The following is a 113,266-nucleotide window of genomic DNA, read 5'->3' on the forward strand; positions in this document are numbered from 1 at the left end:
AGGCGGTCTATGCCTCGGCCACGCCTTCGGTGAATACGGTGGATTTTTATATGGCTCACGGCTTTGAAATCGCGCCAGAGCCAGATCCGCGTTTATTTGAGCTGGACCCGGAAGATATTCACCTGTTGTGCTTCGTGGTTTAAGAAATTGCTCAGTTGTACGCCACTTAGCTGACTGGTGAGTCTACCGCTGGTGAGCTCACCTGAAAATACCGATGGCAGCATCTGCTTGTCATCAAACAAGGGCCTTGTCACACCACTCAGCTGCAACAAGGCCCCGTCTTCAAATTCAGCTCTTCAGCTTAGAACTCCATCGTTGCTGACAACATGAAAGTCCGTGGTGCGCCCACACCCAGGCTGGTGAAGTGCGGCTTGGCCCAGTAAGCCTTGTTCGCTACGTTATTCACCGTCGCCCGCAAGGTCAGCGGACGGCCGGAGATCTTGGTGCGATAGCGTGCGCCCAGATCAAACACGGTATGGCCGGGGATGGACAGGGAGTTGTCCGCGCTCAGGTATTGCTTGGATGAGGTGGTGGCGTTGGCCATCACGGTCAGACCTTGCAAGTTGGGTACATCCCATTCCACGCCCAGCTTGGCTTGCCACTTGGGCAGGCCCGTGGCCTGGCGGCCCTCCTCAGCCGGGTTGGCGGCTTTGGTGATTTCCGGATCGGAGTAAGCCACGCCACCCATCAGGCGCACACCTTCCATGGGGGAGCCGAAAAAGCCCCATTCAATGCCCCGGTTGCGTTGCTCGCCACCAAAGGAGAACACGTTGGTAAATGGGTCGGTATAGCTGCTGGGGCGCTTGATTTCGTACAGGGCCAGGGTATGGGCAAAGTCACCCAGATCCAGCTTCAGGCCCACTTCCTTCTGCTTGGTTTTGAAGGGGGCAAAAACCTGACCTGCATTGGCGGCGGTGTTGGGAGCAATCGCGCCTTGGGACAAGCCTTCGATGTAGTTGGCGTAGACCGAGACTTGATCAGTGGCTTTCACCAGGAAAGCGACGGCGGGAGTGGTTGCGCTTTCCTTGTAGCGCTCGCCTGTACGCTGGCCGGTGGTGCCATTAAAGCTCTCGTTGATCACTTGCTGACGGCGTGCGCCCAGTGTCACTTGTACGCGGTCCTCGGCAAAGGACAGGGTGTCAGCAAAACCGATGCTCTTCAAGCGAGTCTTAGTGGTGCTGATCAGCGGGATATTGTTCGGCAAGGAAGGCTCTGGACCCCAGACGGGATCGTAGATATTGGTTTCCCATGCGGTGGGCAGAAGGTTGCGGAAGCCGCTCAGGTCGTAGTCTTCGTTGTACTGCGTGGCGTTGATCGCGAATTGATGGCTGACCGGGCCGGTTTGCAGCTTACCCATCAGACCCACTTCAGCGGTTTTGCGCCGCATCTCGTCGGCCACGCCGCTGAAGTTGATCCTGAAGTCGCCTGCGTTATTGATCACCTGACCAGCGCCCATATTGGATCTGAATTTGGTACGGCTGATACCGGCGGCGGCGTAAGCGGTGAATTGATCGTTCAGATCGAACTCGCCACGGATCATGGCGCCTTTATCGGTGGTGTCGTAAAAAGCCCAAGGCGGGTTCCACGACACATCGGGTTTGGGTGGTTTGGGCAGTTCTACGCCGGGATTCAAGGTCAGGCCGCGCGTCAGGCCGTAGGCGCGGTCTTTGCTGTGAAACAGGTCGGCAGACAAGCGGACACGCTCACCGCGCCAGTCCAGGCCCAAAGAGGTCTGGGTAATTTTCTTGTCCTGGTCTTTGACGGCAATTTCACCATCGCGGTAGGCTGTGTTCAGGCGTACACCAAACTGCTTGTCCTCGCCAAATCGACGGCCCAGATCCACGTGGCCACCAAAGTGCGAGTCGGACATATAGCTGCCTGTTACGCGAAACAGGGGATCGTCGCCGGCGCGTTTGGTGACCAGGTTGACGGCGCCGCCTGCCGAGCCTTTGGGCGGCATACCGTTAAGCAGGGCCGAGGGGCCTTTCAGGACCTCGACGCGCTCGTAGGCTTCGGGCGAGTTGCGGTAGTAGCCGCCCATCCCGGCCAGACCGTTGACGGTGACATCACCCACATCGGAGCGGAAGCCGCGGATGGAATAGCTTTCGTTGCTCTCGCCTGCGATGCCGCTCATGAACACGCTGGGGTCGGTTTTGGCGATCACTTCGCTGATGTCACGCGCCTGTTGATCGGCTATGTATTGCTCGGTGTAGCTGATGGTGTTGAAGGGCGTTTCCATGAAGTCTTTGGTGCCCAGCAAACCGACACGTCCGCCGGTGGCGACTTGTCCGCCTGCATAGCTTTCTACAGTCTTGTCACGCTGACCTTTGACGGTAACGGACGGCAGGGTGACGACTTCATCGGCCTGGGCAGCCGTACTGTTTTGTGCCTGCGCAGGTGAGGCCATCAAAGCCAGGGCGCTGGCTCCCAAACCCAGTATTAATGCCATTTGCACGGCGCTGAAAGTGCAGTCCAGGGCAAAGCCGGAGCGGCTGGAACTGCCGATTTTACGTATCGAGGGCGCAAACGTCCCATTGTGGCGTGGTGTGTACATGCCAGTTTCCTTTATGTAGCGGGGTGTGTTTCTTTGCTTTTATTAAGGCAAATAGAAATTGGATTGAGTCGCGTTACTGTCTATTTGCCCGTGTAAAAACCGTTAGATCATGGTTGTTGGTAGGCTTTGATCACGTCATCAATAATCAATTTCAGCGAGGTGACACTGGCGGCAGTTACGTACCAAGCTTCGGCATTGGCAAATACCACACGGCCGTTTTGCCAGGCTTTGGTTTCACGCAGCAGCGGGTTGCTCAGGCTGTCGGCGTTCAGGGCAGGGCGACGTTCCATTACGGCGGTACGGTCGATGATGTAAATGATGTCCGGATTGGCTTGCTGGATGAACTCGCTGGAAACAGGCTGTCCGTGCAGGCCGGTTTCTACTGTCGGGCTGGCAGGCTGTACGCCCAGCGCATTGAATACAAAACCGTAGCGGGACTGCACCCCGAAGGAGCTGAACGAGCCGTTGTTATGCAGAACAATCAGGGCTTTTTCAGGACGATCCTGGGTGATTTGTTTGGCCTGGGCGACTTTGGCATCCAGTTCGGCCACTTTTTGTTGGGCCAGCTCTTCTTTCTTGAAAATCGAGCCCAGAGTCAGCAGGTGATTCTTGATGACTTCAATGTGGTTGACCTGGCTATCGCGGTAATCCACGTCAAAGTGAATGGTGGGGGCGATCTGGCTCAGTTCCTTGTAGTGATTGGCTTGCAAGGAGGTGATCAGAATCAGGTCCGGTTTGGCGGCGTACACCTGTTCCACATTCGGTTGCACAATTGCGCCGGTGTCCTGGATTTCAGGGGCATTTTTATACTTGTCCAGGAATGCCGGGATGAAGTCTTTGGGCATGCCCACCACCGGGACACCCAAGGCATCCAGAAAATCCACTTCGTTCATGTCCAGCGCCACGACGCGTTGTGGCAGTTTTTCGATGCGTGTCGAGCCCAGCTTGTGTTCGACCACAATCGGTTCATAGCGGGCACTGGCCTGCGGGCTGACGGCGGCTTGCGGTGCCGGGGTTTCCGCCGCTGCCTGGGTCTTTTTCTCGCAGCCTTGCAAGGCAAAGCTGGCGGCCACAAACAGGGCTATCAGCCCGTATCTGTGTTTGGCGATCATGCTAGTTCTCCTGATGGGGTGAAGTAATTGCACAGGCGGCCACGCTCGCTGTGCGTAATCTCGAAATCCAGACCATAAAGTTCGGTCAGCCGTGCTTGCGTGATGACCTCTGACACCGGTCCTGCGCAGTACAACGCACCGTTTTTCATGGCCACAATATGATCGGAATAGTTGGCGGCAAAGTTGATGTCATGTACCACCAGAATCACGGTACGGCCGTACTCGTCACAGAGCCGACGCAAGGCGCGCATGATCTGAACGGCGTGCTTGATGTCCAGATTGTTCAGCGGCTCATCCAGCAGCAAATAATCGGTTTGCTGGGCAATGGTCATGGCCAGAAAAGCCATCTGTCGCTGACCGCCGCTCAACTCGTCCAGATAGGACTGGCGCAAGGGTTCCAGCGACAGAAACTGAATAGCGTCGGAGATGGCTTGTTGATCTTCATCCGTCAGCACGCCCCGGCTATAGGGGAAGCGGCCAAAGGCGACCAGTTCTTCCACGGTCAGGCGCAAATTGAAATCAGGAGATTGGCGCAAGGTGGCTACCCGGCGCGCATAGTCGGCAATACGTATATCCGCAATGTTGCGGCCGTCCAGCTGGATCCGGCCTTCGTCGGTCTCCAGCAAGCGGGCGATACTCATCAGCAAGGTGGTTTTGCCGGCACCATTGGGGCCGATCAGGGAGCTGAGCTGTCCGGCGGGGAACTGTGTGCTGACCTTGGAAAGCACGGTCTTCTTCTTGTAGTGTTTGGAGAGCTGATTGATCGTAATCATGCAGTGCCTCGGGTACGAACCATCAGTCCCAGAAAGTACGCGCCACACACCAGGTTGACGAGTATCCCGACGGTCGTGCGGTAATTGAAAATGTGTTCCACCGCTATCTGTGCCAGCAAAAACATGACGATGGCGATGGCGCAGCCTAGCGGCAGCGTGATTCGGTGTCGGAAGCTGCGGGCCAACGTATAGCTGGTGTTAGCCACGAAAATCCCCATGAAGGCAGTGGGCCCGAGCAGGCTGGTGGAAATGGCGACCAGGGCAGCAATCAGGGCCAGCTGGATGCGCACGGTACGGCGATAGTCGACACCCAAAGAAATGGCTTGTTCGCGGCCTAAAGACAGTACGTCCAGCGTGGGCAAGCTGCGCAGGCTGCCCAGGCAAATGCCACCCACCAGAAGGGCGGAAATCAGCAGTTGTAGGGGCTCGGCTCGGTTAAAGGACGCCTGGCTAAAACCCAGCAAAATGGAGAACTCGCCGGGGCTGATCTTTAGCTGCACAAACTGGGTGAAGGTGCTGATGATCATGGTCAGTACCAGCCCCATCAGCAGTAGGAAATACACATTGTTCTTGCCCTGGCGAAACAGCCAGTGATGGATTGCCAGCGAGTAGGCCAGCATCAGCACAATGGACAGCACCACATTGCCATTGGCGCCCAGCATCACCAGGCTTTGTGTGCCCAGCAGCAAAATCAGCAGGGACTGGAATAGCAGGTAAACCGCTTCGTATCCCATGATGGCGGGCGTCAGAATCCGGTTGCCGGTCATGGTCTGGAAAATAATCGAGGACCAGGCAATGCAGATGCCGCCAATGACCATGGCTGCCAAACGGTTCAGGCGTTTGGGGATGATGTAGTCGAAGTCCAGGCCGGAGCGATAGAACACAAAGCTCAGTGCCAGCACCAGCAATAGTATCCAGACCAGATGTTGCCGTTTCATCGGTTCCTCCAGAAGATCACGAACAGAAACAGCACGCCACCCACGCCACCGGCGGTCAGGCCGATGGGGACTTCAAACGGGTAGATAATGAGGCGGCCCAGAATGTCGCAAGCCAGCAGCAGGCAGGCACCGCCCAGCGCCACAATGGGCAAGGTACGGCCCAGGTTGTCGCCATAGCGCAGCGCCACCAGATTGGGGATGACCAGGCCGATAAAGGGAATGGCCCCTACGGTAATAACAGTGGCCGAGACGGTAACCGCAACCAGTATCAAACCCAGGGCCACGGTGGCGGAATAGTTCAGGCCCAGGCTGGTGGCCATGCCTTCGCCCATGCCCAGCACTGTGAAGCGATGCGCATACAGATAGGTGAGCAACACAATGGGCAGGATCAGATAAATGATTTCGTAGTTGCCCTGCACGATCTTGGAAAAGTCGCCCAGCATCCAGCCCTGCATGCTTTGCAAAATCTGATGGTGGTAGGCATAGAACTCGGCAATGGCGCTAAGCACACCCCCATACATCAAGCCAATCACCGGTACCAGCACGGTGTTCTTGAAGCGGATGCGGCGTACCACAGCGATGAAGATCAGGCTGGAGGCAAAGCAGAACAAGAGGGCAAACAGCAGCTTGCCCAATGTGCCGCTGGTGGGGGCCAGAGTCAGGGCGATCAGAATGCCCAGCTTGGCGGCATCCAGCCCGCCCGAGGTGGCCGGTTCCACAAATTTATTGCGCACAATGTGCTGCAAGATCACCCCGCAGACAGACAGGCCTATGCCACTCAGGACCAGCGCCGCCAGACGGGGCAGGCGGCTGGCGCTCAGTGTCAGCCAGGCATCGCCTGAAAAACTCCATAATTGTGCCCAGCTGATTTGCCGTGCGCCTATCAACAAGGACAGGCTGCACAGCATCAGAAACACCAGCACAAAAGATCTAGCTCGCATCACACACCGTTATTCTGGGCTGTGGTGGCAATACGCCATCCTTTGGCGGCATGACGCTGGTTCAGAAAGTGGGCGTAACGGCCTTGGGTTTCGCGCAGTTGGGCTGGTGGGCCTTGCTCGATAATCTGGCCGTTTTCCAGCACCACGATCTGATCGGCCATAGCGACGGTAGAGAGCTGATGAGCAATCACGATCAGGGTACGCTTGCCACGCAGACGGGCCAAAGCCTGGGCAATGGCTGCCTGGTTTTCGGCATCCAGTGCGGCGGTGGCTTCGTCCACCAGCAAAATGGGGGCGTTCTTGATCAGAGCGCGCGCAATGGCGATGCGTTGACGCTCGCCCCCGGACAGGCGGGCCCCGCCTTCGCCCACCGTTGTGTTCAGACCTTCTGGCAAGCGCGCGATGATTTCGCTGACACCGGCTTGTTCTACCGCTTCCATCAACTCGGCCTGGCTGGCATCCGGTTTGCCCAGGCGTATGTTCTCGGCAATGCTGCCTGCAAACAGATAGTCGTCCTGGAAAATCTGGCTGATTTGTGTGGCCAGTACAGGGCTGCCGATCTGGCGTACATCCACGCCTCCAATGGAGACACTGCCCTGGCTGACATCAAAGAAGCGGGCAATCAGACGAGCCAGTGTGGTTTTGCCTGAGCCGGATTCCCCGATCAAGGCCACCATGCTGCCAGGTGCAATGTTCAGGCTGACGCCATTCAGTACATCGGGCTTGTCGGCGGCATAGCGGAAATGCACATTGTTCAGCACAATCGAGCCGTCGCTTGGAGTTTGGGGCGAAGCGGGTTCGGGCAGGGGCTGAACGGCAAACAGTTCTTGAATCGCATCAAGTTGGCCGCGTGCACCGCGCAGCACTTCACCGTAGCTGGCCACTTCCAGCAAGGAGTCGATATAGCGTGCGCTCAGCAGCAAGGACACGATGACGGCGATGACTTCTGCACTGCTCAGGCCCAGACCCGTATGGCTGTTTAGCCAAAGCGTGGCGGCAATCAGCAAGGCCGCAAAGGCTGCTTGTACGGCCCAGGCATTGAGTACCGCCGAGGCCGTGGATTGCCAGATCAGTTTCTTGCCCGCCTGGTGCTGGCGCTCAATCGCTTCTTCCAGCAGACGGGTGCCACCGCCTTCGCCATTGAAGGCACGCAGCACGGATTGGGCTTGGGCAAACTCCACCACGCGCTGGCTGGCATGGGCGAAGTGGGCCTGGAAGGCATCATCAGCCTTGCGTCCCAAATGGGCGGTCAGTGCCAGAACACCCGCCAGCAAAGGCAACGCGATCAGGGCAATCAAACCCAGCGGCCAATGCAGAATGAACAGCGCCACGACCAGCACAAGCGGCGTCACAACTCCGGCGATCAGCGGGGTGAAGACGTGTGCAGGCAATTGGGCCACCGACATCATGCCCTGGGTGACGATGTGCCCCAGCCGCGCGGTGTTTTGAGCGGAGAACCAGCCTACGGGCAGTTGGGCGATATGTTCGCCCAGACGATGCCGGCCACCTTGCAGGATGGCGGCCCCAACATTTACACCCGCTTGCTCCACATGGCGGCGCCAAGCCCAGCAGACAGCCACGCCTAGCAGCAGGACCAGCAACCAGCCGCCTGCTTGTTTGGGTTCGCCATTGAGCAGATGAGTGAAAACGGGGACCAAGGTAGTCATGGTCAGGCCGCACAGCAGGCCGTATAAAACAGCCATCCAGCCATAGCGGCGGAAAATGGGGGCATCCGTACCCAGCAACTGAATCAGGGTCTTTAGCATGATGTGTCCTTGGAACGGTTGTCGTAGCCACCCAGGGTCCAGAGCCGTGCGTAACGGCCTTGTTCAGCCAGCAGGCTGGTGTGACTGCCTTGCTCCACAATCGCGCCGTCTTCCAGCACCAGAATGCGATCCGCGTGCATGATGGTGTCCAGGCGGTGAGCCATGACCAGCAAGGTGCGACCTTGGGCAAAGCGTGACAGAGCATCTTGAATAGCCACTTCATTGCTGGCATCGGCAGCGGCGGTGGCTTCGTCCAGCACCAGAATGGGTGGGTCCAGCAGGACAGCGCGCGCAATGCTGACGCGCTGACGCTCGCCGCCCGAGAGTTGGGCGTCTTCACCCACGACAGAGTCGTAGCCACGAGGCAGGGTCAAGATACGGTCGTGAATATTGGCGGCGCGAGCGGCATCTTCAATCTCTTGCTGACTGGCCGAGGGGCGGCCCAGCGCAATGTTCTCGCGCACGCTGGCATTGATCAGGCGCACCTCTTGCAGCACAAAGCCAATGCGGCGGTAAAGTTCGGTGGATTCAATCAGGCGTAGATCGGCTCCGCCCAGGGTAATGCGGCCCTCGCTGGGGTCAAAAAAGCGTAGCAGCAGGCGGGCGATGGTGGATTTTCCAGAACCGGAAGAGCCCACAATCGCGGTGACTGTGCCCGGTTCCAGGGTGAAGCTGATATTGCTGAGTGCCTGATGGCCTTCGCCGTAGGCATAGCTGACGTTTTCGACTCGCACTTCCTGACTTGCCGGGACTTGTTGCTGATCAGTGCTCAGCGGTTCCAGTACGGGGGTTTGCATCAAAGCTTGTACGCGCTGTGCCGCACCCGTTGCGCCACCCAGATCGTGCAGCAGGGTATGCAGCAAGAGCAGGGGGGCGCAAATGCCGGGAGCCACCAGGGCGAAGGGCAGAATGTCTACCGGGGCAATCCAGTTCAAATAGCTGAAGAGGGCACCGAAGATCAGCACGACACCTAGAACCGTGACCGGAGCGATCATGGCATGGGCGTGAGCCATGCGGGCCACCAAAGGGCGGGCAAAGTTCAGAAAGGCGTCGGCAAAGCCATCCACGGCCTTGCTATAGCCGCCATGTGCCTGCCCATTGGAACCAAAGGCCTTGACCACGGGAATGCCGCTGACAAATTCCACGGTGGCACTATTCAAGCGGCCCAGCTTTTCGACAAAGCCCTGCATGTTCGCGCTGCTGGCCTTCATGGCGTGGCGCAAGAACAGGAAGAAACCGGGGAAGGGCAGTAGAGCCACGATGGCCATACGCCAGTCCATGACGAACAGGTACAGCACCGAGATCGCAATAGCACCGACGGCGCGGCCGACCGAGGTGTAAAAGTGTGCGGTCAGGCTGTGCAGGGTGGCGATGTCATCCTGCATGGCTTGTTTCACTTCGCCTGAAGCCTGGCCGGTAAACCAGCCCAGTGGCACTTTGGCCAGTCGTTGGGCAGCGCTCAGACGCAGACCGCGTGTCAGCTGATTGTCGGCCAGGTGGGCCAGCAGCTCGCCTGCCGAGATCAGGGCCAGGCCTGCAAACATGCTGATGATGCTCAATAGCACCGTCCAGCCTATATCGCCTTGCAGCTCGCCAGACAGGGTATTGCCCAAAGTCAGCTTGGCGATGTGGGCGATTCCGGCCAAAGGCACCAGGGTCAGCATTGAACCCAAGGCCGCCAGAACGGCGGCGACAATCAGACGTGAGCGTATAGAGCTGAGGATCTGGCTGATGGGGCCAGGCTCTCTACGCACGTCCGTAGCAGTTTCACGAGTGGTCATGAGCGGTGGTAAGTATCTAAAAAGCCGGAGAATTCGGCTCTTCAATATAAGGTATTGAGAATCATTATCGATAATGTAATCTAAATTTTGAATTAGTGGAACCTATTAAACTAAATAGGAAAGGCGGCAGAATATTTTTGTGTTCTGTTTGTCACAATGCACAAAAAAACAGGCCCACCAAGTCGAGCTTGGGGGCCTGCTGGTTTGCATGACGGACGGTTTATTGAAGGGGCGGACCGCGCTGCAAGCAAGGGAATGGCTTGCAGCCCGTGAGTGCCTTCAAGAAAAAGGGGGCTAGTCGTGTTTGCCGCCGCAGCACACACTCCACCATTTGCGGCGCGAGGTGTGGCCGATGCCAGGGTTGAAGGTGTTGGTCGGGTCCAGTTCGCGGTAGAAGCCGGCCAGGGCAGGTTTGGCGATGTAGAGGTGGCCGACATTGTGCTCGGCCGGGTATTCGGCACGGCGTTCATCCAGCAACTTCCACATGCGGTGTTCCATATCCAGAGGAACCACGCCTTTTTTTACGATGTAGTCCTGGTGGAATACGTGGCACAGGAAGTGGCCGTAATAGAGCTTGTGGACGATGTCTTTTTCCATATCGTCCGGCAGTTGCTCCACCCATTCCTTGTCATTACGGCGCAAGGCAATGTCCAGCGCCACAATATCTTCCACGCTGTCGGGGTGCGCCTCGCGGTAGCGGATGGCGGCACCGGCAATGGCAAAGCGGTGCAGAAAGGCTTTGCGACCTTCTTCGGCATCGCACTCGAAATAGGCACCTTGCTGGCTGCCTTCAAATTGCTGGCTCAGAAAATCGCGCGTGGCCTGCGCGGTGTCGTTGGAGACGCGCAGCAACAGGTGATGCTCGAAGCGGTCGCGCCATTCACGCATGCGCGGCGGCAGGTGGCTGGGCAGGCGGTTCATGATGGCCTGGATCACGCGATCAGTGACGCCGCGCCAGCCAAAGCGCTCAAAAAAGCCATCCACACGGCTTTTCATGGCAAAGGCGGATGGCACTTTGGCGGTACCAAAACGGTCGATCAGCAAGAAGGTGTCTTTGCCGTATTGCTCGCCAATATCGTAGGCGGTGCGATGGATGTACTCGCCCGCAATGGGCAGGCGGGGCAGTTCCGTCAGCAGATGGCGGCGCACAGCCGTGAGCTCGTCCGGGTCATTGGTGCCAATGTAGAAAACAGTACTGGCTTCTTTGGGAAAGGTATCCAGACGCACGGCAAAAATGCACAGCTTGCCGGCCGAGCCGGAGGCTTCGTACAGGCGTGAAGGGTCGGCATTGAAACGGGCCGGGGTCTGGGCATCCACATCGCGCACATCGTCGGCGTAGCGTGGGTCGCTGGCCTTGCGTTCCGGATCGTTGATGATATCCGCAACACTGTATTTGCCTTGCTCCAGGCGGCCCAGAATTTCTTCCGGGGTATCTCCCAGATTGATGCCCAGGTGATTGACCAGTTGCAGGGTGCCATCGTCCAGCACTTGCGCGTACAGCGTCAATTCCGTGTAGGCCGGGCCGCGTCGTACCAGCGCACCGCCTGAGTTATTGCAAACACCGCCCAGCACAGAGGCGCCGATACATGAGGAGCCAATCACCGAGTGGGGCTCACGCTCCAGCGGGGCCAGGGTCTGTTCCAGACGGTCCAGCGTGGCACCGGGCAGGCAGACAACTTGCTGGCCATCGTTGATGACTTGTATGCCTTGCAGACGCATGGTGTTCATCAGCACGATGTCGCGGTCGTAGTCGTCCCCGTCGGGGGTGGAGCCGCCCGTCAGGCCGGTGTTGGCCGCCTGCATGATCACGATGCAATCGGCAGCGACAGCGGCTTGCAGGCTGCGCCATTGTTCCAGCAGCGTTCCGGGCCGCACAACGGCCAATACCTTGCCTTCACCCGTGCGATGGCCCTTGCGGTAACGACGCGTACTGCGGTCGTCCGTCAGGACGTGAGGGTTGCCGACAATAGAGCGCAGTTGCTGCAACAAATCCGCAGCGCTGGTGGAAACTGACATGGTCAAGACTCCTGTACAAGCAGGTCAGAGGTGATCTGGGAAATGCTGCTGACACTGGTCAGTGTCATGGCGACCCGAATTTCTTTTTCAATCAGGCCCAGCAGGTGGTCCACGCCGGATTGCCCGGCGGCGGCCAAGGCATAGATGTAGGCGCGGCCCAGCATGGCAGCGTCGGCACCCAGCGCAATCATGCGCACCACGTCCAGGCCACTGCGGATACCCGAATCTGCCAGAATCTTGATCTGGCCTTTGACGGCATCGGCAATGGCAGGCAGCGCGCGTGCCGAGGACAAGACGCCGTCAAGCTGACGGCCGCCGTGATTCGAGACGATGATGCCATCGGCACCAAAGCGCACGGCATCGCGGGCGTCATCGGGGTCCAGAATGCCTTTGATCAGCATGGGGCCTTTCCAGAATTCGCGTATCCACTCCAGATCCTTCCAGGAAATCGAGGGGTCAAAGTTCGCGCCCAGATAACCCATATAGTCTTCCAGACCCGTAGGCTTGCCCAGGTAGCGCGAGATATTGCCCAGATCGTGCGGGCGACCCAGCAGACCAACATCCCAGGCCCAGCGCGGGTGCATGACAGCCTGTGCATAGCGACGCAGGGCGGCGTTCGGGCCGCTCATGCCCGAATGCGCATCGCGGTAACGAGCGCCGGGTACGGGCATGTCCACGGTAAAGACCAGGGTGCTGCAGCCAGCAGCTTGCGCGCGTTCCAGTGCATTGCGCATGAAGCCACGGTCCTTCAACACATACAGCTGAAACCACATGGGCCGCTTCAGGCGCGGGGCAACTTCCTCGATCGGGCAGACTGACACGCTCGACATGGTGAAGGGAATGCCATGTGCATCGGCTGCCTGGGCAGCCTGGACTTCCCCTCGACGCGCGTACATGCCTGTCAGACCTACCGGGGACAGGGCCACCGGAATGGACAGTTTTTCACCAAACAGCTCAATGCTGGTATCGAGCTGGCTCATGTCCTTCAGGACACGCTGGCGCAGGGCGACATTGGCCAGATCGTCCACATTGCGGCGCAGCGTGTGCTCGGCGTAGGCACCGCCGTCAATGTAGTGGAACAGGAAAGGAGGCAGTCGTTTTTGGGCGGCACGCCGGTAGTCGGTCGAGGAGGAAATAATCATGGCAGAGTCGGGTCGGATAAGACGGAAGGAGGGGTTTGCAGGCGCGCGGCACGTTCGCGGCGTGCAAGGTCTTCGTCAGCCTGAAGAAGGGTGTTGCGTACGTAGCCCAGGTGTTCGTTCACAACGTGGCGTGCTTGAGCGGGATCGCCATCGACAATGGCTTTGACCAGGGCTTCGTGTTGCGCCGTCAGATTGACAATGGTCTCGGGGGAGTCATGCACGAACATGATGATGTCCCGGTTTTGCGTCACGCTGCTGAGCACCAGATCAAACAGGCCCCGCATGACCTGAACCAGCACCAGATTGTGCGAGGCTTCGGCCACGGCCAGGTGAAACTGGGCATCGGCGCGGGCGGACTGCACGGTATCGCCGCTTTGCTGGTAGCGAATCATTTGCTCGAAGCATTGCAGGATCTTGTCCTTGTCTTCGGGCGAGGCACGCAGGGCGGCGTGCCAGGTGGTACTGCTCTCCAGAGCAATGCGCGCTTCCAGCACGTCGTAACGGTACTGGGGATCAGACAGCATCAGGGCGGCCAGCGGGTCTACCGAGCGCTGGGTCCATTGGGGCGTTTGGGAGGCCAGGTAAGTGCCTGAACCTACCTGACTGCGCAAAATGCCCTGGCTGTTCAGTTGCTGAATAGCCTCGCGCAGCGATGCACGCGACACATTCAATTGGGCTGCCAACGTACGCTCGGCAGGCAGTCTTTGCCCGGCCTTGAAATCGCTGGATTGAATCAGCGCCAGCAATTGTTGGGCAACGTGATCAGAGAGGCGCATAGTTCTTGAGATACCGGAAAAATAAATCTGCAAGGCACGCGTATACGCGCCTTGCAGATGAAGGATGAGGGCGGGCCCTTAGGGAATCATCCAAGGTAACACATAGGCTTGCAGGGTAGTCAGCAGGCCAATCAGAACCGCAAAGATCAAGCTGTGTTTCACGGTAAAGCGGAACAGATCGGATTCTTTGCCGGCCAGACCCACTGCCGCGCAGGCAATGGCGATCGACTGGGGCGAGATCATCTTGCCGGTCACACCACCTGTGGTGTTGGCGGCCACCATCAGCACTTCAGGCAGACCCAGCTGCTGTGCCGTGGTTGCCTGCAAGGCACCAAACAAGGCGTTGGCAGAGGTGTCGGAACCAGTCAGGAACACACCGATCCAGCCCAGGAAGGGCGAGAAGAAGGTGAAGGCTTTGCCGGTGTGAGCCAGGGCCAGCGCCAAAGTTGCGGACAGGCCGGAGTAGTTGGCGATAAAGGCAAAGGCCAGCACCATGCCAATCGAGTAGATCGGTACAGCCAGTTCCTTGAAGGTTTCGCCCAAGGTTTCCACCGCTTTTGCGGGTTTCATGCGCAAAAAGAGGATAGTCAGCAAGGCGGCAATCAGAATGGCGGTGCCGGTGGCAGAGAGCCAGTTAAAGGAGTAGACCGCGCCATACGGAGTGGCCGAGGCCACGACGGGTGGAGCCTTGTCGACCAGATTGTGCAGGAAGGGCACAGGAATATTCACGATGGTCGACGCCAGCGGGCCATTGGCAGCAAACAAGGCTTTGAAAGGCTGCACACTCCAGATCGTGACCATGGCGGTCAGGATGATGAAGGGCGACCATGCTTTGATGATGCGGCCAGTGCTCAGCACGGTAGGGGCTTGATTGGCCAGATTGTCCTGGGCAGGCGAGCCTTCTTGTGTTTCAAAACGGAAGATACGTTTGGGTTGCCACACTTTCAGGAACAGGGTCAGCACAACCAGGGAAACCAGAGCCGAGGTAATGTCCGGCAGCTCGGGGCCAATGTAGTTGGCGGTCAGGAACTGCACCAGCGCGAAGGAGCCGCCACCGACCAGCACGGCAGGCCAGGTTTCCTTGATACCGCGCCAGCCGTCCATGATGGCCATCAGCCAGAACAGCACGAGCACCGTCATGAAAGGCAGTTGGCGACCAGCCATCTGGCCGATTTCAAAGGGATCAATACCCGATACCTGACCGGCCACGATGATAGGAATACCCATGGCACCGAACGCCACCGGGGCGGTATTGGCAATCAGACACAGACCGGCCGCGTACAAGGGGCGGAAACCCAGGCCAGCCAGCAAGGCGGCAGTAATGGCAACGGGCGCACCAAAACCGGCTGCCCCTTCCAGGAAGGCGCCAAAGCAAAAGCCCACCAGGATCAGTTGCAGGCGCTGGTCAGGCGTGACGGACAGGATGGAGGCGCGAATGATGTCGAACTGACCGGTCTTGACCGAAATCTTGTACAGAAAAACGGCGGCCACAATGATCCAGGCGATCGGCCACAGCCCATAGAAAAAGCCATACACCACCGAGGCCAGCGCAGTGGAAACCGGCATGCGATAGAAAAACAGGGCAACGCCCAGGGCCAGCAAGACGGTAATCGTCCCTGCCATATACCCCTTCATGCGCAACTTGGTCAGGGCCAGGAAAAAAAAGATGATCGGAATAAGGGCGATCAGTGCCGACAGCCAGATATTGCCGGTGGGATCGTATTGCTGCAGCCACGCTTGTTGCATGTTGTTCTATCTCCGCAGGAGCAAATGGGAGGCGCTTGTATCGCAAGCGAGCCTGAAGGTCGTTAAATTGGTCTGACCATTTCTTGAGATCGTCAAGAACAGAGCGCATTGTATAGAAAGGATTATTTTATTGAATCTAAGTGTTTACCCTAACGATTCAAGAATAAACAATTTTTTATCCAATTAATTGGTCATACCAATTTTGGTCAAAAACCAGAAATAAGAGGTGGAACGGGCAGGGGCTGTCACACGGTTTTCAGGCGTGAAAGTCTCTGTTCCTGACTATTTTTGCCAAGATGGGGCGGGAGGAATCGGGTTACGCTGTTGCTCGTTCAGGTCGATGTCTTGCGACTTCATCAGCGGGAACACTCGCTCTGCAAAAAATGATATTGAGAATCATTATCGTGGATGTAAACTAGGCTTCTAATTAGTAGAGTTTCATAAATTAAATAAGAGGCAGTGGCAGGTACTAGCACGCTGCTGCCATCAAAAGGGTCAACATAGATATGCCAACCCCTCAGGCGCCCGCGCCACGCGGACGTCCTCCCACCATCACCCGAGCACGGATTGCCGACGCTGGCATTCAGATTGGCCTGCCCAACATCACCTTTGTGGGGGTAGCGGCCGCTTTGGGTGTCAGCCAGATGGCGCTGTACAAGCATGTGGGCAATCTGGAAGGGCTTAAACAACTGGTGGCCGAAGAAATTTTCAGCCGCTGGCAAGTGCCTCGGGCCACGATTCCGGTTCAAGACAGCCTGGAGGACTATCTGCAGCTGTTCAGTGCGGCGACACAGGCTTTTGTGAAAGCCAATCCTGGTATCACGCCCTATGTGATACGCAGGCTGGTGGCGACTCCTTCCATGCTGGACAAGATCCGGGAGCATCAAGAGCACATTGCCCAGGCTTATGGCGTGTCCTTCGAGCGCTCGCGTTACTTGATGGGAACGGTGGCCTTTCATTGCCTGGCGGTTGCCGATACGGTCTATGCCGTGGCTGGCCGGGAGCCACGTGCAGCCGTGGAACGGGTCGTGGAGGAGGTCGAGATGGAGGGCATATTGCAATTGGGTATGACAGCCCTGATTCAAGGAGCTTTAGCAATGAGTGAGCAAGACATTTCTCCTGACTTTTCCACCCAATTTCTGGATACATCCGCTTTGCCGATAGCAAGGGTGCGCGATTTCCCCTTGACCCTGGAGCTGGCCACGCAATGGCTGGACGATATGGAAACTTTGATCAAGGCCGAAAAAGAGTTCGTTCTGGTCTACGAAAGCCTGCCCGATCCTTCCACTCCCGGCGACCCGGAAGGGCGCAAGAAAGCGGTGTTGTGGTTAAAGGCACATCGTGAAGGCTTCGGTCGTTATTGCCGCGGGATTGTGATGATGTGCGATGACCCTGCCAATCTGCCTGCCCTGCAGGAGATGGTGGGGCCTTTGGAAAAGGTTTATCGGGTACCTGGGGGTGTGGCCTCCAGCCCCGACGAGCTGCGCGCTTTCATCCAGCAGTGGGTGACGGCAAGTTAGGACATAACTGACAGTAGTCCATCGCCTGATAGCGCTTTGCTTCAGGTTTCAAAGCCGCTGCGTCTCCGGGTTGAGAGGCAGCGGCTTTGTTATGGACAATCTTTTGCTGAACTGTACGTGTTTTCCCGTCTAGTATCGGTTTTCCTTTGGCATGACAATAAAAACATTGTCATAACAATAAGCAGTGGTCACAGGAGCAAGTACGTGAAAGATCCACATTGTCATTCCAGTAGCATCCTGGTGGAGCGCCCGGCTAAGGTCGCTTTTGAAATCATGTCCGATGGCATCTTGCAAGGTCAGTGGGCCTGGGGCAGTGCGAATCGCAGCGAAGTGGAACCGGGCCTGTTCAGGGGGACCTCGGTCTTTAGCGGCCAGGAAACCTATGTGCGCCTGAATGTGGACGCAGACCGCTTTCAGGTGGATTACGAGGTGGGCGCCAGCAAGGAGGCGATGCAGTTTCGTAATATGTCGCGCGTTATTCCAGGCGAGGTGCTCAAGCTGGGCGCAGACAAATGTGTAGTGAGCTTGCTGACCTGGCGTTTGGCTACACAAAGCGATGCGGTATGGGAGCAGATTTCCTGTGTCCATGAGGCCGAGATGTTTCTGATCAAGGGCCTGCTGGAACGCGAATAAGAAGACGGCTTACTGGCAGGGGAACCAACGATTTTCTGTTGATACCGCAGGTGGAACACAACACGTAGGGAGAGCCAGCAGCAGAGCGTCATCAACAGGGATGAGATAAAAAAGTGAGTACAAAACCACTGTATGAGCAGCTTGCTGACAAGCTGACCCGCTATATCCAGGACGGTCGCTTGAAGCCCGGCGACCGCTTGCCTACAGAGGCCGAGCTAGGGGGGATGTTCGGCGTCAGCCGCATCACCGTGCGTCAGGGCCTGGCGATCTTGACGCGCAATGGCTTGATCGAGCGTTTTCCCAGCCGAGGCTCCTTTGTGCTGGAACGCAAGAACACAGGCTCCTGGGAGCTGAGTTCCATCAATGACCTGGTGCAGTTGGGCAAAGACACCACCACTCAGATTGCCAGTTGGGGGCTGGTCACCCCTCCGGCAGATATTGCTGAGTTTTTCGCTTCCGATGAGCCGGTTTATAAGCTGCAAGCGGTGCGCTACAAATCAACGGTGCCTCTTTATTTTGCGGAGAACTACTTGCTACGCTCGATAGGAGAACGTATCGAGCAACAGGCTCTGGAAACACACACCATGGTAGAGATGCTGACTGGCGTGCTGAACGTGCCCATCAAGCATGCGCAAGAAGAGATCAGCATGGCCAATGCGTCGGCAGACATGGCCAAGCAGCTCTGGATCAAGGAGAACCAGGCCGTGATTGTGCAGCGTATTGATCTGTTCAATACCGATAACAAACCGGTGCAAAGCGGCAAGGGCTGGTGGCGCAGCGAGCATTTCAAGCGACGCTTCAAACTGAACTACGACTAAGTCCGGGGTCTGGCACCTGGCCAGACCTTGCCGGTAGCCGGTTTACACAGGCAAGCGTTGCCCCTTGGCCTTGATGCAAGACAGCACGATCTGCGAATGGATCTTGGTGACGCCGCGCAGTGTGTTGAGCTTGTGAATGACAAAATTGGAAAAAGTCTCGAAGTTGCGCGTGCGTATGTGCAGCATGTAGTTTGCCTGCCCGGTCACGATGTAGGCATGGAGCACTTCATCCATGGTAGCCAGTGCTTTGCTCAGGTACTGATGCTCGCTCTCGTTGAGCTGACCGATATTCACTTCCACAAAGGCTTCAATGGCAAAGCCCAGTTTGCCTGCGCTCAAGTTGGCGCTGTAGTTTTCGATGAAGCCTTCCTGCTCCAGAATCTTTACGCGCCGGTGGCAGGAGGAGGGCGAAAGGGCTACCAGGTCAGCTAGTTCCTGGTTGCTGAGCCTGCCGTTGTCCTGTAAAAGACGCAGGATTTTCAGGTCTGTCTCATCTAGTCTCATATTTTAGAATTTTCTATGAAAAAGGTTTTTAAAAACCGAATTTTCTTCCAGTATTAATCATAATCTTCATCGCTTTGGAATAATTTACCAGAGGCTCGGTGCTAGACTAAATAGCTTAAAAAGCAGAATCGAGGAGCATGAATATGATTACCTTGCAGCAATGCGAGCAGTGGGATCAGGCCGATGAACTGGCTGCCTTCAAAGCCAAGTTCGACCTGCCACCCAACACGATTTATCTGGACGGGAATTCGCTGGGCGCCATGCCCCGACACGCCATGGAGCGCGCCCAGGAAGTTATTGCTCAGGAATGGCGTACCGACCTGATCAATAGCTGGAACAAGGCAGGCTGGTGGACCTTGCCCGTGCGTCTGGGCGACCAGATGTCGCCCCTGATCGGTGCCGGTCAAGGTGAAACCATCGTCAGCGACAGCACCTCGGTCAATCTGTTCAAGGTGCTGGCTGCCGCCGTCAATTTGCAAAAAGAGCGCCATCCGGAAAAGAAAGTGATCCTGGCCGAGCGTGATTCCTTCCCTACGGATCTTTACATCATTGAAGGGTTTAACGCCTTCTTTGGCAAAGACTATAGGCTTGAATTGATTGATGACCCGGCAGACCTGCAAACAGCCGTCAATGATGAAACCGCTGTGGTGGTGCTGTCCCATGTGAATTACCGCACGGGTTACTTGCACGATATGCAGGCAACCAACCGCCTGGTGCATGAACACAATGGCCTGTTGATCTGGGATTTGTGCCACTCCGTGGGTGCCTTGCCTATCGAGCTGAAAGACAGCGAGTCCGACTTTGCCATTGGCTGCACCTACAAGTACCTGAACGCCGGTCCGGGTGCCCCGGCCCTGCTGTGGGTGAACCCCAAGCTGATGGGCCAGATCAGCCAGCCCTTGTCCGGCTGGTGGGGCCACAAGCACCCTTTTGCCATGAGCCCGTCATATGAAGCCGCCAACGGTATCGAGCGTTTCTTGTGCGGTACTCAGCCCATTGTTTCCTTGAGCCTGGTGGCTTGCGGTGTGGACGTGTTCCTGCAAACCGACCTGCAGGCAGTGCGCCGTAAGTCCCTGGCGCTGACGGACTTGTTCATCGCGTTGGTGGAACAGGAATGTGCGGAATTTGGCCTGCGTCTGGTGACTCCACGCGATCATCACTACCGTGGCAGCCATGTCAGTTTTGCCCATGAGCAAGGCTATGCCGTGGTGCAGGCCCTGATCGCCCGTGGTGTGATTGGGGACTACCGCGAGCCTGAAGTGATGCGCTTTGGTGTTACGCCCTTGTATCTGTCTTTTGTGGATATTTGGCAGGCTGTGCAGCATATCAAGGCGGTACTGACCGATAAGGAATGGGACAAGCCCGCCTATAAAACACGCTCCAAGGTGACCTGATCAGGCTGATATAAAAAATAAGCATAAAGGAGGAGACATGAGCCGATTTGAGCAAATTCAATCGCGCGAAGCCGGGCTGCATAAAAAACTGAGTGCCCGCCAAATGAGCATGATTGCGATCGGGGGCGCCATCGGTACCGGCTTGTTCCTGGGCAGCAAATTTGCCATTGGCTTTGCTGGTCCCGGCGTTGTACTGAGTTATGTGATTGGCGGCTTCATTGCTCTGGTCCTGATGGGCTGCCTGGCCGAGATGACGGTGGAACACCCCACATCGGGCTCTTTTGGAGCCTATGCGGAGTTCTATATTCATCCGCTGGCCGGGTTCCTGGTGCGCTACAGCTATTGGGCCTGCATTGTTCTGGCCGTGGGCACCGAGGTGACGGCGGTGGCGGACTATATGAAGTTCTGGTTCCCGGACGTCTCACCCTGGATCTGGATCGCCTTTTTCTCGGCCGTGCTGATTGCCGTCAATGCCTACAGCGTCAAGGCTTTTGGCTCGGTGGAGTATTGGTTTGCCCTGATCAAGGTGTTTGCCATTATTGCGTTCATCGTGCTGGCCATTGGCATGTTGACGGGCTATTACAAGCCCGCACAGGTACAGGAAAACCTGTTTGGCCAGGGTGGCTTCATGCCCAATGGCTGGTATGGGGTGTGGGTAGGGGTGATCATTTCCATCTTCAGCTATCTGAGTATCGAGATGATTGCCGTGGCGGCGGGCGAGGCAGAAAACCCCGAGCAAGCCGTGCGCCAGGCCTTCAAGGCCACCATCTGGCGCTTGATCATTTTCTACCTGCTGTCCTTGTCGCTTATCGTGATGCTGGTGCCTTGGCAGGTGCTGGTAGCGGAAGGCACAACCAGTCCTTTCATTACGGTGATGCAGTCCGTCGGCATTCCCTATGCAGACAGTATCCTGAACTTCATTGTGATTATTGCGGCCTTGTCGGCCATGAACAGCATGCTCTATATCTCGACCCGCATGATGTTCAGCCTGTCGCGTGCCGGTGATGCGCCCGCTGCGCTGGGCAAGGTGGCGCGCAATGGTGTGCCCTTGAATGCCCTGGCTTTATCGGCCAGCGGTGTGGCCGTGGCCGCAGTGGTGTATGCCAACAATCCGGAAACCGCCTTTCCGGTGATGATCGCCCTGTCCATGTTTGGCGCCTTGTTCACATGGGGCATGATCTTCCTGACTCATTTGTTCTTCCGCCGCCGCGTGGCCCGGGACGGTGTGCAGCTACGTTTCCGTATGCCGGCCTATCCCATCGGCACCTTGCTGGGCTTGATTGGCATTGTCGCGATTTTGGTGACCACCTGGTTCATCAATATCTTTCACTACACCTTGCTGTTTGGTGTGCCGTTCCTGCTCGCCTTGGTTGTTATTTACTTTGTACGAGGCGCTCGTAAGGCTGCCTGAGTGATCTGACTTTCTGGCCCTGTTTGAACAAGCCCCTGCCTTGGCAGGGGCTTTTTTTTGCAGCGTGCGTTTCAAGAAGCTCGTCCCGTCGGATAACAGCGGGAGCGTAGTGATGTTGAGGCGTGTGTGTCTGAACAGGTAAGGATGTGGTGTGGGGCCGGTTTGATCCTTGTCAGCCTTGCGGTTTGTGGAGAATCGGCTCAATAAAAATATGTATTATTTGAGACTATTATGTATCATTTGGTATTGTGATTGCTCAATAAGGCCACTGTCAGTCGTTCTGGGTCGCTGTGCTTTGTTGGGGGCGGCCAGGGCTGCGAGTGCTTGGGAGGAAAACTGTGAACCGTCATGGAAAGCGCATGACTCATCCGCGTGAGTTGCGTCAATCGAATCGCGAAGCCTTGCTGGGCCCCGGCGCGGATGCCGCTTTTAGCAGCTTGGCGGCGCCCGAGATTCGGCAGCGCGTGCTGCTGGCCCATTGGGTGGCCCATAGCCGGGACAAGACCCAGCAGTACTTGGGTTTCCCCTTGGGCCGCATCATGCTGCAGCGCTGGATGCACAGCAAAGCTGGCAGCCGTCGGATCGAGGCGTTTGGCCTGCCGCGTCACATCGTCCATGAAACCTTGGGGGAGCAGGCCTTAACCCTGCATGTGAACCCGCGCGAGCTGATCCGCATGGCCATTCAGGCGCCTCGCAAAGAGGAAAAACGGCCGTCCTCCCTGGCCTTTATCTGGGAGGGAAGCTGGGACCAGCGACGTGAAGATTTGCGCGTCGGAACGCGTTACTCCCTGATCAGCGATCTGGATGAAAACCGGCATCAGCTGGAACAAACGGCGCGTTTCAAAAAGCTGATGAAGCGTATTGAACAGGGCAATCCTTGGGAGTCGTATCAGCAAGGTGTATTTCTGGATACGCCGGAGAAGATTATTGAGTACCTGCGTATTTACCTGGGTTTTCTGGATGAGATGGCTCGTGATGGCTTTGATCCCAGGCGCGGCAAAGATGCCTTGGGAGTGGTGATCTCCCGTGATGGCCGTATTCTGAAAATTAATCGTGGTCTGCACCGATTGGCCATGGCCCAGAGGCTGGGCCTGCCTAGCGTACCCGTGCAGGTACGCCATGTGCATCGCTTCTGGTGGGATCGGGTCACTGCCGGGGCCACGGGCGAACTGGCCTTGCACCGGATGCAGCAAGCCTTGCGCCGCTGCGTGCCGGAGACCCGGCCCGGCCCTTTGGATCTGGATCCGGATACCTTGCTGACAGATGCTTTCTGGCCGGCTCCGCGTGCCGGTCTGAGCGTTTAAAAAATCACCCGCATAGTCATTATTCCATGGGTGAAATACGGTTTCTCAATGAATGACGTTACACTAGCGCACGCTCCACCCAGGTAGCGTGCCTGTTCGTTTTCCTGCTCTCCAGTGGTGCCAAACAAGAAGACCGATTCGCAGCGATCTGGCAATAGCCCGTGCCCGATCCAGTCCTGTATTACCTAGGGGAAGAATTATGACTGCAGCAAAGCCTCGGCCTCGCGAGGAATTGCTATTGCGCCTTGTAAGCGCTTTGGCCGACCAGCCGCGGGCGTCCATGGGGCAATTGGCCGGTCTGGTGGGCTTGAGTCGCGCAACCCTGTGCCGCTACTTCCCGTCTCGTGAAGCCATGATGATGGAGATCTTCCAGGAAGGGGTAAATAGTGCGGAGCAGGCTATTGAGCGCGCCCGCTTGTGCGAGGGAAGTCCACAAGAAGTCATTCAACGACTAATCCAGGAACTGCTGCCTATTGTGGATCTGTACATGTACGTTGAGCGCCAGTTGCAGGTAGAGGAGTATTCCACGGCTCGCACTGAAGCGGTACGACAGGCGTTGATTGAGCAGTTCCAACAGTGGCAGGAAAGCGGGGACTTGCGGCGCGATCTGGCGGCCAGTTGGTTATGCGAGTCCTTGTTTGCCTTGCTGGGCAAGGCCGCCAGGCTGATTCGAGCTGGCCGTCTGGCCCGCCATGACGCACCCCACAATGTGTTTGTCCTGCTGTGGAGCGGCATCGTTCATCCCTGATCGGGCCGGAAAACCAGGCCTTGTGCTTTCGTGCCTGTGCGGATTACGCTGCTTGCTGGTGCAGCGCACACATACGGAGGTAATGGCATGAAGCAGGCAATAGCAGCTTTCTCTTTGGGTTTGTCCCTGCTGGCGGGGGCAGGTGGCGCACAGGCCGCTTTGGACGTGGGCACACCCGCGCCGGACTTTACCGTGCAGGCCGCTCTGGCCGGTAAAACCTTTGAATTCAATTTGGATGAGGCCTTAAAGAAGGGGCCGGTCGTCCTGTATTTTTACCCGGCAGCGTTTACTCAGGGTTGTACTGTCGAAGCGCATACTTTTGCGCAAGCCATTGACGAATACAGCCACTTTGGCGCCACTGTAATTGGTTTGTCTTCAGACAATATCGATACCCTGAAGGATTTTTCCACCGGACCTTGCGGCAGCAAGTTCGCGGTGGGGGCCGACACCACAGGCCAGGTCATCAAGGCTTATGACGCAGGACTGGGAACGCATACCGAACGGGCTGCCCGCATGTCTTATGTGATCTCGCCCGAAGGCAAGATTGTGTACGAATACACGGCTATGGATCCCGATGAGCATGTTAGCAAAACCTTGCAGGCCGTGCGCGATCTGGCGGCGCAGCAAGGGACAAAATAAACGCTTGGCTTGAGGCTTGGTCGGGGGAAAGCAAGCCGCGCAGGATACGGGGCTTGCTTTTTTTTGGCTTATTTTTGCAGGCGCTTGAGCATGTATGGCACGCTCAAAAACAGAATGGCAGCAATATAAAAACCCACTGCAACTGGACTTTCCAGCAGTACCAGAAAATTTCCCTGTCCGGCCGCCAGGGCCGTTCGCAACTGATTTTCTGCCAAGGGCACCAGAATCAGACCGATCAGCAAAGGGGCAATGGGAAAGCCGTAGACTCGCATGATGTAGCTGACCACGCCCAGGCCGGCCATCATGGCCAGTTCAAAGGTGGAGCCGGACACGCCCCAGATGCCGATCATGGCAAAGACCAGAATTCCGGCGTAAAGCTGCGGTTTGGGAATATAAAGCAGACGCACCCACAGGCCGACTAGCGGCAGGTTCAGCACTAGCAGCATGGCATTGCCGACATACAGCGAGGCAATCAGGCCCCAGACCAGTTCGGGGTTGCTGGAAAACAGAAAAGGGCCGGGCTGCAGACCGTAGTTTTGAAAGGCAACCAGCAAAATGGCGGCGGTGGCGGATGTGGGCAAGCCCAGCGTTAGCAAGGGCACCAGAATTCCGGCTGCGGCGGCATTATTGGCCGCTTCGGGACCGGCAACGCCTTCGATTGCACCGTGTCCAAACTCGTCCTTGTTTTTGGACAGGTTTTTTTCCAGGGAATAGGACAGCATGGTGGGCAGCTCAGAGCCTCCGCCAGGAATCGCTCCCATCGGGAAACCAATGACCGTGCCACGCAACCAGGGCTTCCATGAGCGTGCCCATTCATTGCGTGTCATGAAAGCTTTGCCACTGATGGGGATGATCTGCTCGTCGTTGTGACGAAAGCGGCTGGCCACGTACAGAATTTCTCCCACCGCAAAGACCGAGACCAGCACCACCGTCAGCTCAACACCATCGAGCAGGTCGGGCAGCCCGAAAGTCATGCGAGCCTGCCCGGTCATGGCATCGATGCCGATCACGCCCAAAGCCAGGCCCAGAAACAAGGAAATAAAACCACGGACGCGGGAAGCTCCCATCACCACAGCGACCGAGGTAAATGCCATGATGGTCAGGGCAAAGTAGTCCGCCGGTGTGAAAATAAAGGCCAGTTCGGCCACGGCCGGGGCGGCGAAGGTCAACGCCAGCGTGGCGATGGTGCCAGCAATAAAAGAGCCAATGGCGGCCGTGGCCAAGGCGGCCGCGCCTCGCCCACGGCGTGCCATCTTGTTGCCTTCCAGCGCGGTCATCATGGAGCCCGCTTCACCGGGGGTATTGATCAAAATGGCGGTGGTCGAACCTCCGTACATGGCGCCGTACAGCACACCGGCGAACATGATGAAGGCTGAGACCGGCCCCACGGAAACCGTGACTGGCAGCAGCAGGGCAATGGTCAGTGCCGGGCCAATGCCGGGCAGAATGCCGATGGCCGTACCCAGCACCGAACCGATCAAGGCCCACATCAGGTTCATGGGCTGCAGAGCCACCTCAAAGCCGTGCAAGAGCAAAGAAAGCGTATTCATTACAGCCCCGCCACAGGAAGAAAGCCGCCCAGTTGCAAACCCAGGCGGCCAAACAGAAACCAGCAGGCGCTGCCCAGTACCAAGCCGGAGAGCAGATCCAGCAGCACGCGACGTGAACCTAGGGCACGTGCCACCAGCATGAAACACACTGAGGCCGTGAGTGGCAGGCCCAACGGCTCCATCATCAGGCTGGGCAGCACGGCAGCCAGCAGGACGGTCAGGAAGGGCCCCTTGTCCATGCCTGGATCCTGGGCCAGCTCTTCCTTGTCGAAGGCGGTGCCACGATGCATTTGCAGCAGGAACAAAATGCCCAGAACAACCAGTCCCACGCCGACCAGCGCAACGAACAGGCCTGGGCCGATCGCGGCATATTGTGCGCTGAGAGTCAGGGACATGGAGGCGTAGAGACAGACGGCACCCGCCAGGATGACCGCCAGCCCCAGCCACCAGGGCTGACGCGAAGTTACACTCATGTGTGTTCCCCGACTTGCTTTACTGGATCAAGCCTGCGTCTTGCAGGATGGTCGTGGTGCGCTCGGTTTCTGCCTTGATGAAGTCACCGAATTTGTCGCCGGCCAGAAAGTACGGTTCCCAGCCCAAGCGTTCCTGCGTTGCTTTCCATTGTGGTGCTTCGCTGAGTTTGGTGAAGTGGTCAATCCACAGCTGATAGTTTTCTTCAGGCATGTCCACCGAGCCCAGAATGCCCCGCCAGTTGGCAATCTCCACCTTGTAGCCAGCTTCTGTGAAGGTAGGCACTTGCTCCAGGCCTTTCATCCGTTTGTCCGAGGAGATGGCCAGAATACGGATGCGGCCGCTGTCGGCAAATTGCTGAAACTCGGACGCCCCCGAGATTCCGGCCTTCAGGGTCCCGTTGACGATCCCTGTCACTGTATCGGCCCCGCCGGCTTGCGGGATGTAGTTCAGGGCTTTGACGGGCACCTGGCCTTGCTGTGCCAGCAAGGCCAGAGCAATGTGATCCGTTCCACCGGCAGAGCCACCGCCCACGGGCATGGCCCCAGGGTTGGCTTTCATCGCTTGTACAAAATCGTCCAGGTTTTTGTAGGGGGAGTCGGCTTTGACCGCCAGCACAACGTATTCCGCTGTCAAACGCGCAACAGGTCGAAACTTGCTTAAATCGATGGGGGATTTGTTCATGGCAATCGAGCCGACTGTGATCGCACCGAATACAGCCAGTGCATCGGGTTTGCCCTTTTGCGAGCGCTGGAAGTCGGCCAGACCGATGGTGCCGCCGGCACCGCCTTTATTGCTAAAGCTGACCGTGCCGGTGTAGATGCCCGCCTCATTCATGGCCTGCATGGATTGGCGGCCTGTGGAGTCCCAGCCTCCGCCTGGGTTGGCAGGCAGCATCATGCTGAGCTGGGCTTGCGCAGTGACTGTAGCCCCCAGCAAGGTAGCGGCCAGCAAGGGACGCAGAAAGCGATGAAGTTTCATGTCATGTCTCCTGAATAAGTGCGCCTGTAGACGCCTGATTTTTTTTAGTTGTTCGGCGTTGATATTACCCTATGCGTAATGCAGAGCTACCTTATGTGCAGGATGGACGATGGAGTCGGCCTGCTCGAGTGGCGCATGCGTTTGATGGCTGATGGTAGGCAGAGTATGTTCATATGAACATTTGGGCGTCATAAAACTTTCATCTGAGCGTCACCGACACGTAACTTCGCGTTCCTACACTGCCGGGTATTCAAACGAAACCCATACGCCGTGTTATGAACCTATCTGTCAGGCAAAGCATTATTGTGGATCTGCTGGCCGCCCAAGGGGCGGTGTCAGTGGATGGCTTGGCCGCGCATTTCGGGGTGACGCCGCAGACTATCCGGCGCGACCTGAACCACTTGTATGAAGCCGATCTGGTGCGCCGCCGCCATGGTGGTGCCGAGCTGAATGTGGTCGAGCGTAATGTGCCTTTCCAAACGCGCCGCATTACCCATTTGCAAGCCAAGGCCCGTATCGGGCGAGCCGTTGCCACTTTGATTCCCCCCGGTGCCAGCCTGCTGCTGGGTTTTGGCACCACCCCCGAGCAAGTGGCCCTGGCGCTGGCCGACCATCGCGATCTGACCGTGGTCACCAACAACATCAGTGCCGCTCTGGCCCTGTCCCACAATATGAGCCACCGCGTGGTACTGACGGGTGGTGAACTGCGTCAGCCCAACCCCGAAATTCTGGGCCCCGGCGCCGAACGCCTGTTCAACAGCTTCAAGGCGGACTTTGGCGTGTCCGGGGTAGGGGGCTTTGACTCGGACGGTGCTTTGCTGGACTTTGATATGGCCGAGTCCGATTGCCACAAAGCCCTGCGCGGCAATTGCCGTGTGCGGATTCTGGTGCTGGATCACACCAAATTTGGCCGTCGTGCCCCTGTGCGCAGTGGCTCTTTGGATGATGTGGATATTCTGGTCAGCGACCAGCCTATTCCCGAGCCTTACCGCGAGCAAATTCCTGCGCGTGTTCAGATCGTGATTGCTGACGAGGTGCAGGCATGAATCGCGCCGCTATCGAGTTGCAAGGCATAGGCAAAGCCTGGGGCGAACAGGCCGTGCTCAAGCAAATGGACCTGTCCATTCAGGAAGGTAAATTTACCGCCTTGCTGGGGCCTTCGGGCTGCGGTAAGTCCACCTTGCTGCGCATTATTGCCGGGCTGGAAACCCCCGATCAGGGTCGTCTTTTTATTAATGGGCAGGATGCCACCTATCTGGAGCCCGCCAAGCGTGGCTTGAGCATGGTGTTCCAGTCCTACGCCCTGTTCCCGCATCTGAATGTGGCCGACAACATCTTGTTCGGCCTGCAAGTACGCCGTGCCGATCGTCAGCAGCAAAAAGAGCGTTTGCGTGAAGCCTTGGCGCTGACCAATCTGGAAGGTCTGGAAGAGCGCAAGCCCGGCCAGTTGTCGGGCGGGCAGCGGCAGCGTGTAGCCCTGGCGCGCAGCATTGTGTCGGGCCATCGTATCTGCCTGATGGACGAGCCGCTGTCGAACCTGGATGCCAAGCTGCGTCACACCGTGCGCCATGAAATCCGTGCTCTACAGCAACGCTTGGGTTTGACCGTGGTGTACGTCACCCACGATCAGACCGAAGCCATGGGCATGGCCGATCACGTGGTGCTGCTTAACGCTGGACACATCGAGCAGCAGGGCAGTGCCCAGGACCTGTACGGGCAGCCCAATAGCGTCTTTACCGCCGGCTTTATCGGCAGCCCACCCATGATGATGATTCACAGTGACCAAGTGCCCTTGGAGTTGTGGCCCTCGCGCCGTCAGTACGACCAGCCGCATCGTGTGCTGGTGGGCGTGCGCCCGGAGAACCTGAACTTGCACGAAGCGGGCGAGCAGTATGTGGCTGCCACCGTGGTGCACCAGGAGTTTCAGGGGGCCGATGCCTATGTGTATGTGCAGCTTGACGATGGCCACACCCTGATCGTGCGCGCGCCGCACAGCCGCAGCGTCGAGGCGGGTGCTCGCTGTGGCTTGAGCTGGGACCCTGTTCACGCTTTTTACTTTAACCAGGACAGCGGGGCTCGCCTGCCGTCTGCGGATGCTCTGACTGCTGCTCCTTTCGCTGTTCCTCCTGCTGTTCTTCCCTAAACGTACTGCGAGTCTACCCATGTTGAAGAATTGTCTGCTTGCCACCTCCAGCGCCCTGTTGATGGGCCTGGGCGCCAATGCCCATAGCGCGGTCGAATTGACCATGTATTACCCCATTGCCGTAGGGGGGCCGCTGACCGATGTGGTCGATGGAATGATCAAGGACTATCAGGCCCAAAACCCGGAAGTCACCGTTAAAGCTGTCTACTCCGGTAACTACGATGAAACCCGTGTACGTGCCTTGTCGGCCCTGCGTGCGGGCGAGCCGGTGCAGCTTTCTGTGCTGGGCGCACTGGATACGCATGATCTGGTGGAACAAGGCCTGGTTGAAGCCTTTAGCGATGTGGCTCAGGACGCCACCAGCCAGGATTGGCTGAAAAGCTTTTATCCCGCCTTGATGGCTAACGGCACCTTGGAAGGCAAGGTCTGGGGCATTCCGTTCCAGCGCTCCACCATCGTCATGTTCTACAACAAGGACATGTTTCGCGCTGCAGGCCTGAATCCGGATCAAGCTCCCAAGACCTGGGACGAGTTGGTGCAAACCGCCCAGAAACTGACTAATGACCAGCATCACGGCTTGATGATTCCGTCGACGGGCTACCCCTACTGGATGTTCCAGGCCATGGCCTTGCAAAATGGCCGTCAGCTGATGAATGAAGAAGGCACGCAGGTTTACTTCAATGACCCCAAGTCGGTGGAGGCGCTGCAGTTCTTCCACGACCTGGCCTACAAGCACAAAGTCAGCCCCACTGGCACCATTGAATGGGGCACGCTGCGCCAGGCTTTTGTCCAAGGCAAGACCGCCATGATGTGGCACACCACGGGCAACCTGACTGCGGTGAAGAATGAAGCCAAGTTCGACTTTGGTGTTGCCATGCTGCCCGCCAAGGAAAAAGCGGCTTCGCCTACCGGCGGTGGCAACTTCTACCTGTTCAAGGGCGCGAACGAGGAACAGAAGAAAGCGGCTCTGGATTTTGTGCGCTGGATGACGGCCCCTGAGCGTGCCGCCAAGTGGTCCATGGCTACGGGCTATGTCGGTGTCAGCCCTGCCGCCTACGAAACGCCTGCTCTGGTCGAGTACGCCAAAACGTTCCCGCAGGCTGTGGTTGCCCGCGATCAGTTGGCCGTAGCTTCGCCCGAGTTTGCCACTTACGAGACAGCACGTGTACGTGAACTGTTGTCCAACGCTGTGCAAGCCGTGCTGACTAATGCCAAGACGCCCAAGGCCGCTCTGGACGAAGCCCAGGCTGCCGCAGACCGTCTGCTGCGTCCTTTCAACTAAGCAGGTGCAGGAATGGCTGAACCATTGCGTGTGCTGCGTAAAGAGTGGGTATTTGCTTACCTCTTGTTGACGCCGCTGTTTGTGCTGCTAAGCGTGTTTGCCTTTATCCCGGCGCTGCACACGTTCTGGTCCAGCTTGTTGAGTAAAGGCACGGCGCGTCGTCCGGCCCAGTTTGTGGGCATGGACAACTACGATGCCATGCTGGCTGACCCGACGTTCTGGCTGGTTCTGAAGAACAATCTTTGGTATGCCGCCATTGTGATTCCGGTGTCCATGGCCCTGGCTTTGTTGATGGCCTTGTGGGCCAACCGGGCCATGAGCATGCGGGCCTGGGTGCGTTGTGCCTACTTCACGCCCACCATGCTGCCCATGATTGCCGCCGCCAATCTATGGCTGTTTTTCTACACACCGGATCTGGGTTTACTGGATCAGATTGCCAAGCTGTTTGGCGCCGGGGCCACCAACTGGCTGGGCCAGCCGCAAACCGCCCTGGGCGCGGTCATGGTGGTGACGATCTGGAAAGAGGCCGGTTTTTTCATGATCTTTTATCTGGCTGCTTTGCAAACCATCCCGCCCGAGCTGCGCGATGCCGCTCGTCTGGAAGGCGCGACCCGTTGGCAGTATGGCCGCCGTGTGCTTTTACCCTTGCTGGCACCCACGACCCTGTTCATTTTGATCAACGCGCTGATCAACTCGGTCAAGCTGGTTGATCACCTGTTTATCTTGACCAAGGGCGGCCCCAATAATGCCTCCAAGCTGATGCTGTACTGGATCTGGGAAACCGCTTTTGCCTATATGGATACGCCTAGTGCCGCCGTGCTGACGGTTGTGCTCCTGTTGGGGCTGGGTGCTGTCGCCATCTTTCAATTTCGCTACGCTGAACGACGCGTGCACTACCAGTGATGAACATGGACACTGTTTTGACTGCTCCGGGCCGCAGCTTGCGTTTGCCATCCCTGGATACGGTGGGGGCACATGCGCTGGCCCTGCTGTGGATTGCCCCTTTGCTATACGCCTGCTGGGCTGCATTTCGCGACCCGTCCGCCGCCTTGAGTTTTGACTGGAGCGCAGGCTGGACCTTTAGTAATTTTGCAGCCGCCTGGGACCGTGCGCCCTGGTTGCGCTACATCTTCAACACCACCGTGCTGGTGCTGACCATTCTGCTCGGACAGTTTGTGCTGTGCACCCTGGCCGCTTATGCCTTTGCCCGCTTTCGTTTCTTTGGCAGCCAGTTTCTGTTCATGCTGCTGCTTTTGCAGTTGTTCATCCTGCCCGAAGTGCTGATTGTGGAGAACTACCGCATGGTGGCCTTGCTGGGCTGGACGGACACGGTCTGGGGCATGGGTGTGCCCTATATGGCCAGTGCCTTTGGCGTGTTCTTGTTGCGCCAGGCTTTCAAGCAAGTGCCGCGTGAACTGGAGGATGCGGCGCGACTGGAAGGATGCAGCCGCCTGGGTGTGCTCTGGCGAGTGTACGTGCCGTTGGTCAAGCCTGTGTACCTGGCTTATGCCCTGGTGTCGGTGTCTACGCACTGGAACAATTTTCTATGGCCCTTGGTGATCAGCAGCTCTGACCATACCCGTCCTTTGACCGTAGGTTTATCCCTGTTTGGCGCACCGGAAAGCGGGGTCAGTATCTCCCTGATCAGTGCCGCCACATTAATGACTATCTTGCCGCTTTTGTTGGGCTTTTTGCTGTTTCAAAAGCAGTTCATGCAGGCCTTTTTACGCGCCGGCATTCGTTAAGGAATTCTGATGAAGATCATCCAGTTTTCGGACCTGCACATTACCCCGCCCGATGGCCTGTTGTTTGGCTCGGACCCTCTGGATCGTTTGCGTAGCTGTGTACAGCACGTCAATCGTCATCATGCCGATGCAGACTTGTGCGTGTTGACGGGCGACCTGACCCACGCCGGTCATCCACGCGCATACGAGCGGCTGTGTGAAGGCTTGCAGGATTTGATTCCGCCTGTACGTTTGATGATGGGCAACCACGACAGCCGCAGCGCTTTTCACAGTGTATTTCCGCAGGCCACGACCGATTTACCCGGCTTTGTACAGCATGCCGAGACCTTGGGCGATTGGCGCCTGATCTACCTGGATACCTTGGAGGACGGCTATACCAACGGCTTTTTGTGTACGCGGCGTCTGCAATGGTTGCAGCAGGAGCTGGCCGCGCATAGCGGGCCGGTAATGCTGTTTTCGCACCATCCTTTACCTGCCTTGCAGTATCCGTCCATGGATTGGCTGCGTATGAGTAATGCGTCGGATTTATTGCCTTTGCTCAAGGCTCATCCCGCGCCCGTGCATTTGTTCTCCGGTCACGTGCATCGCTGCGCCAGCGGTGTGTGGAACGGCCTGCATTTTGTGACGGTCAATGGCACCAACCATCAGCACGAACTGGATCTGGAGCGCGAGGGGGCCGCAACATCGACTTTCGAGCCTGCCAGTTACGCGCTTATCTTGCCCAACGCAGATGGTTTGACGGTGCATTTTCAGCCCTTTGGCTACGAGGAATTGCGCTTTCCGTATACGGGGGATTTGAGTGCCCTGAAGTGCGTGTAAGCCTTCAGGGTTCAGCAACGCTGGCACAAGGCTGAAGTGATCAGCAAACCCGCAGTGGCCCCCGAGGCCTGGATTATTTTCCAGGTTACGGGGGCTGTTTGCCTGGTAGCCGCTTTCACGTGATTAGAAGGAATAACGCAGGTTCAGCATGGCATTACGCGGCGCACCGTAATAGCCGGTGTAGAAGGTCTGATCCAGCGCACTCAGGTACTCGCGGTTGAATAGATTGTTGACGTTCAAGGTGGCCGTCAATTGCTTGCTGAAGTCGTAGCGGCCCATCAGGTTGACGACGGCGTAGCTGCTTTGTTCTCCGGTGACAGTCTTGCCCAAATCCCACGGTGTGGCGGTGAAATGGATCTGGCTTTGCCAGTTCACACCACCCCCAATCGTCAGGCGATTCCAGCTTCCAGGCAGGCGGTACGTGGTCCACAGCTTGGCCATATGGCGTGGCACCAGGGTTTTGATGCGCTCGCCCTGGGCGTCTTTGGTCTGGCTGTAGGTGTAGCTAAAGGCCATGTTCCAGCCATCGAGCAGCTCGCCCGTCACTTCCATATCCAGTCCCTGGGTCTTGGCGCCTTTGACCGCCGTGTAGGCCGCTTCGCGCTCGGTACCCGGCACGATAAAGCCACTGTCGGCCACGGCCAGATTGTCCTGGCGGATTTCGTACAGCGCAATGCTGCTGTTCACGCGGCCGTCCAGCATTTCGCTTTTCAGGCCGATTTCGTAGTTATCGCCTTTGCGCGGGTCCAGAAAGTTGCCGCTACGGTCGCGATAGCTTTGTGGCTTGAAGATGCTGGTGTAGCTGGCGTAGATCGAATGCTCTTCATTCAGGTCGTACACAATGCCGGCATATGGGGTGAAGACATTGTCTTCGTGCATGGTTTTCAGGCTGTTAAAGCGCTGCATACCAGGGTCAGGATAGCTTTGGGAAAGACTGTAGCGGTAGTTGCTAAGGCGACCACCCAAAATGACAGCCAGCTTGTCGCTGGGTTTCAGGCGTAGCGCCGAATACCCACCGTACTGTTTGACGGTCAGATCATAGTCAAACAGCTTTTCTCCAGTCGTATTGGGTAGGGCCGGGTTGTTGTTCCAGTTGTGGAGATTGATGGAGGTGCCTTCGATATCGTCGTCCATGGTGTCATGGCGATTCTTGTAGCGCGACGAATTAAAGCCGACGATCAGTTCGTGGTCCTGTCCAAATAGTTGAAAAGGGCCTTTTGCGTGAATATCAAAACTGGTTTGATACTGTGTGGCATCGGAAACACCTCCGTAAAGCTGCACGCCGTCGCCCGTTTCACGGTTGGGATAGCCCCAGGAAGCATCCGCGCTTTTCCCGCTTCGACGGGCCTTCAGGTAATTCAGGGACATGGCCAGTGACCAGTCTGCCCCCAGTTGCTGGTCCAGTTTCACAAAGGTGTTGTGAGACTCCAGTGTATTGGTGTTCCAACGAGCCCCTGCATTGGTGGAAATATCAAAATCGGTCTGTTCGCCGGTGTCGTAGAACAAAGGAAAGCCGGAGCCAGAGGAGCCGCGCGGATCATTTTTTTGATAATCCATCCCCAAGGTGACAAGCGTGGTGTCCGTAATGTCGGCCTCAAGTATGCCGTAGACCACATCTTTTTTAGTTGTGAAGTAGTCCATATAGCTGTTGCCTTCCTGATGGGCTCCAACCAGACGGCCGCGCAGGCTGCCGTTCTCGTTAATCGGGCCACCAAGGTCTACTTGAGCGCGCATCTGATCCCATGACCCGTAGCTCACTTCGGCATGGCCCTGAAAATCGGCTGTCGGACGTTTACGGACCATATTGACGACGCCAGATGGGTCGCCTGCGCCGGTCAATAGACCAGAGGCACCACGCAGCACTTCCACCCGGTCATAAATCGCCATATCTGCCAGCCCCTGAGGAATGTTCTGGCTGACGATATCGGACAGCGTGGACAGGCTGTCCAGCTGATAGTTGTCGATAGCATAGCCACGCGAGTAGATGGTGTAGCGGTCGCTGCCTATGTGCTGGATGGAAATACCGGGCGCTTGTTGCAGCACGCTGCCGATATTGTCCAGCGACTGGTCTTCAATGCGCTGGCGCGTCATGACGCTGACGGTTTGCGGCGTTTCACGCAGCGTCATGTTCAGCCTGGTGGCCGTGGTAGTAGCGCCATGGCTGGCATAGGTCTGGCTGCCTTCCGTCACGGGCAGGCGACGGCCCACGACGCGCACCGGGTCCAGCATGGTGGCGTCCGTATTGGGGCGCGACAGGGTGATCGTGTTGTTCTCGCGCCGGTATTCCAGGCCAGAGCCTTGCAGCAGGCTGCGCAGCGCGTCTTCCGGGCGCATGCGGCCCTGAATCGGTGTCGTGCTCAGACCTTGCACTAGCGAGGGAGAGAAAAACACCTGCAGCTGGGTCTGTTCGGCCAGTTTCAGCAGCGCTTCGGACAAGGGCTGGGCCGGAATGTGAATAGGGACAGGATTGTCTTGGGCCAGGGCAGGGGTGCTGGCACTGGCCAGCATCAAAGCGAGCAGGACGGGGCGCAGGCGGGGTAGGAAAGCGGTTCGGTTCACGGTGCAGATTCAGGGTAGGGGCGAGCAGGGCGACGCCCGGATTCAGAGATGTTCGTCAAACGCGATGTTGAGGAACGCTGAATCTAAATACGAGTCAGTCTTACTAAACCCCTCAGCCTGAATCGATTTATTTGAAACTAATTGTAATTACGAGACGCTGCTCAGCAGGACACTGCCATCGTCTTGTGTCTTGGCCTGCAGTGGCAGGATCTGTTGCAGGGCTTGAAGCACCGCACTTTGTTCATCCAGCAGGAAGGACGCGGTGACACGCTGCTGGCCGATTCTGCCGTCAGCAATGCGGATGGGATGCTCGCGATAGCGGTTGATTTCAGCAACGACTTCGAACAAGGACAGGTCCCGCACAATCAGGCGTCCTTGCCGCCAGGCGGTGGCAGCGGCCACATCGACCTCGGGTTGAATACTGAGCCCATCCTGAACGGAAACGGTGGCGCCAGAGCCAGCGGCCAGATACCGGGTCTGGCGGTTCCACCAGCGGCCGCTGGACACTTCCACACTACCGCTTTCGACCAGCACTTTGACTTGCTCGGCATCGCGGCGAACCGTAAAGCTGGTGCCGGTAACGCGTACCACCGTATTGCCTGCTTTGACGATGAAAGGGCGCTGCGGGCTGGATGCTATCGCGCACATCACTTCGCCCTGAATCAGGTCCAGATGACGGCTGTCTTCATAAAATCGCAGCTCGGCTTGGGTGGCGGTATTCAGCTCCAGGCTGGAGCCGTCCGGCAGAGGAACCCAGCGGCGCTCGCCCACACGTGTTTGCAGGCTAGCGGCGTACACAGCCTGGGGGCCGAGTAGTAGGCCTGCCAAACCGGCAGAGCCCGCGACAGCGACCAGGGCGCCGGTATTACGGATCAGTTTGCGGCGGCGCAGATCGGGCCGCTGGGGCACTTTGCCGCCATACAGCAGCTTGACCAAATCCTTGTCCAGCGTGCTGGCCAGGGAGCTTAACTGCTCCACCGCCATAAATTCGCGCTCGTTTTCCGGGTCAGCCTGCAACCACTCCTCCAGCGCTTGCTCGTCAGCCGGGCTGAAGCGGCCCGAATGCAGGCGGGCCGACCATTGGGCGGCGGCCTCGGCAGGGGAGGTGGCATCACTGGGGTAGAAAGGGGATTCAGAACTCATCGCGCAGGCGCTCGCGGATAAACTGGCTGGCCAGCGCAATATAACGCTCCACGCTGGCAATGGACAGTTTCAGATGACGGGCAATTTCAGGCTGGGTCCAGCCTTCGATGCGATTCAAGACAAAAGCCCTTCGGTGATTCAAAGGCAAGGCTTCCAGGGCCGCAACCAGGGCGTGGCGCACTTGCTCCGCACTGGCGTGGGCATCGGCACCGTCGGTGATAGGGTGAGCGTCTTCATGCAGCTCGTCCCAGGCCAGGTGCTGGAAGCGGCTGTTGCGACGCCACAGATCAATGGCCCGATGGCGCGCGGACTTGTACAGAAAGTTGCGGGCATGGGCCGCTGTCAGTGTTTTCTGATCTTTTCGAAGCAGGGCCTCTACCGCATCATGGGCGACGTCTTCCGCGTCCGCGGCACCGCCAAAGCGGCGCAGGCAGGACTGCATGAACTCGCCATAATAGGCCAGCCAGCTTTTGCGGGAGAGGTCCGAATTGGACATGGGGGCAGGGAGCTTGAATGACAAAAAGCAAATTATTGCAAATAGTTCTCATTAACTCAATGGCGCTTTATTCAGGTCCTATCGGGGCGTGAGGCCAGCTTGCAACGTCGATCCGGAACTTGCACCGAAAAATCGTCATGTCCGGCGAAAAGCTTTGTTGTTTCATACAAGATCGTTATACTTGCGAACTATCAGGGGGAGTAGCTTACTTTCCGGCGCATCGTCATCACGGCAATCTGTGTTTTTTGCACACGTTCCCGGTGCCCGGGCAACCTTAGGGTTGCAAGCAAGACCTTGCCATTAAAGGGCAAGGTGTATCCTCTAAAAACGATATGGCCTGTGCCCTTAATGGATCAGGCCATTTTTGTTTTGTACACGAGTCGTCATTTTCTCGTTGTACAGTCATGCAAGATGGTCGTCAGCTTTTAATCAAACAATATGAAAAGGCGGTCTTACACATGATGGAGTTTTTGCAAACAATGAGTTGGGCGGCAGTATTTCAGATCATCCTGATCGATATATTGCTGGGGGGCGATAACGCCGTGGTTATCGCTTTGGCTTGCCGTAACTTGCCTGCCAAACAACGTGTCAAAGGTATTTTGTGGGGTACGGCCGGTGCCATTGGCCTGCGCGTCGTCCTGATTGCCTTTGCCCTGACCTTGCTGGCCGTGCCTTACCTGAAAGTGGTCGGTGCCTTGTTGCTGGTCTGGATTGGTGTGAAACTGCTGATCCCTGAAGATGAAGGCCACGGTAATGTGGAAGGCAGTGCCACCCTGTGGAAAGCTGTTAAAACCATCATCATTGCCGACTTTGTGATGAGCTTGGACAACGTGATCGCCATTGCCGGTGCGGCGCAAACCGCCGATCCGGATCATCAGATCGGTCTGGTTGTCTTTGGTCTGGTCGTAAGTGTGCCTATCATTATCTGGGGCAGCACCCTGGTTCTGAAGCTGATCGATCGCTTCCCTATCGTGGTGACCTTAGGCGCCGCGCTGCTGGGCTGGATTGCCGGTGGCATGATCGTGACCGACGTGAAGTTCATCGAGTTCTTTGGTGAAGCCTCCACCAGCACCAAGCTGATTGCTGAAGTGGTGGGTGCCTTGCTGATCGTTGCCCTGGGTCATGGCATTGCCGCGGCCAAGCGCAAGAAAGCTGCCCAGGCCTGAAATTGAAACAGCAGGTGTAGAACCGGTGCCGGGGGCTTCGCTTCCGGCATGGTTCTGGGTTAAGCTCAAACGATTTTCTAAAAAAAGGAGTACACCATGGCACAAGCCTCCGCACGCCACATTCTGGTCAGCACCGAAGAGAAAGCGAACGAACTGAAAGCCGCTATCGAAGGTGGTTCTGACTTTGCTCAGGTGGCCAAGGAAAATTCCAGCTGCCCATCGGCCCGCATGGGCGGTGAGCTGGGAACATTTGGCCGTGGCCAAATGGTGCCCGAGTTCGATCAGGTTGTGTTCAGCGCCCCCGTTGGCGTTGTGCAAGGCCCCGTCAAGACTCAGTTCGGCTACCACCTGGTAGAAGTGACTGCACGTCAGGACTGATACGATCAGGCCAATAAAAAACCCGCTACGGCGGGTTTTTTTGCGCATGCTGATCTGGTGACTGGTGACTGGTGACTGGTGACTGGTGACTGGTGGTTAGGTGTAGGGCCGGGCGGTGGCTGCTTACAGAAACTAAAGCTTTGATTATCAGGGCTTATACATAAAAAGCCTGGACATTTTCCTGCAAGCTGCGCAGTATGCCAGCCATACCGGCTAACGGCCTTGTCGCCGTATTGTTCGCTTACCGTGAGCGAACCAGCCCATTCTTATAAAGAAATCCGATGAAACGCACCGATATGGAAAAACTCAGCGCCGTCAAACTGCTGAGCAATGTAAAAAAAGCGGGTACGCCACAACGCTTTGCAGGTGACTCCGCCGTGGCCGATCGGCGCGAACAACGTCGTCTGGATCAGGCTGCTGGCCTGGTGTCCTTCCCCGTCAAGCTGACCCAGCCAGTTATTGATGCCGTGCGCGCTCGTGCTACCGAGCAAGGCGTCTCGACCAATGAGGTCATTGATCGGCTGCTGGCTCAAACTCTGGGCCTGTAACCCATGCAGATTTGGGTCGATGCGGACGCTTGTCCCGTAGTCATCAAAGAGATTCTGTACCGCGCCGGGCAGCGCTGGAGTCGCCATGTGATCCTGGTGGCGAATCAGATGCTGCGCACCCCGCCATCGCCCTGGTTGAGGGCGGTGCAGGTGGCACGGGGCTTTGACGTGGCGGATGACTACATCGTCCAGCACGCCAGCGTGGGAGATCTGGTGATTACCGCCGATATCCCTCTGGCTGCCCAGGTGCTGGAGCGTAAAGCGCTGGTCCTGACACCCAGGGGCGAACGCCTGGACGCCAACAGCATAGGCGAGCGCCTGGCCATGCGCGACATGATGGAAGAGCTGCGTAGCACTGGCGTGGATATCGGAGGCCCGGCCCCCTTTAGCCAGGCCGACCGGCGTGAGTTTGCCAACGCATTGGACCGCCTGATGATGAGCCTGCAAACGGCTGCGAGATCGTAAACAGACTTGCCATCCCCCCGGCCCTTGTGTGAGTCTGTCGCTGGATTGAAATTTTTAGAGTGAAGTACGTAATGACAGACTCAAAACGCCCCTTGATGAATTTGACTGGCCTGAACGAGGCCGTCGCCCAGTTCGCCCGCGAGCGTGAGTGGGACCAGTTCCATAGCCCCAAAAATCTGGCCATGGCCCTGACCAACGAAGTGGGCGAGCTGATCGAAATCTTCCAATGGCTGACAGAAGACCAGTCCCGCGAAGCAGGCAAAGACCCGAAAACTGCTGAAGCCGTGCGCGATGAACTGGCTGACGTGCAAATCTACCTGAGCCGTCTGGCCTTCGTTCTGGGTGTGGATATGAATGAGGCTGTTACCAACAAGCTGGTAAAAAACGCCCGGAAATACCCCGCTGACAAAGTGCGGGGGACGAACAAGAAATATACGGAGTTGTAAAAGGGGCTAGGGATTACAGCTCCCCCAGCATTTCCTCTATAAACCGTTCCATCCGCGCGTGTCGCTCACGCGCGATTGCTTGCCCCCGTTCAGTCTGAAAACCCTCGGCCAATTTGAATAATTTGGCCGGGAAGTGATCCAGCGCGTAGCGCTTGTCATCCAGAGGACGAGTCTCTGCTTTTGGGTCTTCCGGCTCATACAAGCTGGAGCCCATTCGCCCCGCTGTATAGAAGCAGCGAGCTATCCCTAAAGCGCCAATGGCATCCAGCCGGTCTGCATCCTGCAAGATGCGGGCCTCCAGACTGACGGGCGGGATGTTTGCTGAAAAGCTGTGGCTTTGAATTGCTTGGCCCACGGCTTCACAGTCCTGCTCTGACCATCCCAGCCTGGTCAGAATGTGTCGTGCCTGCTCCGCCGACAGGGTGGAAGCACGAGAGCGCAATGGCGAATTCTTCTCTACCGCCACGCAGTCGTGCAGCACCGTTGCTGCCAGCAAAATCCGCAGATCCCCACCTTCTTTTTCCTGAATCGCACAGACGTTCTTCCAGACGCGCTGCAAGTGCGATTGGTCGTGGGAGCCGTCGTTGTGACTGGTGCTGCTATGGGGCAGGAGTTGGGCGGCAAGCTTTTCAAAGGGGTGGAACAGGCTGGACATGGCTATGGTTTGCTGTAGATGGTGCCACAGCATAACGCGAAGCAGCAGGGGCAGGACAGGCTCAAGAAAAAGGGCTGCCAGTGGCAGCCCTGAAGGTGAGTTGCAGTTTTTAGAGTTAGAAGTTGCTCAGCCCCAGATCACTGACCGAGTCGGCCCAATAGTTCAGCTGCTGATCCACATAGACCGTGAATTCGGCCGGGCTATTGGTGACCAGGGTCGCGCCGTTCCCTTCCCAGATTTCCTTGATCTTGTCGGTATTCAAGGCACTGTGAATGCTGTCTGCCACGCTTTGCACGGTGGCATCCGGTACATCGCCTTGCATGAAAATCCCGTACCAGGTCTGGGCACTGATCTCATCCATGCCCAGTTCTTTCAGCGTGGGAACATCCGGCAAGGCAGGAGCGCGTTCCGGGCTGGATACGGCCAGGGCGCGCAGGCGACCATTGCGTATCTGCGCCACGGCCGACGGCATGGTCTCGAACATGAAGTCCACTTGATCGCCACTGATCAGCGCCATGACAGCCGGGCCGCTGCCTTTGTAGTGCACGGCGGTCATGGTGGTGCCGGATTTCTTTTCCAGCTTGCCGGCCATCAGATGCAGCATGGTGGCTACGCCACTGGTGCCATAGTTCACGCCAGCCCCTTGCTTGGCGGCGGCCAGCAGGTCGTCCACGCTGTGATAGGGCGAATTGGCGTTCACCACCAGCACATTGGGCATGGCGGCAATCAGGGTGACGGCTTTCAGGTCCTTGCGTGTGTCGTAGGGGAAGTTCTTCAACACGGCAGGCGCAATCATGTGATGCACGGCACCAAACAAGAGCTGATTGTCGGCGGGGCTGGAGTTGGCCACCATGCTGGCACCCAGCACGCCGCCTACACCTCCTTTATTTTCTACAACAACGGTTTGACCAATTTCAGCGCCCAGCGCCTCGGCCAGGGGACGGGCCAGGGTATCGCCCGACCCTCCTGCGGCAGAGGGGACGATCAGCCGCACCGGGCGCTCGGCCCAGGCGGGGGGAGCTGCCCAGCTTTGGGGCGCGACAGCAAAGATAAAACTGAGGGCAAGTACAACACGGGACCAGGGTTTCATGTTTTTTTACCTCCTCGGTAGTCGTCGGTTTCAGCCTTTGCCGGAGCCCAGGCTGCCGGGGTTGCTGCGCAGCTTGTCGATTTGATCCTGTCGTGGTGTCAGCCCCAGGCCGGGGGCCTCGGGCATGCGCAGCCAGCCTTGTTCGGGCTGAGGCAGGCCGGTGTAGATTTCGGCCATCATGGCGCTGGCCGCCAGATGCCATTCCACATCGCCGCCATTGAGCAATCCGCAGTGCAGGTGACCGTTGTGGGAGGGGAACGCCCCGCCATTGGCGACGGACGCGTTAAAGCTTTCCGCCAGAGCGAAGATCTTGCGGGACTGGGTGAAACCTCCAGAAATCAGCACGTTGGGCTGCAGAATGTCGACAGCCTGCTGCATCAACAGATCCCGAAAGCGGTAGGACTGGCCTTCGTTTTGACCAGCGGCAATGGTGATCCCAGTGCTTTGACGCAATTCGCGCAAGCGGCCCGTGTCGTTCTGGGTGATGGGTTCTTCAAAAAAGCCGACGTCCAGATCGCGGGCATGGCGGGCGATGGCTTTGGCGTGTACATAGTCCAGGCTGCAATTGCCGTCGATGTACAGCGGAATGTCGGCGGGGATGGCCTCTCGTACCAGGCTCATGCGGCGCATGTCCTGGCGGATCAGGTCGGCCAGGGGACGGGGTTCGTCGCGACGTTGCAAGCCATGATGGCCTACCACCATCTTCAAGCCCTTGAAGCCTTGATCCACGCAGTCGCGCGCAACTTTAACCAACTCTTCTTCGCCCAGGAAAGCAAAGCCGAAGGTCGCGTAGGCAGGGACTTTTTCACGAGCGCCCCCCAGCAGTTTCCATACGGGCAGACCCAGGGCTTTACCCTTGATGTCCCACAAGGCAATGTCCAACGCAGAGATAGCGTGCATGGCATAGCCCGTCTGGCCACGAGGGCACACGTTCCAGTACATGCGATCCCACAGGCGCTCGGTGTTCAAGGGGTCTTGCCCGATCAGGTCGCTGGCCAGAATATCGTTGATGGTGCTGGCAACAGGGTGCTCTTCGGTAATGGCGCTAAGTCCATAGCCGGTGATGCCTTCATCGGTCTCGATTTCCACATGGCAGATGGCCAGGTTGGTGGGTTTTTGGATGCCCGCGCTATCGAACTGAAAAGGCACGTTCAAGGGAATCGCGCGTACTGCCGTGATTTTCATTTTCCTGTCTCCTTGCATTTTTTTGAATGCGTTTGCATGTAATTGTTTTAGGTTTATAGCGTTTTGTTGCAAGCGCGATCAATGGTGTAAACCCTTGATTTTATTGATATATAAAAGTGCAATCTGATATATCAAAAAGGGTTTGCAGCGTTGTTTTTAAGGTTTTTAGTTGAAGGTTTTCTGCATCGGCAGATGCTTTAGCGGACGGGAGTGCAGACGTTTTGTGGGGTGCTCAAAAGCAGTGCAGGGGCTTGCAGCATAAGCAGGTAGACCGGCGGGGAAGAGGCAAGCAGGAGCGGGTTGTTAGTCCCTGTGCAGATCGCCGTGAAACGCTGGCGATAGACTCATCGAAAGAACGAATCATAAAAAAAAAGCCCTGCCAGGCAGGGCAGCTTGGCAGGGCTTTTTCTATACCGCGAAGTACGAGCAGGGAGCGGTCTATTTCCCCCGCAGCAACTGCATCTGACGACGATCTTTCTTGGTCGGACGTCCAGCATCAAAGTCCAGTGCAGGTTCAGGTGCCAGACGGCGTTGTTCGGCGGCTTGCGCGCGTCGTGTGCTGCTTTCTTCCGTCTCTTGATACAGCTGGCGAGCAAGCGGCGCGGGGCCACGTACACCGCTTAAGGCGGTGACGTGAACCTCCATGGCAGGAGTCTCCTTGCGCAAGGTAATCACATCACCGATTGAGACTTCGCGGGCAGGCTTGGTGCTTTGCTGATTCAGCAAAACCCGCCCTTTGGTGATCTCCTCGGAAGCCAGGCTGCGTGTCTTGTAAAAGCGCGCTGCCCAGAGCCATTTATCCAGTCGTAATTTGTCCATGCGCTATTGTAAATCCAGTCTGCAAAAGCTGGGCTTAATGCAGTTCCACCGCAGCGGCAGGAGCAGCCTGTACACGAGGCAAACGCAGACGCAGCAGCAGAACCAGACTGAAGACGGCCAGCAATCCGGCCCAGAACATGACGCGGTGAAAGCCGTCTGCCCAGGCGTGCTGGATGGCTTGCATCCAGAACAAGGAATCTGCTGAGGCAGGCAGAGTCACCTGACCGGAGATGATAATTTGTTGTGCCTGTTCCAGCATGGGATTGACCGGATCAAGACGACTGGCCAAGGAGCTGACGGCACCTTGGCTCATCAAGGAAGCCAGCAGGGCAACGCCCAAGGTCATTCCGGTTTGGCGGATGGCATTGGTGGTGGCTGATGCCATGCCGGAACGCTCACGCGGCACCAGATTCATGACCAAGGTACTGCACGCCGGTACCGACAAGCCCATGCCAATGCCCAGTACGGCCAATGCGAAACCGGCCATCCAGTAGGAAGCTCCAGGTTGCAGCACCATCATCAACCAGGAACCGGTAGCCATCAGGCCAAAGCCCGTAGTCAGGATCAACTTCAATCCAAAGCGCTGGCTCAAGGCTCCAAAACGGGAGGCCAGCACGGCCATGCCAATGAACTGGGGAGCCAGCCCCCAGCCGGTTTGGGTGGCACTCCAGCCCAGGGCGTTCTGGAAGAACAGGGACAGGAAAAACACATTGCTATAGGCGGCAAAGCCCAGCACAAAGGAGGCGATATTGGCGGTGCTGAAGCGGTAGTCCCGAAACAGGCTTAAAGGCAGCAAAGGGCGGGCGACGCGGGTTTGGGCATAGATAAATGCCACGAAGGTGAACGCTGCCACGACCAGAGAGCGAATCGTCTCGGTGGCGTGCCAGCCTTGCTCACCCGCGCAGATCAGGCCATAGGTCAGGGAGCCAAGCCAGATAACGCTAAGCAACTGGCCGACAGGGTCGAAAGCTGCGTGTTCGGGATTGGCCGACTCCTGAATACCCCACATGCCCAAGCCCAGGGTCAGCAGGCCCAGTGGCAGATTCAGGCTGAAGATCGAAGGCCAGTCGGCTACATCGACCAGCACACCGCCCAGAATCGGGCCCAGTACCAAAGCCAGGGCGCTGAAGGAAGACCAGCCGCCAATGACACGGGCACGCTGGGCCGGGTCTGGAAAGGCGTGGGTCAGGATCGACAGGGCTCCAGGAATAAGTAAAGCCCCGGCCATGCCTTGCACGACACGACCCCAGAGCAGGGCGCTTAGTGAACCGGCCAAGGCGCACATCATGGAGCCGACGGTGAAGGCCAGCACGCCCAGCAACCAGCTCTTCTTGCGTCCGTAGCGATCCCCCAGTAGCCCGGCAGACAACATGAAGGCGGATAGGCACAGCGCATAGGAATCCACGATCCACTGCAGTCCGGCCATATCGGTTTGCAAGGCTTGTTGCATGCGTGGCAAGGCAAGATTCACGATGCTGATGTCCAGGGTGACCATGAAAGTCCCCAGGTAAATGGCGATGGTTAGAGCAAGTCGGCGAGTCATGATATTTGATAAATGAGAATTATTATCGACTACTATAAATTATTGACTGACTGTCAGTCAATGAAAAATAAACAGGCTGGCTAAAATAGCGCCGTGACACCCGACGAGGCACTTTGTCGGGGTTTTTCTGATACTTTGACATTCATGACCGCTGCCAAAACACCTCGTACCCAACCCTCTGAAGTTCGTCGCCGAGACTTATTGGAGGCGGCTGCCACTTTGTTTCTGCAACAAGGGTTTGAAGCCACGCCGGTGGATGAAATTGTGTCGCGGGCGGGCATGTCCAAGGGCTTGTTCTATCACTACTTCAGCTCCAAGCAGGAGATTCTGGCTGCCCTGCGCGAGCAGTTCATCCAGCAGTTTCATGATCGTGTGCAGGGGGCGCTGGAGCAGGCGCCAGCAGAGGATTGGGTGCAGCGTCTGGCCTGTTGGATTCGAGCTTCGGTACAGGCGTACAGAGACACCCTGGAGATGCATGATCTGGTGTTTTCAGACCATATGCGCAGCAATTACCAGGGCGAACGCAATACGGTAACCGAGCCCTTGCACCGGATCCTGAGCGAAGGGCAGAAAGCGGGTGCCTGGTCTGTGGCCGACGTGGATTTGACCGCCTGGGTGATCTACCAGGGCATGCACGGCGCGGTCGACAATATGGGGTTGGAAACTGCAGAGCAGTGGGCCGTCATGGAGAACAATCTGGTGACTCTTTTTGTGTCTATGCTCGGGGCGACGCCGCCTCACCAAAATATGTAGGCTGTTCCAGTCGCACTGGATTGCTGCACTCAGCATACGCAGAACTGGCCTTGTTCTGATTTCTAAACAAGGCCAGTTGCTGGATGAGCAAAGGCTTAGCGGAACTGGAAGTGTTCCTTGTGCAAGGTCCAGGATTTTGCAGGCAGTGTTTGCTTGAGCTCACGTCGCAACTGTCGGCCCATTGCAGCCGGTCCACAGAACCAGATATGCAAAGGCTTGTCGGCCTGGTAATGCTGCAGCACCTCTTTGGGCGTCCAGCGACGGCCATCGGCATAAATTTCCAGGTTCACGTCCGGGTGCTCTTTGGCAGCCTTGCTCAAGGCCTGAGCCAATGGGTCAGTGCTGTGCTGACAGGCATATTGCAGATAGGCGTAGGGAGCGTGACCGTCCTGATGTTCCTGGCTTAACCAGGATAGAAATGGCGTGGCCCCGACACCCGCACCCACCCAGATATAAATGCCCTTGTCATCGCGGTCCGGCTGAGTGAAGCGTCCATAAGGGCCGTCCAGCTCAATGTTCTGGCCCACATGCAAACGCTCGGGCAGGCTGCGGGTCCAGTCGCCCAGCTGCTTGATATGAAAGCGCACAATTTGGTTGTCCTGATCCGCATCGGACAAGGTAAAGGGGTGGGACTCGGATTCACCCTTCAAACGCAAAAAGGCAAACTGCCCAGCCTGGTGACCTGGCCAGGATTGGTCCATGCGGCATTGCACCTCCAGCACATCACCTTGTGACGTACAGGAGATCACGGTGCCCGTGTGTGGGTAGGCCGAACTCAAGTTGCGTAGCAACTGGATGCCAGCTGCTGCTGTCCCGATCATCATGGTGATGGCCAGTGCCCAGCCGCCTATACCGCTCCAGTAAGCAGGGGGCGTCAGTACCACGCCATGAAAGATCAGGATCAAATAGGCCACTGGCATCAGGCGATGCAGGCTGTACCACTTTTTATAGGAAATCGTGCGGTGCGCCAGGGTGATGATCAGCATCAGAATCAGCGCGTAAAACGTCCATTCACCCAGTGATTTTGCATAGGGCTTGAACAGGCTGACCCATTCAGGAACCGGGGTTTTGGCCAGACGGCCGCCCGTGCCGATCGCTGCCGAGATCAGACCTTTGGATTCCTTGCTGAGCCAATGGGCCAGACTGAGCAAAATGGCGATGATACCCAGCCATTTATGCAGCCTGTAGGCTTTGTCCATGCCGCCTAACCAGGGTTCCAGACGGCGGGGACGCAGGGCCAGAATCATGATGGCCGTCATGGTGCCCAGTGCCAGAATCCCGGTTAACAGCATGCCTTCTTGTCGGACCACCCACAGCATATCGCCCGGTGGCGAGGGGGCCAGCCACAGGGCTTCAACAGCCCAGATCAGAAAGAAAGTGGAGAGCAGCAGTAAGAGAGGGCGACGCATGGTCTTTTCCGGATTGTTTGAAAGAGCCGGGTGCTGCGTAGTCGCGATGTGATGAACGTACCGACGCAGCGCACCGGGAACACCTTATTGATGTTAGTACGCTGCCAGGCCGTTTGCAGAGCCAATATTCAAGAGAGTTTTGAGAAAACTCAAGGCACTCCTAAATATTTGTTATTTAAAGCATTTGTTAATGATTCTGGTTGCTGTTTACTCTATTTCAGCTGGTTGCAGAGTAGTTCTTTTGATTGCTTTTCAAACCCGTCAAGCCGGGCAGACAAGCGATGCCAGATCCAGCAAAGCCGCGTCCTGGTGAGGCTGTCCGATCAGTTGCAAACCCAAGGGCAGTGGGCTGTTTTGACCGGGCGCGGGCAGGCTCAAGGTAGGCCAGCCCAACAAGGACCAAGGACGATTCAGTATCGAAGAGCCCGTGCTATCCAGTCCATAGGGAGCCGGGCCGGGAGCCGCTGGAGTCAGCAATGCGTCGAAATGGCCATAACGCTCCTGCCATTCTGTTTGCAATTGGCGACGGCGCGCCTGCCAGGCGTGGTAATCCGCTGCAGGCAATTCCAGGCCTTGTTTGATGGCTTGCACGGTAATGGGGCGCAAGGCATCCGGGCTGGCTTGCCAGACGGGCAGCAGGCTGCGGGCCATTTCATAAGCCATGATCTGGCCTTGCAGGATCAGCAGCTCTTTCAGTTGTGGGTCCGCAGGCAGACGCTCCAGGTGGGCGCCTTGTTGCTCCAGATGCTCACAGCCTTGTTCCAACGCGGCCAGTGCTGCGGGTGTGATCGGGCCCAGATCTTTGCCATCCAGCACGCCAATGCTCGGCGCTGTGGGGACTCGACTATCAGGCAAGCCTTGCAGGACAGTGGCCACGCGGCGCAGCACGGACAAGTCCCGGCTGAAGTAGCCGATTGTGTCCAGGCTGTCGCACAACAGGAAAAGACCGCTGCGATGCACCGCGCCAAAGCTGGGTTTGAAACCCAGAATGCCGGTAAACGCAGCGGGGCGCATCATGGAGCCTCCCGTTTGGGTGCCCAATGCAAAATCAACCATGCCAGCTGCTACGGCCGCTGCCGAACCACTGGAAGAACCGCCGGGCGTGTGCTCCAGGTTCAGTGGATTACGGGTGGGGCCGGGGGCTGCGTAGGCAAATTCGGCGGTGACGGTTTTGCCCAGGGCAATGGCACCAGCCTGACGCAGCAGGGCGACACAGGCGGCGTCCCGCTCGGCCGGTAGCGCATTGGGGAAATGCGCGCCGTAGCACGTGGGCATGCCTTGAACATCCAGCACATCTTTCACACCAAAGCTCAAGCCCGCCAAGGGGCCAGTGGGATTGGTGCTGATACAGGTGGCGGGATCAGCCAGCCAGGACCAGGCCTGGATAGCCTGGTCCTGCGTAGCGAGAGGGGAAGGGTTTGCAGTCATAAGCGAGAACTGGAACTACTGAATCGAGATGTTCTGTGCCTTGATCAGCGCGGTCCAGCGTTTGGTTTCTTCTTTCACAAAAGCGGTAAATTCTTCAGGTGTGCCACCTACAACTTCCGCGCCTTGGGATTCCACAATCTGACGGTAGTCGGGGTCTTTCAGGGCGTCGTTGACAGCCTTGTTCAGTTTTTCCAGTACATCAGCAGGCAAGCCGGCGGGGGCAATCACGCCAAACCAGTTCGAGGCCACCAGATCCACGCCTTGTTCTTTGAAGGTGGGGGTGTCAGGCATGGCTTTCAGACGCTCTTCCGAGGTCACACCCAGTACGCGCAGGCGTGGGTTGTCGATTTGCATGTGGGGCAGGAACAGGCTGGCCAATTCCAGATAGAAGGAGATATTGCCGGCCAGCAGGTCGTTCGATGCAGGAGCGCCACCACGGTAAGGCACGTGTACGGCGTCAAAGCCGGAGGTGGCCTTGAACTGTTCCGTCAGCAAGTGCGAGGCACCGCCAGCGCCAGTCGAGGCGTAGTCGAGTTTTTCGGGGTTCTTCTTGCCGTCGGCGACCAGATCAGCCAGAGACTGGTAGGGCGAGTTGCTGTTTACACCCAGTGCCATGGCACCGCGTTCGATCAGGGCGATGGGCTGCAAATCCTGTTCAGGATCAAAAGGCAGGTTACTGCCGTACAGCGCCTTGTTCACTGACATGGGGCCAAAGTTGCCCAGGCCGATGGTGTAGCCGTTGGGCTTGGCGCGCGCAATCATGCTGGTGCCGATATTGCCGCTGGCACCGGGCTTGTTTTCCACCACGATTGTCACGCCCAGGCTGTCGCTCATTTTTTGAGCCAGCATGCGCGAGCGGGTATCCGAGCTGCCACCTGCAGCGTAGGGCACCACAAACGTAATGGGCTGCGAAGGGTAAGCCGCGTCGGCCATGGCCGAACCGGAACCCAACAAAGTCAGTGTGAGCAGGCCACTCAGTAAAGGGGCGCGATGCTTGAATACCGTCATGTCTATCTCCTGCGTTGGGCCAATATTCGCAGTGACGTGCAGTATGGCCCTGTTTTTGATAAGTGTCAGGACGGATGGTAGTAAGAGCTGATTATGTTGTCTAATATTAAAAATAATCGTTATTGATCTGTTTTTTAACCTAATTGGCGGGCATATGCTGGACTCCAAATTAAGCGAGATGTTCTTGGTGGTGGCTGAAGAGCTGCATTTTGGTCGAGCCGCCCAGCGTTTGTTCATGACCCAGCCGCCCTTGAGTCAGGCCATACGCAGGCTGGAAGAGCAGGTAGGGGCGACCTTGTTTATCCGCACCACACGCACGGTGCAATTGACGGCGGCGGGAGCGGAGTTGCAGCGCCGCCTGCGCTTGATCGGCAACGAACTGGAGCAGACCTTGCAAGCGGTACAGCAAGTGCACAGAGGCGAGACTGGCATGTTGCGCATAGCCCTGACCCCCAGCAGCGCCTATGCGGGGGTATCCAAGCATTTGTATCGCTTTCGACAGGACTTCCCGCAGGTGGATATTCAGATCTACGAGATGAACTCCAGCGATATGCCTGCGGCTCTTTATGAGCGCCGGGTGGATGTGGCCTTGATTCGGCCTTCCTTTGCCGTGCCCGATTTGAACCCGCAGCTGGTGGAGGCCGAACCCATGATGTTTGTCGTCAGGCGGGATGATCCACGTGCTCAGGAGCATAGTCAGGGGCTGACCTTGCACCAGGCTTTCTCTTACGAAATGGTGGCGTATTCGCGGCAGCAGTCGCGTTACTTTCATCTCTTGCAGCAGCGCATGTTGCAGCGCTCAGGCTGCCTGCCGCGCTTTGCACAGGAAAGCATGGTGCCCACGGTGCTGGTCATGGTTGAAGCGGGCATTGCTCCAGCTATTGTTCCCGCTTCCCTGGCGCGCTTGCGCACCGATACCTTGGAGTATCTGCCCTTGCTGGATGCAAACGATATTGCGGCCGAGCTGATGAGTGCTTATGTCTCGGACAATACCAACCCGGCCTTGGTGAATTTTCTGGCGGTGCTGGATCAGAATCGCTCAAGTTGATTGTCGGGCAGCCAACCATTCCCGCATGGATTGACCCGTGCGCTGCCGAAACAGGCGGGACAGGGCAGAGGGGTTGGCGTAGCCCAGATCCAGAGCAATACGTTTGGCAGATTGGCCTTGTGCCAGCCGCTGGCAGGCCAGCGACAGGCGCCATTGGGCCAGATAGTCTGCCGGTGTGTCGCCCACCCAGTGCTTGAATTGCACGGCAAAGGCGCTGCGCGACATCTTGGCTTCCTGTGCCAGTGTTTGCACGGTCCAGTCCCGACCGGGATCGGCCTGAATAGCCAGCAGTGCGCGCGCGATGGGTGGGTGTGACAAACCTCGGAACAGGCCTACGGGAATCTCGCAACGATCAGGATGGTCAAACAGCCAGCGTAGTAATTGCAGCAACACGATCTCGAACAGACGGTCTGCCAGCAGGCGATGGCCGCAGCGCACGGACTCCGTTTCTGCAAAGAGCAGGCCCAGTGCCTGTTCAAGGCCGGCCGCTTCTTCCAGCGGCACAATAATCAGATCGGGCAGGGAGCGGGCCAAGGGATGATGCTCACCCCCATCAAAATCCAGGGTGGCACAGGTGAAATCCGAGCCTTCATTGGGCAGATCGTAAAAAGCGTGCTCCAGCGGACGGGGGTAGAACAGCAGGCTGGGGCGGTCAATGGTCAGGACTTCCGGCACGGGATCGCGCGGATCGTGGCGCACGCTTAACTGGCCACGCCGCAGAATGTGCAAGAAGGCCCGTCCGGGTTGGGCCGCAAAGCGGGTGACGCCACACAAAGAGCCGTTGTAGAACAAATGAGCCCGAACACGGAATTGTTCCAGCAAAAGGGAGAGGCGATCCAGGTTCATGAAAACATCCTTGTCTGGATGAAAAGGTAAGTTGTCGGGACTAATCTTATCCAATGATCTTGATCTTGGCGAGACACTATCCCTGCAAGCTTTTTCCGGCCACCCCGGCCCACTTCACCAGGAGATCATCATGTCGCGTCTTACATTGCCTGACCTTGCCCAAGCTCCCGCCGCCAGCCAGCCTGCTTTGCAGGAAATTCAAAAAGCCTTTGGTGGCAGCGTGCCTGCCATGTTCCGTATGGTGTCCAATTCGCCCGCCGCCTTGCGCAGCATGTGGGGCTCTTTCGGTGCCTTTGCCGGTGGCAAGCTGGGTGCGAAACTGGGCGAGCAATTGGCGGTTGCCATTGCCGACCGTAATCGTTGCGAATACTGCCTGGCTGCCCACAACGTGCTGGGTGCCAATGCTGGCCTAAGCCCGGAGACACTGGCTCAGGCCCAGCGTGGTCAGTCGGATGACCCGCGTACCGCCGCCGCTTTGACATTTGTGCTCAAGCTGGTGGATCAGCGTGGGCAAGTTTCGGCTGCCGATGTGCAAGCCGTGCGCGATGCCGGTTTTTCCGAAGGTGAGGTGGTGGAACTGGTCGGTGTGACTGCCTTGAACCTGTTCACCAACTACATCAACAATGCGCTGGAGGTTCCGGTGGATTTCAAGGCCGTTGAGCTGACTGCCTAAGCATCGATATGGAAGCCCGCTTGCTGATATGCATGCGGGTTTTCTTGCGTCTGTTGTCTGTGTCTTATTTGGCTGACAAGGGACCGGAATTGATAGCTGTCAGCGGCTGGTTCACATCAAAAAAGCGCGCATCAATGCCGGTGATGCCAAAGCTGTTGAGCCGCTTGCTGTGCATGTCCAGATAAGCCTGCGCGCTGGCTTGATCGGTGAATAGATACACGCCACCTGCTTTGGACTGTTCTTTATTCTCGGTCCAGATTTTCCAGATCAAGCCAGGTTCCAGGCAGATGGATTGCGCCAGTTCTTGCATGGCTTCGCTCATCTCTGAACCCCAAGGGCCGGGGTAAGGAAAATCAACATACAGCAGGGTGCTCATGATCGGCTCCATATCAAAATACGTGTCGAACATCATACCTTGATGTTTGAATTGTCCAGTACTGTCTCTTATTTGTCATGGGACGTTGAAAGGCCCGTGATTGGCTGGCCTCCCCCTTGAAGGGGGCGTATAGTTTTTCTTTTGCTATTTGCTGGTGGAAGCCCTCATGTCCTGGACCGCTTTGTTGTTGGTGGTGTGTGCTGCGTTCATTCATGCGGGTTGGAACTTGCTCTCTAAACGGGCGGCGATGGCAGGGGCGCATTTTGTATTCGCCTATTCCTTTTTTGCCATTCTGTTTTATTTCCCCATCACGCTGTGGGTGGTCTTTACGCAAGGCAATATGCCCTGGACCAGCGAGACCATTACCTGTTTGGTGCTTAGTGCCTTGCTGCACATGTGCTATAGCCTGAGTTTGCAAAAAGGCTATCAGGTTGCAGACCTGTCCGTGGTGTATCCCATTGCCCGTGGTACGGGCCCCATGCTCTCTTCCATTGGTGCTTTTATCCTGTTGGGCGAACCTGTGCGTCCTTTGGGAGTGCTCGGCATCTTGCTGGTTGTGATGGGGATTTTGCTGATCGCCACGCAAGGTCGACTGCGCCGTTTTTTCAGCCCTGCAGCGCTGACGGGTGTGCGTTGGGGCATGCAGACCGGGATTCTGATTGCGGCCTATACCGTGGTCGATGCCTATGGCGTCAAGGTGCTGCTGATCTCGCCATTCCTGCTGGACTGGTTCAGCAATGTGTTGCGCCTGGGGATGCTGGCCCCTTTTATCGCCAAGCGGGGCCGGGCAGGCTTCGTCAAGTTCAAACCTTATTGGAAACTGGCGGCTGCAGTGGGTTTGTTATCGCCCATGTCCTACATCCTGGTCTTGCAGGCATTAAGCATGGGCGCACCCTTGTCCATGGTGGCGCCCGCCCGTGAAATGTCCATGATGGCCGGCACCATATTGGGTATGGTCGTCCTGCGCGAAAAGGCCAATGTCTGGAGTTTGCTCGGTTGCGCCATCATGATCAGCGGAGTCATTGCCCTGACATCCGGGCCGGCGGCCTGATCCGTCTCTTGAAATATGGTGGGTCGTCCCTATCTGTCTGCAATAGGGCGCGCTTTGGCGTGCGGCAATCAACCCATTTTTTTGCTTTTTCACCATGAGCCAGACTGACACTGCGAATACGTCCGAAACCTTGGGTTTTCAGGCTGAAGTCAAACAATTACTGCATTTGATGATTCACTCCTTGTACAGCAACAAGGAGATTTTCCTGCGTGAGCTGGTATCCAATGCGTCGGATGCCTGTGACAAACTGCGCTTTGAAGCTATCGACAATCCGGCTTTGCTGGAAGGCGACCCAGAAATGCGTATCCGCGTGGAGTTCGACAAGGACCAGCGCACGATCACCATTTCCGACAACGGCATTGGCATGTCGCGTGATGAAGCCATTGCCAACCTGGGCACCATTGCTCGCTCGGGCACCAAAGAGTTCTTCTCCCAACTGACGGGCGACAAGCAAAAAGACACCCAACTGATTGGTCAGTTTGGCGTGGGCTTTTACTCCTCCTTTATCGTGGCCAATAAAGTGTCCGTGCTGACACGTCGTGCCGGTGGCGATCAGGAAGCCGTGCTGTGGGAGTCCGCCGGTGAAGGCGAGTTCACCATTGCCGCCGCTGAAAAAGCCGAGCGCGGAACCACCATCACCTTGCACCTGCGTGAAGGCGAGGACGATTTCCTGGACGGCTGGCGCCTGCGCAACGTGCTGCGTCGCTACTCCGATCACATCTCCTTGCCCGTGCAAATGCGCAAGGAAGAGTGGGACGAAGAAAAGCAGCAACAAGTAAAGCAGGACGAGTGGGAAAGCGTGAACCAGGCCAGCGCCTTGTGGACACGCTCCAAGTCGGAAATCACCGACGAGCAGTACCAGGAGTTCTACAAGCACATCGCTCACGATTACGAGAACCCTCTGGCCTGGACACACAACCGGGTCGAAGGTCGTAGCGAATACACCCAGCTCCTGTTCGTCCCCAAGCAGGCCCCGTTTGACTTGTGGGACCGCGATGCTCGCCGTGGCGTGAAGCTGTACGTGAAACGCGTATTCATCATGGACGACGCCGAGCAGCTGCTGCCTGCTTACCTGCGCTTTGTGCGCGGCGTCATCGATTCGGCTGATTTGCCACTGAACGTTTCGCGTGAAATCCTGCAAGAAAGCCGTGATGTGCGTGCCATCCGTGAGGGTAGTGCCAAGCGCATCCTGTCCTTGCTGGAAGATCTGGCCGAGAACCAACCCGAGCAATATGCCGAGTTCTGGAACCAGTTCGGCCAGGTCCTGAAAGAAGGCACTGGCGAAGACATGGGCAATCAGGCCCGTATCGCTGCCTTGCTGCGCTTTGCCTCCACGAATCAGGAAGGTTCGGCCCAGACCGTGTCCCTGAACGACTACATCGGTCGCATGAAAGAAGGTCAGGACAAGATTTACTACGTCACGGCTGACACTTTTGCCGCTGCATCTAACAGCCCGCATCTGGAAGTATTCCGCAAGAAAGGCATCGAAGTGCTGTTGATGTCCGACCGTGTGGACGAGTGGATGTTGTCTTACTTGCGCGAATTTGAAGGCAAGCAACTGGTATCCGTGGCCAAGGGTGGCCTGGACCTGGATTCGCTGGCGGACGAGGAAGAAAAGAAACATCAGGCCGAAGTGGCTGAGACCTTCAAACCTCTGGTCGAGCGCCTGCAAACCACACTGGGCGAGAGGGTCAAGGAAGTGCGCATTACTGCCCGCCTGGTCGATTCCCCCGCTTGCGTGGTGGTCGATGCCAACGAGCTGAGCCCGCACCTGCTGCGTATGCTGCAAGCCGCTGGCCAGGAAGCTCCCGAGGTCAAGCCGATTCTGGAAATCAACCCGGAGCACGCCTTGATCGCCAAAGTCCAGGCCGCTGACGACGAGGCTTTTGGTGAGTGGGCACAGTTGCTGCTGGAACAAGCCATGCTGGCCGAGGGTGCCGCATTGCAGGATCCCGCCAGTTTTGTGAAGCGTGTGAACCGTTTGCTGTTGAATCTGTAAACCTGAATCTTACTGGCTCTGCCTCTGGGTGGAGTCAGCAATCGTTTAGCCTCATAGCCTTGATCTTCATTTGTAAGATCAAGGCTTTTTTGCGTTCATTGGCAGAGGACTAAGGGGAGAAGCAGGAAGATAAGGGGCTAAACAAAAGTTTGTGGCTAAGCGATTTTTTATTTTTTGTCCATCTTAATGAGAATTGATCGTAATACGATGTATGGACGCCACAATGTAAGGACAAAAACGCGGTTTTTGAGTCAAATTTCAGGAAATCGCAGGATATGGATGGACTTCATAATAAGAATGATTAATATTACCGCTTCCTTTAAAAGCGCTTATCTGGCAGCGAAACATCGCTAATAGCGAGCGATCGGACTTGATTCGATGGCACTGCCCAAAAAAGAGCGATAACTACCACATGGAGCTGGTGATGTTGTTTGTTTCCACCCTGCCGCCTCGTCGGTTCGCCGAGACGGTTTTGTCCGCAGCATTGTTTGCTGCTCTGACAACTCCTGCAATTGCTCAAACCGCCAATCCAGGCGTGACCGAGCTGCAATCCATCAAAGTTCAAGGCACGACGGATGCTAATGGCATTGATGGTTTTCAAGCGCATAAAGCGCAATCGGTGAAGTTTTCCGAGACATTGCTTAACACCCCGCGTTCCATCACCGTGATCCCGGAGGAGGTGATCAGGGACCGTGGCGCAACGTCGCTGCAAGATGTGTTGCGTACGACTCCTGGCATTACCCTGGGATCGGGCGAAGGAGGCACGCCTATGGGTGACCGTCCCTTTATCCGGGGTTACGAAGCCAGTACCGATATTTTCATCGACGGTGTGCGCGACTATTCCCGTGGCTCGCACGAGACCTTCAACCTGGAATCGGTTGAAGTCTTGAAAGGTCCCAGCTCGGCTTATACCGGCCGTGGCGGTACCGGCGGCAGCCTGAACCTGGTGACCAAGTCTCCCAAGCTGAAAGACTTCTTCCAGGTGGAAGCGGGCTATGGCACGTCTGATCAATATCGTCTGACTGCTGACGGTAACTACGCTTTCTCGGATACCGGCGCCATCCGTCTGAATCTGATGCGTATGGGCGGCGAAGTGGCAGGGCGCGATGGTGTAAAGATTGATCGCTGGGGCATTGCTCCTTCCATCGCCTTTGGTTTGGGTACGCCAACGCGTGTGACCTTGTCTTACTCGCGTCTTGAGAACAAGGACATGCCGGACTTGGGCTTTCCTTTCAAGAATGCTGCCAATCCGGATCGCGTCACCCCACTGGAAGCGGACCGCGATAACTTTTACGGTCGCCGCAATGTGGACTTTCGCAAGTACATTGCCGATACCGCTTCGGCCAGCGTCGAACATGATCTGAATGATCGTTTCACGGTGCGTAACGTCACGCGTTACAGCAAGACTCTGAATCACTATCTGATGACGCGTCCGTCTTTTGATAACTGCGCCGCAGGTGCAGGCGGGGCTTGCGCGACGGAAGGTGCTGGCTTGCAGTTCCGTCGTGACGACCGTACGAACTACCGTGTTGCTGAGTCTCTGTTGAACCAGACAGATGTCTACGGCAGCTTTAATACTGGTTCGATCAAGCATGACATCGTTGCAGGTGTGGAAATCAGTAAGGAGGAAATCCACAACAAAGCGATGACGGGTGGCCCAGGCCGTGATACTGACTCGTTCTACGACCCGAACCCTAATCGACAGTACAACTATTCGCTGCAGTACGGTCCCAAGACCAAAACCGGCGATATCAAGACCCGTTCGGCCTACATCTTTGACACTGTGACCTTGAATGATCAGTGGATGATCAATGGTGGTCTACGCTTTGATCGCTTTGAAGCCGACAACACCAAAGAGTCTCGCAAAGACGATATGTGGAACTACCAGTTGGGCGTGGTCTACAAACCCGCACAAAATGGTTCCATTTATCTGAGCTACGGTACATCTTCAAATCCTACGGGTGAAAACCTGGGTCAGGCCGGTGGTGCAGATGGCCCGGCAGGCGGAGCAGCAATTCGTGACTTGAAGCCAGAGCGCAGCTACAGCTGGGAACTGGGGACCAAGTGGGATGTGGCTGACGAGAAGTTGTCTTTGACAGCGGCCGTTTTCCAGACCGACAAGAAAGATGCTCGCTCTACTGATCCGTTGACCGGTGACGTGTCCTTGAGTGGCAGCAATCGTGTGCGTGGTCTGGAGTTGGGCGCGGCTGGTGCAATTACCCCTAACTGGAATCTGTGGGCTGGCTACACCTACCTGGATCCCAAGATCAAGAAGTACCGCAACAAAGACAATGTCTTTGACGGCAACCAGATGAAGTTCATCTCCAAGCAGAGCTTCAATATCTGGACAACCTACAAAATCATGCCCGAGTTGACCTTGGGCGCAGGTGCCACATTTGTAGGCAAGCGCTTTGTGGATGACGCCAACCAATTGAAACTGCCTTCTTACTGGCGTTACGATGCGATGGCGCGCTACGACCTGAACAAGAACGTGTCCTTCCAGTTCAACGTCAACAACATCAGCAATGTGCGCATGTATGATGCCTCTCACGTTGGTATTTTTGCCAACGTCGGCCCAGGCCGCTCCTACATGTTCAATGCCTCTTACCGCTTCGAGTAAGCTGCAGCTTGTAGTGTAAAGTCGGATGGGCCGCCCTCTTGAGGCGGCCTGTCTGCTTCTTGTACGACTTTGTGCTTTTTTGTTCTTGCAGGTATCCCATGCTGATTACTATCCCGGACGTTCTCAACGCTGAGCAATTGCGAGACTGTCGCCAGGCCCTGGAGCAGGCGCAGTGGGAGGATGGGCGTGCGACGGCGGGTTATCTGGCCCAGCACAGCAAACGGAACCTGCAACTGCCTCTGGATGCGGCAGTGTCTCGCCAGATGGGCGAGTTTCTGATGCACGTACTGGGTCAGCACAGCGGCTTTATTGCCGCTGCTTTGCCCCTGCGTATGCTGCCGCCACGCTTTAATCGTTACGAGGGTGGCGGGGAGTACGGCAAGCACATTGATAACGCGATTTTTACGGTTCCTGGCACGGCTCAGCGCTTGCGTACGGATGTGTCCACGACCTTGTTTTTCAGCGATCCTGATGAATACGAAGGTGGAGAGCTGATCATCGAGGATGTGTACGGCACGCAGTCCATCAAGCTGCCTGCAGGACATATGGTGGTGTATCCCGGAACGAGTCTGCATCGCGTCCAGCCTGTCACTAAAGGAACGCGCTATGCCTCGTTTTTCTGGACGCAAAGCATGGTGCGCCATGCGCATCAACGCAAGTTGCTATGGGAGCTGGATCAGAGCATTCAACAACTGGCCAAGCAGAATGCGGATGCCCAGGAGCTATCACGCCTGACGGGGATTTATCATAATTTGCTGCGTGAATGGAGCGATGTCTGATCGCCTGGAGCTTGATTGACCATGTCCCAAGAACGACTGCCCCCGCTCAGTAGCATTCCAGCTCAGATTGCCTGTCTGACGGATTACGAACCGTATGCCCGTCAGCGTATGCGTGCGCAGGATTGGGCTTACTTCAGTGCAGGGGCGGCGGATGAGCTGACGCTGCAAGACAACCTGGCCAGCTTCGGGCGCTGGGGCTTATGGCCTGCTGCTTTAAGCACGTTTGATCAGCCTTCCACCTGTTTGACGCTGCAAGGGCAGTCCATGGACTACCCGATTCTTCTGGCTCCCGTGGCTTATCAGCGATTGGCTCACCCTGATGGTGAATTGGCCAGTGTGTTGGGCGCGGGTGCGATGGGAGCGACCAGTGTAATTAGCATGCAGTCCAGTCATTCCTTTGAAGAGATTGCCGCACAGGCGCATGCCCCCTTGTGGGCGCAGTGGTATTGGCAAAGGGATCGCGCATTTACTCTGAATTTGCTGGGGCGGCTTGAAGCGGCAGGGTATACCGCGCTGATGCTGACAGTGGATGCTGCGGTCAATGGTGTGCGTAATCAGGAACAGCGTGCGGGCTTTGCCTTGCCCGCAGGTGTGGATGCCGTGAATTTGCGGGGTGCCCCAACGCAGCAGGCGGTTTTAGGCGCAGCAGGCACCAGTCCTTTGTTTGGCAGTGGTTTGCTAGATACGGCCCCGACTTGGGATGATCTGGCCTGGCTGGTGCAGAACTGTCCTTTGCCTGTTTGGGTGAAGGGAATCATGCGACCCTGTGATGCTCAGCGAGCCCTGGAGATGGGGGTTGCCGGGATTGTTGTGTCCAATCACGGTGGGCGAACCTTGGATGGTGCCCCCGCTTCTGTGGATGTCTTGGCTCAGGTTTGTCAGGTCGTGCAGGGCAGGGTGCCGGTCCTGATGGATGGCGGTATTCGTCGCGGAACAGATGTGCTCAAGGCATTGGCGCTGGGAGCAACAGCCGTGATGATTGGCCGTCCCTATATTTATGGTCTGGCCGCTGCAGGAGCGGCCGGTGTTGCTCATGTCCTGCATATTTTGCGGGCGGAGCTGGAAGTGGCGATGGCGCTGACCGGCTGCAATACCTTGGCCGATATTGGCCCTGAACTACTTTATCGGTCTTGATCTGGCACTTGTCTTTGCTTTGGTCCCAACTCTTGTTCCGGCAATGTTTCTTTGGGCCAGCCATGTTCCCGCTTCACCCGTTCCCAATCAAAGAAAGGGCCCGGATCTGTCTTGCGCCCCGGAGCGATGTGCTCATGGCCACGTACGGCGCGCAAGTTATGGCGCATACGTAAGGCGCGGCTCAGGCGGGATAGCTCCCGGTACTGCGCTTCTGTGAATGGCTCGAAATCGCTGCCTTCCAGCTCAATGCCAATGGAGAAATCATTGCAGCGCTCGCGGTCTTCAAAGCGCGACACACCCGCATGCCAGGCGCGGCGGGTAGTGGGAACAAACTGGATGATGTGGCCAGTGCGCTGGATCAGAAAGTGGGCCGAAACTTTCAGGTCCCGGATGTTCTCGAACCAGGGGTGGGCGCTGATATCCAGCTTGTTTTGAAAAAAATCCCGAATGTAGGGGCCGCCGAACTCTTGCGGTGGCAGGCTGATATTGTGCAGCACCAGCAAGGTCGGGGTGTCGCCCTCGGGGCGGTCATCCTGATTGGGTGACAGGGCGCGCAAGACATTGGCATGAGGTTTCAGCCAGCCCTGTCGGTCCAGGTCGTAAGCGTGGTGCATGCGGGCCATGGCGTTAACTGCGTGGGCCGCGCTTGGCGTGTTCCAGGCTGCACCAGGTGTGATGATTGCTCATCAAGGCTTCGGAGCGTGGCAGATAAATCCCACAGTGTGCACAACGGACCATTTCTTCAGCAGCGCCTTGCTTGCGCGGGGGACGCATGGTGGGATTGGGTGGATTGCGCTTGCGGGCCTTGTTTTGCGACACGATGCGGGCAATGATCATGGCCGCCAGGATGGCGACAACCCAAAATAAGACTTTACCCAATTTTCCCTCGTTGCAAGATGACGTCTAGTACAAAGTGGCTGCCTGTATAGGCCAGCAGCAGGAAGGCAAAACCGGCTAAGGTCCAGCGCAAGGCAACGCGACCACGCCATCCATACTGTTTTCGACCCCATAATAAGCCACCAAATGTAACCCAGGATAGCAAGGTAAAGACAGTTTTGTGGTCGGCGGGCAAAAATTTACCGTCTATCGCCATGGAGACGGCGGCACCGCTCAGAATCGTGAAGGTCAGAATTACGAAAGAGACACGGATCAGGCGAAACAGCAGCTCCTCTTGCACCAGCAGGGGCGGCATGGTGTCCAGAACCCGGCTGAACAAACCACGTTGCTCCTGATGAAGAATAGGGCGGTGCAACTGACGGTCCAGAGCCGTCATCAAGACGGCGTGCAAAGCCGCCACGGTGCTAAGCCCATAGGCGACCAGCGCAATCATCAAGTGAATCCGTAGCCATTCATTGCCGACATGGTTGACGATATGGCCTTCGGGAAAGGCCATGGCCAGCAGGCTGACGATTGTGGCTGCAGGCAGTAGAATGAGCAGCAGGCTGTCCAGACGCAGATACAGGCTTTGGAACCAGAACACCACCATGCCCAGCCAGATTGCCGCTGACAGGGCCAGTGCCCAGCTCAGATGCAGCCCCTGGGGCAGCACAATAGTCAGTAGCAGGCCCGCTCCGTGCACAATGATGGCGCAGAGCAAGGCCACCCGGCTGGGGGCGTTCAGTACGGTTCGGGTGCTGCCGCGAGTCAACGGACGCCAGAGCGAGATCGACAGCACGATGTACGCCAGTGCGGCGAGCAAGTGAAATACAATACTTGCAGACATAAGTCCCGGATTTCCTGAAAAACGGTACGGGGCGTACCTCAAGTGGCCATTTTATTCTTATTCGTAGACCACACGATAACCTAGTTTAAGCGAACCCAGTCCTATGTTTGAAAATCTGACCCAGCGTATGTCGCGTGTGGTGAAAACCATGCGCGGACAGGCTCGTCTGACCGAATCCAATACTCAGGATATGTTGAGGGAAGTGCGTCTGGCTTTGCTGGAAGCGGACGTGGCCTTGCCCGTCGTGCGCGAGTTTGTCGCACGGGTCAAAGAAAAGGCGCTTGGTGTTGAAGTTGCCGACAGCTTGAATCCTGGCCAGGCACTGGTGGGTGTTGTTCACCAGGAGCTGACCAATCTGATGGGCGCAGACCTGGGTGACAACGCCAGCGAGCTGTCCCTGGCGGCTCAGCCTCCCGCGATTATTCTGATGGCCGGTCTGCAAGGTGCGGGTAAAACCACCACCACCGGTAAGCTCGCCAAATGGCTGAGCGAAGGCGGCCACGTTCAGCATGGTCGCAAGACAGGCAAGAAGAAAGTTCTGGTGGTCAGTGCCGACGTGTATCGTCCAGCCGCTATCGAGCAGTTGAAAACCGTTGCCGCCCAGGTGGGTGTCGAGTTTCTGCCGTCGGATCCTAGCCAGAAACCAGCCGACATTGCCCGTAATGCCCTGGATCACGCCAAGCGTCATCACTTTGATGTGCTGATTGTCGACACGGCCGGTCGCCTGGGTATTGACGAAGAAATGATGCGCGAAATTCGCGCTCTGTACGATCTGCTGAACCCGATTGAAACCTTGTTCGTGGTCGATGCCATGCAGGGGCAGGACGCGGTCAACGTGGCCAAGGCCTTTGCTGATGCCTTGCCGCTGACGGGTGTGGTGCTGACCAAGCTGGATGGTGATGCACGTGGTGGTGCGGCCTTGTCCGTACGTCATGTCACCGGTAAGCCGCTGAAGTTTGTGGGTGTTTCCGAAAAGCTGGATGGTCTGGAGCCATTCCACCCCGAGCGTATGGCTCAGCGCGTGCTGGGCATGGGCGATATTGTTTCGCTGGTTGAGCAGGCTCAGCGCAATATCGACATCGCCGAAGCGCAGAAGATTACCGACAAGATCAAATCGGGCGACAAGTTTGACCTGAACGACTTCCGTGACCAGCTGCAGCAAGTCAAGAAGCTGGGTGATATGGGCTCCTTGCTGGAAAAACTGCCTGCCCAGTTCTCGCAAGCCGCGTCTCAGTTGCAAGGTGGTCAGGCTGAACAGCAATTGCGTCGTACGGAAGGGATCTTGAACTCCATGACCCCGGCCGAGCGTGCCAAGCCCGAACTGCTCAAAGCCTCGCGCAAGCGTCGTATCGCTGCCGGTTCTGGCGTGCCAGTGCAAGAGGTCAATCGCTTGCTCAATCAGTTCGAGCAAATGCAAGGCATGATGAAGCAGATGAAAAAAGGCGGCATGGCCAAGATGATGCGCGGCCTGGGCGGTATGGGTGCCTTGAAAGGTCTGGCTGGCAAGGGCTTCAAGGGTTTTCGCTAGGAAGCGCTTGGAGCTTGCCGCAAGGGCGTGACTCGCTCTGGCAGGACCACCAAGAAAAAAGCCCGCATACGCGGGCTTTTGTTCGTCCTGGGCTGTTGTTGTTACAGCGCTGGAATACGCAGTACCTGACCGGGATAGATCTTGTCAGGATGGCTGAGCATAGGCTTGTTGGCTTCAAAAATAACCGTGTATTTTGCGCCGTTTGCCTTGCCGTAGTTGGTTTCAGCAATTTTCCACAGGGTGTCGCCTTTTTGTACGGTGTACATGGTGGCTTGTGCGGAAGGCTGAGCAACGCTGAGCTGGTTGTCGACTTGAGAGACACCCAGGGTGTTACCCAGAGCCAGCACAATTTTTTCGGCTTGTTCGGTGGAGGCTGCTTGGCCGCTAACCGTGACTTTGTCGCCATCAACCGTCAGATTCAGACCATCGGCGGAAAGTTGGTGTTTGGCCAGTTCTTTCTGGAGTTCGTCAGCTGTTGCTGCTTTGGCTTCGTTGGCACCAAAGAGTTTTTCGCCGACATCTTTAAGAAAACTGAATACGCCCATCGCTTTGCTCCTGAAGTTAGGGTTCTACGGCTGCCTGCTTGATGGCAGGCGAGACGGCCCATTATGACCTCATTTTTATCCCCGAAGCCGTAGCTGAATGTCAGCAATTGTGCATTTTAAAGGGCGAGTATCAGCCGCCACCGACGGCAACCACGATTTCAATGGTGTCGCCTTCTTTGATCGGGGTGCTGCCGTGCTGGCTTTTGGGCACGATATCGCCGTTCAGTTCCACGGCAATACGCTTGTTCTCGTAGCCCAGCTCGATAATCAGCGTGCCAACCGTGTCGGAGTTTGCCAGAGTCTTGCTCTGGCCGTTCAGGGTAATGTTCATTCTTGTCTCTGGATATGGTCCGGCCAGGGCCGGACGAGTGATTCAGATGGCAAACTTCTGGGTGGCGGCCAGCAGCCGGGCCAAAATGCCGGGTTCGTCGTAGGCGTGGCCTGCGTCCGCAACCATATGAAATTCTGCTTGGGGCCAGGCGCGATGCAGTTGCCAGGCTGTATGCGCCGGAGTGCACACATCATAGCGTCCCTGTACGATGACACCAGGAATGCCATGTAAGCGGTGGGCGTTTTTCAGCAACTGATCCGGCTCCAGAAAACCCCGGTTCATGAAATAGTGGTTTTCAATACGCGCAAAGGCCAAAGCAGCTTTATCACTGGACTTGGCATCCAGGTGATTCTGGCTGGGCAAGAGCGTGATGGTATTGCTTTCCCATTGCGACCAGGCGTGTGCGGCCCGTAACTGCACAGCGGGGTCATCGCCTGTCAGACGCTTGTGATAGGCAGTAATCAGGTCCCCGTGCTCTTCCTTGGGAATGGGGGCCAGATACTGTTCCCAGATATCGGGAAACAGGCGCGAGGCACCTTCCTGATAAAACCAGTGCAGCTCTTCAGGACGGGCCATGAAGATACCGCGCACAATCAGTTCGCTGACGTGCTCGGGGTGAGTCTGGGCGTAGGCCAGCGCTAGAGTCGAGCCCCAGGAGCCGCCAAACACCAGCATCTTGTCGGCCTTGAGCTTTTCCTTGCGCAGCCGCTCCATGTCCTGAACCAGATGCCAAGTGGTGTTGTTCTCCAGGCTGGCATGAGGGTAGGAACGCCCGCAACCGCGCTGATCAAACAGCAGCACATTATATTTTTGCGGGTCGAACAGGCGACGGTGATCGGTAGAACATCCTGATCCCGGCCCACCGTGCAAGAAAATGGCCGGTTTACCTGCCGGGTTGCCGCAGCATTCCCAGTAGATATGGTGCCCATCATCGGTGTGCAACGTGCCTTGGGCGTAAGGCTCTATAGGCGGGAACAGGGTAGCGCTCATTGTTCTTTCTTGGGCCAGTTCAGTTCAGGGGTAGGGGTGTCATTGCGGGTGAAGATCAGATCCCACACGCCATGACCCAGACGCAGCCCACGGTTCTCGAACTTGGTCAGTGGACGGAAGTCGGGGCGGGGTGCGTAGCCTTCGTGCGTGTTGCTGAGCATGGGCTCGGCGGACAGCACTTCCAGCATTTGTTCGGCGTAGTTTTCCCAGTCGGTGGCGCAATGGATGTAACCACCGGGTTTCAGACGGCTGGTCAGCAACTGAATAAAGGGCGATTGCACCAGACGACGCTTGTGATGGCGCTTCTTGGGCCAGGGGTCGGGGAAGTAGATATGAATACCGGCCAGCGAGCCGGGAGCGATCATGTCGCGCACCACTTCCACGGCATCATGCTGGATGATGCGGATGTTGCTGATCTGGTTGTCATCAATGCGCTTGAGCAAGGCACCGACACCGGCATTAAAGACTTCCACGCCCAGGAAATTGTCGTCCGGGCGGGCCTGGGCAATTTTCTGGGTGGTTTCACCCATGCCAAACCCGATTTCCAGAATCAGGGGATTGTCATTGCCAAACACCGTTTCCGGTTTCAGGATGTTGTCGCGGTAGCTGATCGACCACAGGGGCAAGAGGCGCGCCAGGGCTTGTTCCTGGCTGGGCGTAATGTGCGCGCGCCGATGAACAAAGCTACGGATATGGGTCTCGCCGGATTTGCTGTTCGCGACATTGGGCGACAGCAGGGATTGTTTTTCGTTGCTGGAGGTCATGGTTGTGGCGCGGGCATCAGGAATGGCTCGCGTATCAGCTAAAAGCGGGAAAACTCTATTGTAGTGAGTCTTGCCGCCGAATTCATGTGGTGGCACGCGAAAAAGATAGGGCCGGGGCGACGCATGAAGAAAAGATCGCGCTATAATTTTCTCTTCCCCATTCGCGGGATCGTCTGCTTTTGAGGCAGACCTCTCCATCAGGGCGGGTGTAGTTTAATGGTAAAACTGATGCTTCCCAAGCATCCGTCGTGGGTTCGATTCCCATCACCCGCTCCAATTCTGATATCTCCCCCAATACTTTTATCGGCTGTTCACCGCACTGTCGCGTGATGAGCATATTGGCCATTTGCTTGTACAGGTGTCTTGTAGCGCTGTGCCGCTTCTTGGCGTGTGATCAAGCACCTGTACCCACTTGGGTATGGAGAGTTTCACTGAAAGCATATACTGCGTCCTTATTGTTCATATTTGAGTTCTTATGATTTATATTTGTTCATATATGAATGGATAAAAATATGACTGATTCAGAGAATAAAAGTGCTCCTCGTAGTGTCATCTCCCGTCCTGTAGACCGTGCCTTGCTGCGGCTGGGGCGGGATATCTCTGCGGCTCGCCGTGCGCGACGATTAAGCCAAGAGGATTTGGCCCAGCGTATTGGTACGTCGTTGAGCACAGTCCGGCGCATGGAGGATGGTAATGCCGGTACTGCCTTGCATACCTTTTTAAGCGCTTTGCATGTGTTGGGACGCTTGAATGATGTGACTAAAGTAATGACCATGGAAAATGATGCCTTGGGGATGGACTTGCTGCGTGAGCAGTTGCCCCAGCGCGTCAGGCGGCCACGACGTATCAAAGCGGATCAAACCTCGGGGGCCAAGTCGCAAGATGATTCGGCCTCTGTGAATCCTGACAAGTTGGAAGGTTTCTGATGACGACACGATCTGCCAAGCGCTCAGACCTGGAGGTGCACCTGGGTTCCAGGTTCCAGTGCGCATGTTGTGGGGCACCATACTTCAGGTTAACGGTGAAGGAAGCAGAAGCAATCTGGGCGGAGATTGTTCAGGCTGTTAGTCGTTGCCGTAGCGTCGCCAAAGGGCTAGGCATGCAAAGTACGGATCTGGTGGATTTTGAGCCGGCATTTGCTTAACTTCATTCCCATGGCACTATACCCAGCATGCAAGAAGATCTTTTCGGCGATGCCATTCCTCAGCCACCCGCCTCAAAGCCCGCTGCTCCTTCCCGACGCAAAATCACCAAAGTCAGCCTTGCTGCTTCCGCGCTGGAGCTAAGCGATCTGGCCGCCCAGCTTCCTGAAGCCTTGCGTTTCGGTGTCTCCACCTGGTCTTACCCTGGTTGGGAAGGCTTGATCTGGGATGGCGAGTACGAGTCGAGTATCTTGTCCAAGCACGGCCTGGAGGCCTATCACCAGCATCCCTTGATGCGCACCGTCTGTGTGGATCGCACCTTCTGGCGTCCTTTGACGGTCACGCAGTATTCCGCCTATGCCGCTCAGGTTGATGAAGATTTTCGCTTCGTTGTGAAATGTCCTTCCATGATTACGGATGCCCAAGTTCGTGATGAGCAGGGCAAGGTACGCAAATCTAATCCGGACTTTCTGGATATTCGTCTGGCTGTAGAGCAGTTCGTGCAGCCTGCAGTCGAGGGCTTGCGTGCCAAGTTGGGCGTCTTGGTCTTCCAGTTAAGCCCTCTGTCCTGGGGCTGGTTGAATCGTTCGGCAGAGTTGTTCGACAAGTTGGGGCAGATGCTGGCAGCGGCGAGTGAGGCTTTGCCGCAAGGCTCACAGGTGGTGCTTGCGGTAGAGGTAAGAGATCCAGAGCTGTTGACTCAACATCTTGTCGATACGCTCAAGGCCAATGGCGCGACATTTTGTCTGGGGCTGCATGGCAAGATGCCGCCGATTGAAGAGCAACTGCCCGTCTTGCGCGCCTTGTGGCCGGGACCCTTGGTGTGTCGCTGGAACTTGAACCGGGAGTTTGGTGCTTACGGCTATGCCGATGCTCAAAAAAAGCATACCCCCTTCGATGCCATTGTCAGCGAGGACGTGCATACTCGCACGGTGCTGGCCCGCACGATTCGCGGGATCACGGGGGCGGGGCAGGCGGCGTATGTGACAATCAGCAATGATGCGGAAGGCTGTGCGCCGCTCTCCATTCAGCGGCTGGCGCAACTTGTTGTGGCACAAGAAAAATAACCACAGGTCTTGAGAAGCGATCCTCACAAGTGGGGCGGTTCACAAGACCTGTGGTGCTGCCTGATGAGCTGGAGGCTCAATGCATGCGGGTTCTGGTCCGGTTCGTGATTATTGTCTGGATTTGTGAATCAGCTCATCCGTCGTCATGACATGCGCGGTGGATACTGCCAGCACCCCCAAGGTGACGCGGTGTACTTCTTCAGCCGGAATCGCCCCAAAGCCCATATCCGGGTAGTTGTAGGTGCCTGTGGCATCAGAGATAAAGGCCACTTTGTAGCCATGGAACATGGCATCGCGAGCCGTAGCGTGGCAGCAGTTTTCGGTGGTCACGCCGGTGATGACAACGGTGTCGATCTTCCGAGCACGCAAGATGATGTCCAGGTCGGTGCCAAAGAACGCGCTGTACCTGTGCTTCTTGATGACGACTTCATCCCCCTGTGGGGCTACTTCGGGGTAGATATCAACGCCCGCTGTCTCATCTACCAGCCCCACCTGGTTTTGAATCGGAGGGTAAATCTCTCCGAACAGGCCCATATCGCAGCCGTTGCGGCGGTGGGCGTGGGCGGTGAAGATCACTTCCATGCCAGTTTGGCGAGCGTGGCCCAGCAGTTTTTGCAGGCGGGGCATCAACTCCATGCCCATGGGTGTTTCCAGTGGGGCGCCGGGTGCGATGAAGTCGTTCTGCATGTCGATCACAATGACCGCCGTGCTGCTGGGGTTGATTTGATCAATTTGAATAGCCATTTCATTCTCCTTTGGTTTGCTCACGGCCGGGCGACTGTGTATTTGGTATTGCCGCTGCCGGTGTCATAGACGCTTGTAGAGTAGGAGGGTGGCGCAGTTCTGGCTTGGCTGCCACTGCCAGTTTTACGTTTTTTTTGACTGTGCCTGCCATCCTGGACAGTACACGGGCAGGGAGCTGAGGCTTGGTATTGTCAGGGCTTGTCTGTCTTTGGGTAATGGACGTAATCTTGTTGAAAAACGATTAATCCATCGGTGCAGATAGCCCCGATTATGGAGACTGAACCTATGACAGCGATCATAGCGGTCAAGCCCGGAGACAGCTTTGAGCACTGGCACGAGGTCACTTGCAGGCAGTTTTCACAGACCGAGTGCAGCCAGATTGCCCGGCCCCAGTTTCAGGCGCGGGTCACCCTCACTAGTTTTGGTGGTTTGGGCCTGAGCAGCATCTGGTCTGCCACCCCTCAGGGGGAGGCGATACGGGTGAGCAGACGGCAGGCCGATATCCGTAAAGATCAGCGCGACTGTTTCATGCTGTGGCTCATGCTGGATGGTCATATTCAACTGAGCCAGGACGGACGCTACGTCAGCCTGGGAACAGGGGATCTGGTACTTCAGGATCAATCTCGGCCTTTTGATCTGGAGCTGGGCTCTTTGGCTCACGCGGCCATGGTCATGATTCCCCGCCCCTTATTGGCATCGCGCTTGCCCTCGGTGGGCAATCTGGCAGCGCGTCGTATTGCAGCCAACTCGCGTCTGGGGCCGATGGCTGGCGCCTTGGTCAAGCAACTGCTTGGTATGGGGGAGGCGGCAGCGGACGGTATGGATCAGCGTGTGACGGCTTCTGTGCTGGATATCTTCTCCGCGGTATTCGAGTCTGACGCTCCTGCGCTTTCTCGGGGCACTCGTCAGGAGCGGCGGCTGGAGCAGGTTCAGGCTTATATGCGTGCACATTTGCATGAGGATACGCTGGATGTGGACCAGATTGCCCGTGCTTCGTCTATGGCGACTCGCACTTTGTACCGACTCTTTGCTTTTGAGGCGACAACCCCCATGCAATGGCTGTGGGAGCAGCGTTTGATCCAGAGCTATCGTTTGCTGGAGGGCGGGAAACCTAAACGGGTGACCGAAGTGGCCATGGCCTGTGGCTTCAAGGACCTCTCTCATTTCAGCCGTCTATTTCAGGCGCGGTTTGGGCAATCTCCGTCGACGCTAGGCTACACGGGCAGGTCTTGAACTTTGCCTGTTCAAGTGGCTTTATATCCAGGCTGCGTGTTGGGGGGTAGCAACGCGCGCAGGTGGCAACTGCAAATCTCGTTTTTATGGTCAGAACGTGTAGGCCCAAATAGACCAGCCAGCCAATCGGAATGCTTGCTGGTTGACTGGCTCTATATTCAAAAATGTAAAGTAAACATTACTTATTGACAAGTAGTTTTGACTTCTATAAAGTCAGGTTTACTTTACATTCAGGTGCTTAACCATGCTTGCCAACAGTAATTCCCCCTCTGCGCCGTCACCAGGTCGCAGCTATCTGATTCGCACTTTGCTCTTTATGGGCGTGTATATCCTGGTCAATGCCTTGACCATTCTGGGGCTGTTCGACAGCCTGCTCGGTCGGCCTGTTGGTTGGCTGATTGCCATAGCTGTCGCCTTGCCTGTGGCCGGACAAGTCTGGGCCACCTTGCGCTTGATAGCGCAAAGCGATGAGTTCGTGCGGGTGATCGTGGCCAAGTGTTTTGTGCTGGCCTCAGGCGCAACCTTGACCTTGTGGACAGCCTGGGGCTTTGGGGAAACCTACGCCGCTGCGCCCCATATTCCTGCCTGGCTGATTTACCCCTTCTTTTGGGCTGTGTTCGCTCTGGTTTCACCCTTTGTCCGGACTAGCGATTAAATGAAAAACCGATTGCGTGTATTGCGGGCCGAGGCGAATTGGACGCAGGCAGATTTGGCAGAGCGCTTGGGTGTGTCCCGGCAGGCGGTGAATGCGCTGGAAACGGGCAAACATGCGCCATCTCTGGATCTGGCCTTCAAGATCAGTGCCGTGTTCGGGCAGACCGTAGAAGAGATTTTCGAGAACCCGTATCAGGAATCTCGAGCTTGAACGCGGTTACGTTCTGGCTGGCATTCCCACTTGTGGATGCCTTTTGGACATCCATGCGCAGGTGTTGAGAAAAGCCAGTGCTCAAGCCTGAAGCAGTGATATTGCAGGCTCAGACACTGGCTTGCCTTCTTACTTGGTGGTGTAACCACCGTTGATCAGAATGGTCTGGCCGGTAATCCACCAGCCGTCACTGACTAGATGACGGATAAAGGGCACGACATCTTCAATGTCCGTCAGCCCGGTCTTGGAGTAGGGAGACAGGGCAGCCGCGGTCTTGTGATAGGCCACGGCATCCTCCCCCTCGGCTGGATAGAAGAAGGGCGTATCCATAGGACCAGGGCCCACCGCCGTGACGGAAATACCGCGTGCGCCATATTCTTTGGCGGCGGCGCGGGTGTAGTGTTCTACCGGCGCTTTGGTGCCGGCATACGCGGCGTAAAAGGGGGTGAAGGCACCCAGCAGGGATGTGACCAGGGTGCAGACTTTACCATTGTCCTGTACGTGTTTGCCGGCTTCTTTCAGGAAGAAAAAAGCAGTTTTGGAGTTGATGTCGCTCATCTCCTCGTACTCGGCTTCACTCACTTCGGTCAGTGGCTTTTTCAGTACTTTGCCCACCGTGTTGATGGCGATATCAGGGCGGCCAATTGCGGCGACGGTATCGCTAAACAGTTTTTCCATGGCACTAGCCGAACGCAAGTCGGCCTGGAAGACGACGGCTTGTGCACCAGTTGCCTGGATGGCTTTGATGGTGGCTTCGGCATCCGCTTGGGAGCTGTCGCTGTTGTAGTGAATGGCAATGGCGCTCGCTCCTTGCTCTGCCAGGTCGCGGGCGATCAGGCCGCCCAGATTCTTTGCCCCGCCTGCAATCAGAACGGTTTTACCTTTGATGCTGTGCTTTGCCATGATGACTCCTTGCTAGTGTGGGCTGCGGGCTGCAAGCCTTTTCGTTTTTTCATGATATAAGTCGCTGAAATTGTTTAAATCATCTAGTTCTGACATCATTTGTCTGAAAAAGCGAACAATACGCACCGCCGCTTGAGTCAACCGGGTCTAGCAGTTCTGCCCGTGTTTTGCTGCTGCTTATCGGGAGAAAGCTATGGACCGCATTGACCTGTTTCGCATCTTTACGAGGGTCGTGGAGTGTGCCAATTTCACCCGCGCGGCGGATACCTTGGGTATGCCGCGCTCTTCGGTGTCGGCCGCCATTCAGGAGCTGGAAGGGCGAGTGGGCGCTCGCCTGTTGAATCGCACCACGCGCAAAGTCACAGTCACGCAAGATGGTGCGGCGTTTTACGAGCGCTGTCTGCGCGTGATTGCTGATGTGCAGGAAACCGAAAACCTGTTTCGCCAAGCCAGTGTGGGGCCTAGTGGCACGATCAAGGTGGATGTGCCGGGGCGGGTAGGCCGCCTGATTGTGGCACCTGCGCTGCCGGAGTTTCTGGAGCGCTATCCGCATGTCCATGTGCATCTGGGCGTGACGGACCGCGAGGTGAATCTGATCGAGGAGCAGGTGGATTGTGTGCTGCGAGTGGGACCCCTAAGTGATTCGGGCCTGATCGCCAGAAAAATGGGCAGCTTGCCCTTGATCAATGTAGCCAGCCCCGCTTATCTTGCCCGTTATGGCATGCCCCAGACGCCAACGGATCTGGAAAACCATCAAGTGGTGCGTTATGCCTCGCCCACCAGCGAGCGTGTGGCTCCTTGGGAGTGGATGGAGCAGGACAAGCGTCAGGTGCTGGATCTGCCAGGTCGTGTGACGGTGAATAATGCCGAGGCCTATATCGCCTGCTGTCTGTCCGGCTTGGGGCTAATTCAGATCCCTGCTTACGATGTGCAGGCGCATTTGCAATCAGGTGAATTGGTGGAGGTGCTGCCGGATCACCGTGCCGCTCCCATGCCCATGTCCTTGCTGTATTTGCATCGCCAACACTTGTCGCGCCGTTTTCAGGTGTTTGCGGATTGGCTGGAAAATTTGTTGCGTCATTCCGCCTTGGAATGAGGCTGGTCTCGAACGTTTTTGTCTGGGGCTGCTCCAAGCTGCAGCGGACAACTCAAAACGGGGTAGCGATGGAAATCAGAAGAATTCGTGCGACGGACTGGGACTGGATACAGCAATGGTTCCAGGACGAGGACTTGAACCGCGAGTTGGGGCCACTGGATCAGGAGTGGCTGGAGCACGTGTTGAACCAAAGCGATGGCGTCCAGCTGGTTGCCGAGCAGAACGGTCAGCCCATTGGTTTGATTGGGTGTGCCTGGGGAGACGGGCGAAATCTGCCACATGCAATTACCGATATTGCCGTTGCGCCGCCATTACGCGGCAATGGTCAGGCCGGAGCCATGCTGGAAGCGGTATTGGCTTGGCCAGGCCATCCCCCATGTCGTAAATGGGTGGCTTTTGTGTTCCCGGAAAACCAGCGTGCCTGCCGCTTTTTTACGCGCTTGGGGTGGGAACACGTGGACTTTGCCGATGGTATGAACGAGTTCGAGTATAAGTGTGTTCGTTCGGAACCGGATCGATCCTGAGCAGCTCGGTTTCTGTCAGTAAATCATGGACCTTGAGTGACAGGCGCTTGGGCCACGAAGGCCCGTTATGCTTGTCTGTCCCGTTGGATAGGTGCAAACAAAGCTGGTTTGGCTCTGTTTGCCTTGTTCTTCTCAGGGATAAAACAGCAGCAGCCCGAACACGGCGAAAACCATCAGATGCATATAGCCTTGAATGGGTGAGGTTCGCTTGCCGCTAAAGCTCAAGATACTGAGCAGTGCCGTGATCAGAAACAACACGATTTCCATATTGCTGATGCCCATGATCACTTGCTTGCCGGTGATCAGACCAATCATCAGCACCACTGGCACAGTCAGCCCCACGGTAGAGACGAAGGCACCCAGACACAGATTGATGGCGCGCTGCATTTCATTGTTCATGGCCGCCTTGATCGCAGTGATGGACTCCGGGGTGAATACGATAATTGCGATCAGTACACCGCCGACGGCAACGGGGGCGCCCGAGGCGGCGATACCGTAGTCCGTCACAATGGCCAGATGGTGTGCCAACAGGACGATAGGCAGGATCAGGGCGATCAGCACCAGACTGCGTATCAGCATCGCGCGAGTCGCCTGGGGATCACGCGATGTGGGTGTCGTATCTTCAGTGCTTTGAATCGCCTGATTGGGCTGCACATAGTCATGGCGGTGACTGCCCATTTGCAGATACAGAAAGATGGCATAGACCAGGCCCGTCAGAACCGAAATGCCAATGGCCTGGGTGGTGCTGAACTCGCCCGCATTGCTGGTGTAGTTGGGCAGAATCAGGCCCACACTGGTCAGCAAGACGATCATGGACAAGTAGGTATTGGTGCCTTGGCGATTGAACTCCTGATCGCCATTGCGCGCTGCGCCGGCAATCAGACACAGGCCGGTGATCAGGTTCAGGATGATCATCATCACGGCGTAGATCGAGTCCCGACCTATGGTGGGAAAGTCGCCCGGCCCCAGCAGTACCGAGGCAATCAGGATAACTTCGATCAGCACAATGGACAGGGTCAGGATCAGGGTACCGTAGGGCTCGCCCAGTTGGTGGGCCAGGTGGTCGGCTTCACGGACCACACCAAACGAGGCCGTCAGGATAGTCACGAACAGCACCAGAAAGACGATGGCCGCCGTGGTGCCGTTCAGGGAGTCTCCCAGCCATTGCCCGCCGAAAATCATGAACAGGACAACAATGGACCAGGAACCGAGCAGACGCAGCCAGGTGATGGGAGTAATGAGTTGAGTTGAGGGTGATGCAGGGTGGGCCATCGTGGATGCTCCGCCAAAGAGGTAGGGCCGTCCCTGTACTGAAAAGGCAGATCCAGGTCGTCCCGGATCTGTTTTGAATTGAACTATTCAAGTAGCCACGATTTTATCACCTTGCCCCCTGGCGGCAAGTGCAGACCCTCTGAAACCGGATTTGTGTGGCGTGCAGCCATCTTTTTCTGTATCTGGCCAAGGTGGAGGTGTGAAGGGCGGGTTCCTTTATCACCTTCCTGGCATTGTTTCGTTCAACAGTTTTATTTTTATGTGAGTCTGGCTCGAGTCTCCTGTGGACCTTGTTCTTTTCCTGTTGCCATTTACGGCGGACACCACCCAGATGAGAAAACAGGTGGGCCCATGGAGCGAATACATGGTGTGTTTTCTGTATAGGGTTTGTTCTTCTCCATAGCCTGGCGGAATTTTCCGGGAGACACTCCCGCATACGTTTTGAATGCGGTAGAGAAATTGGCCGGGCTGGAAAATCCTAAATCGGTCGCAATCACATCAATTTTCAAGGCCGTAGTCTTCAGCAAATACTCGGCCCGATACATACGCTGCAATCGGATATAGCTACTTACACTTAAGCCAAAATTACGCTGAAATATATTCATGATTTTTCGACGCGAAATCTTGAACATATCGCACAGTTCTTTTTGACTGGGCGGCGCACCCAGATTGGCATCAATGGTTTTCTGAATGGCATGGATCAGCATGCTGGTTTCGGCTGTCGTGCTGGGCCGCTGGCTTGGCATCTTGCCCGGCACAAGTGCAGGCGCCATCTGCTTGGGGCAGCGCAAGGGCACGTTGATACGTTCTTTTACTTCATCGACCGCATACGGATTGCCAATGTAATCAACCGCACCAGCCTTTAGAAAAGTGACGCATTCATCGCTGCTGCCATCCATGCGTGAATCCAGAACGATGATGGGGATTTGGGCCGTGGCTTTTAATCCTTGCAACATATGGGTCAAGGACAAGGCGTCTATCCCCGTCAATTGCTTATCCATCAGGATAAGTTCGGGTAGCGTTAATTGGGCCTTGGTATATCCTTGCACTCCGTCCGCAGCAACAGAAACCCGAAAAGCACCAGCCAGCAGGGCTTGAAGAAGTTGTTCGTGCTGTCTAGTGTTATTGGAGATCAGCAGAATCCTGATTTTTTGATCTGGCTGATACTTTATAGTGGCGTATTTGTTCAATATAAAGCCCCGCGCCCTTCTTCTGACGAAGACGGCTACCTTTACTGGCATTGCTCAAGTAGCCAATTTCCTCAGAATACAGACTCAATGAATAGATAAAATCTATCGATATGATTCGTACGGCAGACATAACATTCTGTATCAATGGAAAAAGTAAATTTTCAAAATTGCTCATTGCATTTCATTTTTGGCAGGCGGCATGCCGAAAGCCCGAAACTCGGGCCTTAAGGCGGACCCAAAAGTCCAATTTCAGGAATGCTACGCTGGCGTATCGGTGAATTTTCCTGGCAGGAAAAGGCGTGATTCTACGGCTTTTACCTCTGAATAAAGGACTATGTTCAGGCAGGCCAGCCGCGGTTTTGCCCGCACTAGTGTGCATCTGGATGAGGTCGTCCGGGGAAGATTGTGAGGCTCTTTGGGTGACGATTTGTTCAAGCAGCAAGCGCAGCCCGTAGCGAGGCGTTTATTCGCCGCTTTTTTGTTAGATTTTGACCAAGTACGGATGCTCGCCGTTGATGACTGTTAGGGCTATTAGAGCGATTTCGGTATAGACCGTTTGAATCATTTTGATGGCTTGGGGGCAGGGTTTGAGCCTGCGAACCAAGCTGTAAACAAGTAGAGCGGGGCAAGGTAGATAAACCTTGCCCCGCCCTTGTTTTAAAAACAGTCAGGCTTGGTGTCGGGCTTGTGCTTCAAGCTGGCGCAGGATGCAGGGCGATGGCTTCGTCCAGCATGTCCAGCCTGTCCTGACCCCAGAACAGTTCGCCCTGATACACATAGGAGGGCGAACCGAAGACACCGGCTTTAATGGCCTCTTCGGTGTGGGCTTGATACTGCGCCTGCATCAGCGGTGCCTGTTTCAGCCAGTAGTCTGCATCCAGCTGCTGTGCTTGCAGGATTCGAGCCAGTTGCGTGGGGTCAGCAATGTTCTGCTCCTCGCACCATTGTGCCCGCAAAATGGCTTTGTACAGATCCAGCACCGGCATACCAGCCTGATTGATAGCAATCACCAGGGTGGAGGCCAGCGTGGCGTCTGGGCACATGAAGCGCGGTGTGGGATTTACCTGTATGCCCAATTTGCGACACCAGCGTTTAAGCTCTGCAATGCGATAAGCCTGACGTTCTGGTGAGCGCTGTCCCAGCAGGACACCGCCTGTACGTGCATAGACTTGCGGCAAGTCCACGGGTTTGTAGTGGATAGGGATGCCATGCTTGCGAGCAATCGCTTCCAGTCTGTCGGCTCCCAGGTAGGCCCAGTCCGAATTCATCCAGAAGTAGTAGTGAATACCGGCTGCGTTCATGTGCGTACCTTTCGGCTGGATAGGGCGGGAAGAGAGAAGTGCGTCGGCCCATGCATGAACCAGGTACTGGCAAAAGCAATCAGACCCAGCGCGCTCAGGTACCAGACGATGTAGTCGGGTTGACCGTCGCCATAGGCCAGCAGGGAGGTCGCCACCAAGGGAGCCAGGCCGCCACCGATGGCACCGGATACCTGCACGGCAATGGAGATGCCGCTGTACCGCACTTCAGGTGGAAATTGCGTGGAAAACAGGCCACCTTGCGGGCCATACAGCGCGGCATACACCAGCCCAATCGCAATCACCAAAGCCAGGGTGATGGTCCTGGAATCCAGGCTGCCCAGCATGGAAAAGAAGGTGGAGGAGAATGCCAGCATGCAGATCGTGCCTGCCATAAAGACCCATTTGAAGCCGATTCGGTCGCCCAATACGCCAAACAGGGGCATGGTGAACAAGGCCGCGAAGGCACCCCAGACGGTGGCATCCAGCATGACGCTGCGCTCTACTCCCAAGGTGGTGGTGGCGTAAGCCAGGGCAAAGGTCACCACGGTGTAGAACCAGGTCACTTCTGCCAGACGGCCTCCCACGACCAGCAGGACTTCGCGTGGGTAATGACGCAGAACTTCCAGAGCAGGAATCGGAACCTGTTTGCCCTTTTTGCTCATTTGCTCGAAGTCGGGGGATTCGGCCACTTTGGCACGTATCCACCAACCCACCAGCAGCAGGGCGACGCTGGCCAGAAAGGGCAGGCGCCAACCCCAGGACAGCATGTCTTCCTCTGGCAAGCTGGCGACGGCGCCCATAGCCAGGGAAGACAGGATCAGGCCGGGGGCAACCCCTGTTTGCGGCAAGCTGCCAAAAAAGCCCTTTTTGCCTTCCGGGGCATGTTCAACCGCCATCAACACGGCCCCGCCCCATTCTCCGCCTACTGCGATACCTTGCAGAAAGCGCATCAGCACCAGCAGCACAGCGGCCCAGTAGCCAATGCTTTCATAAGAGGGAATCAGGCCGATCAGGATGGTGGGGATCCCCATTAGAAAGAGCGTGATCAGTAGCATGGATTTGCGGCCCAACTTGTCGCCAAAATGGCCGAAAACAAATCCTCCTAAAGGACGAGCGAAAAAGCCCACAGAGTAGGTGGCAAAGGCCGCCAGTGTGCCCGTAATCGGGTCAAAGGCGGGGAAAAAGATCTTGTTGAAAATCAGTGCGGCAGCGGTGCCGTACAAGAAAAAGTCATACCACTCTATGGTGGTTCCCATCATGCTGGCCAAGCCAGCGGTAACGTATTGGCGCGACGAACGCGCCTGTCCATTGTTAGGCATCGTCATGGCGACCTCCTGGTGGAAGCGGGGTATTGGTTGCGGGCGTCAGCGAGTTTTAGTTAAGGGCGCAATGCCTTGGGTCTGACGGGACCAGTAGTCAAAGGTAGCGTTAACAATGGAGGGCTTGAGCAGATAGTCGTGCGCTTCGGCCGCCAAGGTATCGTCCACAGGGGTAAGTGGGCCAAAGGCCGCTTGTGCACGCACTTGCAGACGTGCGGCGCGTTCCAGATACACCGACAGGTACGTGGCTTCCTGGCAGCTTTTACCTGCGGTCAGATAACCGTGGTGGGCCAGAATAATGGCACGCTTGTCACCCAGGGCTTTGGAGATGATGATACCTTCCTGATCGGCAATGGGCACGCCAGGCCATTCGCCCAAAAATGCACAGTCATTATGCAGAGGCGTCATGTCCATTTGCGAAATTACCAAGGGCTGGCGGGCGGTGGCCAATACCGTGGCCCAGGGCGAGTGTGTATGGATGATGGAATTGACGTCGGGGCGAGCTTCGTAGACCCACAGGTGAAAGCGTGTGGCCGGGTTGGCCATGCCTTCGCCGCTAAGGGTATTCAAGTCGCGGTCAACTTCAATGAAGTCTTCGGGGGTGGCTTCGTCAAAACCCAGACCAAAGCGCAAGGTCCAATACGCACCGGGGCGCTCGGAACGGACGCTGATCTGGCCGGCCAAACCAGCTTCCTGCTCGGTCATGGCCAGGATGCGGCAGGCAAATGCCATGGTTTCGCGGGTGTCGCGTTGCACTTGCTGTAGATGAGTGGCCATCTCTTTGGTGGCGCGTTCATCAAAATAGGATTTGTCTCTGAGTGGGGTATCCATGTGCTTGTCTCCTTTGGTAGGCCTCGTCGATCCTTGTGCCGACGATGGGATTCATTGTCTTGATTTACATCAAGAGGAGCTATGCGCGCTGGCTCATAGCTCCTATTCCATTTGCTTGGGGCCTTATCAAGGAGACGAGCCCGGCAGTGGTGCCGGGCCGGGAGACAAGCGCTGGGGCTGCTTAACCCTGGCGCCAGCGGGAGCGCTCGCGGCGTCGCGAGCGGGACCAGGGATGTTGCACCTTATGCGGCTGTGGCCGGGGGTCGGGTGGATGTCGCGTGTCATTGCTTTCCACGGGATTGGAGTCCGGTTTAGGCGAGTCCAGAAAGACATTGATGGAACAATCGCAATCGAGGTACATGGACAGTCCTTTGTCAACGTGAAGAAAGGGGAGGCGGTACGCAGGCTCCGTTCCGGACCTGGGAGGCTCCCGAAAAAAACGTGTCGTAGCTTTCTTGCAGGGCATGCAGGACCATTTCGGGGTAATGGTCATGCTCGGTGGGCAGACGCAATTGCAGCTGTGCCAGATGCTCGTTGTCCTGCTGCCCGCCCCACTGCTTGTGATAGTGGCCGTGCTGATAGCCGCGCAGTTGGCGCAAGCGGTTCAGGGCATTCTTGCCCGCGTAGGAGTGGTAGAGCGTGTCCAGTGTCAGACCACAAAGAGCAGCCAGTTGGGCAAAGCCGCTGAAATCGAACTGGCGTGTCTCCAGAACGCGCAAGGTAAAGCGTTCCAGAGCCGTCATGATGGCCGTAGAGTCGCTGGCGGTGGCTGATGCGTGCTGGAGCTGATCCAGTGCGGTGGCGGCTTCTTGCTCGCGCAGCGCATCGTTGGCACGCAGTACATCGCACAGACCAAAATGCAGGATGTCGATCAGCTCCAGTTGGAGTTGCGGCAGATTGCGCTCGCTATGCTGCCACCACTTCCAGTCCAGGTAATCGGCCAGCTCCGCACATTCCACCCAGATCGCCCGGTAGTAGTCCTGCTTGGCCACTCGCCAGTTCGGATCAATCAACTGATTCAGCTCGGTTTGCAGGGCCAGCATTTGCTTTAAGCGGCGGGCGCCGGGACCGGCTGGAGCGACAGTTATTTGCTGCCCCAAACGATGTTTCTGACGACCTTGATCGTCAAAGTTTTCAGGTGCCAGCCAGGCCTGGAAATTCGCTTTCAGGGCTGGCCAGTCCTGGTCGGTAATGGAGAACCAGGCTGTATCGCGCGAGCGGCCCTTGTACACAATCGCCTGACGGAAGATACCTTCATAACGAAAGCCCAATCGTCGTGCAGCGGCTTGGGAGGGGGCATTGTGTGTGTCGCACTTCCATTCGTAGCGACGGTAGCCCAGTCCATCAATTGCATAAGCCATCAACAGGTAGTGGGCTTCGGTGGCCATACGGGTTTGTTTCAGAGCGGGCGACCAGGCTACAAAGCCCACTTCAATGCAGCCGTTTTGTGGGTCGATCCGCATCAGGGACAAGGTGCCCAATGCGCGACCCGTGGTTTGTTCGACGACGGCGTAATGCACGGCATTGCTGGCCTGGCTGATGGTTTGCAGGTGCTGGTCGAACTGTGCGCGGTTGTTAAAGGGGCCTACAGACAAATAGGTCCAGTCGCGGCCATCGCTGGCGTTGCTGTAGGCCTCGTACAGGCTGTCGCCATGTTGTTCCGGGTTCACGGCTTCCAGACGGCAGTATTTGCCGTGCAGAACGCAGCGTGCTGGCTGCGGGCGGGCCTGCCAATGAGGGAGCGAGGGGCCAATAGGCTGGTGATACGCGTTCAGCTGAACCATGACTTGTCTTCAATAGAAAACGCTCCAGAAATGCCAATCTGTGGCACAGCTGGAGGCGGGAAAGGGAGTGTGGGGCCGGGAGACAAGAGGCGTCTTGCTAGGCCACTAATTGATTCTATTGAGCAAGTGGCCGGTTGCAGCAATCCGCTTTGCTGCTTGTTTCCAGACCGCATTGCTAAAACAGCGTTGAAACGCCCAAGAGCCAGTGATGGCGGGCCTTGTCTTAGAGCTTGAACAGCGGACAAAACTATCCTGCGGCCAAGGCACAGATGAGGGGCAGGCCGCCTGGCAGACCAAAGTGGCAGGTACAAAAAAAGCCGAGCTGCCTTGTGGGCAGTCTCGGCTTGGGACCAGGCTTTAAGCCAGGGGCTTAGAGCTGATTCAGGTTCAGACGCAGAACGCTGTCCTTGGCACCTTTCAGGTAGTGCGGGCTCTTGTCGCCATGAGGGATTTTGATAGTGACAAAAGCGGTCTGGCCGTCAGCGCTCAGCGTGACGCTGTTGGGGTGCACAGGGGCGCTGATACGGTGTTTAACAGCCAGGGTGTTGGCATCCAGAATGGTGACCGAACCGGTACCGGCTGGTGTTTCACGATCCACGCCACGGTTGGTGGCGATCAGCTCTTTGCGAGCGTCGTTGTACACGATATCCAGCAGCCCCAGACCCACTTCAGCCGTGTTTTCCACTTTGCCGGAGCTGGTGTCGAATTGGTAGATCTTGCCGGTATTGGCGTCAGCACCAAACAGCTTCTTGCCATCCGCGCTCAGGGCGATGTTCACGAAGAAGTGGCGGGAATCCTCACGTTTATCGCTTTTTGCATCGCCAGTGGTGAAGCGCTGTTCGATAGCGCCGGTGCCCGGGTTGATGACGGCAATTTCATCCTTGCCGCCGTGGCCCACGAACAGACGCTTGGTGTTGGCATCGTAGGCAGCGCCAGCAGGCCACAAGCCCACGTTATCGATATTGTGCAGGATACGACCGTCGGCGCCATCCACAATCCATACGCGGCCTCCTTCGGAGGGATTGGTCACGAAGATGCGGTTGTCTTGCTCGTCAATAACGACTTTACGGGTGTGTTCCCAGCCGCCCTTGTCTTCTTTTTGACCCAGTTGGATCAGTTGCTTGACGGTGCCATTCAGGCTGTTGATTGCCAGCAGCGAGCCGTCCAGGGTGTTGCCCACGTACAGAGTGTGAGTTTTCTGGTTCAGGCCCAGTGCAAAGGCACGGCGCGGCAATTGGATCAGTTGCGATTCACGCAGCGTGTCCTGGTCCAGAACGTGCAGGAAGCCAGCAGCACGGTCTTCAAACAAAGGAGTAGCAGCAACAAACAACTGCTTGCTGTCCTTGGCAGCCAGAATTTCGTAGGCACCATCAATGGTGTCCTGACGGAAAGTGACCTGTGCCTGAGGCGCAGTCGCATTAAAGGACGATGTTTGGCCCGCTTGTTGCGATTGCGGTGCAGTCTGGCATGCACTGAGCAGCAAAGCGCCCATTACGGAGGCAACAATCATTTTTAAAGAGGCTGGGCGGGACGCAATCATGTATTTCCTTTGGGATTCAATAAATGAGAATCGTTACTATAACTGCTCTGTTTTATAAACTTTTCTGACTTGTCTGTCTATGTAAATACGCAAAACCCTGCTTGATGGCAGGGTTTTGAATGGTCTTTGTTTTAGTCCTGCTTGGAGCCTTGCCCAAACCGGGCTTGCCAGGCTTCATACACTTTGCGTTTTTCAGGCAAGGGCAGGTGTTCCATTTTTACGCCCTGTTTGCCAAAGTTCTGCTGCATTTTTTTGTAGAAGGATTCGGTGGACCAGCCAAAGGGCTCGCCTTCCTCATCGTCGGCGCAATACACCACGCGCTCCACGCCCGAGGCGATCATGGCGGCCATGCACATGGGGCAGGGGATGCCGCTGGCATACATGGTGCTGCCTGCATGGCTGCTGCTTTTCACGTTCTGGCTGGCAGTACGCAGCGCCTGGATCTCAGCGTGCGCGGTGGGGTCATGGGCAATGTAGGTCTCATTTACCCCTTCGGCCAGAACTTGACCATCGCGCACCAGCACTGCGCCAAAGGGCTGGCCGCCGCGGGCGACATTCTCTTCGGCGATCTGGATGGAGCGCAGCAGATAGTGTTTATCGTTCATGTTTTTCTCCTGTAGAGAAGCAAGGTTGGAATGAGCCTTGAAACCAGAGTCCCTATTTGCGCCTTGTGGGACACCTGCGGGCACAGGCGGCATCAGGGGGACGCGTTCCGGTTTGGCGTGTTTGTAATGCAAAACAGCCGCTGACGGGCAGCGGCTGTTCTGTTTCAGACCCTATTAGCGAGTGCCGCCAAGTGTCAGATTGGCATGACGGTTTACGTCTTTGTACAGCAAGTAGCGGAAACGGCCTGGTCCGCCTGCGTAGCAAGCCTGCGGGCAGAAAGCGCGCAGCCACATGAAGTCACCGGCTTCCACTTCAACCCAGTCCTGGTTCAGACGGTACACCGCCTTACCTTCCAGAACGTACAGACCGTGTTCCATCACGTGCGTTTCAGCGAAAGGGATCACGCCACCGGGTTCAAAGTTCACGATGTTCACGTGCATGTCGTGACGCAGGTCGGACATGTCGGTGAAACGGGTGGTGCTCCAACGGCCTTCGGTGCCAGGCATGACGCCAGGTTTCACGTCTTTTTCGTTGGTCACAAAGGCTTCAGGGGCATCCAGGCCTTCCACACGCTGGTAGCGCTTGCGAATCCAGTGGAAGTTGGCCAGCTCGCCCGTGCGGTTGTGCAAGGTCCAGTTGGTGGAAGGAGGAATAAAGGCATAGCCGCCTTCTTCCATGATGTGCTTGGTGCCTTCCAGAACCAGTTCCAGCTGGCCCTTGACGACAAAAATCACGCCTTCGGCTTCGGGGTCGGACTCAGGATTGTTGCTGCCACCCTGTGGGCCTACTTCCATGATGTATTGGGAGAAGGTCTCGGCAAAGCCGGACAGAGGACGTGCCAATACCCACAGACGGGTATTTTCCCAACCGGGCAGGAAGCTGGTCACGATGTCTTGCAGCACGCCTTTGGGCAGCACGGCATAGGCCTCGGTGAACATGGCGCGGTCCGTCAGCAACTGAGTCTGAGGAGGATGGCCACCTGGAGGGGCGTAGTAATTGACTTTGGACATGTTGATTCCCATTGAAATTCAGTAAGGAAAAATCTGTCGAACGGCACGGCGCAATCCCGGCGGCTGGCAAAAGGCACAGGCGGGATGTCGTTGTAATGCGCGGGACCAATACACCTTAACGACTGCTGGTGATATTTACAAATTAAATGTATAAATCTCTAGTATTTGTTTTTTGAATAAACGGGCGGCGGGGTGGATTACCCTGGCGGATTTCAGAAAGGGTTTGAGCATATGGATCATCAACTATCAAGCAGTCCCAGCCTGAACCGGCCCTTGTACGACCTGGACCTGCTGCGGGCCTTGTTGACGGTAGTCGATTGCGGCAGCTTCACGGCGGCCGCAACGCGTTTGCATTCCACACAGTCCACGATCAGCCAGAAAGTGCGGCGCCTGGAGGAACTGGCCGGGCTGCGTCTGCTGGACCGGGCCAGCCGGGGCGTCAGCACGACTGAAGCGGGGCAGACCCTGTTGGGTTACGCCCGCCAGATGCTGGCTTTGAATCATCAGCTGTCTGAAGCCCTATCCGGTTCTCTGGTGACTATTTCCGTGCGTCTGGGCGTGCCTGAGGACTTTACCAATGGACAGACCATGCGGGCCTTGGCGGGCTTCAACCGTCGCTTCCCGCAGGTGCGTCTGGAAGTCAGTAGCGGCCTGAGCAGCGACCTGCTGGCTGCTTACGATCAGGGTGAGCTGGATCTGGTGCTGGTCAAGCAGCGTCACAATGCCCGTGAAGCGGTGGCTTGTCTACCCGAGCAGACGGCCTGGGTGGATAGTGCGACTGATCCGGTCTTTCATCTGGACCCCATCCCCTTGGTGACCTTCCCGCGTCGGGGTGTGTATCGAGAGGAAATCATCAGTGCTGTCGAGTCCTTGGGACGTCGTTGGCGTATCAGCTTTACCAGTTCCAGCTTGAGCGGTATTCAGGGGGCGGTGGCAGACGGGATGGGGATCAGCTTGCTGCCGCGGCGTGCGGTGCGCGATGACCATGTTGAATTGGGCCAAGCACAAGGTCTGCCCCGTATCGATGCTTTTGAACTGGCGATTTTGCATCGGCCTCATGCCAATGAGATGGTGACGGCCTTGTCCCGTGTACTGGTAGAGATGCTGGCACCCGAGAGCGCCCGCCGTCCTGGATAGCCTGCTGTTGGGCTGGCGAGGCTCGTAGAGCTTAGACAGGGTTTAGCGCTTGGGTGTGACCGGATCAAAGTGCGTCATGACATCCAGCACGGGCTCTTCGGCCATTACACGGTCCCGTGCGGCCACGGCAATGGCATGACCTTGTGCAATAGTCAGGGTGCCGTCCATTTCCAGATCCACTTCTACCCAGATCATGTCACCCAGCTTGCGGGTTCTTAGCTGGTGTATGCCTTCCACACCGGGGGTCTCGCGCAAGAGCTTGGCAATGCGCTCTTCCGTTTCCTGATCGACCGCTTTATCGGTCAGGTCGTGAAATGCGCCAATAGAAAACTTCCAGCCCATGCGCAGAATCATCAAACCCACAATACTGGCGGCCAAGGGGTCGCCCAAGGGCAGACCTGCCAGGTTGGCCATCACCCCGACGCTGACGACCAGCGAGGAGGCTGCGTCGGAGCGCGCGTGCCAGGCATTGGCAACCAGCATGGTCGAGCGCAAGCGCTTCGCGACACGCAACATGTAGCGAAACAGGAGTTCTTTACTACAGAGCGCGATGAAGGCAATGGCCAGGGCAATCGGGTGTACTGCTTCGATGCTGCTGGGGTCGCGCAAGGAAGACACGGCATTCCATAGCATGCCCAGTCCGACGGCCAGCAAGAGGCCGCCAATGGCCAGGGTGGCCGCCGTTTCGTAGCGCAAATGTCCGTAAGGGTGATCTGCGTCCGGACCTCGACGGCTATGGCGGTTGGCGATCAGCACTACAAAGTCCGACAGCAGGTCGGACAGGGAGTGGATGGCGTCAGCAATCAGGGCCTGCGAATGAGCAAACAGACCCACCACAATTTGCAGCACGCTCAAACTGATATTGACGATGACACTGACCCAGGTGGAGCGCTGTGCACCAAGGTGCCGATCCAGTTCAGTAGGGGGGATGTTTTCCATGCCAAGAGGTCCTTGCATTCAAAGCAGCAGACTGTGCATCAATACAGCAGTTTCAAGATAAAGAGTGTATCGGCTTTCCGGGGTTACGGGGCGCTGAAAGGGGCTTGGCAGGCTGTTTTGAGCCTATTCTTTGGTAGATGTAGACAAAAAAGCCTCGCTTTTTCGGCGAGGCTCTTTTGCGTATCAGGAATGCGTCTTAATTGATGCGCATACCGGGCTGGGCACCGGGGAATGGTTCCAGAATATAGATGCCTTGATCCACCGCATCATCCGCATGGCTGGCCGCCAGCACCATGCCCTCGGATACGCCGAAACGCATCTTGCGAGGAGCCAGGTTAGCGACCAGTACCGTCAGCTTGCCGATCAGATCTTCGGGCTGGTAAGCCGACTTGATGCCGGAGAACACTTGGCGCAAGCGGCCTTCGCCAGCGTCCAGGCTCAGACGCAGCAGCTTGTCCGAACCTTCTACGGCTTCGCAACTGACGATTTTGGCAATGCGCAGGTCCACCTTGATGAAGTCCTTGATGTCGATGGTTTCGGCAATGGCTTCACCACCGGGCAACACGACGGGAGCGGGTGGCGGAGCCAGCAGCTCGTCCACCATGGCGCTGTCTACTCGCTGCATCAGATGCTTGAAGGGAGCGATGTGATCAGGCAAGGCAGCCACGTCGTCCCAGACAAAGTCGCGGTCCAGACCAAACAGTTCGTGGGCCACGCGATGGGTCAGGGTGGGCAAGATGGCGGTCAGCATGACGGATAAGCCCTTGAAGCCAGCCAGGGTGCGCGAGCAAATATCTTGCAGCGCATCTTTCTGAGCTTGCTCGGCGGTCGCAATGCCTTTGGCCATGACCCAAGGTTGGGCGGTATCAAAAGCCTGGTTGATGATGTCGGCCTGAGCCATGATCTGGCGCACGGCACGACCATACTCGCGGCTTTCCAAGTCGGTGCGGACTTTCTCGGCGACTTCCTTGAGCTGGTTTTGCAGTTCGGAAGTGTCGCCCTGGTATGCCAGCTTGCCATCAAAATGCTTGCTGATGAAGTTGGCGGCACGGCTGGCGATGTTGACGTACTTGCCAATCAGGTCGCTGTTGACGCGGGCAATGAAGTCGTCAGGATTGAAATCCATGTCTTCGACGTGCGAGTTCAGCTTGGCGGCCATGTAATAGCGCATCCACTCTGCATCCATGCCCAGCTCCAGGTAGCGCAGAGGCGAAATGCCGGTGCCACGGCTCTTGGACATTTTCTCGCCGCTAACCGTGATGAAACCGTGCACGTTCAAGGCGTCAGGCACTTTACGGCCGGAGAACTTCAGCATGGCAGGCCAGAACAGGGCGTGGAAGTACACGATGTCCTTGCCGATGAAGTGGACCTGCTCGGTGCTGCCTTCCGGATCCAGCAAGGCATCAAAGTCCAGACCGGCCTTGGCGCAGTAGGCTTTCAAGGAGGCCAGATAGCCAACAGGGGCGTCCAGCCAGACGTAGAAATATTTGCCGGGAGCGTCCGGAATCGGGATGCCGTAGTAGGGTTCGTCGCGGGAAATATCCCAGTCGTTCAGAGAGGCCTCTGCGCCTTCGCCTGTACCCAGCCATTCGCGGGTCTTGCCCAGCACTTCCGATTGCAGACGTGGCTTGCCCTGGGCGTTCTTGCCCGTGGTCCACTCTTGCAGGAAGGCTACGCAGCGCGGGTCGGACAGACGGAAGAAAAAGTGCTCCGAGGTCTTTAACACCGGACGTGCATTGGTCAGGGTGGAGTAGGGCTCGATCAGTTCGGTAGGAGCGTAAACCGCGCTACAGACTTCGCAGCTGTCGCCGTACTGGTCCTTGGCGTGACACTTGGGGCACTCGCCCTTGATGTAACGATCGGGCAGGAACATGCCTTTGACCGGATCGTAGAACTGTTCGATGGTGCGGGTGTCAATAAAGCCGGCGCTTTTCAGCGTGCGGTAGATATCCTGGGCCAGTTCGACGTTGTCTGGCGAGTCCGTACGGTGCCAATGGTCGAATTTGACGTTAAAGCCGTTCAGGTAGGTGGGGCGCTCGGCCGCGATCTTGTCTACCAACTGAGCGGGGGTAATGCCAGCGCTTTCTGCCTTGAGCATGATGGGCGCGCCATGGGCGTCGTCCGCACACACAAAATGCACAGTATGTCCCGACATTCGCATGGACCGAACCCAGATGTCGGCCTGGATATATTCCATGATGTGGCCGATGTGAAACGAGCCGTTGGCATACGGCAGGGCGGTCGTAACAAATATCGTTCGTGACATGACTTAACAAAATAAAAGAGAAAGGGAACAAGGATTCTACGGTCTATTGCACACTTGTGCTGCGCCAGACCGAGGAATGTCCACGGGCAAAGTGCTGATCGGCAATTGCGAATGATACAAATGCACACACCCTGAGCCTTTGACGACTCAGGGTGTTCGGGGGCAGTGCCTAATCAGCGTTGCTGCTCGCCAAAGGCTTGGCGAACAGTCAAGAACTGTTAAGGAATCTCGCGCATCTCGATGTCGGTGACATCACGCGAACGTGGTGTGGTCGACTGTTTGCTGGCAGCGGCAGGGCGGCGGCGCTGGTCCCAATAGGCTTTGACGCCGAAAGGACGGCCACTAATACGCGCCACAATGTATAAAATGCCGATCGCAATAGCGGTAGAAACCATGAAGATAAACGCCATGATTGCACCGAAAATTGTCAGCAAGACAAAGAGGGCTGTGCGGATAATCTGGTTAAATGTGTTCATAGGGTTAGTATGACATCATAAGTGTAAAAAAATTCCTCTTGAACCGCTAATTTTCTGGTTTAAAGGTATGGTGATGTTTCTTTATATCAAGGTTTTGGATAAATGACAGTGAGTTCCGAGCGCGTGTTGCAAGCCCTGGCGAGTGTGACCGATCCCAACACGTTAAAGAAGTTATCGGTCGATGCGGGTCGATGCGAGCTGAGCATTGACCAGAACCAGGTTGAGCTGACTTTGCACCTGCCCTATACGGCTTATGACATTCAGGGACAGCTGCGCGAACGTATCGAGCAAGCCTTGACAGGCGTGGGTGCCACCCTGTCCAAGCTGCATTTGAATCCCCGCATTGGCGTGCATGCTGTGCAGGAAGGGTTGCGACCCATGCCCAATATCCGCAACATTATTGCGGTGTCCTCGGGCAAGGGCGGTGTGGGTAAAAGTACAACGTCGGTGAACCTGGCTTTGGCCTTGCATATGCAAGGTGCGCGTGTTGGTTTGCTGGATGCGGATATTTATGGCCCTAGCGTGCCCACCATGCTGGGCCTGCACGAGCGCCCACGCAGTGCAGACGGCAAGATGATGGAGCCGCTGATTGGTCACGGTTTGCAAGCCAACTCGATTGGTTTCCTGCTGGACGAAGACGCTCCCGCAATCTGGCGCGGCCCGATGGCAACCCAGGCGCTGACACAGCTGCTTACACAAACGCGTTGGGATGATCTGGACTACCTGATTATCGATATGCCTCCCGGCACTGGCGATATCGCCTTGACCTTGTCGCAGAAAGTGCCTTTGACGGGTGCAGTGATTGTGACCACTCCTCAGGATCTGGCGCTGATCGATGCCAAGCGTGGCTTGAACATGTTCCAGAAGGTGAATGTGCCTGTTCTGGGTATTGTGGAAAACATGTCGGTCCATATCTGCTCGAACTGTGGTCATGCTGACCCGGTCTTCGGTCAGCATGGTGGTCGCGATATGGCCAGCCAGTTCAACGTGCCTTGGCTGGGTGCCTTGCCGTTGGCAATGAGCATTCGGGCTCAGACCGACTCCGGTACCCCGACGGTGATTGCCAGCGCAGACAGTCCCGAGGCCCGCCTGTATCACGAGATTGCCAATCGCGTTTCGGCTAACTTGTCGCAACTTCCTCCAGACACGTCGGGGCAGCGCCCCAAGGTTGTTCCTCGTCCTCTTTGAGTACGTATGCGCAAATCCGGCTTTTGCCTGTTGTTTTCGATAGTCCTGAGCCCTGCAGTATGGGCTCAGTCTTCCGTTCCCGATGTCATTATTGATCCGGGGGGCGTGCCCCCCCAGGCGCTGAAAGAAATTCAGCGCGCGGTCAGTGCCATTACACGTTTGGCGGAAGACCAGGACTTGGGAGAGGTCTCGCGTCTGCGGCGCCGGGCTCACGATGCGACCGTCTCCGCCTTGCAGACTCAGGGTTATTTTGACTCTGTGGTCACGCTGGAGGTGGGTGAGGATTCCAGCGGTGAATATTGGGACATCATTATTCAGCCGGGCGAAATCACGCGCGTACGAGACATTGCCCTGGACTTCAAAGGCAAGATTCAGGAGCCGGAATATCAGGTGCGTCTGGAAGGGATCAAAGCCAGCTTTCCTTTGAAAGTGGACGATCCCTTTTTGAATTCGGTCTGGTCCTCCGCCAAGTCGGATCTGCTGGAAAGTGTACAGCGCCAGGACTTTTACTACGCTCGTTACATAGACACGCGGGCAACCGTATTGGCCGATGAAGGCGTGGCCGACCTTTCCCTGAAAGTGGATAGCGGGCCGAGGGTTCGCATGGGGCCGCTGGAAACCACTGGCCTGAAGCGAGTTCCCCAGTCTCTGGTAGACCGCTATGTGCGCTATACCCCCGGTGATCCTTACGATCAGGACAAGCTGGACGAGTGGCAGCAATCTTTGGCTGCCACCACTTTTTTCCGGGGTGCCTTTGTCACCCTGGATGAACAAGCCGGCAAAAAGAAAGAGCTTCCAGATGGTGATGTAGAACTGCCTGTACGTGTACGGGTTACAGAAGCGCCATCCAGGCAGTTCACCGGCTCCTTGGGTTTTGACAGTGACCACGGCGCGCGTGTTGAGGCCTTGTATCGAAAGAATATTGTGTTTGGCCTGCCGATCTGGACCGAGGCCGGTATTGGCGTGGATAAAAAACGTCAGCGGGCCTTTTATGACATTCACTTGCCGCCCACCATTAGCGGCTACAAGAACAGTTTTGGTGTCTTGTACGATCGCTCGGACATTGAAGGTTTGGACACGGAGCGGGCGGCCCTGGGCTGGAAGCTGCGCCAGGAGCGACAGGCAGCGGGCAATAGCCGCGTGGAATATGAAACCGAATGGGGCTTACTGGGCGCCTGGGACAAAACCAAGATTTCCGGTCTGCCCACCCGTGAAACACCTTCTGCCATTGCAACCTGGCAATGGCTGCGTCGGGACGTAGACAAGAAGTACGATCCGCGCGAAGGCAATCTGATTGATTTTGGCGTGGGCGCCGGTGTCACGCTGGACAAGGGCGAGACCTTTTACCGCAGTAATTTGCGATTGCAGCAGTGGTGGCCAGTTGGGGAGCGGGATATTTTGTCCCTGCGGGGTGAAATCGGTAAGGTTTGGCGCATGACGGACCGCACACCGCCTGACTTCGGTTATCGCACCGGGGGCGCTCGCAGTGTCCGTGGCTACAAATATCAAAGCATTGGGCTTCGACAAGGCGACGCCGTGGTGGGCGCGCCAGCCATGGCCGTAGCCAGCGTGGAATACACGCACTTTTTCACCAGTATGTATGGCATGCGAGCTTTTGTTGACGTGGGTGACGCTGCGCCCAGCTTTGGTGATATGGATTTAGCCTGGGGCTACGGTTTGGGTGCGGTGGTGCGCACCCCTGCTGGCCCTTTCAATCTTGATCTGGCCTATGGTCAGCGAGACAAACGCGTACGTTTGAGCTTTTCTTTGGGAATCGCATTTTAATGGCTTGGGTTCGGCGCTGGTTCCGATATTTCGCTTTGTGGGGCATTCCCTTTGTGGTGATTGCCCTGCTGCTTGTTTGCGGCTTTGTGTATTGGGTGCTGGCCAGTCAGGCCGGTACAAGCTGGGCCTTGCGCACGGCTTTGCCCTATGCGCAGGGCAGCGCCCAAGGCGTGCGTGGAACCATCTGGGATGGCTTGAGTATCGACCACCTGGTGCTTGGCCTGCCGGACACCCATGTGGATATCGAGCGTTTGCGCTTGCAGGCCAACTGGAAAGAACTGTGGGAACGCCGCCTGCACGTGGTAGAGCTTAGTGCTCAGAAAGTGGATGTGGCCTTGACCTCCTCGGACGAGCCCAAGTCCGACGAGCCCTTCACAATGCCCGAGCTGCCTATCAGCATTGCCGTGGACAAGCTGGCTTTGGGGCAGTTCTTGTTAACGCAGGATGGCACGCCCTTGCCGGTCGCGATTGCGGATTTGTCTTCGGCACTGGCGTTGGATTCCGACAGCGCGCAGCTTCGACTGTACGATTTGATGGTGGCTAATGAGTCCATCCGCGCCGGCTTTCAGGGTGAGGTGGAGTTGGCGGGACTACAAGCGCCTTACCCGGCACGAGCCGATATTCAAATCATTGCTCGCGGTTTGACGGCCGATTCGCCTATTTGTGCGAAACAGTATTTGCCTGCTTATGCAGAGCCGTCGAAATCCGGCAAACCTGCCGAGAAGGCAGTAGTCGATCGGTCCAAAAAAACAGCCACGGTTGAAACGGCCAAGACCAGTGCCAAGGCTGCAATAACACAGCAAGGTCAAGCTGAGGCCAGCGCCCCGAGTCATGCAACTCCTGCCAGCCCGCCAGTCGATCAGCCCGTAGACGCCCAGGGTGTCGCCGGAGTCATCAGCTCCGAGCCCGAGGGTAGTACGGGTCTTGTCGATGAAGAACGTATCCAGGAACCAGTTGCTGTTCCTGAGCCCGAGCCTTTGCCCGATTGTGTGGTCAACGCTCAAATCACCTTGAATGGCTCTCTGGAACAAGCCACCTTGCTGCTTAACGGACAGGGCCAGGGCTATAGCCTGGACGCCAGCGCAGAATTGAGCCCGCTGGATTCCGTGCCAGTGCGTCAGGCCAAGGTGGCGGTGAAACTGCCGGACGAGTCCTCGCTGGATGCAGACTTCGCCTGGGATGCCACGCAGGAAGGTGTGCACGTTCAGGATCATTTCAAAGGTCAGTTCCGCAGCGACAAGCTTGATCTGCATGCCTTGTTGGGCGATGTGCTGCCCGACGCCCTGATTAATACCCAAGGCCAGTTCGATGTGGTCTTGGCGGATAAAGAACAATTGCTCTCCGCGGATGTGGATGTGCAGCTTTTGCAGGGCAGTCGCTGGAACAAGCAGGCCGCTATCGGGCAGATCAAGGCAAAAGCGTCGGCTCCGGCTCAGCCGGGCCAAGCGGATTGGTGGCGTTTGCTGTCGGTTTCGGATGTGCTCACCGATATGAAGATCGGGGATAACCAGGTTCAGTTGAAAGGTGGTTTTGGCATGTCTGGCAAGGCCGAGCTGGATTTGCTGGCGAAGATGCCTCGTGCCGAGCAACTGTGGCCTGGCCTGGAGCTGGGCAAGGCGTCGGCAGAAGGGCAGTTGCGTGGCGATATCGCTCATCACACCCTGCAGTTGAAGGGCCAGTACGACTTGGGCGGCAAGGCCAAGGGGCAGTTGGGCCAAGGCATGGCCGAGGCCGATCTGGCACTGGAAGGTGGCTGGCATTTTGCCGATCAGGGCAAGGCCGCGTATTGGGATGGCAAGGTAAACCGTTTGGTGGCCGACCATGCCGGTTTGATCGTGCGTTTGCAGTCGGCACTGCCTGTGCGTTTTACCGATGCTCTGCGGGCGCCGGAGCCTCCTGTTCAAGTTGCCACAGCAGAGGCCAAGGACCAATCCAAGGTTGAAGGTGGTGCAGCAGGCCAGGGGGCCGCCAAGGAAGAAGGAGCGGCTCAGGCCGGTATAAATCCTGAAACTAAGGGCAGCCCCGATACTAAGCCTGCTGCTGCGGCCAATGCTGCTCCGTCTGCTTCATCGGCAGCAGAGCAAGCGAAGGCACAGGCTGGCGTTCCCGAAAACTCAGCCGATAAAACAGCAAACGCTCCCAAGGCACCCGAGCCTTTGGCTCCCTGGTCAGTGCGAGTTGGTGCCGGTACCTTGAGCACCACAGTTGATGGCGAACCCTGGATCAATCTGCGTCATCAGGAATCCACTTACCAGCCTGGACAATGGGCCAGCCGTGGTGAGTTGTTGGATCTGGTCCTGTCCGAGCCTCGCATCGCGCGCTTGCTGCGTAAAGTCGGCGTAGAAGAAAACGCTGACAAGGCCAAGGGTGGCGTCAAGATTGCCAAGAACAAGAAAACCCAGCCGCCCGAAATTGATATCAAAGCGCGCTGGGACCTGAAATTTAATGGCGCCTTGTCCGGCCAGGTGCGCGTCGACCGCGTGGCGGGGGATGTACAGGTTTTTGCTGAGCCGCCCATGTCCCTGGGGCTGGAAGATCTGAGTATCGTCATCAATGCGAAACCTACCTCGGCCACGACCAGCCGTCTGGATGCCCAGATGGATGTGCGTACCAAGGAAATGGGTTACGTCACAGCCAAGGCCCAGACTCCTCTTCACGGGCTGGCCTTGAATGAGAACGATCGCAAAACGGTCAGCATACAAGCCAATATTGATGACTTGAGCTGGACGCGCCTGTTCCTGGGCGATGCCATGGAGCTGGGCGGTCGCTTGAATGCAGACGTGAATATTGATGTGGGCGCGAAATGGGCCTGGACCAGTCGTGGCACGGTAAGGGGCCGCGAGTTGCGTTTCACACGTCTGGATGACGGCATCCGTCTAATTGACGGTCAGTTGGATGCCCGTTTCGATGGTGACATCTTCCGCCTGGAGTCCTTGACGTTCCCGGCTCGCCCACGAGTAGAGCCGCAGGAATGGCGTACCGCAACCTGGTTGAAAGAGAGCCCGGACGCCAAGGATGGCAAGCTGACTGTGTCGGGGCAGTGGAACCTGAGCACTCAGCAAGGGGCCTTTGACGTGGATATTTTCCGCTTCCCGATTCTGCAGCGCTCCGATCGTTACGCCATGATGTCCGGCAATATCAATCTGGACATGGAACTGCCGCGTATTGCCATTACCGGCAAGGTTGTTGCTGATGCGGGCTGGTTCAACCTGGACATGTTGGGTGGTATTCCCACTGTTGATAGCGATGTGGTGATTGTGCGGGCAGGCGACGAACCGGCTTCCGAGCCTTCCCAGGCTGCAACCGACATGAGCATGGAAATTGATGTGGATCTGGGGCCGCGTTTTTACCTGACGGGTTACGGCGTGAACTCCGGTCTGGTTGGCAGCCTGAGGGTCACCATGATTGGCGGCAAGTTGACCGGCATGGGTGCCTTGCGCACTCGTGGCGGGCGAATTGAGCTTTATGGTCAGAAGTTGCTGCTCAAACGCGGAACCGTGACCTTCCAGGGTGACATTACCTCGCCTATTCTGGACATCGAAGCCTTGCGTACCGGTCAGGCAGTAGAAGCAGGTGTTAAGGTAGCCGGTACGGCTCGCAAGCCCAGAATTGATTTGGTGTCCTACCCGGAAGTCAGCGAAGTTGAAAAACTGTCCTGGCTCCTGCTGGGCCACGGGCCGGATGATTCTGGTGGTGACATGGCCTTGCTGCTCAGTGTCGGGACGTCCTTCCTGGGCGATGGCGAGCCCTTCTACCGCAAGTTCGGGATTGATGAAGTGGCCATGCGCTCGGGCGACCTGGGCAGTGCCGGTAGCATTTTGCCGGTGGAAAGTGTGGTCAAATCCCTGAACAGCGGCACCAGCAACGAAGAGCGCAAGTTTATTGCGATCACCAAGGCACTGACGGCGGATATTTCCGTTAGCCTGGAGCAGGCCATGGCCGATACCGGAACGGTGGGTCGAGCCAGCTACCGCCTGGCACGAGGCCTGACGGCTGAGGTCAGCGCCGGTACGGTAAACGGTCTGGCCCTGATTTACCGCTGGTTCTCGAAGGATTGATGCGGGCTTGCCCGGCGCAAAGCGGGCAGAGAATTGTGGCGCAAATGACATATTTGCGCCGCAATTGGCTTGTGTGTGTATCTAAACGATAAAATAACCGGTTACTGATTTAAGGCGGCTAATTTCTTATGAGTATCAAAAGCGACCGTTGGATTCGGCGGGCTGCTGCCCAGGGCATGATCGAGCCTTTCGAACCAGGCCAAGTGCGCAATGTAGACGGACAACGTATCGTCAGCTACGGCACCAGCAGCTATGGCTACGATGTGCGTTGTGCCAACGAATTCAAGATTTTCACCAACATCAACTCGACCATCGTGGACCCCAAGGCTTTCGATGAAAAATCCTTTGTGGATTTTGTCGGTGATGTGTGCATTATTCCGCCCAATTCTTTCGCGCTGGCCCGCACGGTTGAGTACTTCCGTATTCCTCGCAGTGTGTTGACCATGTGTCTGGGCAAGAGCACCTATGCCCGTTGCGGCATCATCGTGAACGTGACTCCGCTGGAACCCGAGTGGGAAGGCCACGTCACCCTGGAGTTTTCCAACACCACCCCGCTGCCAGCCAAGATTTACGCCGGTGAAGGGTGTGCACAGATGTTGTTCTTTGAAAGCGATGAAGTGTGCGAAGTGTCGTACCGCGACCGCGGCGGCAAATATCAAGGTCAGCTAGGCGTTACCCTGCCTCGTACCTAGGAGTTCTGGATGAAGTTTCGTTTTCCCATCGTCATCATCGACGAAGACTACCGTTCCGAAAATACGTCGGGCCTGGGCATTCGAGCCCTGGCCTCGGCGATAGAGGCCGAAGGCGTAGAGGTTCTCGGGGTCACCAGCTATGGTGACCTTAGTTCTTTTGCGCAACAGCAAAGCCGCGCGAGCGCCTTCATTTTGTCGATTGATGATGAGGAATTCGATGTGGATTCCCCGGAGGATGTCGCCAATGCGATCAAGAACCTGCGCTCCTTTATTGGCGAGCTGCGGTTCCGCAACGAGGACATCCCCATCTATCTGTACGGCGAGACACGCACCTCGCAGCATATCCCCAACGATATTTTGCGCGAGCTGCACGGCTTCATTCACATGTTTGAGGACACGCCCGAGTTCGTGGCGCGTCACATCATCCGTGAAGCCCGCTCCTACCTGGAAAGCCTGGCGCCGCCGTTTTTCCGCGAGCTGGTCAAGTACGCTTCTGACGGTTCCTATTCCTGGCACTGCCCAGGGCATTCGGGAGGCGTAGCCTTTCTGAAAAGCCCGGTTGGCCAGATGTTTCACCAGTTTTTTGGTGAAAACATGTTGCGTGCCGACGTCTGTAATGCGGTCGATGAATTGGGCCAACTGCTGGACCACACCGGCCCGGTGGCCGAGGCCGAGCGCAATGCTGCCCGTATCTTCCATGCCGACCACTGTTTTTTCGTGACGAACGGAACGTCCACGTCCAACAAGATCGTCTGGCACGCCAATGTGGCCAATAACGACGTGGTGGTTGTGGACCGTAACTGCCACAAGTCGATTCTGCACGCCATTACCATGACGGGCGCTATCCCGGTGTTTCTGCGCCCCACGCGCAACCACCTGGGCATTATTGGCCCGATTCCGCAAGACGAGTTCCTGCCGGAAAACATTGCGCGCAAGATCGAGGCCAATCCCTTTGCCAGCAAGGCCAAGAACAAGAAGCCTCGTATTCTGACGCTGACGCAAAGCACCTATGACGGTGTGATCTACAACGTGGAAATGATCAAGGAAACCCTGGACTCCAAGATCCCCACGCTGCATTTTGATGAGGCCTGGTTGCCGCATGCGGCGTTCCACGATTTCTATCACGACATGCACGCCATTGGTGCGGACCGTCCGCGCACCAAAGACACCATGATCTACGCTACGCACTCCACGCACAAAATGCTGGCTGGCTTGTCGCAGGCGTCCCAGATTACGGTGCAGGATGCGGAGAACCGCCCCTTGGACCGCAACGTGTTCAATGAAGCCTACCTGATGCACACCAGCACCAGCCCGCAGTACGCGATTATTGCGTCCTGTGATGTGGCGGCGGCCATGATGGAGCCGCCTGGCGGCACCGCATTGGTCGAGGAAAGCATTTGCGAGGCCATGGACTTTCGTCGCGCCATGCGCAAGGTGTCCAAGGAATACGGCGAGAACGACTGGTGGTTCAAGGTTTGGGGACCGGACAATCTGCCTGAAGAAGGCATAGGCGAGCGTGACGACTGGATTCTGCGCTCCGATGCGGAGTGGCACGGCTTTGGCAAGTTGTCGACCAACTTCAACATGCTGGACCCGGTCAAAGCCACGGTAGTGACTCCTGGCCTGGATATTTCCGGCACCTTTGCTGAACAGGGTATTCCTGCCGCTCTGGTCTCCAAGTATCTGGCCGAGCACGGCGTGGTAGTCGAGAAAACCGGCCTGTACTCCTTCTTTATTCTGTTCACTATTGGCATCACCAAGGGCCGCTGGAATACCTTGTTGACCGCCTTGCAGCAGTTCAAGGACGATTACGACCGCAATCAGCCCATGTGGCGCATTTTGCCGGACTTCTGCAAGACCCAGCCCACGTACGAGCGCATGGGCTTGCGTGATCTGTGTCAGCAGATTCACCAGGCTTACCGCAAGTACGATCTGGCCCGCCTGACCACCGAGGTTTACCTGAGCGACATGATTCCCGCTCTGAAACCCTCGGACGCCTATGCCAAGATGGCGCACGGCGATATCGAGCGCGTTGGCATTGACGAACTGGAAGGCCGTGTGACGGGTGTCTTGCTGACGCCTTACCCTCCCGGTATTCCCTTGCTGATTCCTGGCGAACGCTTTAACTCGCGCATTGTGGAGTACCTGCAATTTGCACGCGAGTTCAATGCCCGCTTCCCTGGCTTTGAGACCTATGTGCATGGACTGGCGCAGGATATCGGCCCTGATGGACTGCCACGCTACTACGTAGATTGTGTGCTTGAGTCTGAAACCAACGAGTAAACCCGCGTGATCCCTTTTTTTGATGTTGCCGTCATCGGCGCAGGTGCGGCCGGTATGATGGCTGCCAGTATCGCAGGCCAGCGCGGCCTGCGAGTGGTACTGATTGATCACGCTGAAAAGCTGGCCGAGAAAATCCGTATTTCCGGTGGAGGGCGCTGCAACTTCACCAATACGGGCACCTCGCCCGAGAATTTTCTGTCCAAGAATCCGCATTTTTGCCGTTCGGCCTTGGCGGGCTATACCCCTCAGGATTTTCTGGAGCTGGTGCGGGAGTACCGCATCGGCTTTCATGAAAAGCACAAAGGCCAGTTGTTCTGTGATGACTCCAGCGAGTCCATCATCCAGATGCTGCGTCAGGAGTGTTTGAAAGGGCAGGTGTCCTGGCGCATGCCCTGTTCGGTGCAGTCCATTGGCCGTACCGAGGACGGCTTTGTGCTGCGCACCGGTCAGGGGGATTTGAATGCCTTGCAAGTGGTGATTGCCACGGGCGGCATGGCGATTCCGCAGCTGGGTTCCACGGACTATGCCTTGCGCGTGGCACGTCACTTCGGCTTGAAAGTGATTGAGCCGCACCCCGCTCTAGTCCCTTTGACCTTTGACGGTCGGGATTGGAAGCCATTTTCTGCTTTGAGCGGCATGGCTTTGGAGGTGGAGGTCAGCACAGGGCAGGGCAAGCAACGTCAGGCCTTTCTGGAAGATCTGCTGTTTACGCACCGTGGCTTGTCCGGGCCGGGTATCTTGCAGATCTCCAGCTACTGGCAGTCGGGCGAGAGCATTAGTGTGGACTTGGCTCCCGGTCAGGACATCGCGCAACAATTATTGGATCTGAAGGCGGGTAACCGTCAGCAACTGGTCACTGTCTTGTCGACCTTGTGGCCGCGCCGTCTGGTCGAACAATGGCTGGATACCTCGGACTTGTTGCCCAAAGGCGTGGGACAGCAACGTCTGGCTGATCTGCCGGATCGCGTGTTGCGCACGGTGGGACAGGTGATTAATGGCTGGGAGTTGAAACCTAGTGGCACCGCAGGCTATAAAAAGGCGGAAGTGATGAGCGGTGGCGTGGATACACGCGAGCTCAATCAGAAGAGCATGGAAGCGCGTAAAGTACCTGGTCTGTACTTCATCGGTGAAGCGGTCGATGTCACCGGCTGGCTGGGCGGGTATAACTTCCAATGGGCCTGGGCGTCGGCAGCAGCGTGTGCACGCGCCTTGAAGACACAGGCAGAGCAGGGTTAAGTATGCGAGCAGGAAGGGCAGTGGGCATGGTCTGCTGCCGTTTCTGAAATCATCGGAATTGTTGGCTGGTCAGTCAGGGAGGCGATATGCAGCTGCCAGGAGATAGAAAGTACGTAGTAAGCCACGAGTGGGCCAAAGATGAAGACGGTGTTGTGCTGGTTGGCATTACCGACTTTGCTCAAGATCAGTTGGGCGACCTGGTGTTTGTGGGTGACTTCACCCCAGGGACGCGTCTGGCTGCGGGTGCTACAGCGGGTGTGGTGGAGTCGGTGAAGGCCGCCTCCGACATTTACGCGCCTGTGGCGGGCGAGCTGGTGGAGTTCAACCAGGCCTTGTCCGATGCACCGCATCTGATCAATGAAGCTCCATTTGATACCTGGATTTTCAAGCTCAAGGCTGACAATCCGGCTGATCTGCAAGGTTTGCTGGATGGCCCTGCCTATGCCGCGGTGGCTGAGTAAGTTCAGATATTGAGTTAGCAGGAATACGCCTTGGTCTTGCCTGATTTTGGCGGACTGATCGCAAAAAAGGCCTGAATCCGTGTCATCGGATTCAGGCTTTTTATTTGGTTTCGAGCATACGCGGTTAAGCGTGCAGTGAGACGGATAGCTTGGGCCAAGTAGCCGGTTTTCTTAACTACGGCGGCGGTACGTCACGTAGTCGTAAGTGAAACCGTTTTCCTCAGGCTGAGGCAGGCGCTCCACTTCTTGCCACTCCCCGGCGGGCAGTTCCGGAAAGAAAGTATCCCCGTCCACATCAGCCTTGATCTCGGTCGCAATCAGTTCTTGCGCCACAGGCAAGGCCAGACGGAAAAGCTGTTCGCCACCAATCACACAAGCGGTTTCAAAGCCGGGGCAGGCTGCCAGGGCATCCTCCAGATTGCTGAATACCTGCGCACCTTCTGCCTGGTAAACCGCATTGCGGCTGATCACCAGATTCGGGCGGCCGGGCAAGGGGCGGCCCAGAGACTCCCAGGTTTTACGGCCCATGATGATGGGCAAACCCATGGTTACGCGTTTGAAGTGCTGCAAATCGGAAGGCAGGCGCCAGGGCAGGTCATTGTCCTTGCCAATGCAGCGATTGGCCGCATAGGCAACGACCAGGCGAATGAAAGGAGTGGAACTCATACGGCAACCGGCGCCTTGATGTGGGGATGAGGATCGTAGTCGGTGATTTCGAAGTCTTCGTACTCGTAATCAAACAGACTGGCGGGTTTGCGCTTGATCGTCAGCTTGGGGTAGGGGCGAGGCTCGCGCGAGAGCTGTAGCTCTGCTTGTTCGAAGTGGTTGGAGTACAGGTGACAGTCACCACCAGTCCAGATGAAATCACCCACTTCCAGATCACATTGCTGCGCCATCATGTGAGTCAGCAAGGCGTAGCTGGCGATATTGAAGGGCACGCCCAGGAAAATATCGGCACTGCGCTGGTAGAGCTGGCAGGACAGCTTGCCGTCTGCCACATAAAACTGGAACAGGGCGTGGCATGGGGGCAGGGCCATCTGGCCCACATCCGCTACGTTCCAGGCCGAAACAATCAGGCGGCGTGAGTCGGGGTTTTTGCGGATCTGTTCCACCAACTGACTGATCTGGTCGATATGACGGCCATCGGGAGTGGGCCAGGAACGCCATTGCACACCATAGACCGGGCCCAGATTGCCGTCCTTGTCGGCCCATTCGTCCCAGATGGATACGCCGCGCTCTTGCAGCCAGCGCACATTGGACTCACCACGCAAAAACCACAGCAACTCAATAAAGATGCTGCGGGTATGCAGTTTCTTGGTGGTGATCAGCGGGAAACCCTGCGACAGATCGAAGCGCATTTGGTGACCAAATACCGAGTTCGTGCCGGTGCCGGTGCGGTCCCCTTTGGGAGTGCCTTGGGTGTAGACCAGGCGCAGCAGGTCTTCGTAGGGATACAGGGACATGGTGGCCTCAGGCTTGCTGAATGTCGACGGAATAGGTGATCTCGGCTGTTTTGCCCAGCATGGCCGAAGCGGAGCAGTACTTGTCGTGCGACAGTTGTACGGCACGCTCAACGGCGGCCTGGGGCAGATCCTTGCCAGTGACCACAAAAGTGAAGTGAATCTTGGTAAAGACTTTGGGGTCGGTGTCGGCGCGTTCGGCGGTCAGCTTGACCTGGCAGCCGGTAATGGCGTGCCGACCACGCTTGAGGATCAGCACCACGTCGTAGGCTGCGCAGCCACCGGCGCCGGTCAGCAGCATTTCCATGGGGCGTGGAGCCAGGTTATTGCCGCCACCTTCGGGTGCACCGTCCATGGCCGTCACATGACCACTGCCTGTACGGGCAACGAACAACATTCCGTCTTTGCCGCCCCAGTCGATTGTGCATTCCATATGAATTCCTTTGTTTGCAGTGCGAGCCAAGACTCGTCAGTAGATTGATAGCGGTGATTGTACTTTTTGATGAGGGCTGTGTCGCGCCTGGATGGAAACCAGGTTTAGCGTGATTTGACGCGGATTTTTGCAGCTTTATTGCTAATTGAAATGTGAAGCCCGGATGTGAGCCTTGTCACTTCTCAGGGCATCTGATGGTGGCGGATGTGGCACCCGTATAAGAAATTCCATATGGACAAATCAGAGCAGAACCATGCTCTTTGTAAGATTTAGACTGGTTTTGTTGTTTGTCCTAGGATAAACTGCTGTGCGGTACACGGCATTTTGAAACAGATATGTCACAGGGGTTTACCCTCGCCTATAATGGCTGTCGCCCGTATACCAAAAAATGTCGTGCTCGTATTTGTTCTGTCTCAATAAACCTTGCTTTCAATGGGGGCTTTATTCGGACGTCACAAGCGGGTGTTTTAACATGACGGCTCTCGCGACCTAGGCAGTCGCAGATTTTTTGCGTCCATGCTCTTTTGATCTGCGACGCGTCAAGGTGCCGCCGAGCTGCTTGGCAGCTTCACATTAACCAGGCCTGGATCATTGTGAATACCGTTTCAATACTGCTACTAGCTTTCATATTGTCCGTTACAGGACTCTTTGTTTTCATCTGGTCGTTACGCCGTAACTTCTTTGACCACAGTCCCGCTGCTTCGCGAGAGATCTTCTCCAAAGGCGAAATCGGGCAGGTAGATGACCCCTCCGCCACCCCTGAACAACGTCAGGCACTTCAAGAAGAGATGGGCCGCAAGGCAATTTCGGCTGAAGATCGTCAGGCGCTGAGCCTTGAATTGGCAGAACGCGTGGAAGCCGACCGCTCCTCCGCCAAGGTCACTTTCATTTTGCTGGCCTGTTCGGTCTTCTGGCTGCTCTTTGCCTCGACGGCAGGCTTGATCAGCTCGATCAAGCTGCACGATCCCGAATTTCTGACGCAACACGCCTGGATGACCTTTGGTCGCATGCGTACGCTGCACCTGAACGGTGTGGCTTACGGCTGGGCTCCAATGGCCGCGTTCGGCGTTGCCATGTGGATGCTGCCTCGTTTGCTCAAGACTCCCCTGATCGGTGCGCGTTATGCCATCACGGGCGGGATCTTGTGGAACATTGGTCTGGCTATCGGTCTGACATGTATCGCGATGGGTATCACCGACGGTATGGAATGGCTGGAAATGCCTTGGCAGGTTGATATCCTGATGGTTATCGGTGGTGCTCTGGCAGCCTTGCCTTTGGTCTTCACCTTGCAAAACCGTCGTGCTCACCACCTGTATGTGTCGGTGTGGTACATGGGCGCAGCCCTGTTCTGGTTCCCCATCCTGTTCCTGGTCGGCAACCTGCCTGCCGTGCACGTGGGTGTTGAACAAGCAACCATGAACTGGTGGTTTGGCCACAACGTGCTGGGTCTGTTCTACACCCCGATGGCTCTGGCTTCGGTGTACTACTTCCTGCCCAAGATCATCGGTCAGCCTATCAGCTCCTACAACCTGTCTCTGGTGGGTTTCTGGGGTCTGGCATTTTTCTACGGTCAGGTTGGTGGTCACCACCTGGTTGGCGGTCCTGTGCCGCAGTGGATGGTTACCCTGTCCATCGTCCAAAGCATGATGATGATCATCCCCGTGCTGGCTTTCTCGATCAACCAGCACTACACCATGAAGGGTCACTTCCGTACCCTGATTCACTCGCCTACCCTGCGCTTTATCGTGCTGGGCGGCATGATGTACACCGTCAGCTCCATTCAAGGTTCTTTTGAAGCGCTGCGCAGCATCAACACGATTACCCACTTCACGCACTTCACGGTTGCCCACGCCCATATCGGCTTGTACGGCTTCTTTACCATCGTGATGTTCGGTGCCATCTACTACGTGATGCCACGCGTGATGTCCTGGGAATGGCCTTACCCCAAACTGATCTCCCTGCACTTCTGGCTGGTTGTGATTGGTTTCTCCATCTACGCTATTGGTCTGAGTATTGGCGGTTGGCTGCAAGGTCTGGCCATGCTTGATCCTGCCAAAGCCTTCATGGAATCGGTGTTTGTCACGATGCCTTACCTGAAGTCGCGCTCGATTGGTGGTGGTTTGATGACTCTGGGTCACCTTGTGTTTGCCTTCCACTTTGTGGCAATGGCTTTGCGCTATGGCAGCCGTCGTATTGGTCCAGCCCTGTTTCACCAGCGCTCGGCAACTCGCAATGTAGTGGAGGCATGATTTAGTCATGGAAAGCGAATACAAACTATTGGGCGGCGCCATGGTGACGCTCGCCCTGGCCACATCGGCTCTGGTCGTTGTCCCTTACCTGCAAGTTAAAAGGGTGGAGCCTTCTCCAGGCCTGAAGCCTTACACGGAAGTGCAACTGCGCGGTCGTCAGCAATACATTGATATGGGCTGTGTCTACTGTCACTCGCAGCAGCCACGTAGCCAGAACCAGGCTCCTGACTTCCAGCGTGGCTGGGGTCGTGCCTCGGTAGCAGGCGACTACTTCTACGACACGCCTCACCTGCTCGGCACCATGCGTACCGGCCCTGACCTGCTCAATATTGGTGCTCGTCAGCCTAGCGTGGACTGGCACCTGGGTCACTTGTATCAGCCTCGTGCTTATACCCCTGGCAGCAATATGCCTTCTTACCCCTTCATGTTCGAGCTCAAGGACAAGGCAGAGGAAGGCGACAAGGTTGTCAACTTGCCAGGTGATTTCGCACCGGAAGGCAAGGTGGTTGTGGCCAAGCAAGAGGCCCTGGACCTGGTTGAATACCTGTTGGCGCTGGATCGTACGTATCCCGTATCGCCAGCCAGCGTTATCAAATAAACAGGCATTGCTGAGCTAGCGCGCCCCGCAAGGCGGGGCGCCTCGGAGAATTAGAATGAGCGACAATCGTAAATATGAAGCACAGCTGCGTGAGCATTCCGATCCGGAAGAAAACGCAGCACCGATCCCTTGGGTGGTTCTGCTGATCATTGCAGGTCTGTTCCTGTGGGGCATCTACTATATTTTCAGCAGTGACCTGAGCCATGACGCAACCGTGGGCGACAACCGTATCGTTGCCGACTTCGAATTGCCAGAAGGCGCGGTAGATGGTCAGCAGCTGTTCGTAGCCCAATGTGCCGCCTGTCACCAGGCAACGGGTGCCGGTGTTCCAGGCGTGTTCCCTCCGCTGGTGGGTTCCGAATGGGTACTGCGCAAGCCTGAAGTTTTGGTCCAGATCATGCTGCACGGTATTACGGGTGAGATCACGGTCAAGGGTAATAAGTACAATGGTGCGATGCCCGAGTTCCGCGAGAAGTTCAATGACGAGGAAATGACGGCCGTTGTTAATTACCTGCGTACAGAATTGGGTGGCAATAGCGCCGATCCTGTGGACGTGGCCTTTGTCAAAGCCGAACGTGAAAAAACCGCTGATAAAACCGATCCTTGGAATGGGGATGCTGATCTGGCTCCCATGGAAGAGTAAGACTGAAATGATGGGCCAGCGATGAGACTATTTATAAGTATTCTCCTGGTCTTCGCCCTGGGTATTGGGGCACTGGCCCATTTGACGCAAGGGTTCTCCGCCCTGACAGCCGAGACGGCCCGTCGCAATGATGTTGCCGCCTCGCCGCGTTTGATCTCCGATGTCGAAGTACTGCTCCCTGCCGGGGGCAGTACCCAGCTAAGCTCTCTGCTGCAAAACGATGGCCGTATTACCATCGTCAATTTCATCTATACCCGCTGTGTCACGCTATGTCTGGCGATGGGCTCGGAGTATCAGCAACTGCAAAAAGCGATTGTGGACGAAGGCTTGCAGGACCGTATCCGCCTGCTGAGCATCAGTTTCGATCCCACCGATTCGCCTGATCACCTGCGCCGCTATAGCAAAACCATGAAGGCCAACCCGGACGTCTGGCAATTTGTCACCATGATGCCTGGCGAGCAGCGTCAACGTGTGCTGGATGATTTTGGTATCGTCGTTATTCCCGCCCCTTTCGATGAGTACGAGCACAACGCAGCCTATCACGTTGTCAGCGCCGAACCGCGCCTGGGTCGTATCGTGGATTACGGTGAGCCTATGTTGGCCCTGGCTTATGCCAAGCGCGCCCTCGAGGATCTGGACAAGAAGGGAGCGATGTAATGTCCTTAAAACGTGTCGTCGAATCCCCTAAAGTACGTCCTTATTTTGGTAGTGCCCTGGCATTGGTGGCAGCTTTGCTGTTTGCTGCCGCAGCCTTCTGGGATCGCCCTCTGACCGCCTCCATGAGTCTGCATATGCTGGTGCATATTCCCTTGTTGGTCCTGTCGGGCATTAGCTTGCAACTGGCCTTGCGCTACCAGGGGGTTGGCCGTTCGGCTGCCATGCAGTCCTTGCTGCGCCCGTATTACGCCCTGAATGAATATGGTTTGCCCGGTTTGATCATGGTCAGCTTTGCGGCGGCTTACTGGATGGTTCCCAAAGCACTGGACGATGTGCTGGTATCGCCTCCCATGGCCACTGCCAAATATATCGGTCTGGTCTTGATGGGCATGTTGTTCATGGAGTCCTGGCGCCGCGCCCATCTGGTGTTTCGTCTGTTTTTCTTTGGTAATTTCAGTTGGATGATGGCTATTGTTGGTCTGCTGTATTACGACAATCCGGTTCGGCTCTGTAATTTCTATCTACAGTCTGACCAAGAGATTGCCGGCATAGGCCTGGTTATCATGGCTTGTGTGCTGCCATTGCTTTGGCTCTTGTCTGAGAGCAAGGCAGTGATCGCCTTTTTGCGGCAATAATACCCATCCATTTTGTTTTGCAGGTGTCCTCATGAGCCATACCGTTTCCAACAGCGATACCCGTCTGTACCGACGCAACAGCTTTTTTGACCAGATTCTGAGCGAGACGAATCGGGCCCTGGAAGTATTGGGACGTTCGGCACGCGCGTCGCGCCCGAATCCCGCAGGCAAGGAGGTGTCCGAGATTACGGCTGACGAAGCCCGCCATGCTGCCGGCTTGATGCGTGTGAACCATGTAGGCGAGATTTGCGCCCAAGCCTTGTACCGTAGCCAGGCTATGTTGTGCAAAGATCCCCAGGCAAGCGAAGTGCTGCTGCAAGCTGCGCAGGAAGAGGTGGATCACCTGTCCTGGTGCGATGACCGTTTGCGCGAGCTGGATAGCCGCCCTAGCGTGTTCAACCCCTTGTGGTATGCCGGTTCCTTCGCGCTGGGTTTGCTCGCCAGCCGGGCAGGGGTGCCGTATAACCTTGGTTTTATGGCCGAGACAGAGCGCCAGGTTGAAGAGCATCTGGAAAGCCATCTGGAGTCCTTGCCTGCTACAGACAATCGCTCGCGTCGGATCGTAGAAAAAATGCGCGATGACGAGATTGAGCATCGTCGTACCGCCGAGAATCATGGGGCTGTGGGTTTGCCTCCACCTGTCAAAACCTTGATGCGCATGATGTCCAAAGTCATGACGACAACGGCGTATCGCTTGTAAAAGGGGTTCTGGGCCTAGTCACTTCTTCGTGAGTGCTGAGCTTTCAGGGATGCAAGCAGCAATAACGGGTCAATTACTGACCCGTTTTTCTTTGTGGGTTTGGAGCTTGTTTGGCGGCTTAGGGTTAACGACTAGATACCTGGACTGATATTTGCGTTAGGAAATTGATGCATTAATGCGACAAGATACGCATCTAAGGGTTTTCCACAGCATTTATCTTGCATTGCACCATTTTTGTGGGTAGACTTTAGTTATTGGATGTTGAAAAGAAAGCGGGAAAAACAAGCGTAATAACCCTTAGCTTTCTGGCTCGATACTTTATCTGGTAGCCCAACTTGCCACGATTGTCTCCTCCACCCTCCTCCTTTGGTGGATTTGCCCGAGATCTCTAGATCTCGGGTTTTTTTTGCCCGTATCTTTTGTTTGTGAGTGTCCTGTCTTGAAGGGCCAGCATTTACGGGGCTTCTGGCCTTGTTGATGCCCGTGCGGCTCGCCGCCGCTGTTTTGGCTTCACATGAAAAAAAATACTGCACAGTCTGAATAGGAAAAGCCTTGCCCATCATAGTGGATGGACAAGGCTTTTTTTATCGCCAAGGTTGAGCGAACTTACTTCTGTGGAACCGTGGCCACATGCAGCAGGTTGGTGCGACCGCTGGTGCCAAAAGGAACACCGGCAATCATCACGATGGTGTCGCCCGCCTGGGCGAACTCATGTTGCGCTGCCATATCGGTAGCGTGGTCGATCATCTCGCCCAGATCGCTGACGTCCTCGCAAGGCACGGCATGGACACCCCAGGCCAAGCTCAGACGGCGTGCGGTTTCCACACGGGGTGTCAGTGCCAGGATAGGGGCGATGGGCCGTTCACGGCTGGCACGCAAGGCGCTAAAGCCAGTCGTGGTGTAGGCCACGTTCGTTGCCGGTTCCAGAATGCTGGCCACGCGACGCAGGGCGCAGCAGATCGCGTCTGCGGTGCTGGCTTCAGCGGTGCTGTGGTTGGCTTCCAGAATGGTGCGCCAGCTAGGATCGTTTTCGATTTCCTTGATGATGCTGTCCATGATGGACACCGCTTCCAGTGGAAACTGGCCGGAGGCCGATTCGGCGGACAGCATGACGGCATCGGCACCGGAATAGATGGCGGTAGCCACGTCGGAAGCTTCAGCACGTGTAGGCACCGGCGAGGTAATCATGGATTCCAGCATCTGTGTAGCGACAACCACCGGACGGCCTGCCGCACGGGCAGTACGCACGATTTGACGCTGCAACACAGGCACGCGCTGGGGTGGGACTTCCACGCCCAGGTCGCCACGTGCCACCATCACGCCATCACACAGCTGGACAATTTCTTCCAGGTGTTCCAGCGCTTGCGGTTTTTCCAGCTTGGCCATGATCCAGGCCTTGTCGCCGATCAGCTCGCGGGCTTCACGGATGTCGCCAGGACGTTGCACAAAGGACAGCGCAACCCAATCCACGCCCAATTCCAGTCCAAACTTCAGATCGATCAGGTCTTTTTCGGTCAAGGGCGAGATAGGCAGTACCACGCCGGGTACGTTCACGCCCTTGCGGTCGGACAGCGGGCCGCCGACCATGACCGTGGTTTCTGCAAAATCCGGACCAAAGCTGTCCACACGCAGACGCAGCTTGCCGTCATCGAGCAGCAGGTCTGTCCCATCTTCCAGTGCAGCGAAGATTTCGGGGTGAGGCAGGTAGGCACGCTGGCTGGTCCCCTCAGTGGGGTCCAGGTCCAGGCGGAATTTCTGGCCGGTTTCCAATGTCACGCGGCCATCTTGCATTTTGCCAACGCGCAGCTTGGGCCCTTGCAGGTCCATCAGAATACCGATACTGCGACCGGTTTCCTGTTCAATCTGACGAATGGTGTGATAGCGCGCGGCATGGTCTTCATGTGTGCCGTGGCTGAAGTTCAGGCGGAACACATCAGCGCCGGCCTCGAACAGTTCACGAATGCGTTCTGGCGTAGAACTGGCAGGACCCAGGGTAGCCAGAATGCGGGAATGACGTTGACGTTTCATGGGTTGTTGTCCTTAGGGGGATCGATAGCTCAAAGAGCAGCGATACCGGCGCGGGCGATCTGAGCGTCTTCAGGTGCCTTTACGCCGGACACGCCGACTGCACCAATGACTTGACCGTCCACCACAATCGGCTCGCCGCCTTCCAGTGGCGTGATGGGCATGGACAGAGCGGCAAAGCGACCATTGTTGACCATGTCTTCAAAAACCTTGCTGGGCTTGCCACCGCCCAGCACGCATGTGTGTGCCTTGGCGGGAGCAACCTGCGCGCTCATCAAGGGAGCGCCGTCCATACGTTGCATCCAGAGCGCGTGACCGCCTGCATCGCAAATGGCGATGCTGACAGCCCAGTTGTTCTTCAGCGCTTCTTGCTCGGCAGCAGCGGCAATTTTTTTAACATCGGCCAGGGTCAGTACTTTCGTGTCTCTCATGTCCAGTCCTTTAAGAAAAGCGTTAATCGCTAGGGGGTAAAACCAGAATTGCACGGAAATCGTTGACGTTGGTCAGGGTAGGGCCCGTAACCAAAGCGTCATCCAAGGCTTCAAAGAAGCCATGACCATCATTATTGTCCAGACTGGCCCTTGGGCGTATACCTTGTTGCCAGGCACGCTCCAAAGTGTCCGGACCGCAGAAGGCTCCGGCAATTTCTTCCTGGCCGTCCACACCGTCGGTATCGCCGGCCAAACCGTAGATACCGGGTGCCCCGTTCAAGGCAATGGCGGTGGACAACAGAAATTCCACATTGCGACCGCCACGGCCCTGGCCGCGCAAGGTCACGGTGGTTTCTCCGCCCGAGAGCAGCACGCAGGGGGCCTGGGCAGGCTGGCCATGCTGGGCAACGCTCAAGGCGATACCGGCCATGACTTTGCCTACATCGCGGGCTTCGCCTTCAATGCTGTCGCCCAGCAAGACGGGACGCACCCCACGGGCTTCAGCGACACGAGCTGCAGCCAGCAGGGCCAGTTGGGGTGTGGCGACCAGATGGGTGGTGACATGAGCCAGGCGTGGATCGTCGGGCTTGATGGTTTCGCCATCGCCGCTCTTCAGCAGGGCGCGGGCTGCGGCAGGAATTTCGATGCCGTAGCGGGTAATGATTTCCAGCGCTTGCTCGCATGTGGTGGGATCTGCCACCGTGGGGCCAGAAGCGATGTCCATGGGCTTGTCGCCGGGAACATCGGAAATCAACAGGTTCAGGACACGAGCAGGGGCACAAGCCGCTGCCAGACGGCCGCCTTTGATGGCGGACAGGTGGCGGCGTACCGTGTTCATCTCACCAATTGAAGCGCCCGATTTGAGCAGCGCTTTGTTGATAGCTTGCTTGTCCGCCAGGGTGATGCCTTCTCCGGCAAGAGGCAGCAGAGACGAGCCGCCACCGGAAATCAGGCAAATAACCAGATCGTCTTCGTTCAGATCGCTGACCGTGCGCAAAATTTCGCGGGCCGCGTCTTCACCGGCTTGATCGGGGACCGGGTGAGAGGCCTCCAGAATCTTGATGTGATCACAAGGCACGCCGTAGCCATAGCGGGTGACGACAACACCGCTGATGGGGCCTTTGTCCCAGTGACGCTCCAGTGCCTGGGCCATCGCTGCCGATGCTTTGCCAGCACCGATCACAATGGTGCGGCCTTTGGGAGCATCGGGCAGATAAGGCGGGATGCAATGTTCAGGCTGAGCCGCGTTGACGGCAGCTTGAAACATTTTGCTGAGTAAGTCTTGTGGCTCGATCTTCATGGGTCAATCCTAATGCAGAGTGACGGCAACAAACCATCTTACTGCGCTACAACACGCCTTCACCTCCCCGCTTTGACTGGCAGCCTTCGAGAAAGATTGTGCTGTCTGGGGGGCTTGGCGGTAAAAAAAAGCGGGCCGCAGCCCGCTTGCTGGATGTCCCGGTCGTACTGGCTTGATATCTG

General features: G+C 56.7%; 106 protein-coding genes and 1 tRNA gene (1 of these 107 running past the window's edge). 51 read left to right on the top strand and 56 right to left on the bottom strand.

Annotation, left to right across the window (positions count from 1 at the left end):
* Nucleotides 1-143: the 3' end of a GNAT family N-acetyltransferase gene (locus WFM49_RS10495; protein WP_336973118.1), read on the top strand. Its footprint begins 406 nt before the window's first position; 143 of the gene's 549 nt are visible here — the last part of the coding sequence; its start codon lies off the left edge, out of view; its stop codon occupies nt 141-143.
* A gap of 158 nt (nt 144-301) precedes the next feature.
* On the opposite strand, the gene WFM49_RS10500 is transcribed toward WFM49_RS10495, so the two are convergent.
* The 11 genes from WFM49_RS10500 to lldP form a co-directional block, all read right to left on the bottom strand.
* Nucleotides 302-2,554: a TonB-dependent receptor gene (locus WFM49_RS10500; protein ID WP_336973120.1), complete on the bottom strand. Its 2,253-nt coding sequence runs from the start codon at nt 2,552-2,554 to the stop codon at nt 302-304.
* A 107-nt stretch (nt 2,555-2,661) separates the two neighbouring features.
* Nucleotides 2,662-3,666, bottom strand: coding sequence for a siderophore ABC transporter substrate-binding protein (locus tag WFM49_RS10505; protein ID WP_250756665.1), 1,005 nt, complete (start codon nt 3,664-3,666; stop codon nt 2,662-2,664).
* Nucleotides 3,663-4,439 carry an iron ABC transporter ATP-binding protein gene (locus tag WFM49_RS10510; protein WP_254499890.1) on the bottom strand — a complete coding sequence of 259 codons (777 nt, stop codon included), beginning with the start codon at nt 4,437-4,439 and terminating at the stop codon, nt 3,663-3,665. Before WFM49_RS10510 ends, WFM49_RS10505 begins: the two co-directional genes overlap by 4 nt.
* Entirely contained in the window at nt 4,436-5,377 is a 942-nt protein-coding gene (locus WFM49_RS10515) for an iron chelate uptake ABC transporter family permease subunit (protein WP_336973122.1), read from the bottom strand. The genes WFM49_RS10510 and WFM49_RS10515 overlap by 4 nt, the downstream gene beginning before the upstream one ends.
* A complete protein-coding gene (locus tag WFM49_RS10520; RefSeq protein WP_336973125.1) occupies nt 5,374-6,318 on the bottom strand; it encodes an ABC transporter permease in 945 nt (314 codons plus the stop codon). The genes WFM49_RS10515 and WFM49_RS10520 overlap by 4 nt, the downstream gene beginning before the upstream one ends.
* Nucleotides 6,318-8,084, bottom strand: coding sequence for an ABC transporter ATP-binding protein (locus WFM49_RS10525; protein ID WP_336973128.1), 1,767 nt, complete (start codon nt 8,082-8,084; stop codon nt 6,318-6,320). Before WFM49_RS10525 ends, WFM49_RS10520 begins: the two co-directional genes overlap by 1 nt.
* A complete protein-coding gene (locus WFM49_RS10530; protein WP_336973129.1) occupies nt 8,078-9,865 on the bottom strand; it encodes an ABC transporter ATP-binding protein in 1,788 nt (595 codons plus the stop codon). The genes WFM49_RS10525 and WFM49_RS10530 overlap by 7 nt, the downstream gene beginning before the upstream one ends.
* Nucleotides 9,866-10,159: 294 nt before the next feature.
* Complete coding sequence (gene dld / locus WFM49_RS10535) at nt 10,160-11,881, bottom strand: D-lactate dehydrogenase (protein ID WP_336973131.1); 1,722 nt, start codon at nt 11,879-11,881, stop codon at nt 10,160-10,162.
* Nucleotides 11,882-11,883: 2 nt separating this feature from the next.
* The gene (lldD, locus tag WFM49_RS10540) at nt 11,884-13,023 is read right to left on the bottom strand and encodes an FMN-dependent L-lactate dehydrogenase LldD (protein ID WP_026484948.1); all 1,140 of its coding nucleotides are present in this window, start codon (nt 13,021-13,023) and stop codon (nt 11,884-11,886) included.
* Entirely contained in the window at nt 13,020-13,799 is a 780-nt protein-coding gene (gene lldR / locus WFM49_RS10545; RefSeq protein ID WP_009462556.1) for a transcriptional regulator LldR, read from the bottom strand. Before lldR ends, lldD begins: the two co-directional genes overlap by 4 nt.
* A gap of 78 nt (nt 13,800-13,877) precedes the next feature.
* Complete coding sequence (lldP, locus tag WFM49_RS10550) at nt 13,878-15,545, bottom strand: L-lactate permease (RefSeq protein ID WP_250756670.1); 1,668 nt, start codon at nt 15,543-15,545, stop codon at nt 13,878-13,880.
* 506 nt (nt 15,546-16,051) lie between these two features.
* Between lldP and WFM49_RS10555 the strand changes: the two genes are divergently transcribed.
* The 3 genes from WFM49_RS10555 to WFM49_RS10565 all read left to right on the top strand — a co-directional run bounded on the left by WFM49_RS10555 (nt 16,052) and on the right by WFM49_RS10565 (nt 18,516).
* Complete coding sequence (locus WFM49_RS10555) at nt 16,052-17,065, top strand: TetR/AcrR family transcriptional regulator (RefSeq protein WP_250756671.1); 1,014 nt, start codon at nt 16,052-16,054, stop codon at nt 17,063-17,065.
* 204 nt (nt 17,066-17,269) lie between these two features.
* Nucleotides 17,270-17,698: a hypothetical protein gene (locus tag WFM49_RS10560; RefSeq protein WP_336973135.1), complete on the top strand. Its 429-nt coding sequence runs from the start codon at nt 17,270-17,272 to the stop codon at nt 17,696-17,698.
* 113 nt (nt 17,699-17,811) lie between these two features.
* On the top strand, nt 17,812-18,516 hold the full coding sequence (locus WFM49_RS10565; protein ID WP_268380977.1) for a GntR family transcriptional regulator: 705 nt from the start codon (nt 17,812-17,814) through the stop codon (nt 18,514-18,516).
* Between the two features lie 42 nt (nt 18,517-18,558).
* Here WFM49_RS10565 and WFM49_RS10570 read toward each other — a convergent pair whose 3' ends face one another.
* Nucleotides 18,559-19,020 carry an Lrp/AsnC family transcriptional regulator gene (locus WFM49_RS10570; RefSeq protein ID WP_021447021.1) on the bottom strand — a complete coding sequence of 154 codons (462 nt, stop codon included), beginning with the start codon at nt 19,018-19,020 and terminating at the stop codon, nt 18,559-18,561.
* Nucleotides 19,021-19,163: 143 nt separating this feature from the next.
* Between WFM49_RS10570 and kynU the strand changes: the two genes are divergently transcribed.
* The 5 genes from kynU to WFM49_RS10595 all read left to right on the top strand — a co-directional run bounded on the left by kynU (nt 19,164) and on the right by WFM49_RS10595 (nt 24,516).
* Nucleotides 19,164-20,414, top strand: a complete 1,251-nt coding sequence (gene kynU, locus WFM49_RS10575; protein WP_009463162.1) for a kynureninase — start codon at nt 19,164-19,166, stop codon at nt 20,412-20,414.
* A gap of 37 nt (nt 20,415-20,451) precedes the next feature.
* On the top strand, nt 20,452-21,825 hold the full coding sequence (locus WFM49_RS10580; RefSeq protein WP_250756672.1) for an amino acid permease: 1,374 nt from the start codon (nt 20,452-20,454) through the stop codon (nt 21,823-21,825).
* A 359-nt stretch (nt 21,826-22,184) separates the two neighbouring features.
* Nucleotides 22,185-23,129 carry a hypothetical protein gene (locus WFM49_RS10585; RefSeq protein ID WP_009463164.1) on the top strand — a complete coding sequence of 315 codons (945 nt, stop codon included), beginning with the start codon at nt 22,185-22,187 and terminating at the stop codon, nt 23,127-23,129.
* Nucleotides 23,130-23,367: 238 nt separating this feature from the next.
* Entirely contained in the window at nt 23,368-23,877 is a 510-nt protein-coding gene (locus tag WFM49_RS10590) for a TetR/AcrR family transcriptional regulator (protein WP_152978317.1), read from the top strand.
* A gap of 87 nt (nt 23,878-23,964) precedes the next feature.
* Entirely contained in the window at nt 23,965-24,516 is a 552-nt protein-coding gene (locus WFM49_RS10595; RefSeq protein ID WP_250756673.1) for a peroxiredoxin, read from the top strand.
* A 68-nt stretch (nt 24,517-24,584) separates the two neighbouring features.
* On the opposite strand, the gene WFM49_RS10600 is transcribed toward WFM49_RS10595, so the two are convergent.
* Genes WFM49_RS10600 through WFM49_RS10610 form a run of 3 tightly spaced genes read right to left on the bottom strand, consistent with a single transcriptional unit; the run spans nt 24,585 to nt 27,518 of the window.
* A complete protein-coding gene (locus WFM49_RS10600; RefSeq protein WP_250756674.1) occupies nt 24,585-26,066 on the bottom strand; it encodes a tripartite tricarboxylate transporter permease in 1,482 nt (493 codons plus the stop codon).
* Nucleotides 26,066-26,539, bottom strand: a complete 474-nt coding sequence (locus WFM49_RS10605; RefSeq protein WP_009463172.1) for a tripartite tricarboxylate transporter TctB family protein — start codon at nt 26,537-26,539, stop codon at nt 26,066-26,068. The genes WFM49_RS10600 and WFM49_RS10605 overlap by 1 nt, the downstream gene beginning before the upstream one ends.
* Before the next feature lie 19 nt (nt 26,540-26,558).
* On the bottom strand, nt 26,559-27,518 hold the full coding sequence (locus WFM49_RS10610; protein ID WP_009463174.1) for a Bug family tripartite tricarboxylate transporter substrate binding protein: 960 nt from the start codon (nt 27,516-27,518) through the stop codon (nt 26,559-26,561).
* 275 nt (nt 27,519-27,793) lie between these two features.
* On the opposite strand from WFM49_RS10610, the gene WFM49_RS10615 reads away from it, so the two are divergent.
* From WFM49_RS10615 to WFM49_RS10640, 6 genes are read left to right on the top strand one after another with little or no spacing between them, the layout of a single operon-like run.
* On the top strand, nt 27,794-28,564 hold the full coding sequence (locus tag WFM49_RS10615; protein WP_009463176.1) for a DeoR/GlpR family DNA-binding transcription regulator: 771 nt from the start codon (nt 27,794-27,796) through the stop codon (nt 28,562-28,564).
* Complete coding sequence (locus WFM49_RS10620) at nt 28,561-29,661, top strand: ABC transporter ATP-binding protein (protein ID WP_336973145.1); 1,101 nt, start codon at nt 28,561-28,563, stop codon at nt 29,659-29,661. Before WFM49_RS10615 ends, WFM49_RS10620 begins: the two co-directional genes overlap by 4 nt.
* A 19-nt stretch (nt 29,662-29,680) precedes the next feature.
* Nucleotides 29,681-30,943 carry an ABC transporter substrate-binding protein gene (locus tag WFM49_RS10625; protein ID WP_137430747.1) on the top strand — a complete coding sequence of 421 codons (1,263 nt, stop codon included), beginning with the start codon at nt 29,681-29,683 and terminating at the stop codon, nt 30,941-30,943.
* Between the two features lie 12 nt (nt 30,944-30,955).
* Nucleotides 30,956-31,846: a carbohydrate ABC transporter permease gene (locus WFM49_RS10630; protein WP_009463182.1), complete on the top strand. Its 891-nt coding sequence runs from the start codon at nt 30,956-30,958 to the stop codon at nt 31,844-31,846.
* A complete protein-coding gene (locus WFM49_RS10635; protein ID WP_009463184.1) occupies nt 31,846-32,688 on the top strand; it encodes a carbohydrate ABC transporter permease in 843 nt (280 codons plus the stop codon). The genes WFM49_RS10630 and WFM49_RS10635 overlap by 1 nt, the downstream gene beginning before the upstream one ends.
* Before the next feature lie 9 nt (nt 32,689-32,697).
* On the top strand, nt 32,698-33,507 hold the full coding sequence (locus WFM49_RS10640) for a phosphodiesterase (protein WP_009463186.1): 810 nt from the start codon (nt 32,698-32,700) through the stop codon (nt 33,505-33,507).
* 123 nt (nt 33,508-33,630) lie between these two features.
* Here WFM49_RS10640 and WFM49_RS10645 read toward each other — a convergent pair whose 3' ends face one another.
* The 3 genes from WFM49_RS10645 to WFM49_RS10655 form a co-directional block, all read right to left on the bottom strand.
* The gene (locus WFM49_RS10645) at nt 33,631-36,066 is read right to left on the bottom strand and encodes a TonB-dependent siderophore receptor (RefSeq protein ID WP_336973147.1); all 2,436 of its coding nucleotides are present in this window, start codon (nt 36,064-36,066) and stop codon (nt 33,631-33,633) included.
* A gap of 147 nt (nt 36,067-36,213) precedes the next feature.
* Nucleotides 36,214-37,209, bottom strand: coding sequence for a FecR family protein (locus tag WFM49_RS10650; protein ID WP_254499863.1), 996 nt, complete (start codon nt 37,207-37,209; stop codon nt 36,214-36,216).
* Nucleotides 37,199-37,705: an RNA polymerase sigma factor gene (locus WFM49_RS10655; RefSeq protein WP_226348074.1), complete on the bottom strand. Its 507-nt coding sequence runs from the start codon at nt 37,703-37,705 to the stop codon at nt 37,199-37,201. The genes WFM49_RS10650 and WFM49_RS10655 overlap by 11 nt, the downstream gene beginning before the upstream one ends.
* 458 nt (nt 37,706-38,163) lie before the next feature.
* Between WFM49_RS10655 and WFM49_RS10660 the strand changes: the two genes are divergently transcribed.
* The 5 genes from WFM49_RS10660 (at nt 38,164) to WFM49_RS10680 (ending at nt 40,708) form a co-directional block, all read left to right on the top strand.
* On the top strand, nt 38,164-38,871 hold the full coding sequence (locus tag WFM49_RS10660; protein WP_009463194.1) for a TerC family protein: 708 nt from the start codon (nt 38,164-38,166) through the stop codon (nt 38,869-38,871).
* A 96-nt stretch (nt 38,872-38,967) separates the two neighbouring features.
* Nucleotides 38,968-39,249, top strand: a complete 282-nt coding sequence (locus WFM49_RS10665; RefSeq protein WP_009463196.1) for a peptidylprolyl isomerase — start codon at nt 38,968-38,970, stop codon at nt 39,247-39,249.
* Between the two features lie 281 nt (nt 39,250-39,530).
* Nucleotides 39,531-39,797, top strand: coding sequence for a hypothetical protein (locus tag WFM49_RS10670; RefSeq protein WP_009463198.1), 267 nt, complete (start codon nt 39,531-39,533; stop codon nt 39,795-39,797).
* 3 nt (nt 39,798-39,800) lie between these two features.
* On the top strand, nt 39,801-40,262 hold the full coding sequence (locus WFM49_RS10675; protein WP_009463200.1) for a YaiI/YqxD family protein: 462 nt from the start codon (nt 39,801-39,803) through the stop codon (nt 40,260-40,262).
* Nucleotides 40,263-40,333: 71 nt separating this feature from the next.
* Nucleotides 40,334-40,708 (top strand): nucleotide pyrophosphohydrolase, encoded by a 375-nt coding sequence (locus WFM49_RS10680; RefSeq protein ID WP_009463202.1) that lies wholly within the window; start codon nt 40,334-40,336, stop codon nt 40,706-40,708.
* Nucleotides 40,709-40,721: 13 nt separating this feature from the next.
* On the opposite strand, the gene WFM49_RS10685 is transcribed toward WFM49_RS10680, so the two are convergent.
* The 5 genes from WFM49_RS10685 to WFM49_RS10705 form a co-directional block, all read right to left on the bottom strand.
* Nucleotides 40,722-41,363: an HD domain-containing protein gene (locus tag WFM49_RS10685; RefSeq protein ID WP_009463204.1), complete on the bottom strand. Its 642-nt coding sequence runs from the start codon at nt 41,361-41,363 to the stop codon at nt 40,722-40,724.
* Between the two features lie 115 nt (nt 41,364-41,478).
* A complete protein-coding gene (locus WFM49_RS10690; protein ID WP_336973154.1) occupies nt 41,479-42,453 on the bottom strand; it encodes a Bug family tripartite tricarboxylate transporter substrate binding protein in 975 nt (324 codons plus the stop codon).
* 30 nt (nt 42,454-42,483) lie between these two features.
* Nucleotides 42,484-43,638: a mandelate racemase/muconate lactonizing enzyme family protein gene (locus tag WFM49_RS10695; RefSeq protein ID WP_254499856.1), complete on the bottom strand. Its 1,155-nt coding sequence runs from the start codon at nt 43,636-43,638 to the stop codon at nt 42,484-42,486.
* Nucleotides 43,639-44,076: 438 nt separating this feature from the next.
* Nucleotides 44,077-44,457, bottom strand: a complete 381-nt coding sequence (locus WFM49_RS10700; RefSeq protein WP_250756681.1) for an RNA-binding S4 domain-containing protein — start codon at nt 44,455-44,457, stop codon at nt 44,077-44,079.
* 34 nt (nt 44,458-44,491) lie between these two features.
* A complete protein-coding gene (locus WFM49_RS10705) occupies nt 44,492-46,000 on the bottom strand; it encodes a DHA2 family efflux MFS transporter permease subunit (RefSeq protein ID WP_336973158.1) in 1,509 nt (502 codons plus the stop codon).
* Between the two features lie 144 nt (nt 46,001-46,144).
* On the opposite strand from WFM49_RS10705, the gene WFM49_RS10710 reads away from it, so the two are divergent.
* Nucleotides 46,145-46,753, top strand: coding sequence for a TetR/AcrR family transcriptional regulator (locus WFM49_RS10710; RefSeq protein WP_009463214.1), 609 nt, complete (start codon nt 46,145-46,147; stop codon nt 46,751-46,753).
* A 95-nt stretch (nt 46,754-46,848) separates the two neighbouring features.
* Here WFM49_RS10710 and WFM49_RS10715 read toward each other — a convergent pair whose 3' ends face one another.
* The 3 genes from WFM49_RS10715 to WFM49_RS10725 form a co-directional block, all read right to left on the bottom strand.
* Nucleotides 46,849-48,162 carry a ferredoxin reductase family protein gene (locus WFM49_RS10715; protein WP_009463216.1) on the bottom strand — a complete coding sequence of 438 codons (1,314 nt, stop codon included), beginning with the start codon at nt 48,160-48,162 and terminating at the stop codon, nt 46,849-46,851.
* 261 nt (nt 48,163-48,423) lie between these two features.
* Nucleotides 48,424-49,590, bottom strand: coding sequence for an amidase (locus WFM49_RS10720; RefSeq protein ID WP_336973163.1), 1,167 nt, complete (start codon nt 49,588-49,590; stop codon nt 48,424-48,426).
* Between the two features lie 15 nt (nt 49,591-49,605).
* Nucleotides 49,606-50,598, bottom strand: a complete 993-nt coding sequence (locus tag WFM49_RS10725) for a Bug family tripartite tricarboxylate transporter substrate binding protein (protein WP_009463220.1) — start codon at nt 50,596-50,598, stop codon at nt 49,606-49,608.
* Between the two features lie 154 nt (nt 50,599-50,752).
* Between WFM49_RS10725 and WFM49_RS10730 the strand changes: the two genes are divergently transcribed.
* Nucleotides 50,753-51,646 carry a LysR substrate-binding domain-containing protein gene (locus WFM49_RS10730; RefSeq protein WP_336973166.1) on the top strand — a complete coding sequence of 298 codons (894 nt, stop codon included), beginning with the start codon at nt 50,753-50,755 and terminating at the stop codon, nt 51,644-51,646.
* On the opposite strand, the gene WFM49_RS10735 is transcribed toward WFM49_RS10730, so the two are convergent.
* A complete protein-coding gene (locus WFM49_RS10735) occupies nt 51,638-52,492 on the bottom strand; it encodes an AraC family transcriptional regulator (protein ID WP_336973168.1) in 855 nt (284 codons plus the stop codon). The two genes, WFM49_RS10730 and WFM49_RS10735, sit on opposite strands and share 9 nt — an antisense overlap.
* Before the next feature lie 130 nt (nt 52,493-52,622).
* Between WFM49_RS10735 and WFM49_RS10740 the strand changes: the two genes are divergently transcribed.
* On the top strand, nt 52,623-53,165 hold the full coding sequence (locus tag WFM49_RS10740; RefSeq protein WP_060186240.1) for a carboxymuconolactone decarboxylase family protein: 543 nt from the start codon (nt 52,623-52,625) through the stop codon (nt 53,163-53,165).
* Between the two features lie 64 nt (nt 53,166-53,229).
* Here the strand turns inward: WFM49_RS10740 and WFM49_RS10745 are convergent, their stop codons facing one another.
* Nucleotides 53,230-53,541: a monooxygenase gene (locus WFM49_RS10745; RefSeq protein ID WP_336973172.1), complete on the bottom strand. Its 312-nt coding sequence runs from the start codon at nt 53,539-53,541 to the stop codon at nt 53,230-53,232.
* 166 nt (nt 53,542-53,707) lie between these two features.
* Here WFM49_RS10745 and WFM49_RS10750 point away from each other — a divergent pair, with 166 nt between their 5' ends.
* From WFM49_RS10750 to WFM49_RS10770, 5 genes are all read left to right on the top strand, one after another.
* Complete coding sequence (locus WFM49_RS10750) at nt 53,708-54,592, top strand: EamA family transporter (protein WP_060186242.1); 885 nt, start codon at nt 53,708-53,710, stop codon at nt 54,590-54,592.
* Between the two features lie 94 nt (nt 54,593-54,686).
* Complete coding sequence (gene htpG, locus WFM49_RS10755; protein ID WP_336973175.1) at nt 54,687-56,591, top strand: molecular chaperone HtpG; 1,905 nt, start codon at nt 54,687-54,689, stop codon at nt 56,589-56,591.
* A 424-nt stretch (nt 56,592-57,015) separates the two neighbouring features.
* Nucleotides 57,016-59,211: a TonB-dependent receptor gene (locus WFM49_RS10760; protein WP_336973177.1), complete on the top strand. Its 2,196-nt coding sequence runs from the start codon at nt 57,016-57,018 to the stop codon at nt 59,209-59,211.
* Between the two features lie 98 nt (nt 59,212-59,309).
* Nucleotides 59,310-59,990 carry a Fe2+-dependent dioxygenase gene (locus WFM49_RS10765; RefSeq protein WP_250756687.1) on the top strand — a complete coding sequence of 227 codons (681 nt, stop codon included), beginning with the start codon at nt 59,310-59,312 and terminating at the stop codon, nt 59,988-59,990.
* 21 nt (nt 59,991-60,011) lie between these two features.
* Nucleotides 60,012-61,124, top strand: coding sequence for an alpha-hydroxy acid oxidase (locus WFM49_RS10770; RefSeq protein ID WP_336973179.1), 1,113 nt, complete (start codon nt 60,012-60,014; stop codon nt 61,122-61,124).
* Here the strand turns inward: WFM49_RS10770 and ampD are convergent.
* From ampD to WFM49_RS10785, 3 genes are read right to left on the bottom strand one after another with little or no spacing between them, the layout of a single operon-like run.
* Nucleotides 61,112-61,747, bottom strand: coding sequence for a 1,6-anhydro-N-acetylmuramyl-L-alanine amidase AmpD (gene ampD / locus WFM49_RS10775; protein WP_250756689.1), 636 nt, complete (start codon nt 61,745-61,747; stop codon nt 61,112-61,114). The genes WFM49_RS10770 and ampD overlap by 13 nt on opposite strands.
* 4 nt (nt 61,748-61,751) lie before the next feature.
* Nucleotides 61,752-62,003, bottom strand: a complete 252-nt coding sequence (locus WFM49_RS10780) for a PP0621 family protein (protein WP_009463238.1) — start codon at nt 62,001-62,003, stop codon at nt 61,752-61,754.
* On the bottom strand, nt 61,996-62,847 hold the full coding sequence (locus WFM49_RS10785) for a cytochrome C assembly family protein (RefSeq protein WP_009463240.1): 852 nt from the start codon (nt 62,845-62,847) through the stop codon (nt 61,996-61,998). The genes WFM49_RS10780 and WFM49_RS10785 overlap by 8 nt, the downstream gene beginning before the upstream one ends.
* Before the next feature lie 103 nt (nt 62,848-62,950).
* On the opposite strand from WFM49_RS10785, the gene ffh reads away from it, so the two are divergent.
* Nucleotides 62,951-64,375, top strand: a complete 1,425-nt coding sequence (gene ffh, locus WFM49_RS10790; protein WP_009463242.1) for a signal recognition particle protein — start codon at nt 62,951-62,953, stop codon at nt 64,373-64,375.
* Nucleotides 64,376-64,476: 101 nt separating this feature from the next.
* Here the strand turns inward: ffh and lysM are convergent, their stop codons facing one another.
* The 4 genes from lysM to trmB form a co-directional block, all read right to left on the bottom strand.
* The gene (gene lysM / locus WFM49_RS10795; RefSeq protein ID WP_009463244.1) at nt 64,477-64,920 is read right to left on the bottom strand and encodes a peptidoglycan-binding protein LysM; all 444 of its coding nucleotides are present in this window, start codon (nt 64,918-64,920) and stop codon (nt 64,477-64,479) included.
* A gap of 130 nt (nt 64,921-65,050) precedes the next feature.
* Nucleotides 65,051-65,251 (bottom strand): sulfur carrier protein ThiS, encoded by a 201-nt coding sequence (gene thiS, locus WFM49_RS10800; protein ID WP_026484989.1) that lies wholly within the window; start codon nt 65,249-65,251, stop codon nt 65,051-65,053.
* A gap of 42 nt (nt 65,252-65,293) precedes the next feature.
* Nucleotides 65,294-66,241, bottom strand: coding sequence for a prolyl aminopeptidase (gene pip, locus WFM49_RS10805; protein WP_009463248.1), 948 nt, complete (start codon nt 66,239-66,241; stop codon nt 65,294-65,296).
* The gene (gene trmB, locus WFM49_RS10810) at nt 66,238-67,005 is read right to left on the bottom strand and encodes a tRNA (guanosine(46)-N7)-methyltransferase TrmB (protein ID WP_336973189.1); all 768 of its coding nucleotides are present in this window, start codon (nt 67,003-67,005) and stop codon (nt 66,238-66,240) included. Before trmB ends, pip begins: the two co-directional genes overlap by 4 nt.
* Nucleotides 67,006-67,207: 202 nt before the next feature.
* On the opposite strand from trmB, the gene WFM49_RS10815 reads away from it, so the two are divergent.
* The 3 genes from WFM49_RS10815 to WFM49_RS10825 all read left to right on the top strand — a co-directional run bounded on the left by WFM49_RS10815 (nt 67,208) and on the right by WFM49_RS10825 (nt 69,214).
* A tRNA-Gly gene (locus tag WFM49_RS10815) sits at nt 67,208-67,281 on the top strand.
* A 236-nt stretch (nt 67,282-67,517) separates the two neighbouring features.
* Complete coding sequence (locus WFM49_RS10820; RefSeq protein WP_115634284.1) at nt 67,518-67,931, top strand: helix-turn-helix domain-containing protein; 414 nt, start codon at nt 67,518-67,520, stop codon at nt 67,929-67,931.
* A 245-nt stretch (nt 67,932-68,176) separates the two neighbouring features.
* Complete coding sequence (locus WFM49_RS10825; RefSeq protein WP_336973191.1) at nt 68,177-69,214, top strand: DUF72 domain-containing protein; 1,038 nt, start codon at nt 68,177-68,179, stop codon at nt 69,212-69,214.
* Between the two features lie 108 nt (nt 69,215-69,322).
* On the opposite strand, the gene WFM49_RS10830 is transcribed toward WFM49_RS10825, so the two are convergent.
* Nucleotides 69,323-69,958: a cysteine hydrolase family protein gene (locus WFM49_RS10830; RefSeq protein WP_336973192.1), complete on the bottom strand. Its 636-nt coding sequence runs from the start codon at nt 69,956-69,958 to the stop codon at nt 69,323-69,325.
* Nucleotides 69,959-70,243: 285 nt separating this feature from the next.
* Between WFM49_RS10830 and WFM49_RS10835 the strand changes: the two genes are divergently transcribed.
* The 3 genes from WFM49_RS10835 (at nt 70,244) to WFM49_RS10845 (ending at nt 72,056) form a co-directional block, all read left to right on the top strand.
* Nucleotides 70,244-71,191, top strand: coding sequence for a helix-turn-helix domain-containing protein (locus WFM49_RS10835; RefSeq protein ID WP_336973194.1), 948 nt, complete (start codon nt 70,244-70,246; stop codon nt 71,189-71,191).
* 244 nt (nt 71,192-71,435) lie between these two features.
* Nucleotides 71,436-71,846 (top strand): hypothetical protein, encoded by a 411-nt coding sequence (locus WFM49_RS10840; protein WP_254499775.1) that lies wholly within the window; start codon nt 71,436-71,438, stop codon nt 71,844-71,846.
* Nucleotides 71,847-72,056, top strand: coding sequence for a helix-turn-helix transcriptional regulator (locus WFM49_RS10845; protein WP_254499774.1), 210 nt, complete (start codon nt 71,847-71,849; stop codon nt 72,054-72,056).
* 129 nt (nt 72,057-72,185) lie between these two features.
* Here the strand turns inward: WFM49_RS10845 and WFM49_RS10850 are convergent, their stop codons facing one another.
* A complete protein-coding gene (locus WFM49_RS10850) occupies nt 72,186-72,959 on the bottom strand; it encodes an SDR family oxidoreductase (RefSeq protein ID WP_336973199.1) in 774 nt (257 codons plus the stop codon).
* Between the two features lie 193 nt (nt 72,960-73,152).
* On the opposite strand from WFM49_RS10850, the gene WFM49_RS10855 reads away from it, so the two are divergent.
* Together WFM49_RS10855 and WFM49_RS10860 are read left to right on the top strand one after the other, a co-directional pair.
* Nucleotides 73,153-74,055, top strand: a complete 903-nt coding sequence (locus tag WFM49_RS10855) for a LysR family transcriptional regulator (RefSeq protein ID WP_060186258.1) — start codon at nt 73,153-73,155, stop codon at nt 74,053-74,055.
* A gap of 68 nt (nt 74,056-74,123) precedes the next feature.
* Nucleotides 74,124-74,579 carry a GNAT family N-acetyltransferase gene (locus WFM49_RS10860; RefSeq protein WP_009461144.1) on the top strand — a complete coding sequence of 152 codons (456 nt, stop codon included), beginning with the start codon at nt 74,124-74,126 and terminating at the stop codon, nt 74,577-74,579.
* A 132-nt stretch (nt 74,580-74,711) separates the two neighbouring features.
* Here WFM49_RS10860 and WFM49_RS10865 read toward each other — a convergent pair whose 3' ends face one another.
* From WFM49_RS10865 to WFM49_RS10910, 10 genes are all read right to left on the bottom strand, one after another.
* Complete coding sequence (locus WFM49_RS10865; protein ID WP_009461143.1) at nt 74,712-75,851, bottom strand: calcium:proton antiporter; 1,140 nt, start codon at nt 75,849-75,851, stop codon at nt 74,712-74,714.
* 311 nt (nt 75,852-76,162) lie between these two features.
* Nucleotides 76,163-77,041, bottom strand: coding sequence for a response regulator transcription factor (locus tag WFM49_RS10870; protein WP_009461142.1), 879 nt, complete (start codon nt 77,039-77,041; stop codon nt 76,163-76,165).
* A gap of 692 nt (nt 77,042-77,733) precedes the next feature.
* On the bottom strand, nt 77,734-78,342 hold the full coding sequence (locus tag WFM49_RS10875) for a 2-hydroxychromene-2-carboxylate isomerase (RefSeq protein WP_009461141.1): 609 nt from the start codon (nt 78,340-78,342) through the stop codon (nt 77,734-77,736).
* On the bottom strand, nt 78,339-79,667 hold the full coding sequence (locus tag WFM49_RS10880; RefSeq protein WP_009461140.1) for an MFS transporter: 1,329 nt from the start codon (nt 79,665-79,667) through the stop codon (nt 78,339-78,341). The genes WFM49_RS10875 and WFM49_RS10880 overlap by 4 nt, the downstream gene beginning before the upstream one ends.
* Nucleotides 79,668-79,706: 39 nt before the next feature.
* Nucleotides 79,707-80,492 (bottom strand): aldolase, encoded by a 786-nt coding sequence (locus WFM49_RS10885; RefSeq protein WP_336973204.1) that lies wholly within the window; start codon nt 80,490-80,492, stop codon nt 79,707-79,709.
* Nucleotides 80,493-80,673: 181 nt separating this feature from the next.
* On the bottom strand, nt 80,674-80,853 hold the full coding sequence (locus WFM49_RS10890; protein WP_137430725.1) for a hypothetical protein: 180 nt from the start codon (nt 80,851-80,853) through the stop codon (nt 80,674-80,676).
* 13 nt (nt 80,854-80,866) lie between these two features.
* A complete protein-coding gene (locus WFM49_RS10895; RefSeq protein ID WP_021446979.1) occupies nt 80,867-82,276 on the bottom strand; it encodes a GNAT family N-acetyltransferase in 1,410 nt (469 codons plus the stop codon).
* 370 nt (nt 82,277-82,646) lie between these two features.
* Complete coding sequence (locus tag WFM49_RS10900) at nt 82,647-83,816, bottom strand: YncE family protein (protein ID WP_336973207.1); 1,170 nt, start codon at nt 83,814-83,816, stop codon at nt 82,647-82,649.
* Between the two features lie 131 nt (nt 83,817-83,947).
* Nucleotides 83,948-84,421, bottom strand: a complete 474-nt coding sequence (locus WFM49_RS10905) for a nucleoside deaminase (protein ID WP_336973209.1) — start codon at nt 84,419-84,421, stop codon at nt 83,948-83,950.
* A gap of 174 nt (nt 84,422-84,595) precedes the next feature.
* On the bottom strand, nt 84,596-85,432 hold the full coding sequence (locus tag WFM49_RS10910; protein WP_009461134.1) for a bifunctional allantoicase/(S)-ureidoglycine aminohydrolase: 837 nt from the start codon (nt 85,430-85,432) through the stop codon (nt 84,596-84,598).
* A gap of 231 nt (nt 85,433-85,663) precedes the next feature.
* Between WFM49_RS10910 and WFM49_RS10915 the strand changes: the two genes are divergently transcribed.
* The gene (locus WFM49_RS10915) at nt 85,664-86,569 is read left to right on the top strand and encodes a LysR substrate-binding domain-containing protein (RefSeq protein WP_021446976.1); all 906 of its coding nucleotides are present in this window, start codon (nt 85,664-85,666) and stop codon (nt 86,567-86,569) included.
* A gap of 42 nt (nt 86,570-86,611) precedes the next feature.
* On the opposite strand, the gene WFM49_RS10920 is transcribed toward WFM49_RS10915, so the two are convergent.
* From WFM49_RS10920 to WFM49_RS10930, 3 genes are all read right to left on the bottom strand, one after another.
* Nucleotides 86,612-87,508: a cation diffusion facilitator family transporter gene (locus WFM49_RS10920; protein WP_009461133.1), complete on the bottom strand. Its 897-nt coding sequence runs from the start codon at nt 87,506-87,508 to the stop codon at nt 86,612-86,614.
* Between the two features lie 196 nt (nt 87,509-87,704).
* Nucleotides 87,705-89,774 (bottom strand): methionine--tRNA ligase, encoded by a 2,070-nt coding sequence (gene metG, locus WFM49_RS10925; RefSeq protein ID WP_250756693.1) that lies wholly within the window; start codon nt 89,772-89,774, stop codon nt 87,705-87,707.
* A 218-nt stretch (nt 89,775-89,992) separates the two neighbouring features.
* A complete protein-coding gene (locus WFM49_RS10930) occupies nt 89,993-90,250 on the bottom strand; it encodes a hypothetical protein (RefSeq protein WP_009461132.1) in 258 nt (85 codons plus the stop codon).
* A gap of 102 nt (nt 90,251-90,352) precedes the next feature.
* Here WFM49_RS10930 and apbC point away from each other — a divergent pair, with 102 nt between their 5' ends.
* The 7 genes from apbC (at nt 90,353) to gcvH (ending at nt 101,953) form a co-directional block, all read left to right on the top strand.
* A complete protein-coding gene (gene apbC / locus WFM49_RS10935; RefSeq protein WP_009461131.1) occupies nt 90,353-91,438 on the top strand; it encodes an iron-sulfur cluster carrier protein ApbC in 1,086 nt (361 codons plus the stop codon).
* A gap of 6 nt (nt 91,439-91,444) precedes the next feature.
* Nucleotides 91,445-93,223, top strand: a complete 1,779-nt coding sequence (locus tag WFM49_RS10940) for an autotransporter assembly complex protein TamA (protein ID WP_009461130.1) — start codon at nt 91,445-91,447, stop codon at nt 93,221-93,223.
* Nucleotides 93,223-97,281: a translocation/assembly module TamB domain-containing protein gene (locus WFM49_RS10945; protein WP_336973213.1), complete on the top strand. Its 4,059-nt coding sequence runs from the start codon at nt 93,223-93,225 to the stop codon at nt 97,279-97,281. Before WFM49_RS10940 ends, WFM49_RS10945 begins: the two co-directional genes overlap by 1 nt.
* A gap of 128 nt (nt 97,282-97,409) precedes the next feature.
* Nucleotides 97,410-97,973, top strand: coding sequence for a dCTP deaminase (gene dcd, locus WFM49_RS10950; RefSeq protein ID WP_009461128.1), 564 nt, complete (start codon nt 97,410-97,412; stop codon nt 97,971-97,973).
* A gap of 9 nt (nt 97,974-97,982) precedes the next feature.
* On the top strand, nt 97,983-100,256 hold the full coding sequence (locus WFM49_RS10955) for an arginine/lysine/ornithine decarboxylase (RefSeq protein WP_026485019.1): 2,274 nt from the start codon (nt 97,983-97,985) through the stop codon (nt 100,254-100,256).
* A 6-nt stretch (nt 100,257-100,262) separates the two neighbouring features.
* A complete protein-coding gene (locus WFM49_RS10960) occupies nt 100,263-101,492 on the top strand; it encodes an NAD(P)/FAD-dependent oxidoreductase (protein ID WP_009461126.1) in 1,230 nt (409 codons plus the stop codon).
* An 86-nt stretch (nt 101,493-101,578) separates the two neighbouring features.
* Nucleotides 101,579-101,953 (top strand): glycine cleavage system protein GcvH, encoded by a 375-nt coding sequence (gcvH, locus tag WFM49_RS10965; protein WP_021446974.1) that lies wholly within the window; start codon nt 101,579-101,581, stop codon nt 101,951-101,953.
* A 171-nt stretch (nt 101,954-102,124) separates the two neighbouring features.
* Here the strand turns inward: gcvH and WFM49_RS10970 are convergent, their stop codons facing one another.
* The 3 genes from WFM49_RS10970 to WFM49_RS10980 are packed head-to-tail and all read right to left on the bottom strand — an operon-like array spanning nt 102,125 to nt 103,846.
* Nucleotides 102,125-102,619 carry a dihydrofolate reductase gene (locus tag WFM49_RS10970; protein WP_009461124.1) on the bottom strand — a complete coding sequence of 165 codons (495 nt, stop codon included), beginning with the start codon at nt 102,617-102,619 and terminating at the stop codon, nt 102,125-102,127.
* Complete coding sequence (locus WFM49_RS10975; protein ID WP_009461123.1) at nt 102,616-103,416, bottom strand: thymidylate synthase; 801 nt, start codon at nt 103,414-103,416, stop codon at nt 102,616-102,618. The genes WFM49_RS10970 and WFM49_RS10975 overlap by 4 nt, the downstream gene beginning before the upstream one ends.
* Nucleotides 103,417-103,423: 7 nt before the next feature.
* Nucleotides 103,424-103,846, bottom strand: coding sequence for an OsmC family protein (locus WFM49_RS10980; RefSeq protein WP_009461122.1), 423 nt, complete (start codon nt 103,844-103,846; stop codon nt 103,424-103,426).
* 593 nt (nt 103,847-104,439) lie between these two features.
* Here WFM49_RS10980 and WFM49_RS10985 point away from each other — a divergent pair.
* From WFM49_RS10985 to coq7, 6 genes are read left to right on the top strand one after another with little or no spacing between them, the layout of a single operon-like run.
* The gene (locus WFM49_RS10985; protein ID WP_031232725.1) at nt 104,440-106,095 is read left to right on the top strand and encodes a cbb3-type cytochrome c oxidase subunit I; all 1,656 of its coding nucleotides are present in this window, start codon (nt 104,440-104,442) and stop codon (nt 106,093-106,095) included.
* A 7-nt stretch (nt 106,096-106,102) separates the two neighbouring features.
* Nucleotides 106,103-106,693 (top strand): cbb3-type cytochrome c oxidase subunit II, encoded by a 591-nt coding sequence (locus WFM49_RS10990; RefSeq protein ID WP_009461121.1) that lies wholly within the window; start codon nt 106,103-106,105, stop codon nt 106,691-106,693.
* 55 nt (nt 106,694-106,748) lie between these two features.
* Nucleotides 106,749-107,336 (top strand): c-type cytochrome, encoded by a 588-nt coding sequence (locus WFM49_RS10995; protein WP_009461120.1) that lies wholly within the window; start codon nt 106,749-106,751, stop codon nt 107,334-107,336.
* Nucleotides 107,337-107,357: 21 nt separating this feature from the next.
* Nucleotides 107,358-107,993: an SCO family protein gene (locus WFM49_RS11000; RefSeq protein ID WP_009461119.1), complete on the top strand. Its 636-nt coding sequence runs from the start codon at nt 107,358-107,360 to the stop codon at nt 107,991-107,993.
* Nucleotides 107,993-108,628 carry a hypothetical protein gene (locus WFM49_RS11005; RefSeq protein ID WP_009461118.1) on the top strand — a complete coding sequence of 212 codons (636 nt, stop codon included), beginning with the start codon at nt 107,993-107,995 and terminating at the stop codon, nt 108,626-108,628. Before WFM49_RS11000 ends, WFM49_RS11005 begins: the two co-directional genes overlap by 1 nt.
* 31 nt (nt 108,629-108,659) lie before the next feature.
* Nucleotides 108,660-109,328, top strand: coding sequence for a 2-polyprenyl-3-methyl-6-methoxy-1,4-benzoquinone monooxygenase (coq7, locus tag WFM49_RS11010; protein WP_250756696.1), 669 nt, complete (start codon nt 108,660-108,662; stop codon nt 109,326-109,328).
* 606 nt (nt 109,329-109,934) lie between these two features.
* Here the strand turns inward: coq7 and pyk are convergent.
* The 3 genes from pyk to WFM49_RS11025 are packed head-to-tail and all read right to left on the bottom strand — an operon-like array spanning nt 109,935 to nt 113,084.
* Entirely contained in the window at nt 109,935-111,356 is a 1,422-nt protein-coding gene (pyk, locus tag WFM49_RS11015) for a pyruvate kinase (RefSeq protein WP_336973218.1), read from the bottom strand.
* A gap of 29 nt (nt 111,357-111,385) precedes the next feature.
* Nucleotides 111,386-111,784: a GlcG/HbpS family heme-binding protein gene (locus WFM49_RS11020; RefSeq protein ID WP_009461115.1), complete on the bottom strand. Its 399-nt coding sequence runs from the start codon at nt 111,782-111,784 to the stop codon at nt 111,386-111,388.
* Nucleotides 111,785-111,806: 22 nt separating this feature from the next.
* Nucleotides 111,807-113,084 carry a glycerate kinase type-2 family protein gene (locus WFM49_RS11025; RefSeq protein WP_336973220.1) on the bottom strand — a complete coding sequence of 426 codons (1,278 nt, stop codon included), beginning with the start codon at nt 113,082-113,084 and terminating at the stop codon, nt 111,807-111,809.
* Nucleotides 113,085-113,266 lie beyond the last annotated feature (182 nt).

The sequence above is a fragment of the Alcaligenes sp. PF14 genome, assembly GCF_037150615.1.
GTDB classification, from domain to species: Bacteria; Pseudomonadota; Gammaproteobacteria; order Burkholderiales; family Burkholderiaceae_B; genus Alcaligenes; species Alcaligenes phenolicus.

Coding starts and splice junctions, on each gene's coding strand:
- WFM49_RS10905 (WP_336973209.1), bottom strand. CDS start 84,421: ATGAACGATAAACACTATCTGCTGCGCTCCATCCAGATCGCCGAAGAG.
- WFM49_RS10730 (WP_336973166.1), top strand. CDS start 50,753: ATGCTGGACTCCAAATTAAGCGAGATGTTCTTGGTGGTGGCTGAAGAG.
- WFM49_RS10525 (WP_336973128.1), bottom strand. CDS start 8,084: ATGCTAAAGACCCTGATTCAGTTGCTGGGTACGGATGCCCCCATTTTC.
- WFM49_RS10865 (WP_009461143.1), bottom strand. CDS start 75,851: ATGGCCCACCCTGCATCACCCTCAACTCAACTCATTACTCCCATCACC.
- WFM49_RS10895 (WP_021446979.1), bottom strand. CDS start 82,276: ATGGTTCAGCTGAACGCGTATCACCAGCCTATTGGCCCCTCGCTCCCT.
- WFM49_RS10970 (WP_009461124.1), bottom strand. CDS start 102,619: ATGAGTTCCACTCCTTTCATTCGCCTGGTCGTTGCCTATGCGGCCAAT.
- dcd (WP_009461128.1), top strand. CDS start 97,410: ATGAGTATCAAAAGCGACCGTTGGATTCGGCGGGCTGCTGCCCAGGGC.
- WFM49_RS10640 (WP_009463186.1), top strand. CDS start 32,698: ATGAAGATCATCCAGTTTTCGGACCTGCACATTACCCCGCCCGATGGC.
- WFM49_RS10705 (WP_336973158.1), bottom strand. CDS start 46,000: ATGACTCGCCGACTTGCTCTAACCATCGCCATTTACCTGGGGACTTTC.
- WFM49_RS10765 (WP_250756687.1), top strand. CDS start 59,310: ATGCTGATTACTATCCCGGACGTTCTCAACGCTGAGCAATTGCGAGAC.
- WFM49_RS10920 (WP_009461133.1), bottom strand. CDS start 87,508: ATGGAAAACATCCCCCCTACTGAACTGGATCGGCACCTTGGTGCACAG.
- WFM49_RS10980 (WP_009461122.1), bottom strand. CDS start 103,846: ATGGAATGCACAATCGACTGGGGCGGCAAAGACGGAATGTTGTTCGTT.
- WFM49_RS10945 (WP_336973213.1), top strand. CDS start 93,223: ATGGCTTGGGTTCGGCGCTGGTTCCGATATTTCGCTTTGTGGGGCATT.
- kynU (WP_009463162.1), top strand. CDS start 19,164: ATGATTACCTTGCAGCAATGCGAGCAGTGGGATCAGGCCGATGAACTG.
- WFM49_RS10720 (WP_336973163.1), bottom strand. CDS start 49,590: ATGACTGCAAACCCTTCCCCTCTCGCTACGCAGGACCAGGCTATCCAG.
- WFM49_RS10695 (WP_254499856.1), bottom strand. CDS start 43,638: ATGAAAATCACGGCAGTACGCGCGATTCCCTTGAACGTGCCTTTTCAG.
- WFM49_RS10915 (WP_021446976.1), top strand. CDS start 85,664: ATGGATCATCAACTATCAAGCAGTCCCAGCCTGAACCGGCCCTTGTAC.
- WFM49_RS11025 (WP_336973220.1), bottom strand. CDS start 113,084: ATGAAGATCGAGCCACAAGACTTACTCAGCAAAATGTTTCAAGCTGCC.
- WFM49_RS11005 (WP_009461118.1), top strand. CDS start 107,993: ATGTCCTTAAAACGTGTCGTCGAATCCCCTAAAGTACGTCCTTATTTT.
- WFM49_RS10900 (WP_336973207.1), bottom strand. CDS start 83,816: ATGATTGCGTCCCGCCCAGCCTCTTTAAAAATGATTGTTGCCTCCGTA.
- ampD (WP_250756689.1), bottom strand. CDS start 61,747: ATGGCCCGCATGCACCACGCTTACGACCTGGACCGACAGGGCTGGCTG.
- apbC (WP_009461131.1), top strand. CDS start 90,353: ATGACAGTGAGTTCCGAGCGCGTGTTGCAAGCCCTGGCGAGTGTGACC.
- WFM49_RS10515 (WP_336973122.1), bottom strand. CDS start 5,377: ATGAAACGGCAACATCTGGTCTGGATACTATTGCTGGTGCTGGCACTG.
- WFM49_RS10635 (WP_009463184.1), top strand. CDS start 31,846: ATGAACATGGACACTGTTTTGACTGCTCCGGGCCGCAGCTTGCGTTTG.
- WFM49_RS10620 (WP_336973145.1), top strand. CDS start 28,561: ATGAATCGCGCCGCTATCGAGTTGCAAGGCATAGGCAAAGCCTGGGGC.
- WFM49_RS10520 (WP_336973125.1), bottom strand. CDS start 6,318: ATGCGAGCTAGATCTTTTGTGCTGGTGTTTCTGATGCTGTGCAGCCTG.
- WFM49_RS10655 (WP_226348074.1), bottom strand. CDS start 37,705: ATGTCCAATTCGGACCTCTCCCGCAAAAGCTGGCTGGCCTATTATGGC.
- WFM49_RS10975 (WP_009461123.1), bottom strand. CDS start 103,416: ATGTCCCTGTATCCCTACGAAGACCTGCTGCGCCTGGTCTACACCCAA.
- WFM49_RS11020 (WP_009461115.1), bottom strand. CDS start 111,784: ATGAGAGACACGAAAGTACTGACCCTGGCCGATGTTAAAAAAATTGCC.
- WFM49_RS10845 (WP_254499774.1), top strand. CDS start 71,847: ATGAAAAACCGATTGCGTGTATTGCGGGCCGAGGCGAATTGGACGCAG.
- WFM49_RS10880 (WP_009461140.1), bottom strand. CDS start 79,667: ATGACGATGCCTAACAATGGACAGGCGCGTTCGTCGCGCCAATACGTT.
- WFM49_RS10700 (WP_250756681.1), bottom strand. CDS start 44,457: ATGGACAAATTACGACTGGATAAATGGCTCTGGGCAGCGCGCTTTTAC.
- WFM49_RS10725 (WP_009463220.1), bottom strand. CDS start 50,598: ATGACGGTATTCAAGCATCGCGCCCCTTTACTGAGTGGCCTGCTCACA.
- WFM49_RS10855 (WP_060186258.1), top strand. CDS start 73,153: ATGGACCGCATTGACCTGTTTCGCATCTTTACGAGGGTCGTGGAGTGT.
- WFM49_RS10570 (WP_021447021.1), bottom strand. CDS start 19,020: ATGAGACTAGATGAGACAGACCTGAAAATCCTGCGTCTTTTACAGGAC.
- WFM49_RS10675 (WP_009463200.1), top strand. CDS start 39,801: ATGCAGATTTGGGTCGATGCGGACGCTTGTCCCGTAGTCATCAAAGAG.
- dld (WP_336973131.1), bottom strand. CDS start 11,881: ATGTCAGTTTCCACCAGCGCTGCGGATTTGTTGCAGCAACTGCGCTCT.
- WFM49_RS10820 (WP_115634284.1), top strand. CDS start 67,518: ATGACTGATTCAGAGAATAAAAGTGCTCCTCGTAGTGTCATCTCCCGT.
- WFM49_RS10555 (WP_250756671.1), top strand. CDS start 16,052: ATGCCAACCCCTCAGGCGCCCGCGCCACGCGGACGTCCTCCCACCATC.
- WFM49_RS10605 (WP_009463172.1), bottom strand. CDS start 26,539: ATGAGTGTAACTTCGCGTCAGCCCTGGTGGCTGGGGCTGGCGGTCATC.
- WFM49_RS10595 (WP_250756673.1), top strand. CDS start 23,965: ATGAAGCAGGCAATAGCAGCTTTCTCTTTGGGTTTGTCCCTGCTGGCG.
- WFM49_RS10770 (WP_336973179.1), top strand. CDS start 60,012: ATGTCCCAAGAACGACTGCCCCCGCTCAGTAGCATTCCAGCTCAGATT.
- WFM49_RS10610 (WP_009463174.1), bottom strand. CDS start 27,518: ATGAAACTTCATCGCTTTCTGCGTCCCTTGCTGGCCGCTACCTTGCTG.
- coq7 (WP_250756696.1), top strand. CDS start 108,660: ATGAGCCATACCGTTTCCAACAGCGATACCCGTCTGTACCGACGCAAC.
- WFM49_RS10685 (WP_009463204.1), bottom strand. CDS start 41,363: ATGTCCAGCCTGTTCCACCCCTTTGAAAAGCTTGCCGCCCAACTCCTG.
- WFM49_RS10955 (WP_026485019.1), top strand. CDS start 97,983: ATGAAGTTTCGTTTTCCCATCGTCATCATCGACGAAGACTACCGTTCC.
- WFM49_RS10650 (WP_254499863.1), bottom strand. CDS start 37,209: ATGAGTTCTGAATCCCCTTTCTACCCCAGTGATGCCACCTCCCCTGCC.
- WFM49_RS10585 (WP_009463164.1), top strand. CDS start 22,185: ATGACTCATCCGCGTGAGTTGCGTCAATCGAATCGCGAAGCCTTGCTG.
- WFM49_RS10890 (WP_137430725.1), bottom strand. CDS start 80,853: ATGTACCTCGATTGCGATTGTTCCATCAATGTCTTTCTGGACTCGCCT.
- WFM49_RS10930 (WP_009461132.1), bottom strand. CDS start 90,250: ATGAACACATTTAACCAGATTATCCGCACAGCCCTCTTTGTCTTGCTG.
- WFM49_RS10505 (WP_250756665.1), bottom strand. CDS start 3,666: ATGATCGCCAAACACAGATACGGGCTGATAGCCCTGTTTGTGGCCGCC.
- WFM49_RS10715 (WP_009463216.1), bottom strand. CDS start 48,162: ATGCGTCGCCCTCTCTTACTGCTGCTCTCCACTTTCTTTCTGATCTGG.
- WFM49_RS10760 (WP_336973177.1), top strand. CDS start 57,016: ATGTTGTTTGTTTCCACCCTGCCGCCTCGTCGGTTCGCCGAGACGGTT.
- metG (WP_250756693.1), bottom strand. CDS start 89,774: ATGTCACGAACGATATTTGTTACGACCGCCCTGCCGTATGCCAACGGC.
- WFM49_RS10740 (WP_060186240.1), top strand. CDS start 52,623: ATGTCGCGTCTTACATTGCCTGACCTTGCCCAAGCTCCCGCCGCCAGC.
- trmB (WP_336973189.1), bottom strand. CDS start 67,005: ATGACCTCCAGCAACGAAAAACAATCCCTGCTGTCGCCCAATGTCGCG.
- ffh (WP_009463242.1), top strand. CDS start 62,951: ATGTTTGAAAATCTGACCCAGCGTATGTCGCGTGTGGTGAAAACCATG.
- WFM49_RS10680 (WP_009463202.1), top strand. CDS start 40,334: ATGACAGACTCAAAACGCCCCTTGATGAATTTGACTGGCCTGAACGAG.
- WFM49_RS10630 (WP_009463182.1), top strand. CDS start 30,956: ATGGCTGAACCATTGCGTGTGCTGCGTAAAGAGTGGGTATTTGCTTAC.
- WFM49_RS10745 (WP_336973172.1), bottom strand. CDS start 53,541: ATGAGCACCCTGCTGTATGTTGATTTTCCTTACCCCGGCCCTTGGGGT.
- WFM49_RS10510 (WP_254499890.1), bottom strand. CDS start 4,439: ATGATTACGATCAATCAGCTCTCCAAACACTACAAGAAGAAGACCGTG.
- pip (WP_009463248.1), bottom strand. CDS start 66,241: ATGAGCGCTACCCTGTTCCCGCCTATAGAGCCTTACGCCCAAGGCACG.
- lysM (WP_009463244.1), bottom strand. CDS start 64,920: ATGGGCGTATTCAGTTTTCTTAAAGATGTCGGCGAAAAACTCTTTGGT.
- WFM49_RS10580 (WP_250756672.1), top strand. CDS start 20,452: ATGAGCCGATTTGAGCAAATTCAATCGCGCGAAGCCGGGCTGCATAAA.
- WFM49_RS10530 (WP_336973129.1), bottom strand. CDS start 9,865: ATGACCACTCGTGAAACTGCTACGGACGTGCGTAGAGAGCCTGGCCCC.
- WFM49_RS10940 (WP_009461130.1), top strand. CDS start 91,445: ATGCGCAAATCCGGCTTTTGCCTGTTGTTTTCGATAGTCCTGAGCCCT.
- WFM49_RS10690 (WP_336973154.1), bottom strand. CDS start 42,453: ATGAAACCCTGGTCCCGTGTTGTACTTGCCCTCAGTTTTATCTTTGCT.
- WFM49_RS10735 (WP_336973168.1), bottom strand. CDS start 52,492: ATGAACCTGGATCGCCTCTCCCTTTTGCTGGAACAATTCCGTGTTCGG.
- lldP (WP_250756670.1), bottom strand. CDS start 15,545: ATGCAACAAGCGTGGCTGCAGCAATACGATCCCACCGGCAATATCTGG.
- WFM49_RS10840 (WP_254499775.1), top strand. CDS start 71,436: ATGCTTGCCAACAGTAATTCCCCCTCTGCGCCGTCACCAGGTCGCAGC.
- thiS (WP_026484989.1), bottom strand. CDS start 65,251: ATGAACATTACCCTGAACGGCCAGAGCAAGACTCTGGCAAACTCCGAC.
- WFM49_RS10835 (WP_336973194.1), top strand. CDS start 70,244: ATGACAGCGATCATAGCGGTCAAGCCCGGAGACAGCTTTGAGCACTGG.
- WFM49_RS10615 (WP_009463176.1), top strand. CDS start 27,794: ATGAACCTATCTGTCAGGCAAAGCATTATTGTGGATCTGCTGGCCGCC.
- WFM49_RS11000 (WP_009461119.1), top strand. CDS start 107,358: ATGAGACTATTTATAAGTATTCTCCTGGTCTTCGCCCTGGGTATTGGG.
- WFM49_RS10500 (WP_336973120.1), bottom strand. CDS start 2,554: ATGTACACACCACGCCACAATGGGACGTTTGCGCCCTCGATACGTAAA.
- lldR (WP_009462556.1), bottom strand. CDS start 13,799: ATGCGCCTCTCTGATCACGTTGCCCAACAATTGCTGGCGCTGATTCAA.
- WFM49_RS10600 (WP_250756674.1), bottom strand. CDS start 26,066: ATGAATACGCTTTCTTTGCTCTTGCACGGCTTTGAGGTGGCTCTGCAG.
- gcvH (WP_021446974.1), top strand. CDS start 101,579: ATGCAGCTGCCAGGAGATAGAAAGTACGTAGTAAGCCACGAGTGGGCC.
- pyk (WP_336973218.1), bottom strand. CDS start 111,356: ATGAAACGTCAACGTCATTCCCGCATTCTGGCTACCCTGGGTCCTGCC.
- WFM49_RS10665 (WP_009463196.1), top strand. CDS start 38,968: ATGGCACAAGCCTCCGCACGCCACATTCTGGTCAGCACCGAAGAGAAA.
- WFM49_RS10670 (WP_009463198.1), top strand. CDS start 39,531: ATGAAACGCACCGATATGGAAAAACTCAGCGCCGTCAAACTGCTGAGC.
- WFM49_RS10750 (WP_060186242.1), top strand. CDS start 53,708: ATGTCCTGGACCGCTTTGTTGTTGGTGGTGTGTGCTGCGTTCATTCAT.
- WFM49_RS10885 (WP_336973204.1), bottom strand. CDS start 80,492: ATGGATACCCCACTCAGAGACAAATCCTATTTTGATGAACGCGCCACC.
- WFM49_RS10825 (WP_336973191.1), top strand. CDS start 68,177: ATGCAAGAAGATCTTTTCGGCGATGCCATTCCTCAGCCACCCGCCTCA.
- WFM49_RS10850 (WP_336973199.1), bottom strand. CDS start 72,959: ATGGCAAAGCACAGCATCAAAGGTAAAACCGTTCTGATTGCAGGCGGG.
- WFM49_RS10875 (WP_009461141.1), bottom strand. CDS start 78,342: ATGAACGCAGCCGGTATTCACTACTACTTCTGGATGAATTCGGACTGG.
- WFM49_RS10990 (WP_009461121.1), top strand. CDS start 106,103: ATGGAAAGCGAATACAAACTATTGGGCGGCGCCATGGTGACGCTCGCC.
- WFM49_RS10995 (WP_009461120.1), top strand. CDS start 106,749: ATGAGCGACAATCGTAAATATGAAGCACAGCTGCGTGAGCATTCCGAT.
- WFM49_RS10785 (WP_009463240.1), bottom strand. CDS start 62,847: ATGTCTGCAAGTATTGTATTTCACTTGCTCGCCGCACTGGCGTACATC.
- WFM49_RS10625 (WP_137430747.1), top strand. CDS start 29,681: ATGTTGAAGAATTGTCTGCTTGCCACCTCCAGCGCCCTGTTGATGGGC.
- WFM49_RS10710 (WP_009463214.1), top strand. CDS start 46,145: ATGACCGCTGCCAAAACACCTCGTACCCAACCCTCTGAAGTTCGTCGC.
- htpG (WP_336973175.1), top strand. CDS start 54,687: ATGAGCCAGACTGACACTGCGAATACGTCCGAAACCTTGGGTTTTCAG.
- WFM49_RS10910 (WP_009461134.1), bottom strand. CDS start 85,432: ATGTCCAAAGTCAATTACTACGCCCCTCCAGGTGGCCATCCTCCTCAG.
- WFM49_RS10660 (WP_009463194.1), top strand. CDS start 38,164: ATGATGGAGTTTTTGCAAACAATGAGTTGGGCGGCAGTATTTCAGATC.
- WFM49_RS10860 (WP_009461144.1), top strand. CDS start 74,124: ATGGAAATCAGAAGAATTCGTGCGACGGACTGGGACTGGATACAGCAA.
- WFM49_RS10830 (WP_336973192.1), bottom strand. CDS start 69,958: ATGGCTATTCAAATTGATCAAATCAACCCCAGCAGCACGGCGGTCATT.
- lldD (WP_026484948.1), bottom strand. CDS start 13,023: ATGATTATTTCCTCCTCGACCGACTACCGGCGTGCCGCCCAAAAACGA.